This window comes from Streptomyces sp. NPDC059679, assembly GCF_042734105.1.
Lineage (GTDB): Bacteria > Actinomycetota > Actinomycetes > Streptomycetales > Streptomycetaceae > Streptomyces.
Genome location: NZ_JBHWES010000039.1, coordinates 1 through 108,986 on the forward strand (window position 1 = coordinate 1; position 108,986 = coordinate 108,986).

41 protein-coding genes and 1 pseudogene are annotated in these 108,986 nt (G+C 72.5%); 22 read left to right on the forward strand and 20 right to left on the reverse strand.

The features are described 5' to 3' along the window. From ACFV2X_RS33075 to ACFV2X_RS33085, 3 genes are all read left to right on the forward strand, one after another. On the forward strand, positions 1-3,449 hold a 3,449-nt coding region (locus ACFV2X_RS33075; RefSeq protein ID WP_385623655.1), incomplete at its 5' end, for an SDR family NAD(P)-dependent oxidoreductase. 12 nt (positions 3,450-3,461) lie between these two features. Further along, positions 3,462-9,953, forward strand: coding sequence for an SDR family NAD(P)-dependent oxidoreductase (locus tag ACFV2X_RS33080; protein ID WP_385623657.1), 6,492 nt, complete (start codon positions 3,462-3,464; stop codon positions 9,951-9,953). A 39-nt stretch (positions 9,954-9,992) separates the two neighbouring features. Further along, positions 9,993-12,398 carry a type I polyketide synthase gene (locus ACFV2X_RS33085; protein ID WP_385623660.1) on the forward strand — a complete coding sequence of 802 codons (2,406 nt, stop codon included), beginning with the start codon at positions 9,993-9,995 and terminating at the stop codon, positions 12,396-12,398. Positions 12,399-12,485: 87 nt separating this feature from the next. On the opposite strand, the gene ACFV2X_RS33090 is transcribed toward ACFV2X_RS33085, so the two are convergent. Continuing rightward, positions 12,486-13,766, reverse strand: a complete 1,281-nt coding sequence (locus ACFV2X_RS33090) for a cytochrome P450 (RefSeq protein ID WP_385623662.1) — start codon at positions 13,764-13,766, stop codon at positions 12,486-12,488. 183 nt (positions 13,767-13,949) lie between these two features. On the opposite strand from ACFV2X_RS33090, the gene ACFV2X_RS33095 reads away from it, so the two are divergent. The 7 genes from ACFV2X_RS33095 to rfbB all read left to right on the forward strand — a co-directional run bounded on the left by ACFV2X_RS33095 (position 13,950) and on the right by rfbB (position 24,635). Further along, a complete protein-coding gene (locus tag ACFV2X_RS33095; RefSeq protein WP_385623664.1) occupies positions 13,950-14,819 on the forward strand; it encodes a nuclear transport factor 2 family protein in 870 nt (289 codons plus the stop codon). A gap of 87 nt (positions 14,820-14,906) precedes the next feature. Next, a complete protein-coding gene (locus tag ACFV2X_RS33100; protein ID WP_385623667.1) occupies positions 14,907-16,346 on the forward strand; it encodes an NAD(P)/FAD-dependent oxidoreductase in 1,440 nt (479 codons plus the stop codon). Positions 16,347-16,410: 64 nt separating this feature from the next. Further along, a complete protein-coding gene (locus ACFV2X_RS33105) occupies positions 16,411-16,743 on the forward strand; it encodes an acyl carrier protein (protein WP_385623669.1) in 333 nt (110 codons plus the stop codon). A 73-nt stretch (positions 16,744-16,816) separates the two neighbouring features. Then, on the forward strand, positions 16,817-17,689 hold the full coding sequence (locus ACFV2X_RS33110; protein WP_385623672.1) for an alpha/beta fold hydrolase: 873 nt from the start codon (positions 16,817-16,819) through the stop codon (positions 17,687-17,689). A 1-nt stretch (position 17,690) separates the two neighbouring features. Beyond that, on the forward strand, positions 17,691-22,703 hold the full coding sequence (locus ACFV2X_RS33115) for a type I polyketide synthase (protein WP_385623675.1): 5,013 nt from the start codon (positions 17,691-17,693) through the stop codon (positions 22,701-22,703). Between the two features lie 4 nt (positions 22,704-22,707). After that, positions 22,708-23,616 (forward strand): glucose-1-phosphate thymidylyltransferase RfbA, encoded by a 909-nt coding sequence (gene rfbA / locus ACFV2X_RS33120; protein WP_385623744.1) that lies wholly within the window; start codon positions 22,708-22,710, stop codon positions 23,614-23,616. After that, positions 23,613-24,635, forward strand: a complete 1,023-nt coding sequence (gene rfbB / locus ACFV2X_RS33125) for a dTDP-glucose 4,6-dehydratase (protein ID WP_385623677.1) — start codon at positions 23,613-23,615, stop codon at positions 24,633-24,635. Before rfbA ends, rfbB begins: the two co-directional genes overlap by 4 nt. Positions 24,636-24,695: 60 nt before the next feature. On the opposite strand, the gene rfbH is transcribed toward rfbB, so the two are convergent. From rfbH to ACFV2X_RS33140, 3 genes are read right to left on the reverse strand one after another with little or no spacing between them, the layout of a single operon-like run. After that, complete coding sequence (gene rfbH, locus ACFV2X_RS33130) at positions 24,696-26,000, reverse strand: lipopolysaccharide biosynthesis protein RfbH (RefSeq protein ID WP_385623679.1); 1,305 nt, start codon at positions 25,998-26,000, stop codon at positions 24,696-24,698. Continuing rightward, complete coding sequence (locus ACFV2X_RS33135; protein ID WP_385623681.1) at positions 25,997-27,055, reverse strand: NAD-dependent epimerase/dehydratase family protein; 1,059 nt, start codon at positions 27,053-27,055, stop codon at positions 25,997-25,999. The genes rfbH and ACFV2X_RS33135 overlap by 4 nt, the downstream gene beginning before the upstream one ends. A gap of 23 nt (positions 27,056-27,078) precedes the next feature. After that, complete coding sequence (locus ACFV2X_RS33140; RefSeq protein WP_385623683.1) at positions 27,079-28,041, reverse strand: putative sugar O-methyltransferase; 963 nt, start codon at positions 28,039-28,041, stop codon at positions 27,079-27,081. Between the two features lie 210 nt (positions 28,042-28,251). Here ACFV2X_RS33140 and ACFV2X_RS33145 point away from each other — a divergent pair, with 210 nt between their 5' ends. The 3 genes from ACFV2X_RS33145 to ACFV2X_RS33155 all read left to right on the forward strand — a co-directional run bounded on the left by ACFV2X_RS33145 (position 28,252) and on the right by ACFV2X_RS33155 (position 31,070). Beyond that, positions 28,252-29,445: a cytochrome P450 gene (locus ACFV2X_RS33145; protein WP_385623686.1), complete on the forward strand. Its 1,194-nt coding sequence runs from the start codon at positions 28,252-28,254 to the stop codon at positions 29,443-29,445. A 2-nt stretch (positions 29,446-29,447) separates the two neighbouring features. Next, positions 29,448-29,654, forward strand: a complete 207-nt coding sequence (locus tag ACFV2X_RS33150) for a ferredoxin (RefSeq protein WP_385623689.1) — start codon at positions 29,448-29,450, stop codon at positions 29,652-29,654. 72 nt (positions 29,655-29,726) lie between these two features. After that, the gene (locus tag ACFV2X_RS33155) at positions 29,727-31,070 is read left to right on the forward strand and encodes an activator-dependent family glycosyltransferase (protein ID WP_385623692.1); all 1,344 of its coding nucleotides are present in this window, start codon (positions 29,727-29,729) and stop codon (positions 31,068-31,070) included. Positions 31,071-31,144: 74 nt separating this feature from the next. Here ACFV2X_RS33155 and ACFV2X_RS33160 read toward each other — a convergent pair whose 3' ends face one another. The 6 genes from ACFV2X_RS33160 to ACFV2X_RS33185 all read right to left on the reverse strand — a co-directional run bounded on the left by ACFV2X_RS33160 (position 31,145) and on the right by ACFV2X_RS33185 (position 87,592). Continuing rightward, the gene (locus ACFV2X_RS33160; RefSeq protein ID WP_385623694.1) at positions 31,145-36,208 is read right to left on the reverse strand and encodes a type I polyketide synthase; all 5,064 of its coding nucleotides are present in this window, start codon (positions 36,206-36,208) and stop codon (positions 31,145-31,147) included. A 20-nt stretch (positions 36,209-36,228) separates the two neighbouring features. Beyond that, positions 36,229-48,147, reverse strand: a complete 11,919-nt coding sequence (locus ACFV2X_RS33165) for an SDR family NAD(P)-dependent oxidoreductase (RefSeq protein WP_385623696.1) — start codon at positions 48,145-48,147, stop codon at positions 36,229-36,231. Positions 48,148-48,192: 45 nt separating this feature from the next. After that, positions 48,193-59,865: an SDR family NAD(P)-dependent oxidoreductase gene (locus ACFV2X_RS33170; RefSeq protein ID WP_385623698.1), complete on the reverse strand. Its 11,673-nt coding sequence runs from the start codon at positions 59,863-59,865 to the stop codon at positions 48,193-48,195. A 20-nt stretch (positions 59,866-59,885) separates the two neighbouring features. Beyond that, positions 59,886-71,993 carry an SDR family NAD(P)-dependent oxidoreductase gene (locus ACFV2X_RS33175; protein WP_385623700.1) on the reverse strand — a complete coding sequence of 4,036 codons (12,108 nt, stop codon included), beginning with the start codon at positions 71,991-71,993 and terminating at the stop codon, positions 59,886-59,888. Positions 71,994-72,125: 132 nt separating this feature from the next. Continuing rightward, on the reverse strand, positions 72,126-78,788 hold the full coding sequence (locus ACFV2X_RS33180) for an SDR family NAD(P)-dependent oxidoreductase (RefSeq protein WP_385623703.1): 6,663 nt from the start codon (positions 78,786-78,788) through the stop codon (positions 72,126-72,128). A 14-nt stretch (positions 78,789-78,802) separates the two neighbouring features. Further along, the gene (locus ACFV2X_RS33185; protein ID WP_385623705.1) at positions 78,803-87,592 is read right to left on the reverse strand and encodes a type I polyketide synthase; all 8,790 of its coding nucleotides are present in this window, start codon (positions 87,590-87,592) and stop codon (positions 78,803-78,805) included. A 690-nt stretch (positions 87,593-88,282) separates the two neighbouring features. Between ACFV2X_RS33185 and ACFV2X_RS33190 the strand changes: the two genes are divergently transcribed. Together ACFV2X_RS33190 and ACFV2X_RS33195 are read left to right on the forward strand one after the other, a co-directional pair. Then, entirely contained in the window at positions 88,283-89,044 is a 762-nt protein-coding gene (locus ACFV2X_RS33190) for a BTAD domain-containing putative transcriptional regulator (RefSeq protein ID WP_385623707.1), read from the forward strand. 63 nt (positions 89,045-89,107) lie between these two features. Further along, positions 89,108-89,848 carry a BTAD domain-containing putative transcriptional regulator gene (locus tag ACFV2X_RS33195; protein ID WP_385623709.1) on the forward strand — a complete coding sequence of 247 codons (741 nt, stop codon included), beginning with the start codon at positions 89,108-89,110 and terminating at the stop codon, positions 89,846-89,848. A gap of 170 nt (positions 89,849-90,018) precedes the next feature. On the opposite strand, the gene ACFV2X_RS33200 is transcribed toward ACFV2X_RS33195, so the two are convergent. Beyond that, positions 90,019-90,231, reverse strand: coding sequence for a DUF5988 family protein (locus tag ACFV2X_RS33200; protein WP_385623711.1), 213 nt, complete (start codon positions 90,229-90,231; stop codon positions 90,019-90,021). A gap of 295 nt (positions 90,232-90,526) precedes the next feature. Between ACFV2X_RS33200 and ACFV2X_RS33205 the strand changes: the two genes are divergently transcribed. Next, complete coding sequence (locus ACFV2X_RS33205; RefSeq protein WP_385623714.1) at positions 90,527-91,717, forward strand: sensor histidine kinase; 1,191 nt, start codon at positions 90,527-90,529, stop codon at positions 91,715-91,717. Continuing rightward, positions 91,710-92,909, forward strand: coding sequence for a hypothetical protein (locus ACFV2X_RS33210; protein ID WP_385623717.1), 1,200 nt, complete (start codon positions 91,710-91,712; stop codon positions 92,907-92,909). The genes ACFV2X_RS33205 and ACFV2X_RS33210 overlap by 8 nt, the downstream gene beginning before the upstream one ends. On the opposite strand, the gene ACFV2X_RS33215 is transcribed toward ACFV2X_RS33210, so the two are convergent. Together ACFV2X_RS33215 and ACFV2X_RS33220 are read right to left on the reverse strand one after the other, a co-directional pair. Continuing rightward, a complete protein-coding gene (locus ACFV2X_RS33215) occupies positions 92,815-93,444 on the reverse strand; it encodes a response regulator (protein ID WP_385623720.1) in 630 nt (209 codons plus the stop codon). The genes ACFV2X_RS33210 and ACFV2X_RS33215 overlap by 95 nt on opposite strands. 604 nt (positions 93,445-94,048) lie before the next feature. After that, positions 94,049-94,735 carry a DUF2848 domain-containing protein gene (locus ACFV2X_RS33220; protein WP_385623722.1) on the reverse strand — a complete coding sequence of 229 codons (687 nt, stop codon included), beginning with the start codon at positions 94,733-94,735 and terminating at the stop codon, positions 94,049-94,051. 139 nt (positions 94,736-94,874) lie between these two features. Between ACFV2X_RS33220 and ACFV2X_RS33225 the strand changes: the two genes are divergently transcribed. From ACFV2X_RS33225 to ACFV2X_RS33235, 3 genes are read left to right on the forward strand one after another with little or no spacing between them, the layout of a single operon-like run. Next, the gene (locus tag ACFV2X_RS33225; protein ID WP_385623725.1) at positions 94,875-96,245 is read left to right on the forward strand and encodes an MFS transporter; all 1,371 of its coding nucleotides are present in this window, start codon (positions 94,875-94,877) and stop codon (positions 96,243-96,245) included. A gap of 47 nt (positions 96,246-96,292) precedes the next feature. After that, on the forward strand, positions 96,293-97,084 hold the full coding sequence (locus tag ACFV2X_RS33230) for a carbon-nitrogen hydrolase family protein (RefSeq protein WP_385623727.1): 792 nt from the start codon (positions 96,293-96,295) through the stop codon (positions 97,082-97,084). Next, on the forward strand, positions 97,081-97,446 hold the full coding sequence (locus ACFV2X_RS33235; RefSeq protein ID WP_385623730.1) for a cupin domain-containing protein: 366 nt from the start codon (positions 97,081-97,083) through the stop codon (positions 97,444-97,446). Before ACFV2X_RS33230 ends, ACFV2X_RS33235 begins: the two co-directional genes overlap by 4 nt. On the opposite strand, the gene ACFV2X_RS33240 is transcribed toward ACFV2X_RS33235, so the two are convergent. The 5 genes from ACFV2X_RS33240 to ACFV2X_RS33260 form a co-directional block, all read right to left on the reverse strand. Next, positions 97,443-98,072 carry a GntR family transcriptional regulator gene (locus tag ACFV2X_RS33240; RefSeq protein WP_385623746.1) on the reverse strand — a complete coding sequence of 210 codons (630 nt, stop codon included), beginning with the start codon at positions 98,070-98,072 and terminating at the stop codon, positions 97,443-97,445. The genes ACFV2X_RS33235 and ACFV2X_RS33240 overlap by 4 nt on opposite strands. A gap of 556 nt (positions 98,073-98,628) precedes the next feature. Continuing rightward, positions 98,629-99,546: an alpha/beta hydrolase gene (locus tag ACFV2X_RS33245; protein ID WP_385623733.1), complete on the reverse strand. Its 918-nt coding sequence runs from the start codon at positions 99,544-99,546 to the stop codon at positions 98,629-98,631. Between the two features lie 161 nt (positions 99,547-99,707). Then, complete coding sequence (locus ACFV2X_RS33250) at positions 99,708-101,072, reverse strand: glycoside hydrolase family 43 protein (protein WP_385623749.1); 1,365 nt, start codon at positions 101,070-101,072, stop codon at positions 99,708-99,710. 183 nt (positions 101,073-101,255) lie between these two features. Beyond that, positions 101,256-102,560 (reverse strand): arabinofuranosidase catalytic domain-containing protein, encoded by a 1,305-nt coding sequence (locus ACFV2X_RS33255; RefSeq protein WP_385623736.1) that lies wholly within the window; start codon positions 102,558-102,560, stop codon positions 101,256-101,258. A gap of 54 nt (positions 102,561-102,614) precedes the next feature. After that, positions 102,615-103,361: a FadR/GntR family transcriptional regulator gene (locus tag ACFV2X_RS33260; RefSeq protein ID WP_385623752.1), complete on the reverse strand. Its 747-nt coding sequence runs from the start codon at positions 103,359-103,361 to the stop codon at positions 102,615-102,617. A gap of 898 nt (positions 103,362-104,259) precedes the next feature. On the opposite strand from ACFV2X_RS33260, the gene ACFV2X_RS33265 reads away from it, so the two are divergent. Continuing rightward, a complete protein-coding gene (locus tag ACFV2X_RS33265) occupies positions 104,260-106,275 on the forward strand; it encodes a right-handed parallel beta-helix repeat-containing protein (protein WP_385623738.1) in 2,016 nt (671 codons plus the stop codon). A 454-nt stretch (positions 106,276-106,729) separates the two neighbouring features. Continuing rightward, positions 106,730-106,945: pseudogene (locus tag ACFV2X_RS33270) on the forward strand (site-specific integrase); the annotation flags it as partial. A 174-nt stretch (positions 106,946-107,119) separates the two neighbouring features. On the opposite strand, the gene ACFV2X_RS33275 reads toward ACFV2X_RS33270, so the two are convergent. Then, positions 107,120-107,614 (reverse strand): hypothetical protein, encoded by a 495-nt coding sequence (locus ACFV2X_RS33275; RefSeq protein ID WP_385623741.1) that lies wholly within the window; start codon positions 107,612-107,614, stop codon positions 107,120-107,122. A 434-nt stretch (positions 107,615-108,048) separates the two neighbouring features. Continuing rightward, positions 108,049-108,845, reverse strand: a protein-coding gene (locus ACFV2X_RS33280) for an IS5 family transposase (RefSeq protein WP_385623754.1) whose coding sequence is annotated in 2 segments (ribosomal slippage) — positions 108,049-108,512 and positions 108,512-108,845 — 798 coding nt in all. Because the reading frame shifts where the segments join, the coding sequence is not laid out codon by codon here. Positions 108,846-108,986 lie beyond the last annotated feature (141 nt).

Here is a 108,986-nt window from a genome sequence, read left to right on the forward strand (position 1 = left end):
GGGCGCGGTTGATCGATGTGGACTATGCCTCGCACGGTCCGCAGGTGGATGAGATCGCCGAGGACCTGGTCACGCTGCTCGGGGAGATCACACCGATCGGCACGGGGGTCGCGTTCTACTCGGCCATGACCGGCCACCGGGTGGAGACCGCCACGCTGGACGCGGCGTACTGGGTGGAGAATCTGCGCCGTCAGGTGCGGTTCGCCACCGCGATCGAGGCCGTGTTGGCCGACGGATACCGGGTGCTCGTCGAGGCCGGTCCGCACCCCGTACTCAGCGTGGGCATCCAGGAGACCGCTCAGGCGGGTGAGGTCGCGGTGGCCACCGTGCCGACCCTTCAGCGGGATCAGGGTGGTCCGGTCCAGCTGGCCCGGGCGCTGGCCCATGCCTTCGCGGCCGGGCTGCCGGTGGACTGGAGGGCCTGGCACGGCGTGGACACCACGACCGACACCCAGGCCCCGGCCGTCCTCGATCTGCCCACCTACCCCTTCCAGCGCCGCCACTACTGGATCGACCCCGCCACTCTCGGCGGCTCCGGTGACGCCCAGAGCCTCGGCCTCACCTCCGCCGACCACCCGCTGCTCGGCGCCGCCGTCCGGGTCGCCGACAGCGGGGAGGTCGTGCTCACGGGTCTGATCTCCACCGGCGGCCACTCCTGGCTGGCCGACCACGCCGTGGCCGGTTCGGTGTTCCTGCCCGGCACGGCGTTCGTCGACCTCGCCGTGCGCGCGGGGGACGAGGTCGGCTGCGACCGCGTCGAGGAGTTGGTCCTGGAAGCCCCCCTGATCCTCCCCGAGGAGGGGGCGCTGCAACTCCAGCTCGTCGTCTCCGCGCCGGACCAGGACGGCAGCCGCGCCTTCACCGTCCACGCGCGCGCCGACGGCCGCGCCAACGGCCACGACGACGCCGACCGGCCGTGGACCCGGCATGCGAGCGGCACCCTCACCACGGGCGCCCGGCCGGACGACTTCGACTTCACCCAGTGGCCGCCGGCCGACGCCGAGCCGCTGCCCCTGGACGGTCTCTACACCGGACTGGCCGAGGCGGGCTATGGCTACGGGCCCGCGTTCCGCGGTCTGAAGGCCGCCTGGCGCCGCGGGGACGAGGTGTTCGCCGAGGCCGCTCTGCCTGAGGAACTTCGGGAGGAGGCCGGGCGTTTCGGGCTGCACCCCGCCCTGCTGGACGCCGCGCTGCAAGCCGGTGGCATCGGCCAGGGCGGTACGCCCGACGGGCAGATGCTGCTCCCGTTCACCTGGAGCGGTGTGTCGCTGTACGCCACCGGGGCCGCCGCGCTGCGCGTCCGTATGGTGCCGAACGCGACGGCGGACGGCGTGTCGTTGAGCGTCGCGGACCCCTCGGGCCGCCAGGTCGCGTCCGCCGAGGCGGTGGTCTCCCGCCCGGTCTCCCTGGAGCAGCTGCGCCGCAGCGACGATGCCGGGCTCGACTCGCTGTACCGCGTCGAGTGGATCTCCGCCGAACCCAAGCCCGGTGTGCTCGCCGAAAGCGCCTGGGAGGTGGTGGGCGACGACGGCCTCGGCATCGCCGACGCGCTGGAACGGGCCGGACATTCCGTCCGTACCGCGCCGGACCTCGCGGAGGTGGCGCGCGCCGTCGACGACGGCACACCGCCCGCCGAGCTGGTGGTGCTGCCCTGTGCGCCCCTCGCCGGCGCGGTGACCCAAGCCGACCCCGGGCTCGCCGCCGCGGTCCACGACGAGACCGCGCGCCTTCTCGGGGTTGTCCAACACTGGCTCGCGGACGAGCGGTTCGCCGACTCCCGGCTGGCGGTGGTGACTCGCGGCGCCCAGTCGACCGGCGGCGACGAGGGGGTCACCGACCTGGTGCACTCCGCCCTGTGGGGCCTGGTGCGCTCCGCGCAGCTGGAGAACATCGACCGGCTCCTTCTCGTCGACCTGGAAGCCGCCGACCTGGAAGCCACCGACGAGAGCAACCCCACTGACCTGCTGCCCAGTGCCCTCGCCGTCGCGCTCGGATCGGGCGAGCCGCAGGTGGCGGTGCGCCACGGCGGGGTGGTCGTCCCGCGCCTGGCCCGTATCGGCCAGGACACCGACCCCACCCCGCCGGACCTGCCGGGCGACGTCCTGGACACCGGGGGCACCGTGCTGATCACCGGTGGCACCGGCACGATCGGCGGCATGCTCGCCCGCCACCTGATCACCACCCATGGCGTGCGCCATCTGCTGCTGACGAGCCGTCGGGGTGGCGACGCGCCCGGCGCGGCGGCGCTCCGCGACGAACTGGCCGCGCTGGGCGCCGAGGTCACGGTCGCCGCCTGCGACGCCGCCGACCGCGACGCGCTGGCGGAGCTGCTGGCGGGCATCCCCGCCGAACACCCGCTGACCGGTGTCGTGCACGCCGCCGGGGTGACCGACGACGGCACCATCCCGTCCCTCACGGCCGAGCAACTGCACAAGGTGCTGCGGCCCAAGGTGGACGCGGTGGTCAATCTGCACCAGCTGACCCGCGCGGCGGACCTCGCCACGTTCGTGCTGTTCTCCTCGACGGGCGGCGTGGCCGGTGTCGCGGGACAGGGCAACTACGCGGCGTCGAACGCCTTCCTCGACGCGCTCGCCCAGGACCGCCGGGCCGCCGGGCTCCCCGGTCAGGCGCTCTCCTGGGGCCACTGGGAGCAGAGCAGCGGCATCACCGGCGCCCTCGCCGAGCGCGATATCGCCAGGATGGAGCGCTCCGGTATCCGGGCGATGTCCTCCGACCAGGGCCTCGCCCTGTTCGACGCGGCCGTGCGGCGGCCCGAGAGCCTGCTGGTGCCCGTCCGCCTCGACGCGGCCGCGCTACGGGACCTCGCGGCCGCCAATGTGCTGCCCCGTATCCTCAGCGGCCTGGTACGGGGGGCACCGGTCCGCCGCGCCGCCGCGGGGCACCCCGTAGGCCGGGACGCGTGGGACGCCTCGTCGATGGCGGAGCGTCTGGCGGGCCTCTCGGCGGTCGAGCAGAGCCGTACGCTGCTGGAGCTGGTGCGCCGCAACGTGGCGGCCGTGCTCGGGATCGGTGACGTACTCGCGGTCGATCCGGCGCGGCCGTTCAAGGAGATCGGGTTCGACTCGCTGACCGCGGTCGAGCTGCGCAACCGGCTCAGCCAGGCCACCGATATCAAGCTGCCCTCCACGCTCATCTTCGACATCCCCACCCCGGCGCTGCTCGCCGAGCATCTGCGGGATCAGCTGGTCTCCGAGGGGCTGAGCGGGTCGGAGGCGCTGATTCAGGAACTGGACCGGCTGGAGGACCACGTCGATCTGCTCGCCGACGCCGAGGAGCGGGACGCCGTGACGGCCCGGCTCGAAGCGCTGCTGGCGCGGTGCCGCCAGCAGCCCGCGGCGGCGGAGGGCAACGGCGTCGCGGAACGGCTCCAGGCGGCCTCGGCCGATGAAGTGCTGCAATTCATTGACTCCCAGCTGGGAAGGGCCTGAAAGAGGACCGCCATGGCGAACCAGGAACAGCTGGTCGACTACCTCAAGCGAGTGGCGACCGATCTGCATGACACTCAGCAGCGCCTCCGCGAGGTGGAGGCCCGCGACCGCCAGCCGATCGCGATCGTCGCGATGGCCTGCCGGTTCCCCGGGGGGACGGACACCCCGGAGGCCCTGTGGGACCTGGTGTCCGAGGGGCGCGATGTGGTCTCCCCGATGCCGGACGACCGGGGCTGGGACCCCGGTCTGTTCAACGACTCGGGCGAGACCGGCACCAGCTATGTGCGCGAGGGCGGATTCGTCCAGGACATCGCGGACTTCGACGCCGACTTCTTCGACATCTCGCCGCGCGAGGCCCTGGCCATGGACCCGCAGCAGCGGCTGCTGCTGGAGACCGCGTGGGAGGCCATCGAGCGCGCCCGTATCGATGTGACGTCGCTGCGCGGTAGCAAGACCGGTGTGTTCGTCGGCGGCAGCACCGTCTACTACGCGGGCAGTGGCGCCGACGCGCCGCAGGACGTGGCCGGGTACATGGCCACCGGGCTGGCCGCGAGCTCGATGTCGGGCCGTATCTCGTACACCCTCGGCCTGGAGGGCCCCGCCTTCACGGTGGACACCGCCTGCTCCTCGTCCGGGGTGGCGCTGCATCTGGCGGTGCAGTCGCTGCGCAAGGGCGAGTCCTCGCTGGCGCTGGCCGGCGGGGTGTGTGTGATGGCGACGCCCGGCACCTTTCTGGAGTTCAGCAAGTTGAAGGGGCTCGCCGGCGACGGCCGGTGCAAGGCGTACGCGGCGGCGGCCGACGGCTTCGGCCCCGGCGAGGGCGTGGGTGTGCTGCTGGTGGAGCGGCTGGCGGACGCCGAACGCCTCGGGCATCCGGTGCTGGCCGTGATCCGCGGCTCCGCGATCAACCAGGACGGCGCCTCCAACGGTCTGACCGCGCCCCACGGCCCCGCCCAGGAGCGCGTCATCCGCGCCGCGCTGGCCGACGCCCAGCTGTCCGCCCGGGACATCGACGTGGTGGAGGGGCATGGCACCGGCACCTCGCTGGGCGACCCCATCGAGGCGCAGGCGCTGATCGCCGCCTACGGCAGGCGGCGCGCCGAGGGCAGCCCGCTGTGGCTGGGCTCGGTGAAGTCCAACATCGGGCACACCCAGGCCGCCGCCGGCATGGCCGGGGTGATCAAGATGGTGTACGCGCTCCAGCACGGCGTTCTGCCGCGCACCCTGCACGTGGACGAGCCCACCACCCAGGTGGACTGGTCCGAGGGCACGGTGAAGGTGCTGACCGAGGCGCTGCCGTGGCCCGAGACCGGCGGACCGCGCCGGGCCGGCGTGTCGTCGTTCGGCATGAGCGGCACCAACACGCACGTCATCCTCGAACAGGCCCCGCCGGCCGACGAGCCCGCCCCCACCGCCGAGTTGCCGGTGGTCCCCTGGCTGGTGTCCGGGCGTGGCGAGGCGGCGCTGCGCGCCCAGGCCGCCCGGCTGCGGGACTTCCTCGCCGAGCGGCCGGAGGCGAGCCCGACCCGTGTCGGTTTCGCCCTCGCCCATGCGCGCGCCGCGCAGTCGCACCGCGCCGCCGTGGTCGCCGCCGACCGCGACGCCCTTCTGGCCGGGCTGGCCTCGCTGGCCGAGGGCACCCCCTCAGGACAGGTGGTCACGGGCGTGCCGAGCCCCGGCGCGACGGTGTTCGTCTTCCCCGGCCAGGGCTCGCAGTGGGTCGGCATGGCCCTCGCCCTGGCCGACGCCTCCCCGGTGTTCGCCGAACACTTCCGCCGCTGCTCGGCGGCGGTGGAGCGGCACACCGACTACACCGTGGAGTCGGTGCTGCGGGGCGAGGCGGGCGCGCCCTCCCTGGAGCGGGTCGACGTCGTCCAGCCCGTGCTGTGGGTGGTCATGGTGGCCCTGGCCGAGCTGTGGCGTTCGTACGGGGTGGAGCCCGCGGCCGTGGTGGGCCACTCCCAGGGCGAGATCGCGGCGGCCTGCGTGGCGGGCGTGCTGTCGGTGGAGGACGCGGCCCGCGTCGTGGTGCTGCGCTCCCAGGCGCTGCCCGAGCTGTCCGGCCGCGGCGGTATGGCCTCCGTACCGCAGCCCGTACAGCAGGTCGAGAAACACCTGGAGCGCTGGGACGGCCGGCTGAGCGTGGCCGCCGTCAACGGCCCCTCCTCGACCGTGGTGTCCGGCGACGCCGACGCCCTGGAGGAAATGCTGGCGGGCTACGAGGCCGACGGGGTGCGCGCCCGGCGTGTCCCCGTGGACTACGCCTCGCACTGCGCCCACGTCGACGCGCTGAACGACCGGCTGGCCGAGGCGTTCGCGGACATCGAGCCGAAGGCGGGCTCCGTCCCGCTGTACTCGACCGTCACCGGGCGGCGCATCGACGGCACCGCCATGGACGCCACGTACTGGTTCACCAACCTCCGTCAGCAGGTGAAGTTCCAGCAGGCCACCGAGGCGCTGCTGGAGGACGGGCACAGCGCGTTCATCGAATGCAGCCCACATCCGGTCCTCGCCATCGGCACCCAGGAAACCATCGACGAAGCGGGCGTGGGCGCCACCGCGCTCGGCACCCTGCGCCGGGACGAGGGTGGCTGGGACCGCTTCCTCCTCGCGCTGGCCCAGGCCCATGTCCACGGTGTCGCGGTGGACTGGAGCCGGGTGTTCCCGGACGGGGTCAGCCCCGTCGACCTGCCGACCTACGCCTTCCAGCGCCGCCGTTACTGGCTGGACGCGGGCGGCGCCGGAGCCGGGGACCCCACCCGGCTCGGCCTCGCCCCGGCCGACCACCCGCTGCTGGGCGCCGTCACCGTACTCGCCGAGGGCGACGAGGTGGTGCTGACCGGCCGGCTCGGCCTGGACACCCATCCATGGCTGGCCGACCACGCGGTGGCCGGCGCGGTGCTGGTGCCCGGCGCCGTGTTCGTGGAGCTGGCCGTGCGGGCCGGGGACGAGGTGGGCTGCGACCGCGTCGAGGAAATGGTGCTGGCCAGCCCGCTGGTGCTCGCCGACGAGGGCGGCACCGACCTGCAACTGGTGGTGGGCGGGCCCGACGAGCACGGCCGCCGTCCCTTGAGTGCGTACGCCCGCCCGGCCGGGACCGACCAGCCGTGGGTGCGCCACGTCAGCGGCACACTGGTGTCCGGCGGCGGAGCCGCCGAGCCGTTCGACCTCGCCCAGTGGCCGCCGGAGGGCGCCCAGCCCGTGTCCGTGGACGGCTGCTACGACCAGCTCGCCGAGGGCGGCTACCGCTACGGCCCCGCCTTCCGCGGCCTGCGCGCCGTCTACCGGCGCGATACGGAGGTCTTCGCCGAGGTCGTCCTGGCGGAGGAGCAGCGCGGGCTCGCCGCCGCGTTCGGCATCCACCCCGCCCTGCTGGACGCCGCGCTGCACGCCAGCGGGCTGACCGCGGTACGCGGCGACACCGAGGGCCGGATGGCGCTGCCGTTCGCCTGGAACGGTGTGTCGCTGGCCGCCTCCGGCGCCGAGTTGCTGCGCGTCAGGCTCGCACCGGTCGGCGACGACGGCATGTCCGTCCACGCCACCGACGCCTCGGGACACCCGGTGATCTCGATCGAGGCCCTGGTGACCCGGCCCTTCACGGCCGGACAACTCCCCAGCGGTGGCGCCGAGGACACGCGCGACGCGCTGTTCCGCGTGTCGTACACACCACTGTCGGACCCCGAGCCGGGCGCAGGCACCGACGACTGGGCCGCGGTCGCCACCGGCACCTCGCTCAGCTGCTACGGGGTGCGCCGCTACGCCGACTTCGACGCGCTCGCCGCCGCGGTGGACGGCGGTCTGCCCGTCCCGCCGGTCATCGTGCTGCCCTGCGATCCGGCGCCGCACGACCCGGACCTCGCCGAGGCGGTGCGCCGCCGGCTGGGCGAGGTGCTGCACACCGTGCAGCGGTGGCTGGCCGACGACCGGTTCACCGGCGCCCGGCTGGCGGTGGTCACCCGTGGCGCGGTCGCCGCCACCGACGGCGAGGACGTCACCGACCTCGTACACGCCCCCGTGTGGGGTCTGATCCGCTCCGCGCAGTCCGAACACCCGGACCGGCTGGTCCTGATCGACACCGACGTACACGAACTGCCGCAGGCCGTCGCCGCCGCGGTGGCCGCGGGCGAGAAGCAGATCGTCGTACGGGACGGGACGGTACGCGCGTCCCGCCTGGTCCCCGCGGCGTCCGGCGGCGCCCTGACCCTCCCGGACACGCCCCACTGGCGGCTGGACATCACCGGCCCCGCCACCCTGGACAACCTGGACCTGGTGGCGGCGGACGAACCCCAGAAGCTCGCCCCCGGCCACATCCGCGTCCAGGTCCGCGCCGCGGGCATCAACTTCCGGGATGTGCTGATCGCGCTCGGCATGTACCCGGGCGAGGCGGTGTTCCGGGGCAGCGAGGGCGCGGGCGTGGTGCTCGACGTGGCCGAGGATGTGACATCGGTGGCCGTCGGCGACCGGGTGATGGGCATGTTCCAGGGGGCCTTCGGGGCCACCGCCGTGGCCGACGCCCGCTCCGTCGTGCCCATCCCGCCGGGCTGGACCGACGAGCAGGCGGCGGCCGTGCCCATCGCGTTCGTCACCGCCTGGTACGGGCTGGTGGACCTCGCCGGACTCAAGGCGGGCGAGTCGGTCCTCATCCACGCGGCAGCAGGCGGCGTCGGCATGGCCGCCGTGCAGATCGCCCGCCACCTGGGCGCCGAGGTGTACGCCACCGCCAGTCCTGGCAAGCACGCCGTACTGGAGGCGATGGGCATCGACGAGGCCCACCGCGCCTCCTCCCGCGACCTGGACTTCGAGACCGCCTTCCGCACCGCCACCGATGGCCGCGGCGTCGACGTCGTCCTCAACAGCCTCACCGGCGCGGCCACCGATGCCTCGCTGCGCCTGTTGACCGGGGACGGCCGGTTCGTGGAGCTGGGCCTGACCGACGTCCGCGGCCCCGAGCAACTGGCCGAGACCAGCCCCGGTGTCCACTACCGCGTCCTCGACCTGGGGGCGCCGGGAGAGGACGGCATCGGCCGCATGCTGACCGAAATCCTCGGCCAGTTCGAACGCGACGAGCTGGCCCACCCCCCGGTGCGCGCCTACGACATCCGCCGGGCGCGCGACGCCTTCCGACTCATCAGCCGGGCCGCCCACGTCGGGAAGATCGTGCTGACCCTGCCGCGCACCCTGGACCCGGACGGTACGGTCCTGGTCACCGGCGGCACCGGCACCCTGGGCGGCCTGGTCGCCCGCCACCTGGTCACCCGGCACGGCGTACGGCGGCTGCTGCTGACCAGCCGCCGGGGCCCGCAGGCCCCCGGCGCCACCGAGCTGCGCGACGAACTGGCCGCGCTGGGCGCCACCGCGACCATCGAAGTGTGCGACGTCGGCGACCGCGCACAGCTCGCCGAGGCGCTGGCCGGTGTCCCCGACGCCCATCCGCTGACCGGTGTGGTGCACTGCGCCGGCGTCCTCGACGACGGCATGGTCGACGCGCTGACCACCGAGCAACTGGCCCGGGTGCTGCGGCCGAAGGCCGACGCCGCGCTGTATCTGCACGAGCTCACCAAGGACGTCGACCTGGCGCTGTTCGTCCTGTTCTCCTCCGTCGTCGGGGTGTACGGCAACCCCTCGCAGGCCAACTACGCGGCCGCCAGCACCTTCCTGGACGCCCTGGCCCAGCACCGCCAGGCCAACGGGCTGCCCTGCCAGTCCCTGGCCTGGGGCATGTGGGAGGAGACCAGCACGCTCACCGGTGAGCTGGACGTCGGCACCCTGCAGCGCATCCGGCAGGCCGGTATGGAGCCGCTGCCCACCGAGCGGGCCCTGGCGCTGTTCGACCGCTCGCACGCCGCGGGTGACGCGCTGTTGGTCCCGATCCGGCAGTCCGGACAGGGCCCCGGCGGCGGCCCGGCCGCCGGCCGTACCAGGGCGCGGCGGGTGGCCGACAGCGGTGCGGCGAGTACGTCGGGGCCGTCGCTGGCGGAACGGCTCACCGCGCTGCCGGAGGCCGACCGCGAGGGCTATGTGCTGGAGGCGGTGTGCGCGCATATGGCGGCCGTCCTCGGCCACGGCTCGGCCGACGAGATCGCCCACGACCGTACGTTCAAGGAGCTGGGCTTCGACTCGCTGACCGCCGTCGAGCTGCGCAACCGGCTCTCGGCCGCGACCGGACTGCGGCTGCCCGCCACGCTCGTCTTCGACTTCGCCAACCCGCTGGCGCTCGCCCAGCATCTGCGCGAGCAGATCGCCCCGCCCACCGACCCCTTCGAGAGCCGGGTCCGCCAGGTGCTGGCCGCCATCCCGCTGCGGCGGCTGGAGGAGTCCGGTCTGCTGGAGACCCTGCTGCGGCTGGGTGAAGGCGCGGACGACGACACAGGTACGGACGACACGGTGTCCGAGCCGGCCCCGGCCCCGGCCGAAGACGGCGCCGAGAGCACCGACAGTGCCGATATCGCCTCGATGGACCTCGACGAACTGGTGGACATGGCCCTGCGCAACGGCGAGTCCTGACGTGCGCCGCCCGCTGTGCCGCCCCCTCGGAGGAATGTCATGACCGTGGCCGACGACAAGATCGTCGAAGCCCTGCGCGCCTCGCTCCAGGAGGCCGAGCGGCTGCGCAAGGAGAACCAGCAGCTGCGCGCGGCCCCCCGGGAACCGATCGCGATCGTCGGGATGGCCTGCCGCTACCCCGGTGGTGTCGAGTCCCCGGACGACCTGTGGACCCTGCTGGCCGAGGAGCGCGACGCCATCTGCCCCTTCCCCGACGACCGAGGGTGGGACCTGGACGGCATGTGCGGGCCTGACGCCCACCCGGCGGCGCGCAGCGCGGTGGCCGAGGGCGGATTCCTGGGCGGTGCCGCCGCGTTCGACCCGGCGCCCTTCGGGATCTCGGCGGGCGAGGCGTCGATGATGGATCCCCAGCAGCGGCTGCTGCTGGAGACCTCGTGGGAGGCGTTCGAACGGGCCGGGATCGACCCGCGGTCGGTCGCCGGCCGGCGCTACGGCGTGTTCATGGGCACCACCGGCCAGGACTACACCCCACATCTGAGGGATGTCCCCGACGACCTGCTCGGCCATATCGCCTCCGGCGGTTCGAGCGCCGTGCTCTCCGGCCGTATCGCCCTGACCTTCGGCCTCGAAGGGCCCACGGCCACCTTGGACACCGCGTGTTCCGGCTCCCTGGTGGCGCTGCACCTGGCCTGTCAGGCGCTGCGCGGCGGCGAGTGCGCCATGGCGCTGGCCGGCGGCGTCACCGTGATGTCCAGCCCGGACACCTTCATCGGATCGGCCCGGGGGATCGGGCTGCCCGTCGCCAGGCGCTGCCGCTCGTTCGCCGACGGGGCCGACGGGATCGCCTTCGCCGAGGGGGCGGGGGTGCTGCTCCTGGAGCGGCTGTCCGTCGCCCGCGCCCAGGGGCACCCGGTGTTCGCCGTCGTCCGTGGCAGCGCGATCGGCCAGGAAGGCGCCACCAACGGCGCGAGCGCGTCCAACGGGCCCGCCCAACGGCGGCTGATCAGAAAGGCGTTGGACGCCTCGGGTCTCGCGCCGCACGAGGTGGACGCGGTCGAGGGCCAGGGCACCGGTGGCCTGCTCAGCGACGCGGTCGAGGCACAGGCCCTGGCGGCCGTCTACGGCGAGGGCCGCCCCGCCGACCGGCCGCTGCTGCTGGGGGCGGTGAAGTCCAACCTCGGCCATACGCAGGGGGCCAGCGGTATCGCCGGGGTGATCAAGACGGTCCAGGCCATGCGCTACGGCATGGTGCCGCGCACCCTGCACACCGAGGCGCCCTCCCCGCATATCCCCTGGGACGAGGGCCGGATCCGGCTGGTCACCGACGCCACGCCGTGGCCCGGCACGGACCGGCCACGGCGGGCCGGGGTGTCCGCGTTCGGCTTCGGCGGTACGGACGCGCATGTGATCCTGGAACAGACACCGGCCGACGACCCCCCGGCGCCGGAGTCGGAAGTGGCGGCAGGGCCGGCGGGCGGCGGCGTGCTGCTCTGGCCGGTCTCCGGCTGCGACCCCGACGCGCTGCGCGCACAGGCGGCCCGGCTGCTGGACCACATCGAGCGGCGGCCCGGGCTCCGCCCGGCCGATCTCGGCCTGTCGCTGGCGACGTCCCGGGCCGCGCTGCGCCACCGCGCAGTGGTCGTCGGCGAGAGCCGCCGGGACCTGCTGGACGGCCTGCGGGTACTGGCCGACGCGACATCCGCGCCCCATGTCGTACACGGCGAACCGGTCCGCCGCCACCGCCTCGTCGTCCTGCTCACCGGCCACACCCTCGCTCCAGGCACCGGCAAGCAGCTGTACGACGCCTTCCCGGCGTTCGCCGCCGCCTTCGACACGGTCTGCGCGGCGCTCGACGCCCATCTGGGGTTCCCCGCCCGTGACGCGATGCTCACCGAGGCCGACACCGGCGCCGGCCCCGCCCCGGCCGCAGGTCTCGAATCGGCCAGGGCCTTCGCGGTCCAGGTGGCGCTGTTCCGCTTGCTGGAGTCGTGGGGGGTGCGGCCCGGGGTCGTACGCGGTCACGGGGTCGGCCGACTCGCCGAGGAGCACCTCAGCGGGCGGCTGGCACTGCCCGACGCCTGCGCGGCGCTGACCGGCCCGCATCCGCACGCCTGGGCGGAGACGCCACGGGAGATCGCCGACCGGGCCCGCACCTCGGCCAAGGAGGGCACCCTCCACCTCGAACTGGGCGGCCATGAGGTGGCCGAACTCCTCGACGGCACGGGGCCGCACGCCGTGGCCGCGCTGCGGCCCGGCGTGGCCGAGGCGACCGCCGTGGCCACCGCCCTCGCCCATCTGTACGCCCGTGGCACCGCGGTGAACTGGGCCGCGGTGTTCGCCGGAACCGACGCGCGGCGCGTCGACCTGCCCACGTACGCCTTTCAGCGCGGACGGTACTGGCAGGCCGCGTTCGACCCGATCCGGGTACCGTCCGACGGACGGTGACGGACGCGGCACACGGGGGTGCCGGAACCGGCGGGACCGGGACCGGCTGGACGGGGACCGGCTCGCGCGGCGAGCCGGTCCCCGACGTCACGCCCGCCGCCCCGGCCCCGCCGCCTCGGCGCCCAGCCTCACGGGCAGCCGGACGAGCTGCCGGGTGCCCGGCACCGGACGCCACGCCAACTCCTCCTCCGCAACAGCGAGTTCAAGCTGCGGAAAACGGCCGAAGAGCGTCCCCAGCGCGATCTCCGCCTCGTGATCGGCCAGCGTGGCCCCGAGGCAGTGGTGCGGCCCGCGCGAGTACGCCAGGTGTCGCCCGCCCTCGCCGTCGGGCCGGCGGGTGATGTCCAGCCGCTCGGGCTCCGGGAAATGCCGCGGATCGTGGTTGGCGGCGCCCTGTACGGGCAGCACCACATCGCCCTTGCCGATCGGTGTGTCCGCGACCCGGATCCCCTCCGTGGCGTACCGCGGTTTGCCGAACACCATCGGACTGCACCAGCGCAGCAGCTCCTGTACGGCCTCCGGCATCCGCTGCGGCTCGTTCGCGAGGAGCGCGAGCTGGCCGGGATGGGTGAGTAGCGCGAGGACGCCATTGCCGATCAGGCCGGCGGTCGTCTCGTGTGCGGCGACGATCAGGTGGAACGCCATGGTGACCACCTCCGTGTCCGAGAGCCGCTCGCCCTCCGCGCCCTGCGCCATGAGCCCGGTGATCAGGTCGTCCGCCGGTTCGGCGCGGCGCCGCCGAACCAGCTCCCGGAGATAGCCGCCGGACTCCGTGAGCATGTTCTTCAGCCGAAGGATGTCCGCGTAGTCATGGCTCCACTTCCGCCATCTCGCCCGGTCCTCGGCCGGTACGCCGAGCAGTTCGCAGACGACCGCGATCGGCAGCGGATCGGCGAAGTGTTCGACCAGGTCGACGGTCCCGGTCCCGTCCACGGCGTGGACCGGCAGCGCGTCGACCAGCTCGTCCGCCAGCGCCCGCACCCGGGGCAGCAGGGCGGGGACACGCGCCGAGAACGACCCCGCGACCAGCTCGCGCAGCCGTGTGTGATGTGGCGGATCGAGTTGGGTGATGGCGCGGGTGAGCAGGGGCAACAGCTCCTCGGACAGGCCCAGCCAGGTCAGCGACTCGGCGTGGCGGTTCGTGGTGGTGCCGGGCACCGACTGGGAGTTGCTGACGAAGCGCTCATCGGTGAGCACGGCGTGCACATCGTCGTAGCGGGTGACGATCCAGATGTTCCGGCCGTCCGCCAGGGAGCCCAGGGCGACGGGCGCCTCCTCCCTGATCCGCCCGAAGCCGTGGTACGGATCGGCGGTCAGCTCCGGGTCGTTGAGGGAGATCGGGCACCGGCCCGGTTTCTCTGGTGTCATCTTCGGGCCTTCCGTCGTCGGCCATGCCATCCCATGCCGTCCCATCCCATGCCATCCGGGACTGTGCGGAGGATCGCCGATCCGCCTAAAGCAGCCCTGTCGCTGCCACGTCGCGCGGCAAGGGCAGCTTTAGAGCGCTCGGCAAGGGTGACTGCTCGGGGTCCTGAAGCCAGGGAGGACACGGTGATCAACGAGCGCCCGCGCAAGCGGATCGCACTCGAACACAGCCGGCGCCTGAGCGCGGGCGATATCGACGCGCTCCTCGACCTGTACGCGGAGGACGCCACGTACGAGGACCCGGTCGGGGCCGGTGGCGGCAGTGGCCGCGAGGCGCTGCGCGCACACTTCGAGAGCGCCGTGGCCGGAAACGTCCAGGAGACCGTGGAGGACACGGTCGTCGGGCAGGACGGCACCCATGTGCTGTCCCGGATCACCGCGGTGATGGACTACCGGCCCCGTGGCCCGGTGTACGCCGGCCGCGGCTGGGTGCCACCGCCATCGGGTGCGGAGCCGGCCGGTCTGCGCTACCACTACGCGCTGCTGCTCCGCGTCGGCGAGTCCGGCCTCATCGAGGACATGCGGGCGTACTGGGGCCGGCCCGATATCGAGCTCTCGGTGGACGGCACACCGGAGTCGTTCCGCGGCCCCGACACCGTCACCCCCCGCGAGCTGGCCCTGAGGCAGTTGCCGGAGAAATACCTCGGGCGGCTGCTCAAGGGCGATATCGAGGGGACCGTCGCCATGTTCACGGAGGACATCGTCTTCGAGGACCCGGTGGGCGGTATGAAGCTGCACGGCAAGGACGCACTGCGCAAGCATGTGTTCCGCGGTTCCGAGAACAAGGTGCACGAGGTGCTCGGCCGGCCCGTCTCGTCGATGGACGGCCGGTTCGTGGTGATCCGGGGGGACGCCCGGGTGTTTGTACCGGCCGAGATGCGCATGCGCATGATCACCATCTGTGAGGTGAATGAGGACGGCCTCGGCGCGCATATCCGGGGGTTCTGGGGGCTCACGGACCTGACGATGGGGCTTTCCCCGAAAGACCCGCTTTAGCCGCCTCGGACACCCTCATGACGGGTGTCCGAGGCGAAAGGCGAATGTCCGCGCAGACGAGCCCGTTTTCCGAGAGGACTTGATGCCATGACCACACCGACACGCGCCGTTGTGCTGGGCGGCGGATGGGCCGGCATGCTGACCGCTCATGTGCTGGCCCGCCACGTCGAATCCGTGACCGTGGTGGAACGTGACATCCTGCCCGACGGGCCGCACCACCGTAAGGGACAGCCGCAGGCCCGCCACGTCCACGTCCTGTGGTCCAGTGGCGCGGGCATCGTGGAGAACCTGCTGCCGGGCACCGCCGAGCGGCTGCTGGCGGCCGGTGCGCGCCGGATCGGCTTCCAGCGCGACCTGGTGACCCTGACGGCGTGGGGCTGGCAGTACCGCTTCCCGGCCACCGCGTACGCGATGATGTGCACCCGCCCCCTGCTCGACTGGACGGTGCGCAGCGCGATCCTGGCCGACGGCCGGATCCAGGTCGAGCAGGGCACCGAGGCCGTCGACCTGGCCGGTGACCGCTCCCGGGTGACCGGGGTACGGGTGCGCGAAGTGGCCGGCGGCGGCGAGCCCAGGATGCTGGAGGCGGACCTGGTGGTGGACGCCACGGGGCGGGCCTCGCGGCTGGGCCGCTGGCTGGCGGCCCTGGGCCTGCCGGCCGTCGAGCAGGACGTGGTCGACGCCGGTATCGGCTACGCCACCCGCATGTTCAAGGCGCCCGAGGGCGCGGGCGACACCTTCCCCGCGGTCCAGGTGGCCGCCGACCCCCTCACCCGGCAGCCCGGCCGCTTCGGCGTGGTCTACCCCCAGGAGGGCGGCCGCTGGCTGGTCACGCTGACCAGTACGCGCGGCGCCCCGCTGCCCTCCCAGGAGGACGAGTTCCGTGGCTACGCCAAGGAGCTGCGGCACCCGATCGTCAGCGACCTGATGAGCGTCGCCGAGCCCATCAGCTCGATCTTCCAGTCGCATTCGGGAGCCAACCGCCGGCTGTACCCCGAGCGCATGCCGCAGTGGCCGGAGGGTCTGCTGATCCTCGGCGACTCGCTGGCGGCGTTCAACCCGGTGTACGGCCACGGCATGAGCTCGGCCGCCCGCGCCGCCGAGGCGCTGGACAAGGAGCTGGCGCGCGACGGCTTCGGCGAGGGCGGCACCCGGCGGCTCCAGCGGGCGCTGAGCGAGGTGGTCGACGATCCGTGGATCATGGCCGGGCTCAATGACATCCAGTACGTCAACTGCCGCAACCTCTCCCGCGATCCGCGGCTGACCGGCCCGGACACCGCGGAGCGGCTGAAATTCTCCGACTACGTCTCCAGCAAGTCGATCCGGTCGCCGAAGGTTTGCGAGGTCGCCACCGGCGTGCTGTCCCTGAACGCGCCGCAGAGGGCCCTGGGCGACCCCGGCTTCCTGTCGTTGCTGCACAGCGACACCAGCTACCCGGAGCTCGTCGAACCGCCGTTCCGCCCCGAAGAGCTGGAGACGGTCGGGCTCAAGCCCTCCGGCACCGCCGCCAAGGGCGTGTTCGACTGACCGGTCGTCCTCGACCCGCGACGTACTCCCGCCAGCCCGACACGACACCGAGAGAGGTGCGGCCATGGAGCCCAACGAAGAGTCCACCGAGTCCACCGAGTCCGCCCACGACGAACAGATGGCCGGGCGGCTCGCGTCCGCGACGCCCGAGGAGCGCGAGGACCTGCTGCGCGACCTGGTGCTCCGCCGGTCCCGCGAAATCCTCGAACGCCCCGAACTCGACGAGGACGGCAACTTCCTGGAGAACGGCCTGAGCTCGCTGAACGCCCTGCAACTGTCCAAGACCCTGATGGGCGACACCGGGGTCGAAGCCCCGCTCGTCGCCATCGTCGAGCACCCCACCCCCACCCTGCTCGGCAAGTACCTGGCCGAGGCATACGAGGCGGAAGCGGAGTAGGGCCTGACCGGGCCTCGCGCCCCGCCCGTCCGCCTGTCACATCCCAACTCCCGGGAGGCAAGGGATCCCCGTCATGAAGCTGTCCGTTCCCGTGGACCACGGGGTGACGTTGAACGTACGGCACCGGCCGGGTGGCGACGGCCGGCCGTTCCTGCTGCTTCACGGGCTGGGGTCCAACGCCCGGATGTGGGACGAGGCCGCCGACCGGCTCGCGGCCGCCGGCCACCCCGTCTACGCGCTCGACATGCGCGGACACGGCGAGTCCGACGTGGCGCCGGACGGTTACGACAACGAGACCGTCGTGGCCGATCTGGTGACGGTCTGCCGTGAGCTGGGCCTGACCGGGGCGCTGCTGGCCGGCCACTCCTGGGGCGGCAATATCGCGGTGCGGACCGCGGCCGAACACCCCGAACTGGCCGCGGGCCTCGCGCTGGTCGACGGTGGCTGGCTCAGCCTCGTCGACTCCGCGATCACCATCGAGAAGAGCGTGGAAACACTGCAGCGGTGGCACTCCCAGGTCACCGGGGCGACCGAGGAGACCATACGGGAACTCCAGTGGACGCTCCACCCGACCTGGTCCGAAGCCGCCATCGAGGCGATCATGGCCGACCTGGTGAAGGGGCCGGACGGGCGGCTCGCCCAGCGGCTGCCGCTGGAACACCAGGTGTCGATCTCGTACAGCATGTGGAACGACCCGCCCGCCCGCTGGTATCCGGGCATCACGGTGCCCGTCCTGCTGCTGATCGCCCTGCCCCCCTACTCCGCCCTGCGCGGCAGCTGGGCGCGGAAGTGGGTGGCGGAGGCCCAGGCGGCCATCCCGCAGGCGGACTCCCGCTCGTACGTCGACGCGGACCACAACCTCCACGCGGATCAGCCCGAGCGGGTGGCGAACGACCTGCTCGACCTGGCGCACACCGTGGACAAGCCGGCCCCGGAGCGGTCCTGACATGGCGAACGACGAGCGGAAACTCCTCGACTACCTCAAGCGCGTGACCGCCGATCTGCGTGAGGCGCAGCGCCGGCTCAAGGACGTCGAATACGCCCACCACGAGCCCGTGGCCATCGTCGGGATCGGCTGCCGGTTCCCCGGCGGTGTCGCGTCCCCCGAGGATCTGTGGGACCTGGTCGCCGCCGGCCGCGAGGGCACCGGCGGCCTGCCCACCGACCGCGGCTGGGACCTCGACGCGCTCTACGACCCCGACCCCGGGCAGCCGGGCACCAGCTATGTGCGCAACGGCGGATTCGTCTACGACGCCGACGAATTCGACGCCGCGTTCTTCGGGATCAGCCCCAACGAGGCGATCACCATGGCGCCGCAGCAGCGGCTGGCGCTCGAGGTGGCCTGGGAGGCCGTCGAACACGCCCGTATCGACCCGCACACCCTGCGCTCCAGCGCCACCGGTACCTATCTGGGCTGCGACGGCCTCGACTACTTCCTCAACTCCTTCCACGTGCCCGAGAACGCGGCGGGCTATCTGACCACCGGCAACTCGTCGAGCGTGGTCGCCGGGCGCGTCGCGTACAGCCTGGGCCTGGAGGGCGCCGCGGTGACGCTGGACACCGCGTGCTCCTCCGGGCTGGTCGCGATCCACCTGGCGTGCCAGGCGCTGCGCGCGGGCGAGGTGACGCTGGCGCTGGCCGGCGGGGTGTACGTGATGTCCTCACCGGCGCCGCTGGTCGGGTTCAGCGAGCTGCGCGCCCTGGCCCCCGACGGCCGCTCCAAGGCCTTCGCGGCGGGTGCCGACGGCATGACGCTCGCCGAGGGCGCCGGAATCGTCCTGCTGGAGCGGCTGTCGGACGCCCGCCGCAACGGACATCAGGTGCTGGCCGTCGTCCGCGGCTCCGCCGTCAACGAGGACGGGGCGAGCAACGGGCTGACGGCGCCCAACGGCCCCGCGCAGCAGCGCGTCATCCAGCAGGCGCTGGCCGCCGCCCGGCTGGCACCGGCGGACGTGGACGCGGTGGAGGCGCACGGCACGGGCACCAGCCTCGGCGACCCCATCGAGGCCCAGGCGCTGCTGGCCACCTACGGCCAGGACCGGCCCGACGACCAGCCGCTGTGGCTGGGGTCGATCAAGTCCAACATCGGCCACACCCAGATCTCCGCCGGTGCCGCGGGCGTGATCAAGATGGTCATGGCGCTGCGCCACGGGATGCTCCCGCGCTCCCTGCACCTCGACGAGCCCAGCCCGCATGTGGCCTGGGACACGGGCGGAGTACGGCTGCTGGACGAGGCCGTCGAGTGGCCGCGGGCCGAGCGCCCCCGGCGGGCGGGCGTGTCCGCCTTCGGTTTCTCGGGGACGAACGCACACCTGATCCTGGAAGAGGCGCCCCTCGAACCCGCACCGGAGTCACCGCCTGCGGTTCAGCCCGCCGAGTCCGTCACCCCCTGGGTGCTGTCGGCGCGCAGCGCGGCGGCGCTGCGCGGCCAGGCCCGGCGGCTGCTCGACGCGACGCCGGCCTGTGGCGATCCGCGGGCGGTGGGCTGGTCGCTGGTGTCCACGCGGTCGGTGTTCGAGCACCGGGCGGTCGTCACCGGCCCCGACACGGCGGCGCTACGGGGCGGGCTCGGCGCGCTGGCGGCGGGGGAGCCGGCGCCCGGAGTGGTGACCGGCCCGCCGGGCTCGCCGGGCGCGGGAGTGGTCCTGGTGTTCCCGGGACAGGGCTCCCAGTGGCCCGGGATGGGCGCCGAACTGCTGGACGCCTCCCCGGTGTTCGCCGCCCGGATCGCCGAGTGCGAGGCGGCGCTCGCCCCGTACGTGGACTGGTCGCTGACGGAGGTGTTGCGCGGCGCCGACGACGCCGCCGACATCGGCCGCGTCGATGTGGTCCAGCCGGTGCTGTGGGCGCTGATGGTGTCCCTGGCCGCCGTGTGGGCCCACCACGGTGTGCGGCCCGCGGCGGTCGTCGGCCACTCCCAGGGCGAGATCGCCGCCGCGTGCGTCGCGGGCGCGCTCTCGCTGGACGACGGGGCCCGGGTGGTGGCGCTGCGCTCGCAGGCGCTGCGGGCGCTGGCCGGGCGGGGCGCGATGGCCTCTCTCGGCGTCGACCCCGACACCGCCGAACGGCTCGTCGCCGAGGTGGGCGAGAAGGCGGCCGGCGTGGGCGTGGCGGCGCTGAACAGCCCGTCCTCCACCGTGGTCTCCGGCCCGCCCGACGCGGTGGCCGCCGTCGTCGCCGCCTGCGAGGCCACCGGCGCGCGGGCCCGCACCATCGATGTGGACTACGCCTCGCACGGCCCCCAGGTGGACGAGATCGCCGACGAGGTGAAGGACCGCCTGGCCGGGGTCGGCGGGCAGGCCACCGACGTGGCGTTCTACTCGACCGTGACCGGTGGCCCATTGGACACCGACACCGACACCGACACCGCCGCCGCCCTGGACGCCGACTACTGGCTGACGAATCTGCGCCGGCCCGTCCGGCTCACCGAGGCGGTCGACGCAGCTCTGAGCGCGGGACACCGGGTGTTCATCGAGGTCAGTACCCACCCCGTGGTCGTCCCCGCGCTTCAGCAGTGCTTCGAGTCCGCCGAGGTCGCCGCGGCGGCCATGGGCACGCTGCGGCGCGCCGAAGGCGGCCCGGCACAGCTGGCCACCGCGCTGGCGCAGGCGTTCACCTCCGGGGTGCCCGTGGACTGGCGGCCCTGGTTCGCCGGCCCGCACGCCCTCCAGGCCGTGGCCCTGCCCACCTACGCGTTCGACCGCGAGCGCTACTGGCTGCCCCAGGCCCGCGCGGCGGCCGGCGGCGACGGCACCCAGGACCCGGCCGAGGCCGAACTGTGGGGCGCCGTCGAAGACCTCGACATCGAGGCGCTGGCACGGGTGCTGGAGCCGGACGGCACGGCCGAGGACATCGAGGCGCTGCGGCCCGCCCTGCCCGTACTGTCCACCTGGCGCCGCCGCCACCGCGAACGCACCACCCTGGCGTCATGGCGCCACCAGATCCGGTGGACCCCGCTGCCCGACCCCAACCCGCCCGCTCTGAGCGGCACCTGGCTGCTGCTCGTCCCCACCGGCCACCAGGACCACCCGGCGGCCCGTATCGCGGCCGAGGCCCTGACCGGACACGGCGCCGAGGTGCGGCCCTGCCCCGTCGACGCCTCCGCCACCAGCCGCGCCGAGCTCGCCGAATGGCTGACGGTCCTGTGCTGTGACCAGGCCCCGGCAGGGGTGGTCAGCCTGCTCGCGCTCGACGAGCGCCCCCGCCCCGACCACCCGGCCGTGCCCGCCGGGCTCGCCGCCACCGTGGCGGCCCTCCAGGCGCTCGGCGACGCGGGGCTCACCGCGCCGCTGTGGTGCCTGACCCAGGGCGCGGTGTCCACCGGCCCGGACGACTCGCTGTCGCACCCCCTCCAGGCGGAGATCTGGGGCGTGGGCCGGGTGGCCGCGCTGGAACACCCCGACCGATGGGGCGGCCTGGTGGATCTGCCGGCCACCCCCGACGAGCAGACCGCGGTCCGGCTGGCGGCCCTGCTGGCCGACGCACCATCAGACGGCTCGGCGGACGACTCATCAGACAGCCTGGCCGAGGACCAAGTGGCGATCCGGGCCGGTGGCGGGGCGCTGGCCCGCCGCCTCGTCCACACCACCGGCGGGACCACCACCGGCGGGACCACCACCGGCGGACGCACCGCGGGCGACGCGTGGCAGCCCCGGGGCAGTGTGCTGATCACCGGCGGCACCGGAGGCGTCGGCGCGCTGCTGGCCCGCTGGGCCGCCGAACGCGGCGCCGACCGCCTCGTCCTCACCAGCCGCCGGGGCCCCGACGCGCCCGGCGCCGCGGAACTGGCCGCCGAACTGCACGGCCTGGGCGCCGCCGTGACCGTCGCCGCCTGCGACGCGGCCGACCCGGAGGCCATGCGGGGCGTACTGGACGCGATCCCCGCCGAACACCCGCTGACCGCCGTCATCCACGCCGCGGGCGTCAGCGAGCAGGACCTCATCGCGGACGTGGACGACGCACATCTGAACCGTATGCTGGCGCCGAAGGCGCTCGCGGCCTGGCACCTCCACGAGCTGACGCAGGCCCTCGACCTCTCCGCGTTCATCCTGTTCTCGTCGGTCTCCGCGTCCTGGGGCAGCGGTCAGCAGGCCGGCTACGCCGCCGCCAACGCCTACCTGGACGCGCTCGCCGAGCACCGCCGCGGCCTCGGCCTGCCGACCACCTCCGTGGCCTGGGGGCTGTGGGGCGAGGTGGGCATGGCCACCACGGCCGAGGAGGTCGACGCCTTCCGCCGCCGCGGCATCCACCCCCTCGACCCCGGGCTGGCCATCGCCTCGCTCCAGCAGACGGTGGCGCGCGGGGAGACCAACGCCGTGGTCGCCGCCGTCGACTGGCGGCGCTTCCTGACCGGCTTCACCGCGCTGCGCCCCAGCCCGCTGCTGTCCGACCTCCCCGAGGCCGTCGAGGCGCGCGCCGAGGAGACCGGGCCGGGGGAGGAGGAGGCGGATCCGCTGCGGCGCAAGCTGGCCGGCTGCCCGCCGGCCGAGCAGCACCACATCCTCGTACGACACGTCCAGGCGCATGCGGCTTCCACCCTCGGCCACCCCGACGCGGACGCCGTGCCCCCCACCAAGCCGTTCCAGGAACTGGGCTTCGACTCGCTCACCGCCGTCCAGCTGCGCGACCGGCTCAATGCCAGTACGGGGCTGCGGCTGCCCACGACCGTCCTGTTCGACTATCCATCGGCCGAGGAACTGGCCCGCCATCTGCACGGGCTGCTCGTCGCCGACGCGGCCTCGGGCGAACAGCTGATCATGTCGGAGCTCGACGGCTGGGACGCCGCCCACGCGCCGGACACCGTCGACGAGGCCGCCTGCTCCCGGATCGCCGCACGCCTGCAGTTGCTGGCCGACAAGTGGAGCGACACCGCCCGCGCCACCGGGTCCCACGGCGACCTGGAGGCGGCGACGGCGGAGGAGATATTCGACCTGATCGCCAACGAGTTCGGGAAGTCCTGACATGATGAAGGGCATCATTCTCGCGGGCGGGAACGGAACACGGCTGCAGCCCCTCACCTTGGCGGGGTCGAAACAGCTGGTTCCCGTTTACGACAAACCCATGATCTATTACCCGCTGTCCGTTCTCATGTTCGCGGGCATCCGGGATATCCTGATCATCAGCCGCCCCACGGAACTGCCCCAGTTCCAAAAGCTTTTCGAAGACGGCAGGCGCCTGGGGCTCAACATTTCCTATGCCGCCCAGGAAAGACCGCGGGGAATCGCCGACGCGTTCCGAGTCGGCGCGGACCATATTCGCGGTGAGGAGTGCGCGCTGATCCTGGGCGACAACCTCTTCCATGGCGCGAACCTGCCCACGCTGCTCCGCAGAAGCGTGCAGCGGTTGCGCGGATGTGTGCTGTTCGGGCACGAGGTCGCCGACCCCCGGCACTTCGGCGTCGCCGAAATAGACGACCGCGGCAGACTGCTGTCCATCGAGGAGAAACCGGAGCGGCCCCGGTCGAACCTGGCCATTCCCGGTCTGTACTTCTTCGACAGCAGCGTGGTCGACATCGCCAAGCGCCTGGCTCCCTCGGACCGGGGCGAGTTGGAGATCACCGATGTGCTGCAGGCCTATCTGGAGGAGGGCCGGGCCGATCTGGTGTGGCTCGGCAGGGGCGTCACCTGGCTGGACACCGGCACTCACGAGACTCTGCTGGACGCGGGCCGTATGGTGCGCGACGTACAGCACTACCAGGGCACCCGGCTCGGCTGTGTCGAGGAGATCGCCATGTACATGGGATTCATCGAACCCGACGACTGCCATGCGCTGGGCGCCGAGATGAGCAATTCGCCCTACGGTCAGTACGTCATGGACCGCGCTCGCTCGTATCAAAGGGGCCTGCCGCCCGCGCGGTTCCTGGAGGGAATATGAGACTCCTCGTCACCGGCGCCGCGGGGTTCATCGGCTCCACCTACGTACGCGGGCTCCTCACGCGGGGCGGTGCGGAGCGGGGCGGTGCCGAACGGGGCGCTGCCGACTGGGGCCCCGACGTCTCCCAGGTCACGGTGCTGGACAAGCTCACCTACGCCGGCTCGCTGAGCAACCTCGAGACCGCCGACCCCCGGCTGACGTTCGTCCACGGCGACATCTGCGACGCCGAACTGGTCGACACGCTCATGAAACAGGCCGGCCAGGTGGTCCACTTCGCCGCCGAGTCCCATGTGGACCGCTCCATCGCCGGCGCCGACGCTTTCATGCGCACCAACGTCGAGGGCACCCATACGCTTCTGCAGGCCGCCTTGCGGCACGGCGTGGAGCGGTTCGTCCATGTCTCCACCGACGAGGTCTACGGCTCCGTCGAGACCGGCTCCAGCTCCGAGACCGCCCTGCTCGACCCCAACTCGCCCTACGCCGCCTCCAAGGCCGCCTCGGACCTGATCGCCCTCGCCTACCACCGCACCCATGGTCTTGACGTACGCGTCACCCGGTGCAGCAACAACTACGGTCCCCGCCAGTTCCCCGAAAAGATCATCCCGCTGTTCATCACCAACCTGCTCGACGGCGAGGACGTACCGCTGTACGGGGACGGGCTGAACGTACGCGACTGGCTGCACGTCGAGGACCACTGCCGCGGTGTGGAACTGGCGCGCACCAAGGGGTGCCCCGGCGAGATCTACAACATCGGCGGCGGCACCGCGCTGACCAACCGCGAGCTGACCGGCCTGCTGCTGGAGGCATGCGGCGCCGACTGGGGCCGCGTACGGTATGTCGCGGACCGCAAGGGACACGACCGGCGCTACGCCATCCGGGACGACAAGGCCAGGGACGGACTCGGCTACCGCCCGCGGCATGACTTCGCCGCCGGGCTGGCCGAGACGGTCGCCTGGTACCGGGACAACCGCGCCTGGTGGGAACCGCTCAAGCGGTCCGCCCAGCCGACCCACCGCTGACCATGCGAACCACTGCACGCCGTTGGCCGCGCGGCCAACGGCGTGCAGTGATATGTGCGGTCAGCCGCGGCTTTCGACGAACTCCTTGATGGACGAGACCATGTAGTCGATCATCTCCTCGGTCAGCCCCGGGTAGACGCCGACCCAGAACGTGTGCTCGGTGATGATGTCGCTGTTGGTCAGCTCACCGCACACCCGGTGCGGCGCCTCCGCGTGCGCGGGGTGGCGGGTCAGGTTCCCGGCGAACAGCCGGCGCGTGCCGATCTTGCGGGACTCCAGGAAGTCGACGAGCTCGGCCCGGCTGAACGGGGCCGCCGGGTCGACGGTCAGGACGAACCCGAACCAGCTCGGATCGGAGCGCGGCGTCGCCTCCGGCAGGATCAGCCAAGGCAGCCCGTCAAGCCCCTCGCGCAGCTGACGCCAGTTGCGCCGCCGGGCCGAGCAGAACGCGTCGAGCTTGTCGAGCTGCGCCAGCCCCAGCGCCGCCTGCAGATCGGTCGACTTCAGGTTGTATCCGATGTGGGAGAAAATGTACTTGTGGTCGTAGCCGGCCGGCAGCGTGCCCATCTGATAGCCGAACCGCTTGCGGCACGTATCGCTCTCGCCCGGTTCGCACCAGCAGTCCCGGCCCCAGTCCCGCAGCGACTCCACGATCCGCGCCAGCGCCAGGTTCGAGGTCAGCACGCAACCGCCCTCGCCCATGGTCAGATGGTGCGCGGGATAGAAGCTGACGGTCGTCAGATCGCCGAAGGTACCGGCCAGTTGCCCGTCGTACGTGGAGCCCACGGCGTCGCAGGTGTCCTCGATCAGGACCAGGTCGTGGTCCTGCGCCAGCTGGGCCATCTCCGCGGCCTCGAAGGGGTTCCCCAGGGTGTGCGCCATGATGATGGCCTTGGTGCGCGGCCCGATGGCCTGCGCCACCCGCTCGGCCGTGGCGTTGTACGTCCGCAGCTCGACGTCCACATAGACCGGGACAAGGCCGTTCTGCAGGATCGGGTTGACGGTGGTCGGGAAGCTGGCCGCCACCGTGATGACCTCGTCGCCCGGGCGCAGCCGGCGGTCGCCCAGCAGATGGGAGGTGAGCGAGGAGAGCGCCAAGAGGTTCGCGGACGACCCGGAGTTCGTCAGATGGGCCTTACGGCGCTTCATTCTGCGCGCGAAGGCCGACTCGAACTTCCGGGAGGACTTGCCCGCCGCGATCCGCATCTCCAGCGCGGCCTCCACCAGCGCGACCCGGTCCTCCTCGTCCAGCACCGCGCCCGAGGGCCAGATCTCGGTCACCCCGGGGATGAAGCCCCGCCCCTCCTGGCTGTCCTGGTGGTACTTGCGCACCTCGTCGAGGATGCGCGCGACCCGTTCGCTCATCTGCTGTCCTTCCCATGGCTGTTCCCGGGCCCGCCGGCCGTCGCCGTACGCACCGCCGCGGGCGGCGAGCCGGCTGCCGCGAGCAGATCGCGCAGTGACTCCTGAAGGGTTCGGCGCGGCGCCCAGCCCAGCAGGCGCCGCGCCCGTGCGATGTCCAGCCGCTGCCAGGCCGCGTCCGAACGCGTCCGGTGCAGGGCCGGGTCCTCGACCACCCGCACCGGCAGCCCGCTGAGCGCGATCATCAGATCGACCAGCCTGCGCACATGCACCGCCTGGCCGCTCCCGATGTTCACAACGGCCCCGGTGACCGCGCCGACCGGGGCCACGGCCGCCGCGATCACCGCGTCGGCCACGTCCCGGACGTCCACCAGATCGCGGTGGTCGCGCAGCGGCGCAAGCCGCAATTCTCCGTGGCCTGCCGTCAGATGGGCGGCCACGACCCCGGTGAGGCTGGTGCCGGGGGCGCCCGGACCGCAGGCGACGGAGACCCGCAGTACGGTCCCGGCCACGCTGCCCTCGGCCGCGGCCCGCAGCACGGCCTGCGAGCCGCGCAGCTTGGTGCGGCCGTAGACGGTGGCCGGGTCGGTCGGCCAGTCCTCGCCGATCGAGGTCCCGGGCGCGGCCGGGCCGTACTCGTAGGCGCTGCCCAGGTGGATCAGCCGCGGCCGGTCCGGGAGGTGAGCGACGGCCGTGGTGAGGCGGCTCACGAACCCGGAGTTGGCCTCGGCCATCTGCCGTTCGCCGCCGCCCCAGACCGCGCCCGCGGCGTTCACCAGCACCCGCGCCCCCGTATCGGCGCAGAGCCGGGCCAGCTCGGCGGGGCCGGCCGCGGTCAGGTCCAGGCGCACCGAACGGCAGCCGTCGCCGTCCGCGCCGCCGCCGTCCGTGCCGTCCCCGCTCAGGCTGCCGCGGGAGACCCGTACCACCCGGGCGCCAGCGGCGGTGAGCGCCGAGCAGATGTGCCGCCCCAGATACCCGGAGCCGCCCAGCACCAGGACCGGCGTGCCGGCCAGTGCGTCGGCAGCGCGGAGCGGAGGAGCCGAAGAGGCGGCCATGGTTCCCTCCCGGGAGGATGGGGCTACGGACGGGCGTCGTGGGCCTTCTCGCTGCCTGCCTTCGTGCTGCCTGTATTCCTGCTGCCTGTATTCCTGAAGACGGCCTGCCAGAAGTAGCTCCAGGGGAGGCCCCGGGTGTCCGCGGCGCAGGTCCATCGGTCGGCGGGCCGGTAGGCGTCGATGAAGGCGGGCACGGCCGCGGCCACGGCCTCGCTGTCGTGGATGTCGAGCACCTGCCGCAGCGGCCCGGTCTCCATGGCCAGCTTCACTGCCTCTTCGCCCTTCTGGTGGCCGTCCATGCTCTTGTCCCGGAACTTTCCGACCGGGTTCTTCACGAAGAACGCCCCGCACCTCTCGTCGATCAGGCGCAGATAGGCCTTGACGGTGTCGGGGGTCATCTCCGTGAAGGAGTGCACATTAACGCACAGGTCGAAGCGGTCCGTGCCCAGTGCCGTGTCGATGTCCTCAACCTGCACGAACTTCAGCTTGGCGAACTGCTTCTCGTCCAGGACCGCACGCAGATATGCCCTGCTCAGCGAGAGCGTGTTCTTCAGGTCGATGATGGTGTACGAGGCGAGGTCATAGTTGGACAGCATCGAGTGGCAGGTGCGCCCATAGCCCGCGCCGATCTCCAGAACGCGGGCGCCGTCCAGGTCCACCTCCTTCTCGATGAATCCGAGTTCAAGTGCCGCCTGGAGATAGTCCAGGCATACGGACTTGCCCTCGTAGCGGACCGTGACCGGATCTCCCACCTCACGGTTGTGGACACTCTCGATCTTCGACCAGTCGTCGTCGCCCAGCCGCGTGGCCAGTTCGTACACAAGGGCCCGCAAATACCTGAGCCCGTTGGCGGTCGGATCCCAAAGGGCGAGATTGAAATTCCGTCGGTCCGACTTGAAACCGGTCAGATCGGTGGCCGCGTCCTCGGTGACCCAGAGTTCACTGATGCGCTCCCACTGTCGGCTGGCCTGAAAAACCTTTGCCATCCCGCCCTCCTTCTGCGCCTTGTCCGTCGGCGTCGGTCGCGTCCCGGTGCTGGGAAGTCTCCAGGCGGCCGCTAAAGGCGGACTAACTCGGGTTGACAGTTCTGCTTTAGGCGGATCGGCGATCGTCTCCTGGGAGAGATGCGTGGCCAGAGACGTGTGGCCAGAAAAGGTGGGCGGCGAAACGTGGGCGGCGAAAGGGAGAACCACACCATGCGGGACACCCCTATCAGCTTTCCTCTGCGGGGGCGCCCCGGACCATTCGACCCGCCCGAGGTGCTGGGACAGCTGCGCGAGGAGCGGCCGATCGCGCCCATGCGATTCGCCGACGGCCATGTGGGCTGGCTGGTCACGGGGTATTCGGCGGTGCGCGCCATTTTGGGGGACGCCCGGTTCAGCACCCGGCTGGAGCTGGGTCACCCGATCGTCGATGTGCCGACGGCCCAGCTCTCGGGCCAGACCACGGGCCCCGGGATGTTCCCGCTGATGGACCCTCCGGACCACACCCGGTACCGGCGGCTGCTGATGGCCGAGTTCACCGTCCGGCGGATGAAGCGGCTCGAATCGCGGATCGCGGAGATCACCCATGGGCGCCTCGACGCGATGGAAGCCGCCGGTTCACCGGCGGACCTCGTGGCGGAGTTCGCCTCCCCGGTCCCGGCCCTGGTGATCTGTGAACTGCTCGGCGTCCCCGACGAGGACCGGGAGGAGTTCCGGCTGGCCGTGGAGGCCCTGTTCTGCTGGGACACCACCCCCAAGGAGGCACAGGCCGCCCTGGCCGTCACCCTCCGCGTGTTCCCCGCGCTCATCGCGCGCCGGCGCGCCGAACCCACCGACGACATCTTCAGCGGTCTGGTCCACAGCGCCGAGCTGACCGACCAGGAACTGGCCACCATCGGCTACATCCTGCTCGCCAGCGGCCTGGAGACCACCGCCAACATGCTGTCGCTCGGCACCTTCGCCCTGCTGTGCCATCCCGAGCAGAAGGAGGCGCTGCGCGGCGACCCGGATCTCATCGACACCGCGGTGGAAGAGCTCGTGCGCTATCTGTCCATCGCCCAGTACGGCTCCGTGCGCACGGCCTTGGAGGATGTCGAGATCGAAGGGACGCTGATCGGCAAGGGGCAGTCCGTCCTGGTGTCGATGTCGGCGGCCAACCGCGACGCGGCGCGCTTCGGCGACCCCGACACGCTCGACATCACCAGGCCCATCGGCGGCCATATCGGCTTCGGCCACGGCTTCCACCACTGCCTGGGCCAGCAACTGGCCCGCGCCGAGATGCGACAGGCGTTTCCCGCGCTGCTGGACCGCTTTCCCGAGCTGCGGCTGGCCGTTCCGCCCGACGAGGTCCCGACCGCGGAGGACCGGTTCACCTACGGTGTCCACCGGCTGCCGGTGGCGTGGTGACCATGCGCGTAGGTGTCAGGAAGGACCTCTGCATGGGGGCCGGCATGTGCGCGCTGACGGCGCCGGAAGTGTTCACCCAGAGCGAGGACGACGGGATCGTCGAAATCCTCGACCCGCATCCCTCTCAAGACCGGCACGCCCTGGTCCGGCGCGCGGTGACGCTCTGCCCGGCCGGCGCCATCACGGTCACCGAAGACGCCGAGGAGTGACCCTCTCGGCGCCACGGCCGGCAATCCGTCGTGCACGATCCGCCGCTGACAATCAGAGAGGAGATGCCGGCCATGCGCGTCCTGTTCGTCACATTTCCCTGGCATACCCACTTCCAGTTCTGTGCGCCGATGGCCTGGGCGCTGCGCACCGCGGGCCACGAGGTCCACTTCGCGGGCAGCCCCGACCTCATCGACGTCATCACCGGGGCAGGACATACGGCCGTCCCGGTCGGCCCCGATGAGCCCTTCACCGAGCGGGCATACCGAGCGCGCGAGGACGTACAGGGGAAGCTCAAGGAAAGCGGCGTCATCAACGACACGAGCGGCGGGTCGGGCAGCGATTCCGGGAGCGGGAACGCCCCCGTCCTCGATCTCGGCGAGAACGGCGAGGAAAACCTTCCCTGGAGCTATCTGAAGCTGATCGCCGCCGGCTCCACCGAGGTGGCCAAGCTCGCCAATGACGCGATGATCGACGATCTGGTCGCGTACTGCCGCTGGTGGAAGCCCGATCTGGTGGTGTGGGAGTGGCTGACCTACGCGGGCGCCGTCGCCGCCGCCGCGGTGGGCGCGGCCCATGCACGGATGCCGATCGGCATCGAGGTCGAGGCCCGGATCCGCCGCCACTTTGTGAAGGTACGGGACCAGCAGCCCCCGGCCGACCGCGAGGACCCCATGCGGGACTGGCTCGGCGGGTGGGGGGACAAGTACGGCTTCGAGTTCTCCGAAGACCTGGTGACCGGGCAGTTCACGATCGACCAGGTGCCGGACTCGATGCGGCTGGCCTGCGAGGTGCCGCATGTCCCGGTCCGTTACGTGCCCTACAACGGCCCCGCCGTCGTGCCCGAGTGGATCCGCAGCGAACCGCGGGCGCCGCGGGTCCTCGCCACCTTCGGGACGAGCATGTGGGACACGGACAAGTCAGGGCTTGTCCTCGACAGCCAGCGGGTGTCCAAGGACCAGCTTCAGGACATGCTGGACTCGCTGGCCGACCTCGATATCGAGCTGGTGATGACCCTGCCGGTCAGCATGCAGAAACAGCTGGAGCGCATTCCGGACAACGCGCGGTTCGTCGAGTTCGTGCCCATGCACACCATCGTCCCTTCGTGCGCGGCCGTGATCCACCACGGTGGACTTCCCACCTTCCTCAGCTCGCTGGCCCACGGGATTCCGCAGATCATGCTCACCTGGATGGCCCCGGACGCCTCGGTGCGCGGCGCCCGCCTGCACAAGGCCGGGGCGGGCGAGTGGATTCCGCCCGAGCGTATGACGGGCCGGCGGATCCGGGACTCCCTGGTGCGGCTGCTGGACGACCCGTCGGGCGCCCAGCGGCTCCGTGACGAGGTACGGGCCCAGCTGTCCCCCAACGAGGCGGCTCCGGAGCTGGAGCGGCTGGCCGCCCGGTTCGGTTCTCGCTGACTGTCCTGACCCCAGAGCCCCTGAGCCCCTGAGCCCCTGAGCCCGCCGTGGTCAGGGGCTCAGCTGTGCCGTGCTCAGGACTCCCCGAACTCCCGGTCGATGAGGGCGAACATCTCGTCCGCGGACGCCGTCTCCAAGTCGTCGCCGCCCGTCTCCTCGGCAGGGTCGGGCGCGCCGTCCCCGGCCCCGGCCCCCTCGTCGTATCGCCACAGCAGCACCCGCAGCCGGTGGGTGAGCCCGGCGCGGCGCGGATCGTCGGCGGCCAGGGCGGCGAGCGCGGCCTCGATCTCGTCGAGGTGTGCCGCGACCGGTTCCGCCTCCGGCGCCTCGGGCAGCACCTGGGTGACCAGATGGCCGGCCAGCGCGGTCGGCGTCGGATAGTCGAAGACCAGCGTGGCGGGCAGGCTCAGGCCGATGGCGCCGCGCAGCCGGTTCTTGAATTCGACGGCCGCCAGGGAGTCGAACCCCAACTCCTTGAAGGGCTGGTCCGGGTCGACCGACTCCGCCGCCGGATAACGCAGCGCACCGGCCACATGGGAGCGGACGAGCGCCAGCAGCGTACCGGCGCGTGCCTCGGGCGCCTGGGCCGTCAGCCGCTCCCGCAGGGCCGTCAGGCTCTCGGAGCTCTCCTCGTCCGGAGCGTCCAGCGCCGTCTGCCAGGCCCGCCGGGCCGCCGGGATCTCGTCGAAGAGCCGGCTGGGGCGCGCCATGGTGAACAGCGGGACGAAACGATCCCAGTTGACGTCCGCGACCACCGCGTGCGCGTCGCTCCGGCCTTCGTCGTGGCCGCCTCCAGTGTCGCCCTGCTCGCTGCCGCCACCGCCCTCGTCGAGCGTCCGCCGCAGCGCGGCCAGTGCCAGCTCGGGCGGGAGGGCCGGAAGCCCCAGCCGTTCGGCGCGTTCGGCCGCCTCCGGGCCCTCCGAACCGTCCCATACGCCCCACGCCAGCCGTACGACATGGCCACCGGCCGCCTGGCGCCGCCGCGCCACCGCGTCCAGATACGCGTCGGCCGCGGCCCGTGCGCCGTGCCCGCCACCGCCCCACACCGCGGCGATGGATGAGAAGACCACCACCGGATCGTCGGGCTCCAGGCCGCACGCCTCCGCGAGCCGATCGGCTCCCCCCATGGCGTTCGACACCGCCTCGGCCAGCCGGTCCGGTGTGAGTTCGGCCAGCGGTGCCCAGTCGCTCGGCGCCCCGGTGTGGATGACCGTACGGACCCGCAGCCCCGAGGCCGCGAGTTGGTCGGCCAGCTCCCGCTGGGCCTCCGGGCCGGACGGCACACCGTCCAGCACCGTCGCCTCCGCGCCCAGCTCCGCCAGCTCGGCCACCAGCTCCGCGCCACCGGGCGCGTCCGGGCCGTCCGGCGCCAGCAGGACCAGGCGCTTCGTGCCGCCCGCGGCCAGCCACCGCGCCACGAGAGCCGCGGTCCCGGCGACACCGCCGGTGACGAGGACATCGTTCCGGGGCGTCCACTCACGCGCCGGCGCCTCCCCGAGGCCGCTCAGTGGTGCGGGCAGCAGCCGCCGCCCGAAGGCCCCGGCCGGCCGCAGCGCCACCTGGTCCTCCCCGTCCCGGCCCGTCAGCCCGGCGCGCAGCAGGTCAGGGGCAAGGTCCTCGGGTGAGGCGGGCAGGTCGACCAGCCCGCCCCACGCCGCCGGATGCTCCAGCGCGGCCACCCGGCCGAGCCCCCACACCTGAGCCTGCGCGGGGGCCAGTGGCCGCTCGTCGTCAGCGACCGCCACCGCGCCCCGCGTGGCGCACCACAGGGGCGCGGCGAACTCCGCGTCCAGCAGGGCCCGTAGCAGGGTGTGGGTGCCCGTCACACCGCCGATCACGGCCGGGAACGCCTCGTCGTGCGGGCGTTCGTCGAGCGGCAGCAGGGACAGCACCCCCGCCCAGGGCCCGCCCTCGTCGCCCAGCGCCCGCAGCGCCGCGGCGAGCCCGGCCACATCCGTCCCGCCGTCCGCCACCAGCCGCCGCACCTCGCCGCCATCCGCCGCGAGGGCCGGCTCACACGCGTCGGCCCACTCCTCGGCGCCCTCCGGCGGTACGACCAGCAGCCATGGGCCGGCAGCGGCTGCCGCCGGGCCGAGGTCAGGCAGACGGCGCCAGCCGACCCGGTAGCGCCAGGAGTTCACGGTCGACCGCTCATGGCGCTCCTGGTGCCAGCGCGACAGCGTCGGCAGCACCGCGCCGAGCGACGAGTGCCGCCCGTCCTCCTCGCCGATGCCCAGCGCCTCGGACAGCGCCGGGAGATCCTGCGCCGCCACCGCGCTCCAGAACCGCACCTCCTCCTCGTCCGCCTCCGCCGGCGGCGCGTCCGCCAGGGCATCCGGCAGCCAGTACCGCTCGCGCTGGAAGGGGTAGGTGGGCAGGTCCACGGTCGGTGGCGGGGTCCCGTGGGCGAACCACGGCCGCCAGTCGACGGGGGTGAGCGTGTGCAGCCGGGCGAGCGCGTGGGCCAGGCCCTCGACATCGGGCTGCTTACGTGTCAGGGCGGGGACCAGCAGGGGAGGGTGCGCGGGCAGGTCGTCCAGCGTGTCGAGGGTGTCCTGCGCGGCGGGGACGAGTACGGCGTCGGGGCCGACTTCGACGAAGACTGCCGTGTGCGGGGCGGTGTGTGCGATGGCGGGGTGGAAGTGGACGGGTCGGCGGATGTGGCGGACCCAGTAGTCGGGGGTGGTGATGTCCTCGTCGGCGGGTTCGCCGGTGAGGTTGCTGATGAGGGGGATGGTCGGCTGGTGGTACGTCAGCCCGGCGATGGCGTCGCGGAAGTCGTCCAGGACCGGTTCCATGAGGGGGGAGTGGAAGGCGTGGCTGACGGTCAGCGCTTTGATCCTGCGGCCGCGTTCCTTCCATGCCGTGCCGATCTTGGTGACGAGGTCCAGCGGGCCGGAGATGACGGTGCTGGTGGGGGCGTTGAGGGCGGCGATGGTGACCTGGCCGTCGTACGGGGCGAGGGCTTCGGCGGCTTCTTCGGCGGTGGCTTCGAGGGCGGTCATGGCGCCGCCGGTGGGCAGACTGCCGAGCAGGGTGGCGCGGGCGGCGACCAGGCGGCAGGCGTCTTCGAGGGAGAGGACTCCGGCGATGTGTGCGGCGGCGATCTCACCGATGGAGTGGCCGATCACCGCGTCCGGCCGCACACCGCAGTCCTTCAGCAGCCGGGCCAGTGCCACCTGCACGGCGAACAGCCCGGCCTGGGTGTAGGTGGTGTGGTCCAGCAGTTCGGCTCGCGGCCGGCCGTGCAGTACGACATCGGCCAGCGGGTGGTCCAGATGCGGATCGAGCAGCCGGCACACCTCGTCGAAGGCGGCGGCGAAGCCCGGGAAGCGTTCATGCAGTTCGGCGCCCATGCCCGGGCGCTGGCTGCCCTGCCCGGAGAACAGGAACACCCGCCACCCGGATCCCCGCACCCCCGCCTCGCGCCGTACCAGCGCCGGATGCTCCTCCCCGGCCGCCAGCGCGGCCAGGCCCGCCCGTAGCGTCGCGGTGTCCCGGCCCATGACCACGGCCCGGTGGTCGAACACCGTACGCGAGGTGGCCAGCGACCAGCCCACCGCGTCCGGATCGCCGTCGACGGCCGCCGCGACGGCCGCCGCGTTCAGCAGTTGCCCGGCCTGCGCGCGCAGCGCGTCCGCGCCGCGCGCCGACACCACCCACGGCGTGACCCGGTCCTCGGGCCGGTCGGTGGCCGTGTCGGCGGGTGTGTCTGTGGCCGTGTCCGTGTCCGTGGGCGTGTCCGTGGGCGGGGCGGGCTCCTCCAGGATGACGTGGGCGTTGGTGCCGGAGATGCCGAACGAGGACACCCCGGCCCGGCGCGGATGGTCCCCCCGCGGCCAGTCGACCGGCTCGCTCAGCAGCCGTACGGCACCGGAATCCCAGTCCACATGGGAGGTCGGCTCGTCGACGTGGAGGGTGGCGGGCAGTCGGCCGTGGCGCAGGGCCATCACCATCTTGATCACGCCCGCCACGCCCGCCGCCGCATGGGTGTGGCCGATGTTCGACTTGATCGAGCCCAGCCACAGCGGCCGGTCCGCCGGGCGGTCCTGACCGTAGGTCGCCAGCAGTGCCTGGGCCTCGATCGGGTCACCGAGCGTCGTACCCGTGCCGTGCGCCTCCACCGCGTCCACCTGGTCGGCGGTGAGCCGGGCGCTGTCCAGCGCCTGCCGGATCACACGTTCCTGCGCGGCGTCGTTGGGCGCGGACAGCCCGTTGCTCGCACCGTCCTGGTTGACCGCCGAGCCGCGCAGTACGGCGAGTACGCGGTGGTCGTTGCGCAGCGCGTCCGAAAGCCGCTCCAGCAGCACCAGGCCCGCGCCCTCGGAGAAGCCGGTGCCGTCCGCGGCCGCGGCGAACGCCTTGCAGCGGGCGTCCGGCGCGAACCCCCGCTGCCGGGAGAACTCCACATACGCCGTGGGCGTGCTGAACACGGTCACGCCGCCGGCCAGGGCCAGGTCGCATTCGCCCTGCCGCAGCGCCTGTCCGGCGAGGTGCATCGCCACCAGTGAGGCGGAGCACGCGGTGTCCAGGGTGACCGCGGGACCTTCGAGGCCCAGCGTGTACGCCACGCGGCCGGACACCACGCTGGTGAGTCCGCCGGTGGCCGTATAGCCCTCGAAGCCCTCGGGGATCCGCGGTATCCGCGACAGATAGTCCTGACTCGACACCCCCGTGTAGACCCCGGTGGCGGAGCCTTTGAGGGTGGTGGGGTCGATCTGCGCGCGTTCGAGGAGTTCCCAGGCGGTTTCGAGCAGGACGCGCTGCTGCGGGTCCATGGCCAGGGCTTCGCGCGGGCTGATGTTGAAGAAGGAGGCGTCGAACTGGTCGGCGTCGTGCAGAAAGCCGCCCTCGGTCACATAGCTGGTGCCGTAGTGGTCGGGGTCGGGGTGGTAGAGGCGGTCGAGGTCCCAGACCCGGTTGGTGGGGAACGGGCCGATGGCGTCGGTGCCGGTGGCCACCAGCTCCCACAGGGCTTCCGGGGAGGTGATACCGCCGGGGTAGCGGCAGGCCATGGCGGTGATCGCGATGGGCTCCTGGTGGCGCTCCTCCGCTTCGCGCAGCCGCTGTTTGGCCTGGCCGAGGTCGAGGGTGACGCGCTTGAGGTACTGGCGCAGTTTGTCTTCGGTGGTGGACATGGCTTCTCCCTCGCTGCCGGTCAGGACGAGCCCAGTTGCTGGTCGATGAGCGCGAACATCTCGTCGTCCGAGGCCGACTCCAGCACCTCGCCGTCGACGGAGTGATCGACCCCGGAGGCGCCGTCGCCGAGCCGCCACAGCAGCGACTGCAGCCGCTTGACGAGCTGCGCACCGGTCTCGCCCTCCGGCCGCACCTCGCCCACCGCCGCCTCCAGCCGCTCCAACTCCCGGAGCACGGGCCGCAGCGCGTCGTCCTCCGCCGGGCACAGCTCGCCCCGCAGATGCTCGGCCATGGCGGCGGGTGTCGGGTGGCGGAACACCGATGCCGCGGACAGCCGCAGCCCCGTCGCCATCGTCAGCCGGTTGCGCAGCTCGACCGCCGTCAGCGAGTCGAACCCGAGATCCTTGAAGGGTGTGTCCATCGCCACCGTCTCGGTATCCATGTGCCCCAGCACGGTGGCCGCATGGGTCCGGACCAGATCGAGCAGAAGCGCCAGCTGTTCCTCGGCGCCCATCGACACCAGCCGGCCGGACAGATCGGCCACCGGCGCCGCCACGCTCCGCCGTACGACCCGGGCCCCGGCGCTCGTCAGCGAGCGGACCAGTGGCGGCAGCGCTTCGGCGGGCTGGGCGGACAGCGCCGCCAGGTCGAGCTGGGCGGCCAGCAGCTGCGCCGTGCCATGTCCGTGCGCCGCGTCGAACAGCGCCAGGGCGCGCTCCGAGGACAGCGGCACCATCCCGGACCGGCTCATCCTGGCGTGGTCGACCTCGCTGAGCTGCCCGGTCATACCGCTGGTGGCGGCCCACAGCCCCCAGGCGATGGAGGTGGCGGGCAGTCCCGCCTGGCGTCGCCGGGTGGCGAGTGCGTCGCAGTAGGCGTTGGCGGCGGCGTAGTTGGCCTGACCTGGGCTGCCGAGGGTGCCGGCGGCGGAGGAGAAGACCGCGAACATGGCCAGGGGGAGATCCTTGGTGGCCCGGTGGAGATGGGCGGCGCTCGTCGCCTTGGCCGCCCAGACGCGGCCGAGGGTGTCGGGGGTCTGGGAGGCAAGCACGGCGTCCTCGACGATGCCGGCGGTGTGGACGACGGCGGTGAGGGGGTGGTCGGGGTCGATGGTGTCGAGGGCCTGTTGGAGCGCGTCGGGGTCTGCGGAGTCGGTGGCGGTGATACGGACGGTGGCGCCCAGCGCGCGGAGCCGGTCGAGGAGCTGTGCGGCACCAGGGGCGTCGGGTCCGCGGCGGCTGAGGAGGTGGAGGTGGGTGATGTGGTGGTTGGTCACGAGGTGTTCGGCGGTCAGGGCGCCGAGGGTGCCGGTGCCACCGGTGATCAGGGCGGTGCCCTCGGGGTCGAGCGCGGGGGGAATGTCCAGGACGATCTTTCCGGTGTGCTTGGCCTGGCTCATATGGCGCAGCGCCTGGCGGGCCCTGGCCAACGGCCACGCCTGGACCGGCGGCGGCGCCAGGACGCCCCGTGCGAAGAGGTCGGCGAGGGTGCCCAGCATCTCCGAGATCCGGTCGAGACCGGCGTCGGAGACCAGGTCGTACGAGCGGTAGTGGACGCCGGGGTGGGCGTCGGCGATCCGCTCGGGGTCGCGGATATCGGTCTTGCCCATCTCGATGAACCGGCCGCCGTGGCCCAGCAGCCGCAGCGACGCGTCCACGAACTCGCCCGCGAGGCAGTCCAGCACCACATCCATGCCCTCGGGCCCGGTGGCGGAGCGGAATGCCTCCTCGAAGTCCAGGTCGCGGGATGAGGCGCGGTGGGCCTGGTCTATGCCCATGGCCTCAAGTACGGCGTGTTTGCCGGGGCTGGCGGTGGCGTAGATCCGGGCGTCCAGGTGGCGGGAGATCTGCACGGCCGCCGTGCCGACGCCACCGGTGGCCGCGTGGATGAGCACCGACTCGCCCGCAGTGAGGCCCGCGAGGTCGTTCAGCCCGTACCAGGCGGTCAGATACGCGATGGGCACGGCCGCCGCCTGCCGGTCGGTCCAGCCCGGCGGGACCGGTACGACGGCGCGGGCGTCGGCGAGGGCCACGGGTCCGAACGAGCCCTGGAACAGGCCCATGACGCGGTCGCCGACGGCCACCGACGTCACGTCCTCCGCCACGTCGAGCACCACGCCCGCGCCCTCGCCGCCCAAGCCTCGCCGGTCGGGCACGACGCCGAGGGTCACCATCACATCCCGGAAGTTGACGCCCGCGGCGCGGACCGCGATCCGCACCTGTCCGGGCGCCAACGGCTCCAGCACCTCCGGGCACTCCTCCGGGGCCAGGCCGTCGACCGTTCCCGCGTGCTCCTCTGCCATCACGAGTTGCCAGGCGGACGAGGTCACGGGCAGCGCGATCCCGGCCGTCGCGTCCGTGGCCGTCAGCCGCGGCACCCACGCCTTGCCGGCGCGTACGGCCACCTGCCACTCGTCCGCGGCGAGGGCCGCGTCCAGCACCCCCAGGACATCCGGCGCCGGACCGGTATCGCGTCCGGCGAGGTCGAGCAGCGTGAACCGGCCGGGGTGCTCCGTCTGGGCGCTGCGGATCAGCCCCCATACGCCCGCGGCCACCGGATCCACGGCGTCGCCGTCCGGGCCGACGGGGATATCCTCCGCCACGGCAGCGGCGTCATGGGTGACGACCACCAGCCGGGACTCGGCGAGCCGCGGCTCGGCCAGCCACTCCTGCGCGGTCGTCAGGACCCGCGCCACCGCGTCATGGCCATCACTGTCAGTGGTTGCCGGGCTGGTCAGGACGGCTGATGGTACGGGCGCGCCCTCGTCCATGGCTGCGACCAGCGCGGCGACATCCGGATGCCGGGAGAGCACCGGGACCGCCTCGGCGAGCCGACTGTCGCCGACCACGGCCCAGTCGTGCGCGGCGTTCGCCGACGTGTCCATCGGGATCGGCAGCGCGGTCCACCGCACCTCGTACAGGCCGTCGTTCGGCCCGCTGGTCCGCAGGCGTGCGGTGTCGATGGGCCGGGTGGTGATGGCGTTGGCGGTCAGGACGGGCCGCCCGGTGGTGTCCAGGAGGGCGAGGCCGAGCTCGCTGTCGCCACGGGGGGTGATGCGGACGCGGGCGTGGGTGGCCCCGGTGGCGTGCAGGGTGACGCCGCTCCAGGTGAAGGGGAGCCAGATCTCGCCGCCCGGGTTGTCGGCGGTGGCGATGAGCGGGTGGAGCGCGGCGTCGAGGAGGGCGGGGTGGAGGGCGAGGGGTTCGGTGGTGTCGGCGGCCGGGAGCGCGATATCGGCGAGGAGGCCGTCGCCGTGGCGCCAGACGGCCTGGAGCCCCCGGTACGTGGGTCCGTAGTGGTAGCCGCCCGCGGCGGCGCGGTCGTAGAAACCGGTGATGTCGACGGGCTCGGCCCCCGGGGGTGGCCAGGCCGCCTCCGCTTCGGCGCTGGGCGGCTCGGCCGCGGGCTCGTCGGTGAGCTCGTCGGTGAGGGTGGCGGTGGCGTGGCGGGTCCACTCCGCTGTGGGGGTGGACTGCGAGCGGGCGTAGATGTCCAGGGTGCGGTGGCCGCTGTCGTCCGGGGGGCTGACGATGACCTGGAGCGAGAGGGGGTGGACGGGGTCGAGGGTGAGGGGCTGTTGGAGGAGCAGTTCGTCGACGTGAGGGGTGGTCGTGTGGTCGGCGGCGTGCAGGGCGATGTCGAGGAGCGCGGTGGCGGGCAGCAGGACCGCGTCGGCGATCGTGTGCTCGGTGAGCCAGCCCTCATGGTCGGCGGCGGGGACCTGCCCGGTCAGGAGGATGCCGCCGTCGGCGAGCGGTGCGGTGGCGGCGAGGAGGGGGTGGGCGAGTGAGGTGGCGCCGGGGGTGGCGGGCCCGGAGTGGGTGGGGGTCAGCCAGTAGGGCCGGCGCTGGAAGGGGTAGGTAGGCAGCTCGACGGCGGGGGACGTGGGGGCGGCGGGGTACCAGGGGGCCCAGTCGACGGGGGAGTGGGTGTGCAGCCGGGCCAGGGCCTGGGCCAAGGCGTGGCTGTCGGGCTGGTTGCGGGTCAGGGTCGGGATCAGCAGGGGAGGGTGCGCGGGCAGGTCGTCCAGCGTGTCGAGGGTGTCCTGCGCGGCGGGGACGAGTACGGCGTCGGGGCCGACTTCGACGAAGACTGCCGTGTGCGGGGCGGTGTGTGCGATGGCGGGGTGGAAGTGGACGGGTCGGCGGATGTGGCGGACCCAGTAGTCGGGGGTGGTGATGTCCTCGTCGGCGGGTTCGCCGGTGAGGTTGCTGATGAGGGGGATGGTCGGCTGGTGGTACGTCAGCCCGGCGATGGCGTCGCGGAAGTCGTCCAGGACCGGTTCCATGAGGGGGGAGTGGAAGGCGTGGCTGACGGTCAGCGCTTTGATCCTGCGGCCGCGTTCCTTCCATGCCGTGCCGATCTTGGTGACGAGGTCCAGCGGGCCGGAGATGACGGAGCTGGTGGGGGCGGTGAGGCCGGCGATGGTGACCTGGCCGTCGTACGGGGCGAGGGCTTCGGCGGCTTCTTCGGCGGTGGCTTCGAGGGCGGTCATGGCGCCGCCGGTGGGCAGACTGCCGAGCAGGGTGGCGCGGGCGGCGACCAGGCGGCAGGCGTCTTCGAGGGAGAGGACTCCGGCGATGTGTGCGGCGGCGATCTCACCGATGGAGTGGCCGATCACCGCGTCCGGCCGCACACCGCAGTCCTTCAGCAGCCGGGCCAGTGCCACCTGCACGGCGAACAGCCCGGCCTGGGTGTAGGTGGTGTGGTCCAGCAGTTCGGCTCGCGGCCGGCCGTGCAGTACGACATCGGCCAGCGGGTGGTCCAGATGCGGATCGAGCAGCCGGCACACCTCGTCGAAGGCGGCGGCGAAGCCCGGGAAGCGTTCATGCAGTTCGGCGCCCATGCCCGGGCGCTGGCTGCCCTGCCCGGAGAACAGCCATACGGCCTTGCCCGATGCGGGCGCTGCGCCGGGCACTGCGGTGATCAGCCCGGGGTGGGGACGCCCGGCGGCCAGGGCGTCCAGCGCGGCCGTCATCTCCTGCTGGTCGCTGCCGACGATGACCGCCCGTCGCTCGAACACCGAGCGCGTCGCGGTCAGGGCACGCCCCACGGCCGTCGGCGACGCGCCGCCATCGGCTCGTAGCAGCTCGGCGAGCGCCGTGGCCTGGTCGCTCAGGGCGTCATCGCTCCGGGCGGACAGCGGCCAGGGCACGATGCCGGGCGGGGGAGTGTCGGTCACCAATGGAGGTGGTTCCGGGGCCTGTTCGAGGATGAGATGGGCGTTGGTGCCGGAGGCGCCGAAGGAGGAGACGGCGGCGCGGCGGGGCCGGTCGGCCTCGGGCCAGTCGGTGGCCTCGGTGAGGAGCTGGACGTTTCCGCTGGTCCAGTCGATATGCGGGCTGGGTTCGTCGATATGGAGGCTGGCGGGCAGTCGGCCGTGGCGCATCGCCATGATCATCTTGATCGCCCCGGCGATGCCCGCGGCGGCCTGGGTGTGCCCGATGTTCGATTTCACAGAACCCAGCCACAGCGGCCGGTCGTCCGGCCGGTCCTGCCCGTAGGTGGCCAGCAGCGCCTGGGCCTCGATGGGGTCGCCCAGCGTCGTACCCGTGCCGTGTGCCTCCACGGCGTCCACATCCGCCGGGTCGAGCCCCGCACCGGCCAGGGCGTGGCGGATGACACGCTGCTGGGAGGGGCCGTTGGGCGCGGTCAGACCGTTGCTCGCACCGTCCTGGTTGACCGCCGAACCGCGGATGACGGCCAGGATGACCCGCCCGTTGCGCCGGGCGTCCGACAGCCGCTCCAGCAGCACCAGACCCGCGCCCTCGCCGAACCCGGTGCCGTCGGCGGCGGCGGCGAACGGCTTGCACCGCCCGTCGGGGGCCAGCCCGCGCTGCCGGGAGAAGCCCGTGAACACATCCGGGGTGGCCAGTACGGTCACCCCGCCGGCCAGCGCCAGATCGCATTCGCCCTGCCGCAGCGCCTGGGCGGCCAGATGCATGGTGACCAGTGACGACGAGCAGGCGGTGTCCACGGTGACGGCGGGGCCCTGGAGGCCGAGGGTGTACGCCACCCGGCCGGAGATGATGCTGCTGGTGCCGGCGAGATTGCCGTAGCCGTCCAGCCGGGGGTCCCCGGCGGGCAGGCCGCTGCCGTAGTCGTGGTACATGACGCCCGTGTACACCCCGGTCAGGCTGTCCTTGAGGGTGTGGGGATCGATGCCCGCACGTTCCAACAGCTCCCAGGCGGTTTCCAGGAGGACGCGCTGCTGCGGGTCCATGGCCTGGGCCTCGCGGGGGTTGATGCCGAAGAACGCGGCGTCGAAGCCGTCGGCGTCGTAGATGAACGCGCCCTGCGAGGCGTAGCTGGTGCCGGGGTGGTCGGGGTCGGGGTGGAACAGATTGCCCAGGTCCCAGCCGCGGTTGGTGGGGAACGGCCCGAGTACGTGCTGACCCGCCGCGACCAGGTCCCACAACCCCTCGGGCGTGGTCACCCCACCGGGGAAGCGGCACGCCATCGCCACCACCGCGACCGGCTCGTCCGCGGTCTGGACCCTGGACGGGCCCGTACGGCGGGGCGCGGGCGAAGCGGTGGCGGTCAGCCGCTCCAGGAGATGGTCGGCGAGGGTCTGGGGGGTCGGGTAGTCGAAGACGAGGGTGGCGGGCAGCCGCAGCCCGGTGGCAGCGGCCAGGCGGTTGCGCAGCTCGACGGCGGTCAGGGAGTCGAAGCCCAGCTCCTTGAACGGGGCCTCGGCCCGGATCGCCGCGTCGGAGGAGTGGCCCAGCACCACCATGACCATCTGGCGCACCGTCTGGAGCACCAGATCGCGCTGTGCGTCGGCGTCGAGACCGGCCAGCCGGCCCGCCAACTTGGGGCCGGTGGCGTGGTGTTCCATGGCGCGGCGGCGGGCCGGCCTGGCCAGGGCGCGCAGTATGGCGGGGGTGTCGTGGCCGAGCCGGGTGGCATCCAGGTCGGCGGCCACCACCAGCGGATGGGTGACATGGAGCGCCGCGTCGAGGAGCCCAAGGCCACGGGACGTGGTGAGGGGGCGCATACCGAGGGTGCCGAGACGGCTCAGATCGGCCTCGGTCAGATGCTCGGTCATGGCGGAGGTCTGCTGCCACAGGGTCCAGGCGATCGAGGTGCCGGGCAGCCCGGCCGCGCGGCGGTCGGCGATCAGGGCGTCGGTGTACGCGTTGGCGGCGGCGTATCCGGCCTGGCCGGAGTTGCCGACGACACCGGCGGCCGAGGAGAACACCATGAACAGCCGCAGTGGCAGGTCGCGGGTGAGGGTGTGCAGATTCCACGCGCCGAGGGCCTTGGGGATCCATACGCGGGCGAGCCGGTCGGTGTCCCAGGACTCCACCAGGGCGTCGTCGATCACACCGGCGGCGTGCACCACACCCACCAGCGGACGGTCGTCGGGGACCGCCGCCAGCGCCTCGGCCAGCGCGGCATGGTCGGCCACATCGACCGCCGCCACGTCCACCTCGGCGCCCAAGTCGATGAGTTTTTGGGCCAGTTCATCCGCGCCGGGGGCCTGGGCGCCGCGCCGGGAGAGCAGCAGCACACGCTCCACGCCCTGCGTACGCACCAGATGCTCGGCGACCTCACCGCCCAGCACCCCCGTACCGCCCGACACCACCACCGTGCCACTGGACAGCTCCGGGGCCTCGCCCTCGGCCGAGGGCGACGTACGCACCAGGCGCGGCACCAGCGTTCCGGCCGCACGCACGACCACCTGCGGCTCGTCCGCGTCGATGGACCGGCGTACCGCCTCGGCCAGCGTCTTGGCCCCGTCGGCGTCGGTATCCGCGTCGATCAGGGTGAACCGGCCCGGGTGCTCGGCCTGCACCGAGCGGACCAGACCCCATACGGCCGCGCCACCCGGATCCACCGACCCCTCGTCGTCGCCGGCCGACACCGCGCCCGAGGTGACCAGGACCAGCCGGGTATCCGCCAACCGCGGCTCCACCAGCCACTCCTGGAGCAGGGTCAGCACGCCCCCGACGGCGGCCAGACCGCCGTCGGGGGTGGCAGGCGCCGTCACCGAGTGGAGGACGACCGTCGGCACCGGGGTTCCGTCGTCCACCGCGGCGAGCAGCGCGCCGAGGTCGGCGTGGGCCGCCACCCCGGCGAGCGGTACGCCACCGTCGCCCACTGCCGCCCAACCGCCGTCCGGCTGAGCCGGCCCGTCGCCCGTCCCGCCACGCGCGGGCACCCAGTCGACGACGAACAGGCCCTCGGCCGCGCGCTCGCCGATGGCGCGCAGCTCGGCGACGCCGGTGGGGCGTGCGGAGACCGACTCGGCGTCGAGGACCGGCGCGCCGGTCTCGTCGGTCAGCGAGATCCGCCGCCCGCCGTCCAGCGGGGATACGCGGACACGCACCCGGCGCGCACCCGTGGCCCACAGCGACACACCGCTCCAGGCGAACGGCAGCCACACCTGACCATCCTGAGACGCGCCCTGACGGCCGCCGTCCAGGAGCGTCGGATGCAGCGCCGCGTCCAGCAGCGCCGGGTGAATGCCGAACCTGTCGGGGCCTTCACCGGCCGCCTCGGGCAGCGCGATCTCGGCGAGCAGATCGGCGCCGTCCCGCCACGCCGCGGTGAGGCCGCGGAACGCGGGGCCGTAGCCATAGCCGCCGTCCGCGGCCCGTTCGTAGAAGTCCGCGACATCCAGCGGTTCGGCCGTCCGCGGTGGCCAGGGGGCCGCTGGGGCGTCCGGCGGGGTGGCTGCGTACTCGGGACCTTCGGGCGCGAGCGTACCCATGGCGTGGCACACCCACCCGTCGGGCGCCTCCGTGTCCAGCTCGTCGGGGCGCGAATGCACATCCACCGTGCGCCTGCCCTCGTCATCGGCGGGCCCCACCGCGACACGTATGCGCAGGGCCCCCGAGGCGGGCAGTACGAGCGGGATCCGCAGGGCCAGCTCCTCCACCGCGGCGCACCCCGCCTCATGAGCGGCCTGCAGCGCCCACTCGACCAGGGCCGTCCCGGGCAGCAGCGCGGTGCCGCCGACGACATGGTCGGCGAGCCAGCCCTCGCCCGTGGCCGGAAGGCGCCCGGTCAGCACCATGCCGCCATCGGGCAGGCTCACCGCGGCGGCCAGCAGCGGATGTTCCACCGCGCGCAGACCGGCGGCGGACACATCGCCGCCCGTGCCCATTCCGCTGCCGAACGGTATCCAGTAGCGGCGGCGCTGGAAGGGGTAGGTGGGCAGCTCGATCGTACGGGGCGCGGGGTCGGCCGAGAACCAGGGGCGCCAGTCGACCTCGAGGCCCGCGGCGTGCGCATGGGCGAGCGCGAGGGCCAGCTGATGCGCGCCGCCCTGGTCGCGGCGGAGGGTGGCGAGGGAGGTGGCGTGGACGCCGGACTCCTCGAAGGTGTCCTGAAGGCTCGTGGACAGGATGGGGTGCGGGTTGCACTGGATGAAGACCCGGTATCCATCGGCCAGCAGACGGCCCACGGCCTCGGCGAAACGGACCGGGCGGCGGAGGTTGTCGAACCAGTACTCGGCGTCGAGCCCCGCGGTGTTCAGGCGTTCCGCGGTCATCGTGGAGTAGAACGCGATCTCGGACTCGACCGGCGACACCTCACCCAGCGCGGAGACGACATCGTCGTGGATGCGGTCCACATGCGGACCGTGGGACGCGTACTCCACATCGATGGTCCTGGTCCGCGCACCGCGCTCCTCCGCCGCCGCCAGCACGGCGGCCAGGGGCTGCGGGGAACCGGAGACGACCGTGGCCTGCGGGCCGTTGACGGCGGCGACGGCCACGTCCCCGGCCGCGGTGCCCAGGTCGTCGAGGAGCCCGGCGGTGTCCTCGGCGCTCAGGGTGAGGGAGGCCATGGCGCCATGGCCGATCAGCGGGCGCAGCGCCTGGACCCGCAGGGCGATGATCCTGGCGGCGTCGTCGAGGGAGAGCGCCCCGGCGACACACGCCGCGGCCACCTCGCCCTGGGAGTGTCCGACGACGGCCGCCGGGGTGATGCCGAAGCTCTGCCACAACGTGGCCAGCGACACGTGTACGGCCCACAGCACGGGCTGGATGACATCGTCCCGCTTGGGGTCCGTCGTACGGTCCGTACCGCGCAGCACGGCGGTCAGCGACCAGTCCACGTACGGCGCGAGCGCCCGCTCGCATTCGGCGATCCGGGCCGCGAAGACCGGGGAGGAGTCGAGGAGTTCACCCGCCATGCCCGGCCACTGGGCCCCCTGGCCGGGGAAGACGAACACCGGACCGGCGCCGATCGGGCCCGCCACGCCCGTGACCACCGCGGGATCGGGCTCGTCGGCGGCCAGCTTGGCCAGCCCGCCGAGCAGCGCCGACCGGTCCGTACCGACCACCACGGCCCGCTGCTCGAACCGGGCCCGCGCCGTCGCCAGCGACCAGCCCACGTCCGCCGCTTCGGCGGCCGGATCGCGCTCCACGGCCTCGGCCAGCCGCCGCGCCTGCTCCGCGAGCGCCGCATCGCCGCGGGCGGACAGCACCCACGGCACCACGCCGCCCCTTATCGCGGCTGGGTTCGCCTGGGTGCTGCCCTGATTCTCCGGGGCGCTCGAAGGGGCGGTGTCGGCCGGGGCGGTTTCGGTCGGGGTGGTTTCGGCCGGGTCGGGGGCCTGCTCGATGATCACGTGTGCGTTGGTGCCGGAGACGCCGAACGAGGACACTCCCGCCCGGCGCGGGTGGTCCGTCTCCGGCCAGTCGACCGGTTCGGTCACCAGGCGGATGGCTCCCGAGCTCCAGTCCACATGCGGCGTCGGCTCGTCGATGTGCAGCGTCGCGGGGACCATCCCGTGCCGGATCGCCATCACCGTCTTGATGACCCCCGCGGCCCCCGCGGCGGCCTGGGTGTGGCCGATGTTCGACTTGAGCGCGCCCAGCAGCAGCGGCCGGTCGGCCGGCCGCTGGCGCCCGTACGTCGCGTGCAGCGCGTCCGCCTCGATCGGGTCGCCGAGCCGGGTGCCCGTACCGTGCGCCTCCACCACGTCCACCTCGGCGGACGACAGGCGGGCGTTGACCAGGGCCTGGCGGATGACGCGCTGCTGGGAGGGGCCGTTGGGCGCGGTGATGCCATTGCTCGCGCCGTCCTGGTTGACGGCCGAGCCCCGGATGACGGCGAGCACCTGATGGCCGTTGCGGCGGGCGTCGGACAGCCGCTCGAGCAGGACGAGACCGGCGCCCTCGCCCCAGCCGGTGCCGTCGGCAGCGGCGGCGAACGGCTTGCAGCGTCCGTTCGGCGCCAGACCGCGCATACGGGCGAAGCCGGTGAACACCGCGGGCGAGGCCATGATGGTCACGCCACCGGCCACCGCCAGAGCGCATTCGCCCTGCCGCAGCGCCTGAATGCCCAGATGCATCGCCACCAGCGACGCCGAGCAGGCCGTCTCCACCGTCAGCGCGGGACCTTCGAGGCCGAAGGTGTACGACAGGCGGCCCGACAGCATGCTGGGGGCGACGCCCGCGTACCCCTCGGTCTCCTTGCGGACCGGGACGCCCGACGTGGCCGAGCCGATGGTGGCGGCCCCGACGAAGACACCGGTCCGGCTGCCCCGCAGCCCCGTGGCGTCGATGCCGGCCCGTTCGAACAGCTCCCAGGCCACCTCGAGCAGCGTACGCTGCTGAGGGTCGGTGGCCAGCGCCTCGCGGGGGCTGATCTCGAAGAAGCCCGCGTCGAACTTGTCGGCGTCGCGCAGAAACCCGCCCTCGCGGGTATACGTGGTGCCCGGGTGGTCGGGGTCGGGGTGGTACAGGCCGTCCACGTCCCAGCCGCGGTCGGTGGGGAACGGACCGACGGCGTCGACACCGGAGGCCACCAGGTCCCACAACGCCTCGGGCGAATCCACCCCGCCGGGAAACCGGCAGGTCATCGCGGTGATGGCAATGGGCTCCTGGGCCCGCTCCTCCACCTCGCGCAGGCGCCGCCGCGTGTCGTGCAGATCGGTCGCCACACGCTTGAGGTAGTCGACAAGCCTCTCTTCATCCGGCATGTGCAGTCACGACCTTCATACGCGTCGAAGCGAGCAACTGAGCCTTCACGAGGTGCCGAGTTCGTTGTCGATGAACGCGAGCACTTCGTCGGCGGTGGCGAGCGTGAGCCGGTCGGTCGCGTTGTCCTCGGCCGGCGGCGCGGACGCCGCCTTCCATTGGGCCAGCAGACCCTCAAGCCGATCTGTCACCGCGCGCGCGTCCGCCTCGGGCAGGTCGAGGGCCGACAGTGTGGACTCCAGCCGCGCCAGCTCGCCGAGGACCGGGTCCACCCCGCCCTGGGCGCCCGACCCGCCGTCCGCCACCAGCTGGTCGCGCAGATGGTCGGCCAGCGCCCGGGCCGAGGGGAAGTCGAAGACCAGCGCGGCGGGCAGCCGCAGCCCGGTCGCGGCCGAGAGCCGGTTGCGCAGCTCGACGCCGGTCAGCGAGTCGAAGCCCAGATCCGTGAACGGCGCCTCCTCCCGTACGCTCTCGGCGTCCGCGTGGCCGAGCACCGTCGCGGCGTTGGTGCGCACCAGCGTGAGCAACTGCTGCCGCTGTTCGGCCTCCGGGAGCCCGCCGAGCCGGCGTGTCCAGTCGTCGGGGCGCTGGGCGGCCGCGGCGGCGCGCCGGGTGGCCCCGCTCGGGCGGGTGGCCAGGGCGCGCATCGCCGCCGGGAGGGTGGCGACCGGCTGGGAGGCCAGCGTGTGGACGTCGAGGTCGAGCGCCACGAGCTGCGGGTCCCCGTGCTGGTGGGCCGCGTCGAAGAGGGCCAGCGCGTGGTCGGCGGCCAGTGCCGTGACACCGGTGCGGCCCATCCGCGCCACATCGGCCTCGGTGAGCTGTCCGGTGATGTCACTGGTGGCGTCCCACAGCCCCCAGGCGATGGAGGTGGCGGGCAGACCCGCGTGGTGCCGCCGGGAGGCCAGGGCGTCGCAGTAGGCGTTGGCGGCGGCGTAGTTGGCCTGTCCGGGGTTGCCCAGAGTGCCGGAGACGGAGGAGTAGAGGGCGAACATGGAGAGCGGAAGGTGGTGGGTGGCCCGGTGGAGGTTGGCCGCCCCCGCCGCCTTGGATGCCCAGACACGGCCGAGGGTTTCGGGGGTCTGGGAGGTGACCATCGCGTCGTCGACGATGCCGGCGGTGTGGATGACGGCGGTGAGCGGGTGGTCGGCGTCGATGGCGTCGACGACCTGCCGCACGGCCTCGGGATCCGAGGTGTCGGCGGCGGTGATGTGGACGGTGGCGCCGAGTTCGGTGAGCCGGGCCGTCAGCTCGGCGGCGCCGGGGGCGTCGGGTCCGCGGCGGCTGAGGAGGTGGAGGTGGGTGATGTGGTGGTTGGTGACGAGGTGTTCGGCGACGAGGGCGCCGAGGGTGCCGGTGCCGCCGGTGATCAGGGCCGTGCCGCCGGGGTCGAGGGCAGGGGGGATGGTCAGGACGATCTTTCCGGTGTGCTTGGCCTGGCTCATGAAGCGCAGCGCCTGGCGGGCCTTGGCCAGCGGCCACGCCTGCACCGGGGGCGGCGTCAGCACGCCCTCGTCGAACAGCGCCACCAGGGTCGCCAGCATCAGCGCGACGCGGTCCGCCCCGGCGTCCGAGACCAGGTCGTACACCCGGTAGTCCACCCCGGCGAAGTCCTTGGCCACCTGTTCGGGGTCGCGGAGGTCGGTCTTGCCCATCTCCAGGAAACGGCCGCCCTTGGCCAGCAGACGCAGCGACGCGTCGATGTAGTCCCCGGCGAGGCTGTTGAGGACCATGTCGACGCCGCGGCCGCCGGTGGCGGTGCGGAAGGTGGCTTCGAAGTCCAGGTCGCGGGAGGAGGCGCGGTGGGCTTCGTCGATGCCCATGGCCTCCAGCGCGGCGTGTTTGCCGGGGCTGGCGGTGGCGTACACCTCGGCGCCCAGGTGTTGGGCGATCTGCACGGCGGCCATGCCGACGCCGCCTGCTGCCGCGTGGATGAGGACCGACTCGCCCGCCTTGAGGCGGCCGAGCTCCACCAGCCCGTACCAGGCGGTCAGAAACGCCACGGGGACGGCCGCCGCCCGCGGGAAGTCCCAGGCATCGGGCATCCGGGTCACCATCCGTGCGTCGGAGACGGTGACCTGGCCGAACGCGCCGTCGAAGACACCCAGGACGCGGTCGCCGGGCGCCACCGTGGTGACGTCGGGGGCCACTTCGAGGACGACGCCCGCGCCCTCGCCGCCGATACGGGTCTGGTCGGGCACCATGCCGAGGCTGATCAGGACATCGCGGAAGTTGACACCGGCCGCGCGCACCTCGATGCGTACGCGCCCGGCCGCCAGTTCCTCCTCGGCCTCGGGGAACGGCACCGGCGCCACGGAGTCGATCGTCGCGGAGCCCGACGTGCCCGCGGCGTCCAGCCGCCACGCGCCCTGGCCGACCGGGGGTACGAGCGTGGCCGAGGCGGTCGCGCGGACCAGCCGGGGCACCAGGATCCGGCCGCCGCGGAGCGCCAGCTGCGGTTCGTCGAGGCCGAGCGCGCAGCGGACCGCGTCGGCCACCAGGCCGTCGGACGCCGGATCGGTGTCCGGATCGGTGTCCGGGTCCGTGGGCAGGACCGTGGGCAGGTCCGTGTCCAGCAGGACGAAGCGGCCGGGGTTCTCCGACTGGGCGCTGCGGACCAGGCCCCAGACGGCCGCCGCGACGGGGTCGATGTCCGTCTCCTCGTCCACGGCCACGGCCTTACGGGTCAGCACCACCAGCCGGGCGTCGTCGGACCGCGGCTCGGCCAGCCAGTTCTGCACCAGCGTCAACGCCCGCTCGACGGCCTCCAGCTCGCCGCCTTCACCGTCCGCGACTGGCGACTTGGCGAAGACCACCTCGGGGGCCGTGGACTCGTCCGACCGGTCGGCGAGGGGCGCAGCGGGCGTCCACTCCAGCGTGAACAGCCCTTCGGTGGTGGCCGGTTGGGGTGCGTCCAAGCGCAGCGGCCGGGTGGTGACGGCGTCGGCGGTGAGGATGAGCCGGCCGGTGGCGTCGGTGAGGGTGAGGCTGTGCCCGCTCTCGTTCTGGGAGGTGATCCGGACCCGGGCGTGGGTGGCGCCGGTGGCGTGGAGGGTGACGCCGCTCCAGGAGAACGGCAGCCAGACCTCGCCGCCCGAGGTGTCCGTGACGGCCACCAGAGGGTGGAGCGCGCTGTCGAGGAACGCGGGGTGGACGGCGAGGGCGTCGGCGGTGTCCTCGGTGTCCTCGGCCGTGGCCAGGGTGACCTCGGCGAAGAGGTCGTCGCCGCGCCGCCACAGCGCCTGGAGCCCCTGGAAAGCGGGCCCGTACGCATAGCCGTTCGCCGCCGCGCGGTCGTAGAAGCCGGTGATGTCGACGGGTTCGGCATCGGAGGGCGGCCAGGCCGCCTCCCGCTCCGCCGTCGGCTGGTCGCGGTCGGGCGCGGGCTCGGCGGCGAGGGTGGCGGTGGTGTGCCGGGTCCACTCGGCCGTGGGGGCGGACTGGGGGCGGGTGTAGACGTGGAGGACTCGGCGGTCGGTGTCATCGGCGGTGCCGACGACGATCTGCAGATCGAGGGGGGAGGTGGCGTGGAGGGTGAGCGGGTGGTGGAGGAGAAGTTCCTCGACGTGGGGGCTGTCGGTGTGCTCGGCGGCGCACAGGGCGAGTTCGAGCAGCGCGGTACCGGGCAGCAGGACGGTGTCCGCGATGGTGTGTTCGGTGAGCCAGCTGTCGTGGTCGGCCGGCGGGACATGCCCGGTGAGCACCACGCCGCCGTCCGCCAGGGGCGCCACCGCGTCCAGCAGCGGATGGTCCAGGCCGGTGCCGCCGGGCGCGGTGCCGCCGGAGGTGTGGGGGGCGATCCAGTACGGCCGGCGCTGGAAGCGGTAGGTGGGCAGGGCGACCGTCTCGGGCGCCGGGTCGGTGGGATACCAGGGCGTCCAGTCCAGCGGGGCGTGGGCGATGTGCAGCGACGCCAGGCTGTGGGCCAGGGCCGGCACATCGGACTGCTTACCGGTGAGGGTGGCGAGCGCGGTGGCGGTGGTCCCCTCGGGCAGGGTGTGGTGGACGGCGTGGGTCAGCACGGGAGCCGGGCCCAGTTCGAGGAAGACGGCCGTGTCCTCGGCGAGATGGGTGATGCTCTGGTGGAAGTGGACGGGCCGGCGGATGTGCTGGGCCCAGTATTCGGGGGTGGTGATCTCCTCGCCCGCGGGCCGGCCGGTGAGGTTGCTGATCAGCGGGATACGGGGCGGCTGGAAGGCCAGCTGGCCGATGGCCTCGGTGAACGGGGCGAGGATGGGCTCCATCAGGGGCGAGTGGAAGGCATGGGAGACCGGCAGGGACCGGGTCCTGCGCCCTTGCTCCTGCCACCAGGCCGTGGCGGCGGCGACCTGGTCGGCGGGGCCGGAGACGACCGTGTGGCCCGGGGTGTTCATCGCGGCGATGGCCAGACCGGGGTAGTCGCCGAGAGTGGCGGTGATCTCCTCTTCGTTCGCGTGGACGGTGGCCATGGCGCCGCCGGGCGGCAGTTCGCCCATCAGGGTGGCGCGGACGGCGACCAGGTGGGCGGCGTCTTCCAGGGAGAGCACGCCCGCGAGGTGGGCGGCGGAGATCTCGCCGATGGAGTGGCCCGCGACGGCGTCGGGGGCCAGGCCCATGCTGGTCAGGAGGCGGGCGAGGGCGAGATGGAGGGCGAAAAGCCCGGCCTGGGTGTAGGTGGTGTGGTGGATCAGATCGCCGTGTCCGGGGTCGGTGGCGAACACCACGTCGCGCAGCGGGCGGTCGAGATGAGGGTCCAGGAGCGCGCAGACCTCGTCGAAGGCAGCGGCGAAGACGGGGAAACGCCGGTAGAGCTCGGCGCCCATACCGGGGCGCTGGCTGCCCTGCCCGGAGAACAGCCACACCACATTCCCCGGCGCCTCCGAAGCGGCGCCGGTGGGGGTGGACAGGCCGGGGTGCGGATCCCCGGCGGCCAGCGCCTCCAGGGCGGCGGCCATCTCCTCGAGGCCATCACCGACCACCACGGCCCGCCGTTCGAACACCGCCCGCGTCGTGGCCAGCGACCACCCCACGGCCGCCACCGATGTGCCGCCGTCGGCCCGTAGCTGCTCGGCGAGCGCCGTGGCCTGCTCGCGCAGGGCGTCATCGCTCCGGGCGGACAGCGGCCAGGGCACGGCACCGGGCGGGGGAGCGACGGCCGTCAACTGAGTTGTTTCCGGGGCCTGTTCGAGGATGAGATGGGCGTTGGTGCCGGAGGCGCCGAAGGAGGAGACGGCGGCGCGGCGGGGCCGGTCGGCCTCGGGCCAGTCGATGGCTTCGGTGAGGAGCTGGACGTTTCCGCTGGTCCAGTCGATATGCGGGCTGGGCTCGTCGATATGGAGGCTGGCGGGCAGCCGGCCGTGGCGCATGGCCATGATCATCTTGATCACGCCGACGATGCCGCTGGCGGCCTGGGTGTGACCGATGTTGGACTTGACCGAGCCGAGCCACAGCGGCCGGTCGTCGGCCCGGTGCCGGCCGTAGGTGGCGAGCAGGGCCTGGGCCTCGATGGGGTCGCCGAGGGTGGTGCCGGTGCCGTGGGCCTCGACGGCGTCGATATCGGCGGGGCCGAGACCGGCGCTGGCGAGGGCCTGGGCGATGACGCGTTGCTGGGAGGGGCCGTTGGGGGCGGTCAGACCATTGCTCGCGCCGTCCTGGTTGATCGCCGAGCCGCGTACCACCGCGAGCACCTGGTGGCCGTTGCGGCGGGCGTCGGAGAGGCGTTCGAGCAGCACGAGCCCGGCGCCTTCGCTCAGGCTGGTGCCGTCGGCGGCGGCGGCGAACGGCTTGCACCGCCCGTCCGGCGCAAGACCGCGCTGCCGGGAGAACCCGGTGAACGGGTCCGGAGTGGCCATGACCGTCACCCCGCCCGCGAGCGCCAGATCGCATTCGCCCTGGCGGAGGGCCTGGGCGGCGAGGTGCATGGCGACCAGGGAGGAGGAGCAGGCGGTGTCCACGGTGACGGCCGGGCCCTGGAGGCCGAGGGTGTACGCCACCCGGCCGGAGATGATGCTGCCGATGCTGGACAGCATGGTGTAGCCGTCCAGCCGGGGGTCGCCCGCGGACAGACCGGACGCGTAGTCGTGGTAGATGACGCCGGTGTAGACGCCGGTCAGGCTCTCCTTGAGGGTGTGCGGGTCGATACCGGCGCGTTCGAGGGCTTCCCAGGCGGTTTCCAGGATCAGACGCTGCTGGGGGTCGATGGCCAGCGCCTCGCGGGGGTTGATGCCGAAGAACGCGGCGTCGAAGCCGTCGGCGTCGTAGATGAACGCGCCCTGCGAGGCGTAGGTCGTACCGGGGTGTTCGGGGTCGGGGTGGAACAGATTGGCCAGGTCCCAGCCGCGGTTGGTGGGGAACGGGCCGCGGATGTGTTCGCCCGCCTCCACCAGGTCCCACAGCCCTTCGGGCGTGGTCACATCGCCGGGGAAGCGGCACGCCATCGCCACCACGGCGATGGGGTCGTCGTCCGCGCTCGCGACCCGGGTCGGCCCCACCGGGATCGAGGTGGTGGGCGCGGTGCTGGTCACGAGCTGGAGGAGATGGTCCGCGAGGGACCGGGGGGTCGGGTAGTCGAAGACGAGGGTCGAGGGCAGCCGCAGGCCGGTGGCGTCGACCAGACGGTTGCGCAGCCCGACGGCCGTGAGGGAGTCGAAGCCCAGCTCCTTGAAGGCGGCCTCGGCCCGGATCGCGGTGTCGGAGGAGTGGCCCAGGACCACGGCGGCCATCTGGCGTACCACATCCAGCAGCAGTTCGCGCTGTCCGGACGCGTCGAGACCGGCGAGGCGCGAGGTCAGGGCGTGGGCCGCCGACTGCCGCTCCGCGGCGCGGCGCCGGGCGGGCCGGGCCAGGGCGCGCAGCAGTGCGGGGGCCTCGGGGCCCAGCCGTGCGGTGTCCGGATCGGCGGCCACGACCAGGGGCTGTACGACGTGGAACGCCGCGTCGAACAGGCGCGAGGTGTCGGCCGTGGCCTCGTCCCCCAGGGTCCAGACCAGGCCCGTGCCCGGGAGCCCGGCGGCGCGCCGATGGGCGATCAGGGCGTCGGTGTGGGCGTCGGCGGCGTATCCGACGTCGGCCGCTGAGAACACCACGAACATCCGCAGCGGCAGGTCCTGGGTGAGGGTGTGCAACTGCCACGCACCGTCTCCCACCCCGGCCAGATGCACCACGCCCACCAGCGGGTGGCTGTCGGGTACGGACGCCAGAACCTCCGCCAGGGCGGCGCGGTCGGCGATATCGACCGTTACGGTCTCCACCGCCGCGCCCAGTGCCGTCAGCCGCTCGGTCAGGTCGGGCAGTCGCGTCGCTTCGGAAGGCTCGGGGGAGAGGAGCAGCAGCCGCTCGGCGCCGTACGCACGTACCAGCTGCTCGGCGATGACGTCGCCGGACACATGGTCCGTCGCGCCCGACACCACCACCGTGCCGCCGGACAGTTCGACCGCCGCGCCCTCGTCGGGCCGGGCGGTGGCGCGCAGCAGACGGGGGACCGACACCTCGCCCGAACGGACCGCGATCTGCGGTTCGTCCGCGGCGATGGCCCGGCGTACGGCGTCGGCCAACATCTCGTCATCGTCCGCGTCGGCGCTCATGTCGACCAGCGTGAAGCGGTCCGGGTGTTCGGCCTGGGCCGCCCGGATCAGGCCGCACACGGCCGCGCTCGCCGGATCCACCGGCCCGTCGCCGTCGCCGACCGAGGCCGCGCCGGAGGTGATCGGCACCAGCCGGGAGTCCCGCAGCCTCGGCTCCGCCAGCCACTCCTGGATGAGCCCCAAGGTGTCAGTCGTCGGCGTTACGGCGGCGAGGACCACAGGCGGCGCGGGCTCTCCACCGTCCGCAGCCGACAGCAGCGCGGCCAGGTCGGCGTAGTGGCGCCCGGGGCCGGAGGCGCCGAGCGTCGCCCAGCCGTCCTCGGCCTCGTCGGGCTCGGGCCGGCTCTCCGGGGGCGGCAGCGGTAGCCACTCCACCGTGAACAGGTCGGCCGTGGACCGCCGTTCCGCGGCCTTCAGCCAGTCGCCGTCGGCGGGCCGCAGCGCGACCGAGTCCACGGTGAGCACCGGGGCGCCGGTCGGGTCCGCGACCACGACGGTCAGCTCACGGCCTTCGGTGTCCGTCTGCCCCCGCTGCCCGATCCGCACTCGTACGCTCGTCGCGCCGCCCGCGTGCAGGGAAACGCCGCTCCAGGCGAACGGCAGCCACAGCGGGCCGTCGGTGTCCGCATCGGCCGGCGGCGTATCGTCCAGCGCCACCGGGTGCAGGGCGCATTCGAGCAGCGCGGGATGGATGCCGAACTCGTCGCCGCCCTCCTCGGCCCCTTGGTCCAGGGCCACTTCGGCGAGCAGGTCGGCGCCGTGCCGCCACACCGCCTGGACACCTTGGAACGTCGGCCCGTACCGATAGCCGGCGGCCTCGGCGCGCGCGTACAGGCCGGTGAGGTCCACGGCTTCGGCACCGGCCGGTGGCCAGGCGCCCGCCAGCTCGGTCCCAGCGGCCGCGGCGGGCGTGAGGGTGCCCGCCGCATGGCAGGTCCAGGAGTCCTGCCCGTCGGCTCGGTCCGGGGCGTCGACCGCGGGCTGGGAGGAGATACGTACGGTGCAGCTGCCGTCCTCGTCGGGGGCGTCCACCGCGACCTGGACCCGCAGTTCGGAGGCGGCGGACAGGGTCAGCGGGGCCTGAAGGGTCAATTCCTCGACGCCGCCGCAGCCCGCCTCGTCGGCCGCCCGCAGTGTCCACTCCACCAGGGCCGTGCTGGGCACCAGGACCACATCGGCGAACTCCTGCTCGCCGAGCCAGCCCGCGTCCCCTGCCGCCGGCAGGCGCCCGGTGAGCAGGAGCCCGCCGTCGGCGAGGCCCGTCGCGGCGGACAGCTGCGGATGGTCCACCGGCCGCAGTCCGGCCGCGCTGACGTCGCCGGTCCGGCGGCCCGCCGCCGACCAGTAGCGCTGCCGCTGGAAGGGGTAGGTGGGCAGATCGGTGGTGGCGGGCGGGGTGGTGGCGTACCAGGGCCGCCAGTCGACGGCGAGGCCGGTGGTGTGGGCGAGCGCGAGGGCGTCCGCGAGGTCGTGGGGGGTGCCGTGGTCGCGGCGGAGGGTGGGGATCGTGGTGGCGGGGACGCCGGCGTCGTCGATGGCGTCCTGGATGCCGGGGGTGAGGACGGGGTGGGGGCTCGCCTCGATGAAGTGGCGGTGCTGGTGGTCCAGGAGAGTGGTGAGGGTGTCGGTGAAGCGGACCGGCCGGCGGAGGTTGGTGAACCAGTACTCGGCGTCGAGCGGGGTGTCGGCCAGCGGCTCGCCGGTGACGGTGGAGTAGAAGGGGATGGTGGGCGCCGCGGGGACCAGATCGGCGAGTTGCGCGAGGATGGTGTCGCGGATGCGGTCGACGTGCGGGCTGTGGGAGGCGTAGTCCACGTCGATGGTGCGGGTCCGCGCGCCCTGCGCCTCGGCGGTCGCCAGGACGGTGGCGATCTGGTCCGGTGGCCCGGAGACGACGGTGGAGCGGGGGCCGTTGTGGGCGGCGACCGCGACGTCCTCGGCGGCCTGGCCGAGTTCGGTCAGCACGCGGGTGGTGTCCTCGGCGCCGAGGGTGAGCGAGGCCATGGCTCCGTGTCCGGCGAGGGCGCGCAGCGCCTGGCTGCGCAGGGCCACCACCTTGGCGGCGTCGTCGAGGGTCAGGGCACCGGCCACACAGGCGGCGGCGATCTCGCCCTGGGAGTGGCCGATGACGGCGGCCGGGGTGATGCCGAAGTCCTGCCACAGGCCCGCCAGGGACACCATGACGGCCCACAGGGTCGGCTGGATGACATCCACGCGGTGCGGGTCGGTGGCGGTGTCCGTACCGCGCAGAACGGCGGTGAGCGACCAGTCGACGTACGGGGTCAGGGCCCGTTCGCAGGCGGCGATCCGGGTGGCGAAGGCGGGGGAGGAGTCCAGCAGTCCCACGGCCATGCCGGGCCACTGGGAGCCCTGGCCGGGGAAGACGAGGACCGGGCCCGCCTGCGGGTCGAGGGCGGTGCCGCGGACGAGGTGGGGGTGTTCGCCGCCGGTGGCCAGGGCCTCGAGCGCGGCCGTGAGGTCGGCGAGTTCGGTGCCGGTGACCACGGCGCGGTGGTCGAATGTGGCGCGGGTGGTGGCCAGCGACCAGGCCACCTCGGCGGGCGAGGCGGGCGCGACATACGGGGCGTCGGCGTCGGCGTGGGCGTCGGTGTCGGTGCCGGTGCCGGTGATGGCCCGGACCAGCCCGCGCGCCTGGTCGGCCAGGGCCTCCTGGGTACGGGCCGAGACCACCCAGGGCGCCACACCGCCCAGGACGACGGGCTCGGCGATGTCCTCCTCCGGTGCGGTGTCCTCAGCCTCCGCCGCCGAGGGCAGGCCCGCCTCCTCCAGGATGAGGTGGGCGTTGGTGCCGGAGATGCCGAACGCCGAGACACCGGCCCGGCGCGGCTGGTCGGGGGCCATCGGCCAGTCGACCGGTTCGGTCAGCAGCCGTACCGTGCCACGGTCCCAGTCCACGTGCGAGGTGGGCTCGTCGACGTGGAGGGTGGCGGGCAGAGTGCCGTGGCGCAGGGCCATCACCATCTTGATGACGCCCGCGACCCCGGCGGCGCCCTGCGCATGGCCGATGTTGGACTTGATCGACCCCAGCCACAGCGGACGGTCCTCCGGCCGCTCCTGGCCGTAGGTGGCCAGCAGCGCCTCGGCCTCGATCGGGTCGCCGAGCGTGGTGCCCGTGCCATGGGCCTCCACCGCGTCCACCTCGACCGTGGCCAGCCCGGCGTTGGCCAGCGCCTGGCGGATCACCCGCTGCTGCGAGGGCCCGTTGGGGGCGCTGAGCCCGTTGCTCGCGCCGTCCTGGTTGACGGCCGTACCCCGGATGACGGCGAGCACCTGGTGCCCGTTGCGCTCGGCGTCCGACAGCCGCTCCAGCAGGACCAGGCCCGCGCCCTCGGAGAAGCCCGTGCCATCGGCCGCCGTGGCGAACGGCTTGCACCGCCCGTCCGGGGACAGGCCGCGCTGCCGGGAGAACTCGACGATCACGTTCGGGGTCGACATGACCGTCACCCCACCGGCCAGCGCCAGGTCGCATTCGCCCTGCCGCAGCGCCTGCACCGCCAGGTGCATCGCCACCAGCGAGGACGAGCACGCCGTGTCCAGCGTGACCGCGGGGCCCTCCAGGCCGAGGGTGAAGGCGATACGGCCGGACACCACGCTGAGCGCGTTGCCCGTCAGCAGGAAACCCTCCGCGCTCCGCTCGATATGCGGGGTGCCGAAGCCGGGCACCCCGCAGCCCGTGTAGACGCCGGTGGCGGTGCCTTTGAGGGCCGTGGGGTCGATATGGGCGCGTTCGAGGAGTTCCCAGGCGGTTTCGAGGAGCAGCCGCTGCTGCGGATCCATGGCGAGGGCTTCGCGCGGGCTGATGTTGAAGAAGGAGGCGTCGAATTCATCGGCGTCGTGGACGAAGCCGCCGTCCCGGACGTAGCTGGTGCCGGAGTGGTCGGGGTCGGGGTGGTAGAGGCCCGTCAGGTTCCAGCCGCGGTTGGCCGGGAAGGGGCCGATGGCGTCGGTACGGCTGTCGACCAGCTCCCACAGGGTTTCCGGGGAGGTGACACCGCCGGGGAAGCGGCAGGCCATGGAGGTGATGGCGATGGGCTCGTGCTGGCGTTGCTCCGCTTTGCGCAGGCGCGCTCGGGCCTCGCCCAGGTCGACGGTGACCCGCTTGAGGTACTGGCGCAGCTTGTCTTCCGTGGACGACATTGGTCCTCCCCCACTTCTCGTCAGGACGAGCCCAGTTGCTGGTCGATGAGCGCGAACATCTCGTCGTCCGAGGCGGACTCCAGCGCCTCGCCGTCGATGTCCGCCGCACTGGCCGTGCTCCCCTCCAGCCGGGACAGCAGGGCGTGGAGCCGGCCCGCGATCGTCTCGCGCGCCTTCCCGTCCACGTCATGGCTGCCCAGGGTGGACTCCAGCCGGGCCAAGTCGTTCAGGACGGGGGCGAGGTGGTCGACCGCCGCCGCCTCCGTCCGGTCCGCGGGGGCGAGCTTCTGGTCCAGGAAGCGGGCCATGGTCTCCGCGTCGGGATAGTCGAAGACGAGCGCGGCGGGCAGCCGCAGCCCGGTCGCGGCCGAGAGCCGGTTGCGCAGCTCGACGGCGGTCAGCGAGTCGAACCCCAGCTCCTTGAACGAGGTGTCCGCGCGGAGCGCCGCGGGGTCGCTGTGGCCGAGCACCGTCGCCGCATGCGTACGTACCAGGTTGACCAGCTCGCGGTGGCGCTCGGCGGCCGAGAGCGCGGCCAGCCGGCCCGCCCAGTCGGTGGACTGTGCGACGGCGGCGGTACGCCGGACCGGCGCTCCCGCGGCGGCCACGGTACGCAGCACCGCGGGCACGGCGTCGGACGGCTGGGCGCCGAGGGTACGCGGATCGAGGTCGAGCGCGAGCGGGGTGGCGCCGCTGTGTCGCCCGGCGGCGTCGAACAGCGCCAGCGCCATCGGGGTGGCCAGCGGGGTGAAGCCGGTGCGGCTCATCCGGGCCAGGTCGGTGTCCGCCAGATGCCCGGTCATCTCGCTGGTGGCGGCCCACAGGCCCCAGGCGATGGAGGTGGCGGGCAGTCCGGTGTGGTGTCGCCGGGTGGCGAGTGCGTCGCAGTAGGCGTTGGCGGCGGCGTAGTTGGCCTGCCCCGGGGTGCCGAGGGTGCCGGCGGCCGAGGAGAAGATGGCGAACATGGCCAGGGGGAGATCCTTGGTGGCCTGGTGGAGATTGGCCGCGGACGTCGCCTTCGCCGCCCAGACCGACGCCAGCCGCTCCGGGGTCTGCGCGGTCAGCACCGCGTCGTCCAGTGCCCCCGCGGCGTGGATGACACCGGTGAGCGGGTGGCCGGGGTCGACGGTGTCGAGGGCCTGGTGGAGGGCGTGCGGGTCGGCGGTGTCGGTGGCGGTGATGTGGACGGTGGCGCCGAGTTCGGTGAGTCGGGCCGTCAGCTCGGCGGCGCCGGGGGCGTCGGGTCCGCGGCGGCTGAGGAGGTGGAGATGGGTGATGTGGTGGTTGGTGACGAGGTGTTCGGCGACGAGGGCGCCGAGCGTGCCGGTGCCGCCGGTGATCAGGACGGTGCCGTCGGGGTCGAGCGTACGGGGAATGTCCAGGACGTATTTGCCGGTGTGCTTGGCCTGGCTCATCTGCCGCAGCGCCTGCCGGGCCTCGGCCAGCGGCCACGCCCGAACCGGCGGCGGCGCCAGAACGCCCTGGGCGAAGTGCCCGGCCAGCGTGGTCAGCATCTCCGCGACCCGGTCCAGACCGGCGTCCGGCACCAGATCGTAGAAGCGGTAGCGGACGCCGGGGTAGGCGTCGGCGATCCGCTCGGCGTCGCGCTTGTCGGTCTTGCCCATCTCGATGAAGCGCCCACCGCCGGTCAGCAGCCGCAGGGACGCGTCGGTGTACTCGCCCGCGAGGCTGTTGAGGACCACGTCGAAGCCGCGGCCACCGGTGGCGGCGTGGAAGGCGGTCTCGAAGTCCAGGTCGCGGGAGGAGGCGCGATGGGCCTCGTCGATGCCCATGGCCTCCAGTACGGCGTGCTTTCCGGGGCTGGCCGTCGCGTACACCTCGGCGCCCAGGTGGCGGGCGATCTGCACGGCCGCCGTGCCCACGCCGCCCGTGGCGGCATGGATGAGCACCGACTCGCCCGCCTTGAGTCCGGCCAGGTCCACCAGCCCGTACCAGGCGGTCAGGAACGTCGTCGGGACGGCCGCGGCCTGCTGGTCCGTCCAGCCCGGCGGGATCGGTACGACGGCGCGGGCGTCGGCGACGGCCACGGGCCCGAAGGCGCCCTCGAACAGCCCGAAGACACGGTCGCCGACGGCCACCGACGTCACATCGTCGGCCACGTCCAGCACCACGCCCGCGCCCTCGCTGCCCCGGAACACCCCCTCGTCCGGATACATCCCGAGCACGATCAGCACATCGCGGAAGTTGATGCCCGCGGCCCGCACCGCGATCCGCACCTGCCCGGGCGCCAGCGGCTCCAGCACCTCCGGGCAGACCACGGTCGACACGCTGTCGATGGTGCCGGTGTCATCGGCCGCCAGCCGCCAGGCCGGCTCGCCCGGCGGCGGAGCCAACTCCGGTGCGCCCGCCCGCTCCAGGCGAGGCGTCAGCACCCGGCCACCGCGCACCGCCACCTGCGGCTCGTCCAGGGCCACGGCCCGTGTGACGGCGCCGAGCACATCGTCGGGCCCGGCGCCGTCGTCGATGTCGCACAGCAGGAAACGGCCCGGGTTCTCCGCCTGTGCGCTGCGCAGCAGACCCCACACCGCGGCCGCCGCCGGGTCGGGACCCACCGCGTTCTCGTCGGCCTCCCGGGCCTCCCGGGCCTCCCCGGCTCTGTCGGCCGCCACCGCGCCCCGGGTGACCAGCACCAGCCGGGCGTCGGCCAGCTCCGGTGTCTCCAGCCACCGCCGCGCCAGCGTCAGCACACCGGTGGTCACGGCCAACGCGCCCTCGGCCGAATCCTGGTCGTTTTCGGGGGAGGGCACGCCGACGAGCACCGTCGACGGCAGGGCGGCGGCCGCGGTGAGCAGGGCGTCGATGTCGGCGTGGCGGGGCGGCGATCCGGCCTGTGACGGGTCGAACGGCAGCGGGCCGCCCTCCAGCAGCGCCCACTCCTCGACGGCCCCCGTCTCCGTCGCCGCCTCAGCCGAGGTGTCCGACGGCGGCGGCAGGGGCACCCACGCCACCTCGTACAGCCCGTCCACCCGCCGCGCGCCCGCGTCGCGCAACTGCCGCGCGCTGGTGGGGCGTACGACCACGGACTCGGCGCTGAGCACCGGCTGGCCCGCCGCATCGGCCACCACCAGCCGGAAGCCGTGCTCCAGCGGGGACATACGGACCCGGGCCGCGCGAGCGCCGGTGGCCCACAGCGACACACCGCTCCAGGCGAACGGCAGCCGCAGCTGCCCGTCCGCCCCCTGGCCGTCCAGGGCAAGGGGGTGCAGGGCCGCGTCGAGCAGCGCGGGGTGCAGGGCGAACCCGTCGGCGCCCCCGCGCGCCGCCTCCGGCAGCACCACCTCGGCGAGCAGATCGTCCCCCTGCCGCCAGGCGGCGGTCAGACCCCGGAAGGCCGGTCCGTAGCCGTAGCCGATCGCCTCGGCGCGGCCGTAGAAGTCGGCCACGTCGACCTGTTCGGCGTCCCGCGGCGGCCACACCCCGGCCGCGGCCGGATCAGCGGCGCCCGGCGCGGTCGGGGAGAGGTGTCCGGTGGCGTGGCAGGTCCAGGGCGACGAGCCGTCCTCCGCGTCGGGGCGGGAGTGCACCCGTACCTCGCGGCGGCCGTCCCCGTCCGGCGCGTACGCCACGACCTGGATCCGCAGCCCACCGGACGCGGGCAGCGTCATCGGGACATGGAGAGCCAGCTCCTCGATCCCGCCGCACCCCGCCTCGTCGGCCGCCCGCAGCACCCACTCCACCAGGGCCGTGCCCGGCACCAGGGGCGTTTCGGCGACGACGTGATCGTCCAGCCAGCCGCCGCTCCCGGCGGCGGGCAGCCGGCCGGTCATCACCAGTCCGCCGTCGGCCAGTTCGACCGCGGCGCCGAGCTGGGCGTGGGCCACCGAAGTGAGTCCGGCGCTGCGCAGATCGCCCGGCCCGCCGTCCATGCCGAGCCAGTAGCGGCGGCGCTGGAAGGGGTAGGTGGGCAGATCGGTGGTGCGCGGCCCGGCCGGATACCAGGGGGCCCAGTCGATGGCCAGACCGGCGGTGTACGCGCGGGCCACGGCCTGGGCGAGCTGCTGGGGCCCGCCCTGGTCGCGGCGGAGGGTGGGGACGGCGGTGGCGGGGGCGCCGGCCGCCTCGAAGCCGTCCTGCATCCCGGGGATCAGCACGGGGTGCGGGCTGACCTCGATGAAGTGCCGGTGTCCGTGGGCGAGGAGAGTGGCGAGGGTGTCGGCGAAGCGGACCGGCCGGCGGAGGTTGGTGAACCAGTAGTCGGCGTCGAGCCCGGCGGTGTCCAGGCGATCGGCGGTCACCGTCGAGTAGAAGGCGACCTCCGACGCGGTGGGCGCGAGACCGTCCAGGACGGAGACGATGTCCTCGCGGATACGGTCGACATGGGGCCCGTGGGAGGCGTAGTCCACATCGATGGTGCGGGTCCGCGCGCCGCGCGCCTCGGCCGCCGCCAGGACGGTCGCGATCTGCTCCACCGCACCGGAGATGACGGTGGTGGCGGGGCCGTTGGCGGCGGCCACGGTGACGTCGTCGGCCTCTTCGCCCAGCTCCTCCAGGAGCCCAGCGGTGTCGTCGGCGCCGAGGGTGAGCGAGGCCATGGTGCCGTGGCCGGCCAGGGCACGCAGCGCCTGGCTGCGCAGGGCCACCACCTTGGCGGCGTCGTCGAGTGTCAGGGCACCGGCCACACAGGCGGCTGCGATCTCGCCCTGGGAGTGGCCGATGACGGCGGCCGGGGTGATGCCCAGGTGCTGCCAGAGGGCGGCCAGGGACACCATGACGGCCCACAGGGTGGGCTGGACGACATCCACGCGTTGGGGGTCAGTGGCGGTGTCCGTACCGCGCAGTACGGCGGTGAGCGACCAGTCCACGTACGGCGCCAGGGCCCGCTCGCACTCCGCGATCCGGGCCGCGAACACCGGCGAGGTGTCCAGCAGTTCCACGCCCATACCGCGCCATTGCGACCCCTGGCCCGGGAAGACGAACACCGGGCCCGCGGCCGCGGTGATCGCCGCTCCCGCCACCACCGCCGGATCGGGCTCGTCCGCGGCCAGCTTCTCCAGACCGGCCAGCAGCGCAGCCCGGTCCTCGCCCACGATCACCGCCCGGTGCTCGAACGCCGAGCGGGTGGTCGCCAGCGACCAGCCCACCTCCGCCACCTCGGCCGAGGGGAGCCGCCCCGCCAGGTTCGCGGCCTGGGCGCGCAGCGCCTCGGCCGTACGGGCGGAGAGCACGACCGGCACGATGCCGCCCGCGGTGGCGGACTCGGGCTGTTCCGGTTCTGGTTGCGGTTCGGGCTGGTCGGGGGCCTGTTCCAGGATGAGGTGGGCGTTGGTGCCGGAGATGCCGAAGGAGGAGACGGCGGCGCGGCGGGGCCGGTCGGCCTCGGGCCAGTCGGTGGCCTCGGTGAGGAGCCGGACGCTTCCGCTCGACCAGTCCACATGTGGGCTCGGCTCGTCCACGTGCAGGGTGGCGGGCAGCAGGCCGTGGCGCAGGGCCATGACCATCTTGATGACCGCGGCCGCCCCGGCGGCGGCCTGGGTGTGGCCGATGTTCGACTTGACGGACCCCAGCCACAGGGGCTGTTCGGCGGGGCGGTGCCGGCCGTAGGTGGCCAGCAGGGCCTGCGCCTCGATGGGGTCACCCAGTGTCGTGCCCGTGCCATGGGCCTCCACCACATCGACCCCGGTGGGGTCCACCCCCGCCACGGCCAGGGCCTGGCTGATCACCCGTTGCTGGGACGGCCCGTTGGGCGCGGTCAGCCCGTTGCTCGCGCCGTCCTGGTTGACCGCCGAACCCCGCAGGACCGCGAGCACCCGGTGCCCGTTGCGGCGGGCGTCCGACAGCCGCTCCAGCACCAGCAGCCCCGCGCCCTCGCTCCACCCGGTGCCGTCGGCGGCGGCGGCGAACGGCTTGCACCGCCCGTCCGGCGCCAGTCCGCGCTGGCGCGAGAACTCGACAAACGTGTTCGGCGTGGCCATCACCGTCACGCCGCCCGCCAGGGCGAGGTCGCATTCGCCCTGCCGCAGCGCCTGCGCGGCCAGGTGCATCGCCACCAGTGACGACGAACACGCCGTGTCCACGGTCAGCGTCGGCCCCTCCAGGCCGAAGGTGTACGCCACCCGGCCGGATGCCACGCTCGGCGTGGAGCCGGTCATGATCTGGCCCTCGTACCCCTCCGGGATCCGGCCCAGGAACCGCGCACCGTAGTCGTCGTACATGATGCCGGTGACCACCGCCGTTCGGCTGCCGCGCAGCGCCGCCGGATCGATACGGGCGTGCTCGAACGCCTGCCACGCCGTCTCCAGCAGCAGCCGCTGCTGCGGATCGGTGGCCAGCGCCTCCCGGGGGCTGATCCCGAAGAACTCCGCGTCGAACAGGGCCGCTTCATGCAGGAAGCCGCCCTCCCTGGCGTAGCTCTTGCCCGTGCGCTCGGGGTCCGGGTCGTACAGCCCGGCCACATCCCAGCCACGGTCCTCGGGGAACGGGCCGATCGCGTCCACCCCGTCGGCCACCAGCCGCCACAGCTCGTCCGGTGAGTGCACATCGCCCGGGTAGTGGCAGGCCATGCCGACGATCACGACGGGGTCGTCGGCGCCCCCGGTCCGGACCTGAGCCCCGGCCCCCGGCGGCAGCGGCGCGGTGGCCGCGGTGGCGCCGAGCAGTTCGGTGCGCAGATGGCTCACCAGGGTCTCGGGGGTCGGGTAGTCGAAGATGGCGGTGGCCGGGAGGCGGACACCCGTCGCCTCATGGATCGCGTTGCGCAGCTCCAGCGCGGTCAGCGAGTCGAGGCCGAGCTGCGCGAACGTCCGGCCCAGTTCGAGGGTTTCCGGCTCCGGATGCGCCAGAACGGCGGCGATCCGGTCGCGTATCAGCTCCCCGATCACCCGGTCCTGCTCGGTCTCCGGCAGCCCGCCGAGCCGCCCGGCCCAGGAGGGGGACGCCTTCACTGCCGTGGCCGTACGGACGGGCAGGCGTACGAGGCGGCGCAGCAGCGGAGGCAGCGCGCCGGTGGCCGCCTGCTCGCGCAGCACGGCGAGGTCGAACCTGGCCGGGACCAGCACGGGCAGCGCGGTGGCCAGCGCCGCGTCGAACCGGGCCAGGCCCGCCTCCCCGGACATCGCGGCGGTGCCCGAGCGCGCCATCCGGGCCCGGTCCGCGGTGGCGAGGTGTTCCGTCATCCCCTCGTCCACCCCCCACAGGCCCCAGGCCAGCGAGGTGGCCGGGCTGCCCGTGGCGCGGATGTGCTCGGCGAGGGCGTTGAGGAACGCGTTCGCCGCGCCGTAGTTGCCCTGCCCACCGCTGCCGAGCACGGAGGCGGCGGACGAGAACAGGACGAACGAGGCGAGGTCCGCGCCCCGGGTCAGCCGGTGCAGCTGCCAGGCCGCGTCCACCTTCGGCGCCAGCACGGCATCGAGCTGTTCGGGCGTCAGCGAGGTGACCACGCCGTCGTCGAGCACACCCGCGGTGTGCACGACCGAGGTCAGCGGGTGCTCGTCGGGGACGCCGGCGAGCAGGGCGGCCAGCGCCTCGGGGTCGGTGGTGTCACAGCTCTCGACCCGTACGTCGGCCGCGAGTCCGGCCGCGAACGCCTCGATGCCCTCGGCGGCCGGCCCGCTCCGGCTCACCAGCAGCAGATGCCGGGCGCCGTGATTTTCGACGAGGTGGCGGGCGAGCAGCCGGCCGAGCGAGCCGGTGCCGCCGGTCACCAGCACGGTGCCGTCGGGGTCGAGCGCCACCGGCGCCACGTCGGGGTCGGGGTGCGCCAGAACCAGCCGGGGCACCAGCGCACGCCCGTCGCGCAGCGCCAGCTGCCACTCACCGGCGGCCACGGCGGCAGCCACCGCTGCCGCCAGCGCGTCCCGGGACGCCGGGGCGTCATCGGTGTCCACCAGCACGATCCGCCCCGGGTGTTCTGCCTGGGCGGCGCGCAGCAGGCCCAGGACCGCAGCGCCCGCCAGATCGGCCGGCGCGTCGGTCGGGTCGGCTCCGACGGGCCCGACGGCTCCGGCGGTCAGGACCACCAGCCGGCCGGCGGCGAGGGCGTCGTCCGCCAGCCACTCCCGCAGCCGCGCGAGGACACGGTGGGTGGCGGTGCGTACCCGGGAGGGCGGCTCGTCGCCGTCGTCGGACGTGTCGTAGGGGGCGCCGAGGCAGGCCATGACGACCAGGTCGGGGGCGGGGGCCCCGGCGGCGACCGACGCGCTCAGCACGGCGAGGCCGGGGTGGCGCGCGATGTGTTCCGCGGGCAGTGAGGCCGTGGCGGCGTCCGTGGCGCGAGTGTCATCCCCGGCGAGTACGGCCCAGCGGTCCGGCGCCGATGCCGGTGCCACGGCGGTGGGCAGCGCGAAGGTCTCCCAGTCCAGCCGGTACAGCGGCCGGTCGGCCGGGACCGCCCCGGACCGCCACCGCTGCGCGGAAACGGCGCGCAGCGTGAGCGAGTCGACGGCCACGACCTCGGCGCCGGTGTCGTCGGACAGCCGCATGGTCACGGTGTCAGGACCGGTCGGCGTGATGCGGACCCGCAGCCGGGATGCTCCGCGCGCGAGGAGCCGTACGCCGCCGAAGGAGAACGGCAGCCGGACCGTGCCCGGTGCGCCGCCCGCCTGGTCCTCGCCGGTGAACAGCGCGCCGATCGGGTGCAGGGCGGCGTCCAGGAGCGCGGGGTGGATGGCGTACGCACCGCCGTCGCCCCGCTGACCGGGGGCGAGACCCACCTCGGCGAACATCTCCTCGCCGACCCGCCACGCGGCGCGCAACCCCGTGAACGCCGGTCCGTACCGGTAGCCCTCGGCGGCCAGCCGCTCGTACAGCCCGGCCACGTCGATGGCCTCCGCCCCGGCGGGGGGCCACTGGGCCGGCGGCGCGGAGGGCTCGGGGGCACCGGTCCCCGCGCCGTTCGGCGTGGCACTCAGCGTGGCGGTGGCATGGCGGCGCCACGGGCCGTACGGGCCGTCGCCCGGCCCATCCGCGACCCCCGGGTTCTCCGAACCCTCCGAACCGCCGCCGGACGGGCGTGAGTAGACGGTGACGGCCCGTCGGTCGGCCGCGTCGGCAGCCCCGACGGCCAGCTGGAGGTCCACCGCACCCACCGGGGGCAGCAGCAGCGGCGCCTCCAGGGTGAGATCGTCGATCAGGTCGCAGCCGACCCGTTCGCCGGCCTGGAGGGCGAGCTCCACGAAGAGCGTGCCGGGCAGCGGCACCGCGTCCACGATGGCGTGGTCGGCCAGCCAGGGCTGGTCGCGCAGCGACAGCCGGCCGGTCAGCAGCAGCCCGCCGTCCGCCGGTTCGAGCGCGGCGCGCAGCAGCGGATGGTCGCTCGCCTCGAGCCCCGCGGCCCGTACGTCCGCCTCCGCCTGCGGGGCGTCCCGCCAGTACCGGCGGCGGTCGAAACGGTAGGTGGGCAGGTCGGTGGCCTGGGTGGCGGGCGGGAAGGCGGCGGAGAAGTCGACACTCTCGCCGTCCACATGGAGCTGGGCGAGCGCGGTCAGCAGCGTACGGGGCTCGTCGCGGCCCTTGCGCAGCACCGTGGCGAGCACCGGCGCGCCGGGACCGGATTCGGTGGCGGCGCCCTCCGGGGCCGACTCCGTGGCCTGGCCGGTCAGGCAGTCGCGCGCCATGGTGGTGAGCACGGCGTCCGGGCCGAGCTCCAGGAAGCGGGTGACACCCTCCGCGCGCAGCGTGGCGATGCCGTCGCGGAACCGCACCGGCTGCCGTGCGTGCCGCACCCAGTAGTCGGGGTCGCACAGCTGCTCGGCCCCGGCCAGCGCGCCGGTGACGTTCGAGACGACGGCGATCCGGGGCTTGGAGTACGTCAGCGAGGCGGCGACCTGCCGGAACTCCTCCAGCATCGGGTCGATCCGCGGCGAGTGGAAGGCGTGGCCGACCCGCAGCCGCCTGGTCCGGTGGCCGCGCTCCCGGATCGTACGGGCGATCTCCTCGACCGCGTCCTCATCACCCGAGACCACCACCGACGTCGGCGCGTTGACGGCCGCCAGCGCCACCTCGTCCGCCCGCCCGGCGAGCAGCGGCGCCACCTCCTCCTCGGTGGCCTCCAGCGCGACCATCGCACCACCCTCGGGCAGCGCCTGCATCAGCCGCCCCCGGGCGGCGACCAGCCGTGCCGCGTCCGGCAGCGACAGCACTCCGGCGATATGCGCGGCGACCAGTTCGCCGACCGAGTGTCCCGCCAGATAGCCGGGGACCACACCGAACGACTCGACCAGCCGGTACAGGGCGACCTCGACGGCGAACAGCGCGGCCTGCGTCACCTCCGTCGCGTCCAGCGGGCTCGCCTCGGCCTCGTCTCCCTCGGCCGGTACGAACACCAGCTCCCGCAGCGACCGCCCCAGATGAGGGTCGAGCGCCGCACACGCCTCGTCGAAGGCGGCGGCGAACGCCGGATAGGCCCGGTACAGCTGGGCGCCCATACCGGCGCGCTGGCTGCCCTGCCCGGTGAAGAGGAACGCACTGCCGCCGAGCCGCGCCGGTGCGGACGCCCGCGTCACGTCGGGGTGTGTCCGCCCCTCCGCGAGGTCGGTGAGCCGAGCGGACAACTCCTCACGGTCCGCGCCCAGTACGACCGCGCGGTGGTCGAGCGGCGACCGGGTGGTGGCCAGCGACCAGCCGATGTCGTCGACCGGGGTGTCCGGGCGCGCGGCCATGTGCTCGGCGAGCGCCGCGGCCTGCGTACGCAGCGACGCCGCGCCGCGCGCGGTGACCACCCACGGCACGGCGGTGCCCTCCGGCCGCTGCGGCGTGTCCGCGGGCAGCTCCGTGTCCGGCCGTGGCGGGGCCTCCTCGAGGATCAGATGCGCGTTGGTGCCGCTGATGCCGAAGGACGAGACGCCGGCCCGGCGCCGCCGGTCCCCGGCCGGCCACGCGACCGGCTCGGCCAGCAGCCGTACCGCGCCATCGTCCCAGTCGACCACGGGCGTGGGCCGGTCGGCGTGCAGCAGGGCGGGCAGCGAGGCGTTCCGCAGCGCCATCACCATCTTGATGACGCCGGCGACGCCCGCCGCGCCCTGTGTGTGTCCGAGGTTCGGCTTGATCGCGCCCAGCCACAGCGGCCGGCCCTCGGGCCGCTCCTGACCGTAAGTGGCCAGCAGCGCCTGGGCCTCGATCGGGTCGCCGAGCGAGGTGCCCGTGCCATGCGCCTCGACCGCGTCCACATCCGCCGGGGAGAGCCGGGCGTTGGCCAGCGCCTGCCGGATGACGCGCTGCTGCGACAGGCCGTTGGGCGCGGTCAGCCCGTTGCTCGCGCCGTCCTGGTTGATCGCCGAGCCGCGCATCACGGCCAGCACCTGGTGCCCGTTGCGCTGGGCGTCCGACAGCCGCTCCAGCACCAGCAGCCCCGCGCCCTCGGCGAACGCCGTGCCGTCGGCGCCCTCGGAGAATGCCTTGCACCGGCTGTCGGCCGCCAGGCCGCGCTGCCGCGCGAACTCCGTGAACACATAAGGCGTCGTCATGACCGTCACACCGCCCGCCAGGGCGAGGTCGCATTCGCCCTGCCGCAGCGCCTGCGCGGCCAGGTGCATCGCCACCAGCGACGACGAACACGCCGTGTCCACCGTGACCGCGGGCCCCTCCAGACCCAGGGTGTACGCCACCCGGCCGGACAGCACGCTCGGCGCGTTGCCGGTGACCAGATAGCCCTCCGCGGCCCGGTCGACATGCGGGGTGCCGAAGCCGGGCAGAGCGGTGCCCGCGTATACGCCGACGGGCGTGCCCTTGAGCGACCCGGGCGCGATGCCCGACCGCTCCAGCGCCTCCCAGGCCACTTCGAGCAGCAGCCGCTGCTGCGGGTCGACCGCCGCCGCCTCGCGGGGGCTGATGCCGAAGAACTCCGGGTCGAACAGGTCGGCGTCGTGCAGGAATCCGCCCTCGCGGGCGTAGCTGGTGCCGGGGTGGTCGGGGTCCGGGTGGAACAGCCGCTCCAGGTCCCAGCCGCGGTTGTCCGGAAACGCGGTCATCGCGTGGCGGCGCGCGGCGACGAGGTCCCACAGAGCCTCGGGGGAGGCGACATCGCCGGGGTAGCGGCAGGCCATCGCCACGATGGCCACCGGCTCCCGCTGCCCGTCCTCCACCTCGCGCAGCCGCGCCCGGGTGTCATGCAGATCGGCGGCGACCCGCTTCAGGTAATCGACAAGCCGCTCTTCGTTCGTCTCAGTGGTCACTTGGCCCCTCCTCCCGCTCAGTCTTGGCGCGCTCCAACGCGCGGGCTTCCCTCGTCGCTGCTCGCTCCTCCGTCGCTGCGCGGCTCCTCAGTCCAGCCCGCACAGCGCGCCAAGACACGCTCACACCGGCGCTCATTGCACTCCGAGTTCCTTGTCGATGAAGTCGAGGACCTGGTCGGTCGTCGCGGCTTCGAGCCGTTCGGCCGCCGTGCCGCCGTTCCGGCTCGGGGCATGGGCCGCCTTCCAGGTGGCCAGCAGCGACTCCAGACGCGCGGTCACCGCGCCCGGGTCGGCCACTCCGGCCCCGCCGTTCACACCGGACGAGGCCAGTGCTGCCAGTGTCTCCTCCAAGCCGGTCAGCCCGCTGAGCACGGGCGCGTAGAGGTCCGGCGCCGTCGCCGCCGCCCCCTCCCCGGGGGCCAGTCGGGTGCGCAGATGCTCGGCCAGCGCGCCGGGCTCCGGGTAGTCGAAGATGACCGTGGCGGGCAGCCGCAGCCCGGTGGCGGCGGTGACGCGGTTGCGCAACTCGACCGCGGTCAGCGAGTCGAAGCCGAGTTCCTTGAACGCCGCGTCGGCCGGTACGGCCTCCGGGTCGGCGTGGCCGAGCACGGTCGCGGCGTGCCTGCGTACCAGGTCGGTGAGCAGGCGCCGCTGTTCGGCCGGGGCGAGCGCGCCCAATCGGGCCGCCCAGTCCCCGGGCTCCTCGGCCGCCGCCGCGGTCGGTCGCGCCGCCGCGCCGCCGGAGCGGGCGCCCGCCGCCTGGGCGTCGGCCGCCAGGGCGCGCAGTGGCGCGGGCAGGGCCGCGAGGGGCTGCGCGGCCAGCGCCCTGGTGTCAAGGTTCAGCGCGAGCAGCGCAGGGCGCCCGTGCCCGAGCGCCGCGTCGAACAGGTCGTGTCCCTGCTCGGTGCTGTTCGGGACGATGCCCTGCCGGGCGATCCGCGCCACATCGGCCTCGGTCAGACCTCCGGTGAGCCCGCTCGCGGCGGACCACAGGCCCCAGCTCACCGATACGCCCGGCAGGCCCTCGGCGTGCCGCCGCTCGACCAGGGCGTCGCAGTACGCGTTGGCGGCCGCGTAGTTGGCCTGCCCCGCGGTGCCGAGGGTCGACGCGAACGACGAGAACAGCACGAACATGCCCAGCGGCAGTCCGGCGGTCGCGTCGTGCAGACGGTCCGCCGCCGCGGCCTTGGCGGACCAGGCCGCCACCAGGCGCTCGTCGTCCTGTGACGGCAGCATCGCGTCGGCCACCACGCCCGCCGCGTGGACGACGCCGGTGAGCGGATGCGCCGGGTCCACGCCCGCGACCGCCTCGCCCAGGGCGGTGGCGTCCCCGACGTCCACCGCGGCCACCCGTACCCGCGCGCCCAGTTCGGTGAGCCGGGCCGTCAGCTCCTCGGCGCCCGGGGCGTCCGGGCCGCGCCGGCTGAGCAGCAGCAGATGCCGCACCCCGTGCGAGCGCACCAGGTGTTCGGCGATCAGACCGCCGAGGGTGCCGGTGCCGCCCGTGATGAGCACCGTGCCGTCCGGGTCGGGCGCGGGATCCACGTCCAGCACCAGCTTCCCGGTGTGCCGGGCCTGGCTGAGCTGCCGCAGCGCCTGCCTGGCCTGGCCGAGCCGCCACCCGGTGACGGGCAGGGGCGTGAACGCGCCGTCGGCGAACCGCTCGCCCAGGTCGGCCAGCAGCCGCCCGATGCGCTCCGGACCGGCGTCCGCGATCAGATCGAACGCCCGGTACGCCACGGAGTGCTCGCGCGCGACCTGGTCCGGATCGCGTACGTCGGTCTTGCCCATCTCGATCAGCCGCCCGCCGGGCGCGAGAAGCCTCAGCGAGGCGTCCGTGAACTCACCGGCCAGGCTGTTGAGGACGACATCGGCGCCCCGGCCGCCGGTCGCCGACGAGAACGCCGCTTCGAAGCCCAGATCCCGCGAGGACGCCCGGTGGACGGCGTCCACGCCCATGCCCTCCAGCACCGGGTGTTTCGCCGGGCTCGCCGTCGCGAACACCTCCGCGCCCAGGTGCCGGGCGACCTGGACGGCAGCCATGCCCACGCCACCGGCCGCACCGTGGATCACCACGGTCTCGCCGGAGCGCAGCCCGCCCAGCTCCACCAGGCCGTACCACGCGGTCAGGAAGGCCACCGGGGCCGCCGCGGCCTCCCGGAAACTCCAGCCGTCCGGCACCGGGGCGACCATCCGGGCGTCCGCCACCGCCACCGGGCCGAACGCGTCGTTGAACAGGCCCATCACACGGTCGCCGACGGCGACACCGGCCACCCCGTCGCCGACTTCGAGCACGACCCCCGCGCCCTCGCTGCCGATCGAGGCCGCGGCGTCCGGGTACATGTCCAGGGCGATCAGCGCATCGCGGAAGTTGAGCCCCGCGGCGCGTACGGCGATCCGCACCTGGCCGGGCGCGAGAGGAGCGGAGGCCCGGGGGCTGGGCACCGCCGTGAGATCGTCGGGGCCGGTCTTGCCCGCCACCACGTGCCAGGCCCGCTCGCCCGCCGGGGCCATCAGCTCCGGTTCGGCGTCCACCCGGGCCATCCGGGGCACCAACGCACGCCCGCCACGCAGCGCGAGCTGCGGCTCGTCCGTACGTACGGCCTCCAGGACGTCTTCGGTGCTGTCGGCGTCTGCGTCGATCAGCACGAAACGCCCCGGGTGTTCCGTCTGGGCGCTGCGCACCAGCCCCCACACCGCGGCGGCCGCGGGGTCCACCCGCTCCCGGTCACCGTCCCCGGTCCGTACTGCCGACCGCGTGACCACGGCAAGCCGCGCACCCTCGGCCCCGCTCCCGGCCAGCCACTCCTGAGCCAGCGTCAGCGTCCGGCGGGCGGTGGCCAGGCCGGTGTCCGCCCCTGCCGGGTCGCCGCCCGTCCGCACCGAGGCGATGACGACATCCGGTGCGGGGGCGCCGTCGGCCACGGCGCGGAACAGCGTGTCGAGGTCGGGGTAGCGGTCGGCGCCGGCCAAGTCCGGGGCGTCGTCGCCCAGCACCGCGAGCGTCGCGGGCGCCACCTCACCCGGCGTCTCTCCAGCCGGGGCGGACAGCGGCGGCAGCCATTCGACGGCGAACAGCCCGTGCGACCCCCGCACCCGGCTCGACGCGCGCAACTGCTGGACGCCCGTCTCGCGGAGCGCGACCGCGTCCGCGGTGAGTACCGGGGCGCCCGTGGCGTCGGCCAGCAGCACCCGCAGCCCCTCCGGCCGTGGCGACAGCCGGACGCGGAGCCGGGTGGCGCCCCCCGCCCACAGCCGCACCCCGCTCCAGGTGAACGGGAGCAGCACCGTTCCGGACGCCGCGTCCGCGTCCGTCGTGGCAGCGCGTTGACGGAGCTGACCGGCCAGCAGTACGGGCTGCATCGCCGCGTCGAGCAGGGCGGGATGGATATCGAAGCCGCTCGCCTGCTCCGCCGCCTCCTTGGGCAGCACCACCTCCGCGAGCGTGTCCTCGCCGTCGTGCCATACGTTCGCCAGGCCCCGGAAGAACGCGCCGTAGCCGTACCCCGCCGCCTCGGCCCGCTCGTAGAAGCCGTCGATCGCAGCAGGCCGCGCCCCTGGCGGTGGCCACACCCCGCCCAGACCGGTCGGCGGAACCGGCCCGGCCGTCGCCGCGCCGGGGAGCAGCGTGCCCGAGACATGGCAGACCCAGGTGTCCGGCGCGCCCGAGTCCTCCTCGGGCCGGTCGGGCCGGGAGTAGACCCGGACCGGACGGCGTCCGTCGCCCTCATCGGCGTCCACGACCACCTGGATCACCAGCCCGCCGGAGGCTGGAAGCGCGACCGGGACCTGGAGCGCCAACTCCTCGACGCCGTCGCAGCCGGCCTCGTCGGCCGCCCGCAGCACCCATTCGACCAGCACCGCGCCGGGCAGCAACGGCAGGTCGGCGACGAGGTGTTCGGCCAGCCAGCCGCCCCGCGCCGCCTCCGGCAGCCGCCCGGTGAGCACCAGGCTGCCGTCGGCCAGACGTACGGACACCGGGAGCAGAGCGTGTCCGACCGCGGTGAGCCCGGCGCCCGCGACATCGCCGGGACCGGACCGGCCACCGGCCGGCAGCCAGTACCGCTCCCGCTGGAAGGCATACGCCGGCAGTGGCACGGCCGCGGGCGCGGGCCCATCGGCGTACCAGCTCGCCCAGTCCACCGCCACGCCCGCGACATGCGCCTCGGCGAGCGCCCGGCACAGCCGCTCGGGGCCGCCCTCGTCCCGGCGGAGCGTGCCGACCGCCACGGCCGGTGCGTCCGCCGCCTCGAAGCACTCCTGAAGGCCGAGCAGCAGTACGGGATGCGCGCTGACCTCGATGAACACCCGGTAGTCCGCGTCGAGCAGCGCCTGGACCGCCTCGGCGAAACGCACCGGCTGCCGCAGATTGGTGAACCAGTAGCCGGCGTCGAGACCGGAGGGGTCCATACGGGTGCCGGTCACGGTCGAGTAGAACGCGGTGTCCGTGGCGGCGCCGGACACCCCGGCGAGTACGTCGGCCAACTCATCGCCGATGCGGTCCACTTGGGGGCCGTGCGAGGCGTAGTCCACATCGATCGCGCGGGCCCGCAGCCCGTCGGCGCGCACGGCGGCAACCAGCTTCTCGACCTGCTCGGGCGGCCCGGACACCACCGTGGACGACGGGCCGTTGACCGCCGCGACCGCCACGTCCGGCGCGTGTGCGGCGGTCAGCCGCTCCGTCGCCTCGACGCCGCAGCCCAGCGAGGCCATGGCGCCGTGTCCGGCCAGCGCCCGCAGCGCCCGCGCCCGCAGCGCCACCACGCGGGCGCCGTCCTCCAGCGTCATCGCACCCGCGACACACGCCGCCGCGATCTCGCCCTGCGAGTGGCCCACCACGGCGGACGGCCGTACGCCGTGTGCCTCCCACACCGCGGCCAGCGACACCATGACCGCCCACAGCACCGGCTGCACCACATCGACCCGGCCGATGTCCGCCGCGCCCTCCGCGCCGCGCAGCACATCGGTCAGCGACCAGTCGACATGCGCGGCCAGGGCCCGTTCGCACGCGGCGATACGCGCCGCGAAGACGGGGGAGGAGTCCAGCAGTTCCACGCCCATGCCCAGCCACTGCGACCCCTGCCCGGGGAACACCATGACCGGACCGGCGCCCACGTCCGCCGCCACCCCGCGCACCACCGCGGGGCCCGGCTCGTCGGCCGCGAGACCTTCGAGCGCGGCGAGGAGGTCCGACCGGTCGCGGCCCACCACGACGGCCCGGTGCTCGAACGCCGTGCGGCGCATCGCCAGCGACCAGCCCACGTCGGCGACGCCGTCGGCTGCCCGGTCCGTGGTCAGGAAGGTGCCCAGCCGTGCGGCCTGGTCCCGCAGCGCCGACTCCGTACGCCCCGAAACCGGCCAGGGCACCACGCCATGGAACGTAGCGCCATCATGCTTCCGGGCACCGGTGTCCGGGGCCTGTTCGAGGATCACATGCGCGTTGGTGCCGGACACCCCGAACGACGACACCGCCGCCCGGCGCGGCCGGTCGGTCACCGGCCAGTCGTACGGATCGGTCAGCAGCCGTACCGTGCCGGCGCTCCAGTCCACGTGGCGGGTCGGTTCGTCGATGTGCAGGGTCCTGGCCAGCTTGCCGTCCCGCAGCGCCATCACGGTGTTGATCGCGCCCGCGACCCCGGCCGCCGCGTGCGTATGGCCGATGTTCGACTTGATCGAGCCGAGGTACAGCGGCCGGTCCGCCGGGCGGTCCGCCCCGTACGTGGCGATCAGCGCCTCCGCCTCGATGGGGTCGCCCAGCCGGGTGCCCGTCCCGTGTGCCTCGACCATGTCCACGTCCGCGCCGGACAGCCCGGCCCTCGCCAACGCGTCCCGGATCACATTCTCCTGGGCGACGTCGTTGGGCGCGGTCAGCCCGTTGCTCGCACCGTCCTGGTTGATGGCCGAGCCCCGCAGGACGGCCAGCACCTCGTGGCCGTTGCGCCGCGCGTCGGACAGCCGCTCCAGCAGCAGGAGTCCGGCCCCCTCGGAGAAGCCGGTGCCGTCCGCGGCGGCGGCGAACGGCTTGCACCGGGCGTCGGGCGTCAGCGCCCGCTGCCGGCAGAACTCGGTGAACATCAGCGGCGTCGACAGCACCGTGACACCGCCCGCCAGCGCCAGGGAACACTCGCCCTGCCGCAGGGCCTGCCCCGCCAGATGGATGGCCACCATCGACGACGAGCACGCGGTGTCCACGGTGACCGCCGGGCCCTCGAAGCCGAACGTGTACGCGACGCGGCCGGAGATGACGCTGGTGAGGCTGCCCGTGGTGGCGTAGCCCTCGAAGCCCTCAGGGATCTGCGGCAGTCCGGAGATGTAGTCCTCGCTGGACACCCCCACATATACGCCGGTCCGGCTGGCACGCAGCGCGCCGGGCACCACCCCGGCGGACTCCAGCGCCTCCCACGACAGCTCGAGGAGCAGCCGCTGCTGCGGGTCCATCGCCAGCGCCTCGCGCGGGCTGATCCCGAAGAACCCCGCGTCGAACCGGTCGACGTCGTGCAGGAAGCCGCCCTGGCTGACATAGCTGGTGCCGAAGTGCGCCGGGTCCGGGTGGAACAGACCGTCCAGGTCCCAGCCGCGGTCGGTGGGGAAGTCGCCGATCGCGTCGCCGCCCGACAGGACGAGGTGGCGCAGGTCCTCGGGGGACCGCACCCCGCCGGGGAAACGGCAGGCCATGCCGACCACCGCGACCGGCTCCTGCTCGCCCTCCTCCAGCTCCCGCAGCCGGGTCCTGGCGTCATGCAGCTCGGTGGTGACCCGGCGCAGGTACTCGACCAGTTTCTCCTCGCTGACCATGTCGTCACCTGCCTTCAGTTGGAGGGGCGCGGACGCGCTTCGGAGAGCACGCCGAGCTCGTTGTCGATGAAGTCGAGGATTTCGTCGGCCGTGGCCGACGCGAGCTTGTCCGCCGCGTCGAGCGCCGTGCCGTTGCTGTTGCCGTTGTTCTCGGTGTTCTTTGCGGCGTTGTCTGCGTTGTTCGTGTCGTCGGGCGCGAGTTGCTGCTCGATACGGTGGGCCAGCGCCTCCGGCGTCGGGTGGCGGAAGACGACGGCGGCGGGCAGCCGCAGCCCGCCGGCCGCCACCAGCCGGTCGCGCAGCTCGACGGCGGTCACCGAGTCGAAGCCCAGCTCCTTGAACGAGGCGTCGGCCCGTACGGCCTTGGGGTCCGGCTGCCCGAGCACGGCGGCGGCGTGATCGCGCACCAGCTCCAGGACGGCGCGGCGCCGCTCGGCGGGCCCGAGGCCCACCAGCCGGCTCGCCCAGTCGCTGGTGCGGCCGGGCGCGGCGGCGGCGACCGGGCGGACCGGCGCCCGGCCGCCCGCGCCCGCACTCGCGCCGAGCGCGCGCAGCGCGGCCGGCAGCTCGTGGGCCGGGTGGGCGGCCAGGGCTCGGGTACGGATGTCGGCCGCCACCAGCCGCGGGCGGTCGGCGCGACAGGCGGCGCGCAGCAGCGCGAGCCCGCGGTCAGCGCCGAGGACCCCGGTCCAGCGCCCGCCGGATTCGGCGCCGCGATCACCATCGGCGGCGGCCCAGGGTCCGAACGCGACGGCCAGGCCGTGCAGTCCGGCACGGCGCCGTACGTCCATCACGGCCGCGCAGAACGCACCGGCCGCCACCCTTTCGGGGGCCACCGGGCCGTCCCAGACCGTTGCGGCGTCGGACAGGGTCACGAACCGGACGGACGGCAGTGCGGCGGTGGCCTGGTGCAGCGCCCGCACCGGGCCACTTGTCCCGATGTCGGCGGACAGCCCCGCGGCATGGATGACGCCGGTCAGCGGATGGTCGGGATCGATCTGCGCCACCACCCGTTCCAGCGCGGCGGTGTCACGAGGATCGACCGTGGCCACGCGCACCTGGGCGTCTTGCGTGTCGTACGTGTCGTCGGTGTCGTAGGTGCCGTCCGTGTCGTCGAAGCGGACCAGCAGCAGGTGCCGGACGCCCTCGGCGCGCATCAGATGCTCGACGACTGCTCCGGCGAGCGGGCCTCCGGCGTCCGTGACGAGGACCGTGCCCTCCGGGTCGAACGCCACGCCGCCCGGGGCTGCCACGGAACGCGCCAGGCGTGGCGCGAGCAGCGTGTCCCCGCGCAGCGCGACCGTCGGCTCGCCGAGCGCGACCGCCCGATCCGCCGCCGTGCCGATGTCGGTGTCGGTGTCGGCGTTCGCGTCCACGTCGACGAGGATGAAGCGGTCGGGGTGTTCCGCCTGGACACCGCGGGCATAGCCCCAGGCCGCCGCAGCGGCCATGTCCAGCGGCTCGCCCTCGGCGCCGCCCGCCGCGACCGCACCCCGAGTGACCACCGCGAGCCGGCTGCCCGTCAGCCGGGGCTCACCGACCCAGGCCCGCAGCGCCGCCGCCACGTCTCGTACGGCGGACAGGGCGGCGTCCTCGGGCGCGGCGCCGGGGTCGGCGGCCGGTGGCCGCCACACCACGACGGAGGGTGCGGTCGCACCCGCGTCCAGGGCGGTCAGCAGCGCCGGGAGGTCCGTACAGGTGTCCCGGCATCCGTCCGCGCCCGGCTCCGTCGGCGCCTCGCCCAGTACGGCCACACACCCGGCGTCGTCCTCGGCGCCGGACGGCTCCCGAGCCGCCACCGGTGTCCAGTCGAGGGCGAAGAGACCACCCGCCGCGGCCCCGCTCGCCTCACGCACCTGCCGTACGGTGCGCGGGCGCAGCACCACCGACGCCACGCTCAGCACGGGAGCCCCGGCCGGGTCGGACACCTCGATCCGCAACTCCCGTTCGTCCGTGGCATCCCCACCGTCCCCGCCCAGCGGCGACAGCCGGACCCGCGCGGCGCGCGCCCCGGTCGCCCACAGCCGGACGCCGCTCCACGCGAACGGCAGCCACAACCGGGCTTCTGGATGCGCTCCCTCGTCGTCCGGTTCGGCCAGCAGCGCGGGCTGCAACGCGGCATCCAGCAGCACCGGGTGCAGGCCGAACCCGGCCGCACCGTCGCCGCCTTCAACGCCTGCACCGCCGTCACCGGCCTCCTCGGGCAGCACCAAGTCGGCCACCAGGTCGGTGCCGTCCCGCCACAGCGCGGCCACACCCCGCAGCGCGGACCCGTAGCCGTAGCCGCGCCGCTCGGCCCGCTCGTACAGCTCGGCCGGGTCCAGCGGCTCGGAGCCCGCGGGCGGCCAGGGGACGGTTGCCGTCCCGGTGTCCGTCGGAGCCTGCGGGCTGCCCGGGACCAGCGACCCCACCGCGTGACAGGTCCAGCCCTCGCCCGCGCCCGCGTCGGCGGGCCGGGAGGAGATCCGTAGCTCACGGCGGCCCGACTCGTCCGGCGCCCCGACCGCGACCTGCGCCAGCACACCCGCGGACGGCCCGGACGGCCCGGACGCCCCAGAGGCGCCGGACAGCTCCAAGGGCGCGCGCAGCAGCAGTTCCTCCAGCGTCGCCCCGCCCGCCTCGTCGGCGGCCAGCAGCGCCCAGTCCACCAGGACCGCGCCGGGCACCAACTGGACGCCCGCCACGGTGTGCGCGCCCAGCCAGGCCGCGTCGCCGGGAAGCCGGCCGCTCAGCACCAGTCCGCCGTCGGCCAGTTCGACCGCCGAGGAGAGCAGGGCGTGCCCGGCCGGCCGGGTTCCGGCTCCGGCCGCGTGCCCCTCGCGGCGGCCGTGGTCCGGCGTCAGCCAGTACCGCCGCCGCTGGAACGGGTACGTGGGCAGCGCGACCGTACGCGGCCGGTGGCCTTCGTCGCCCGTATCACGCTCGTCGCCCGCATCACCTTCGCCGCCGACGAACCAGCGGCGCCAGTCGACCGCGAGCCCCGCCGCGAAGCCGTCCCCCAGGGCGCGCGCCACCTGCGCCGGGCCGCCTTGGTCCCGGCGCAGCGTCGGCACGGTGGCCGCCGCCACCTCGGCCTCCTCGAAGCACTCCCGTAGCGCGGGGATCAACACCGGATGCGGGCTGACCTCGATGAACACGCGGTACCCGTCGGCCAGCAGGGCGTCGATCGCCGATGCGAACCGCACCGGCTGACGCAGATTGGTGAACCAGTAGTCGGCGTCCAGCTCCTCCGTCGGCTGCCGGGCGCCGGTGACGGCGGAGTAGAACACCGCGTCCGAGGCACCGGGGGTGAGGTCGGCCAAGTCGGCGCGGATGGTGTCCGCGAGCCGGTCGACCTGCGGGCCGTGCGAGGCGTAGTCCACGTCGATCGTGCGGGCCCGGTGGCCCGCCGCCTCACAGGCCGCCACCACCGCGGCGACCTGGTCGATGGGCCCCGACACCACCGTGGAGTACGGTCCGTTGAACACCGCCACCGTCACCCGTGCCGCCGCCGCGCCCAGGTCCGCGAGGAAGCGCTCGGCCTCCTCGCCGCTCAGCGCGAGCGAGGCCATGGTGCCGTGGCCGGCGAGGGCGCGCAGGGCCTGGGAGCGCAGCGCCACGACCCTGGCGCCGTCCCGGAGCGACAGGCCCCCGGCGACGCACGCGGCGGCGATCTCGCCCTGTGAGTGTCCGACGACCGCGGTGGGCGTCACGCCGTAGCTCTCCCAGACGGCGGCGAGCGACACCATCACCGCCCACAGACACGGCTGGAGGACATCGACCCGGGACGGCTCGGGCGCGCCCGGCGCGCCGCGCAGCACGGCGGTGAGGGACCAGTCGACGAACTCGCCGAGCGCCGCCTCGCACGCGGCGATGCGGGCCGCGAAGACGGGGGAGGAGTCCAGCAGTTCCACGCCCATGCCACGCCACTGCGAACCCTGTCCGGGGAACACCATGACCGCGCCGGGGGCCGCCCCCGCCGAGACGGCGGCGGGCGTGGGGCCGTCGCCCAGCGCGCGCAGCCCGGCCAGCAGCTCGCCCCAGTCCGTACCGCTGACCACGGCTCGGTGGCGGTCCGCCGACCGCGTGGTGGCCAGCGACCACCCCACGTCGGCCGGGCAGACCGGGAAGGTGGGGGAGGCCGGGGAGCCCGGGGAGGCCAAGGAGTGCGGGGCGCCGGTGGCGACCCACTCGGCCAGGCGCCCGGCCTGGGCGCGCAGCGCGTCGGCGGTACGGGCCGACAGCACCCAGGGCACCACGCCGCCCGCGGCGGTGGGCTCTGGTTCGGACCGTGCCGGTTGTTGTGCGGCTTGTTCCAGGATGAGGTGGGCGTTGGTGCCGGAGATGCCGAAGGAGGAGACGGCGGCGCGGCGGGGGCGGTTGGCCCCGGGCCAGTCGATGGGCTCGCTGAGGAGCCTGACCGTGCCGTCGGACCAGTCGATATGCGGGCTGGGGGCGTCGATGTGGAGGCTGGCCGGGAGGCGGCCGTGGCGCAGGGCCATCACCATCTTGATGACGCCCGCGACGCCGGCGGCGGCTTGGGTGTGGCCGATGTTCGACTTGACGGACCCCAGCCACAGCGGCCGGTCGTCGGTGCGTTGTCCGCCGTACGTGGCCAGGAGGGCCTGGGCCTCGATGGGGTCGCCCAGCGTCGTGCCCGTGCCATGGGCCTCGACCGCGTCCACGTCCGCCGGGTCGAGGCGGGCGTTGGCCAGGGCCTGGCGGATGACACGTTGCTGCGAGGGGCCGTTGGGGGCCGACAGGCCGTTGCTCGCGCCGTCCTGGTTGACGGCGGAGCCGCGGATCACGGCGAGCACCTGGTGGCCGTTGCGGCGCGCGTCGGAGAGGCGTTCGAGCAGAACGAGCCCGGCGCCCTCGCTCCAACCGGTGCCGTCGGCGGCGGCCGCGAACGGCTTGCACCGCCCGTCCGGCGCCAGCCCGCGCTGCCGGGAGAAGGAGGTGAACATGCCCGGCGTGGCCATCACCGTCACGCCCCCCGCCAGCGCCAGATCGCATTCGCCCTGCCGCAGCGCCTGCGCGGCCAGATGCATCGCCACCAGCGACGACGAACACGCCGTGTCCACCGTGAGCGCCGGACCCTCCAGGCCGAAGGTGTACGCCACCCGGCCCGATGCCACGCTCGGCGTGGAGCCGGTCAGCAGGTGTCCGTCGAGCTCGGCGGTGGCCTCGTGCAGCCTCGGCCCGTAGTCCGCCGCCGTCGCCCCGACGTAGACGCCGGTCGCGCTGCCGGCCAGCGAGGCCGGGGGGATCCCGGCCCGCTCCAGCAGCTCCCAGGAGAGTTCGAGCAGAATGCGCTGCTGCGGATCCATGGCCAGCGCCTCGCGCGGGCTGATCCCGAAGAACTCCGCGTCGAAGTCCCCCGCCTCGTACAGAAAGCCGCCCCGGCCCGTCGCGCTGCCGCCGCTCCCGTCCGCTGCTCGGCCGAACAGCTCCGCCAGATCCCAGCCCCGGTCGCCGGGGAACTCGCCCACGGCGTCGACCCCTTCGTCCACCAGGCGCCACAGCGCCTCGCCCGAGTCGACCCCGCCGGGGTAGCGGCAGCTGACGGCCACTACGGCGACGGGGTCATCGGCCGTGGCCGTCCCGACCGCCGCCGTCGGGGCGGCGGTCGGCCGCCCCTCGTGCTCCGCGCGCAGCCACGCCGCCACGGCGTTGGGCGTCGGGTGGTCGAAGGTGAGGGTGGGGGGCAGTTCGGTGTCGGTGGCCGCGCTGAGGCGTTCGCTCAGCTCCGTCGCGGCCAGCGAGTCGAAGCCGAGCTGTTTGAAGGTCAGGGTCGGGTCGATGCCGTCGGGGCTGTTGTGTCCGAGTACGAGGGCGGCGTGGGTACGGACGAGCGCCAGCAGCTCGCCCGGGGAGGCCGGGGCCGGGCGGTCGGCCGAAGGCGTGGTGTCACTGGTCGGCACGGCATCGGCCGAAGGCGCGGCATCGGCTGGTGACGCGGCAACGGCCGGCGGCTCCGGGTCGGTTGCCGACCCGACCGCCGAGGTACCGGACCGCCCCGCACCCCGCTCGTCCAGCCCGTCGGGCCAGTGGCGTTCGCGCTGGAAGGCGTATGTCGGCAGGGGCACCCGCCGGGGCTCGTGGCCCGCGAAGGCGGCCGCCCAGTCGACGGCGACGCCCCTGACGTGCGCCTGGCCCATCGCCGACACAAAGCTCTGCGCCTCCGGCCGGCCGCGGCGCTGCACCGCGACCGCCACCGGGCGGGGCGCGTCGCCGGCCCACGCGGCGGCGCTCTCCCGCGCCATGCCGGTCAACGAGGCGTCGGGGCCGAGTTCGAGGAAGGTGTCGACCCCCGCGTCGCACAGGTGCCGTACGCCGGCGTCGAACCGTACGGCCTGTCGCGCATGGTCGGCCCAGTAGTCGGGCGAGCGCAGCTGGGCCTCGGTGGCGAGCTCGCCGGTGACATTGGATACGACGGGGATGGCGGGCGCGGCGAAGGTCAGCCCGGCCGCGACCGCGCGCAACTCCCCGAGGATGCCGCCCAGGTGCGGGGAGTGGAAGGCGTGGCTGACCTTGAGCACGGTGGCCTTGCGGCCCTGCGCCCGCCAGGCGGCGGTCGCCTCCGCGACGGCCTCGCGGTCGCCGGAGATCACCACGGAGGCGGGTGCGTTGACGGCCGCGAGGCCCACCCGTCCGCCGTACGCCTCCAGCGCCCGCCCCGCCTCCTCGGCGGTGGCCTGCCAGGCGGCCATCGCCCCAGGGGTGGTGATGGACTGCATGAGGCGGCCCCGGGCCGCCACCAGCGTGCAGGCGTCGGGCAGCGACAGCACCCCGGCCACATGCGCGGCCGTGATCTCGCCGACCGAGTGGCCCATCAAGTGGTCGGGTATCACGCCCCACGACGTCACCAGGCGGTAGAGGGCCACCTCGATGGCGAACAGCGCGGGCTGGGTGTACGCCGTCCGGTTCAGCGGCGGCTCGCCGTCCTGCGGGGCCTCGGCGAACATGAGGTCCAGCAGCGGGGTGTCGGTGTCGAGCAAGGGGTCCAGCCGCGCGCACACCTCGCGCAGCGCGTCGGCGAAGACCGGGTACGCCGCGTACAGCTCGCGGCCCATGCCGGGGCGCTGGCTGCCCTGGCCGCTGAACAGGAACGCGACCCGGCCCCCGCCCGCGCGGCCACGGATCACCCCCGCCGTCTGGGTCCCGGAGGCCAACGCGTCGAGGTGGCCGAGCAGTTCGTCTTCGCCCGTGCCCAGGACGACGGCTCGGTGCGGGAACGCCGTACGGGTCGTGGCGAGCGCGTGGCCGACGTCCACCGGGTGGAGCCCGGGGTGTGCGCGCAGGTGTTCGCACAGCGCGGCGGCCTGGGCCGTCAGCGCCGTCGGGCTCGCCGCCGAGACGGCCCAGGGCGTGACCGGCGGGGCCGTGCGCGCGGACACGTCCCCAGGCGCCGTGGGCCGGTCCGGCAGCACGGCCGGGGCAGCCGGGGCGGGCGGCTCGGCCAGGACGACATGGCAGTTGGTGCCGCCCATGCCGAAGGAGCTGACCCCGGCCGTGAGCCGCCGCCGCTCGTCGGGCCAGGGCTCGAACGCGGTCTGTACGCGCAGGCCGAGTTCGGCCAGCGAGATGTCGGGGTTCGGGGTGGCGAAGTTGAGACTCGGCGGAAGCCGCCGGTGGTGGATGCTCAGGGCTGTCTTCAGCAGGCCCGCGATACCGGCGGCTGCCTCCAGGTGGCCCACGTTGGTCTTGACCGAGCCGACCCGCAGCGGCGCGTCCACCGCGCGGCCCCGGTGGTCCCCATCGAACGCAGCATCGAACGCGGCACCGAACGCGGTGCCGACCTCGGCACCGAACGACGCGCCGAGGGCGGCACCGAGCGCGGCGGCCTCGATCGGGTCGCCGACCGGTGTGCCGGTGCCGTGCAGTTCGACGTACTGGAGTTCGCCGGGTGACACCGCGGCCCGCTGCCACGCCTGCCGCACCACATCCGTCTGGGCGTCGGCGCTCGGCCGGGTCAGGCCGTCGGTGGCGCCGTCGTTGTTGACCGCGCTGCCCTCGATCACGCAGTACACCGGGTCGCCGTCGGCGACGGCCGCGGCCAGCGGTTTGAGCAGCACCATCCCGCCGCCCTCGCCGCGTACGAACCCGTTGGCGCGCGCGTCGAAGGTGTAGCACCGGCCGTCCGGCGAGAGGCCCTGGAACTGGGCCTCGGCCATGCGCATGCTCTCCTCGGCCAAGATCAGGTTCACCCCGCCCGCGAGCGCCAGTTCGGCCTCACCCCGGCGCAGGCTCTCGCAGGCCAGGTGCACGGCGACGAGCCCGGAGGACTGGGCCGCGTCCACCGTGAGGCTCGGGCCGCGCAGGCCCAGGAGGTGGGAGATCCGGTTGGCGATGAGGCCGCGGTGCAGCCCCGCCATCGTGTGCCGGGTGATGGCGATGTCGTCGGGCCGGTGCGGGTGCCGGTGGAGGAGCGTGGCGTAGTCGTCCCACATCGCGCCGGTGAACACCGCGGTCCGGCGCTCCGCCAGGTTCTTGGGGCCGAGCCCCGCGTCCTCCATGGCCTCCCAGGCCAGTTCGAGCATCAGCCGCTGCTGCGGATCCATCGCCTTGGCCTCGCGTGGCGAGATGCCGAAGAATCCGGCGTCGAAGGTGTCGACGCGCTCCAGAAGTCCGGCGAAGTACGGCGGGGAACCGGGCTCGGCGGACAGGCGGTCGTACGGGACGGGCACGACGGCGTTCTCGCCCGCGCGCAGCAGGCGCCAGAACGCCTCGGGATCGGGTGCACCGGGCAGCCGGCAGGCCAGCCCCACGATCGCGACGGGAGACGTCGCCTGCTGCGCGTGGCTCGGGCTGCTCCCGGCCATGACACCCCCATACCTGAATCGCAAAACCGCTGGTTATGGCTTACGAGATGCCCCGAACATCGCTCATTCTCCGAATGATTTCTAAAGTTGATCTAACCGAGAATGTCTAGGGAGCGCCTTGTATACGCCGGGCGAAACTTGCCCTGACGACCCTTCGGATCGGACCGGTGACCTGCGGGGGACCGCGACCGAAACAGCAGGGTACGGCGATGGTCACCGGTCGATGAATCCTCATATGTGCCCATTTGGTTGTGGGTCTTTTGACCCTCACACTGGCGCGCGCCGCACGGTTAGGATGCGTTGATGTTGCCCTTTCTGCGATCACTGCTGCTGGTTGTTCGCCCAATGGAGGGGACCGCGGCCCGTGGTGCCGGGCGTAGTTCGGCACCATGAGTCGGCGCAGCCGCCGATCGCAGAGCAACGCCGTCGATCTCCATGGCCAGAAGACCACCTCCCACCTGACCGAAAATCTCACCGGGAGCAATGTTGCGGGCGTGTGAAATACGCGGACGCGGCTCAGATCTGGCTAAGCTGTTGGTGGCGTGGGTAGGCAACGACGCTGAGGTCTGAAGCACGACCAAAAAGACTTCTAAAATCGGGGTGAATTTTTCGAATGCTGGCTGAATTCGATCACTATGGAGCGCCCTCCTGGTTCGACAAGACGCTGGCGACGGGGGGAGTTCGCGTATCATGAGGTACGAGATACTGGGCCCGTTGCGCGTGGTTGACGAATCTTCGGTCACCTCAATCAGCGCCCGGAAGATCGAGGTGCTGCTGGCCGCATTACTCGTGCGGGCCGACGAGGTGGTGAGCAGCGAAGATCTCGTGAAGGAGATCTGGGGCACCCGGGCACCACGGCAGGCCGTGGCGGCGCTCCATGTGTACGTGTCCCAACTCCGCAAGTTCCTCAGGCGCCCCAACCGCACCGAGAGCCCCATCGTCACCGCTCGCAGCGGGTATGTGCTGCGTCTCGGCGACGACGAGCTGGACTTCCATGTCTTCCAGGGGCTGGTGCGCCAGGGGCGGGTCGCGCAGCGGGCCGGGCGCACCCATGAGGCCTGCGAAGCCTACGAGGAGGGCCTTGAATTCTGGCGCGGGCCGGTCCTCGAAGACCTGCGCGACGGGGCGATCGTCAACGGCTTCGTATGCTGGGCCGAGCAGGCCCGGCTGGAATGCGTCGAGTCGTTCGTGGAAGCCGGTCTGGAAGTCGGCCGGCACCGTGAATTCGTCAGCTACCTCTATGCCCGTATAGAGGAGCTTCCACTCAACGAAGCGTTCTACCGGCAACTCATGCTGGCGCTCTACCGTTCGGGCTGCAGGGCCGACGCCCTGAATGTCTACCAGTCGGCGCGGGCCGTGCTGAGCGAGGAACTCGGGCTGGAGCCGTCCGCCGCCCTCAAGCGGTTGCATCACGCCGTGCTCGTCGACGCCCCGGAACTCGAAGCCGCATAGTCGAATCCCGTGCGCACCGCCGACTCGTCACGCATCCAGGAATAGCAGAACAGGGGGTAATTCGTGCGGTACGAGATTTTGGGACCTCTCCGTGTAGTCGACGAAAAGGGCGGTTCACCGCTCAGAGCGCAGAAACTCGCTGCCGTTCTCGCCGTCCTGCTGATCCGCTCGGATCAGGTCGTGATGGCGGAACAGCTCACCAGAGAGATCTGGGGCGAGCTGCCGCCGCGCCGCGACACCGCGAGTATCTACGTCTGCATTTCGCGGCTTCGCAAGTTCCTGAGCCGGCCGGGCCAGCAGAATCCCATCATCACCCGCCCCGGTGGATATATGCTGCGCAGAGCGTCCAGCGAATGCGATTTCGATGTCTTCCAGCAGTTGGTCGCGGAAGGCCGGAAGTGCGTCAGATGCGGGGAGCCCGCGCAGGCGGCCCTCTGTTTCGAGCAGGCCCTGGCGCTGTGGCGGGGCCCGGCGTTCAGCAACGTCCAGACCGGGCCGATCGTGGCCGGCTTTCTGAAGCGGCTGGACGAGATGCGCATCGAATGTGCGGAAATGTCGGCCGAGGCCCATCTTGAACTCGGCCGCCATCGGGAACTCGTCGGCCGACTGCGCTCCCTGGTCGCCGAGTTCCCGCTCCGGGAGACGTTCTATCGGCAGCTGATGCTGGCCCTCTACCGCTCCGACCAGAAGTCAGAGGCGCTTGGCATATACGAGTCCGCCCGGCGTGTTCTCGACAGGGAACTGGGGCTCGAACCCGGCCGGAAGCTCAGAGAGCTCCGGCACACGGTGCTCGCCTCGACCTGACGGAATCCACCAGGCGGACTCCACCTGGGCCCGAGCTCGCCGGGGGTTTCCTCGCATGCCGCGAGTGAACCCACCGGCGATGTTCCGGGCCCTTGCGGGCTTTGGTCACTTGTCTGCGGGCTTCCGCCACTTGTCGGGCTTCGGCCACTTGTCTGCGGCCGCTTGGCTGATTACTCGGCGACGTACGTCCGGCGGATCCATTCGAAGACCCGCAGATGCTGCCCGTGGTGCTCCACGAACTGGCCAGTGGGTTCGAAGTGTTCGTACGCGTTGCCGATGAGAAGCTTCAGGGTCGACTCGATGTCATCGACATACCGCGTGTGCGGATCGGCCAGCTCCGTGGGGCCGCCGCGCAGGATGACGTTGGGCGCAGATACGGACATAAAAGGCTGCATTCCCTTCGCTATACACCCAAGAGAAGGTTGGTATGAGGCGGAAAGCGCACCGATGGGCGACATGCTTCTTGCTCACAAAGGGCTTGTGGGGGCCCGACATGGGTGGGCTTCCAGATCATCCCGATCTGCTCCCCCGAAGCCACTGCGCTCGGTCCAGCCTAGAGGCGCCGGGTCATCCGGTGTGAGGGTCGTTCGACCGACAAAAAGGCTTCAATTCCCTCACGAATGGTGAGGTTTCCGCTATCGCCCCGTCACACCGATGGCCGCCGAGGATGGATGACCCATGTCGATTAGCTCACTGTCGCCCGGTATCGACCCGCCGGCCTCGGCGCGCCTACCCGGCTCGGCAGGGCCCTGGGCGCGCGAATACGTCGCGTTCAACCGGCGGTTGGCGCTCTACGGCCGCGCCGGGGTGATGAGCGCCTGCGCCGTACTGGGCGTGGCGGCCATGCCGGTGGACGAGATGGTGCCCGCGGCGGTGGTCGCGGCGGCCGTACTCGCCTGGAGCTGGATCCATCTGCGGCTCGCCACCACCTCTGCGATGCGGCAGAGGCCGCTGCTCGCCCTGGATCTGACGGTGATGACGGCGCTGTGTCTGAGCCAGCGGTACACGATCCCCGAGGCGCAGACCACGCATGCGGGCACATGGATCCTGGTGTCCGTCAGCTTCACGGCCGTGGCGTACCAGCTGATGCAGCCCCCGCTCACCGGGATACTGGCCACGTTATGGCTGTGCTGCGCGGATGTGGTGGGCACCGCGTTGCACCCACACCTCGAGTGGTCCGGTGTGCTGCGCAGTGTCATCTGGGTGGTGGTGAACATCGCCCTGGCCCGGGCCGTGGTCCGGCTGGTGTTCAGCGAGAGCCGGGCGGCCGACGAGGCGGCCGACCGGGCCGCGCGGGCGCGGCAGCAGGGGGAGGCGGCGGAGGCCCGCTGCGCCGCGGAGCGGGAACACCTGGCCGCGCTCCACGACACCGCCTGCGCGACCCTGCTGATCGCGTCCGCGCCATGGGCGTCCATGCGGGCGGAGACGCTGCGCGCCCAGGCCGCCAGAGATCTCGTCCGGCTGCGCGCCGAGCAGCCAGTGGCGGGGGAGGTGGACCTGGCCGCCGAACTGCTGGACGAGATCGCCGCACATCCCCTCCGCGTCATCAACACGTTCGACGTGGAACTGGGCACCACCTGGCGCCCCATCGCGGCGGCCCTGCGCGGCGGCCTCGGCGAGGCGCTGCGCAACGTGGCCCGGTACGCGGGCGTCGATGCCGTACGGGTCACGGCGGAGCGCGTGGACCATGTCATCGTCGTGACCATCACCGACAGCGGGGTGGGATTCGACCCGGAGCACATTCCCACCCAGCGGATCGGGATCAAGCGTTCGATCCGCGGTCGGATGTGGAACGTGGGGGGCCGCGCCACCGTCGAGTCCCGGCCCGGACACGGCACGACGGTGCGGCTGGAGTGGCCGCGTGGGTGAGGACTTCCGGCAGCTGATCACCCGTCACCAGCTCCGCGGCATCCGCGCCGGGGGGCTGGTCATCCTGGTTACGCTGCACATCGGGTCCGCGCTGCCCGGCCTGCTGGGCGGCCTGGGCGCCTACCCGCACCCCTGGATCCCGCTGGCCGCCTACGGCCTGCTCACGCTGATCCTCGGCGGCAGCGTCGTCCTCGGCCTCGACGGGCGCCCCTGGCCGCGCGGCTGGGTGCCCTGCGCGGTGGCCGGCACCTTCGCCGCCTCAGTGGCCACTACCAGCCAAGTCCCGGCGGACCACTACTTCGTCAGCTCCGTCCACTGGTCCTACTCGCTCGCGGGCTGGTTCACCGTCGTCCTGCTCGGCCACCGAGGGCCGCTGGCGTCCGGCGCCTGCCTCGGCGTCCATCTGGCCGTCACCGTCGGCCTGTTGCTGGCCGTCGAGGTGCCCTCGCGGTCCGCCGGGGCGAGCATGGCCCTGAGCGTCCTGTCCGCCGGCTGCTTCCAGATGACCATCGCCGCCGGCGCCAAGCTGCTCCTCGACAGCAGCGCGGCCATCGGCAAGGCCCTGCGTGCCCAGGAGCGGGTACGCACCCGTATCGCGGTCGCCCGGCAGATCCAGACGGACCAGCGCCGCCGGTACGCCGAGCTGAACGCCACCGTGCTCCCCCTGCTCACCGGGCTCGCCAGCGGCTCCCTCGACCCGGAGGACGACGAGGTACGGCGCGCCTGCGCGCTGGAAGCCGCCCGGCTGAGGCGGCTGTTCGCGGAGAGCGACTGTACGTTCGATCCGCTGGTCCACGAGATGCGCGCCTGTATCGACGTCGCCGAGCGCAATGGGACCACCGTGCAACTCGCCGTCCGCGGCGACCCCCTCGAACTGCCCCTGCCCCTGCGCCGCGCGCTTCTCGACCCGGTCATCGCCGCGCTGGCCGCCGCCGGGCAGACGGCCCGCGTCACCGTGGTCCGCGGCGGGGATCAGGTGCGGGTGGGCGTCGTGGTGGACGCGCTGCGGGACCAGTTGCCCGAGCCGACGGCGAACGGGATCCGGGTACGCACGGTCCACGCCGAGGACCGTCTCCTCGTGGAGGCCGCGTGCCGGATCACAGCTCGTCCAGAGCTATCAGACCGTCCTGAACCGCCCTGGCCACCAGCTTGGCCTTCGTGGTCGCCGGCCGGCCGGCGTTCGCGTACTTGATGCGCACCCGGTCCAGATAGGTGTTCACCGTGCGCTCCGAGATCCCCAGGCTCTGGGCGACCACTGCCTTCGACTCGGACTGGAACCACTCCACCAGCACCTCCACCTCCCGTACGGACAGCACGGGGCGGCTCTGCCGGGTGTCGCTGCCGAACGCGCCGGCCAGCGATGGGGGGGTATAGGGGATGTCCTCGGCGGCGGCCCGGATCGCCTTGACCAGGTGCCGCTGCCCCTCCGCCTTGGTGATGTAGGTGGCCGAGCCCAGATCCATGCAGGTCAACGCCGCATCCTGGCTGTCCCGCATGGTGTAGACGACGACCTTGCGCTCCTGGGCCACGAGCTCCTGCAACTCGTCGTACGCGGGCCGCCCGTTCTCCAGCAACAGATCCATGACCACGACATCCGCCCCCCGGCCCGGACCATGGAGGGCCACCGACACGCTCGCCCCCTCGGCGACCACGCTGATCGGTACGTCGGCTGCGGCACACCACGCCGAGATGCCCGCGCGCACCACGGGATGATCATCGACCAACACGACGCTGAGGGAAATCCCTAACTCCACACCCACCCACCCATTCGTGAGAGAACCTGTACAACGAGTAGACAAACTGACGTGCCTTGAGTTTTGTGGAATGGACCTGCTTGCTGTGATGCTTCACGTCATGCTTGAGGTTCCCGTGCAATCGGAGCCGATCCTGCTCAAAGGCTCCCCGGGTTTCACACCTCGGATGCGGAAGTGCGGCGAAAGATTCCGTTAATGAACGCATGTTCGACAAAGTGAACATATGTCCGGGTCGCGTGGGTGGGTGGAAGGTCGATCTGTGCGTAGCGGGATGAAATTGCCCATAAGCTCCGCAGCCCGGAAGGGATGCAGCGTATGAGCGCGACACGCGACACGCGGCACGGCACGAGGCATGGGTGAGGGCGTCCTGGACGCCGTGGGCCCGGACGGGAACGGGCAGGTGGTGCGGCCGCCGGTGCTGGGCGGGCTGCTGGCCACGACCGGTCGCCGGGCTGGAGCCGGCGCGCGGCGACGTGAGCATGTCCACGTTCATGGGCGTCCACTCGGTCCTGGCCATGGCGGCCTGATACCGGTGCATCGCCACCGCGGGCCGTCCCCGGGGTCCGCCGCCGACCCGTCAGCCGATGGGTTCCGGCATGGGGCGCACGTCGTAGGCGAGGCGGATGGTGTCGCCGGTGGCGGGGTCGCCCAGTTCCACGCGCCAGGCGTCGGCGAACTGGTCGACACCCGGGGCCATGGGGATGGTGCCGGAGATGAGGACGGTGCCTGGGGTGAGGGCGTCGCGGGAGCGCAGGACGTCGACCCAGTAGGCCGGGGTGAGAAGTTCGCCGAGGGTGCCGTGCTGGATCTCGGTCTCGGTGCCGTCGTGGGTGACCCAGGCGCGCAGGGTGAGGTCGTCCAGGCGTGGTTCGACGTCGGCGAGCCGCCAGGCGCGGCGGGCGAGGACGTCGGGGCCGGCGTTCTTGCTCCAGGCCACACCGTGCACCTCGAGGTCGCGGTCGGTGTGGTCGCAGGCGGCCGTGAGCAGCAGCTCGCCGTCGCCGGCCACGACGAGCGCCCACTCGGCCTCGCCGGAGGTGCGCCGGTGCTGGACCGCGACGCGGTCGATCTGCTGGGCGAGGTAGGGGGCGACGGGGTAGAGGGTCGGGGTCACGGAGGGGGTGGGCACGCCGAGCTCGGCGAGTTCGGCGATGTGCGCGGCGACGTCGTCCTGGCTGCGCCCGGCGTACCCGGCGTTGAGGACCTGGACGATGTCGATCTCGCGCGTCGATCCGTCCGGCAGTTCGAAGGTCAGCTCGGCCATGAGGGCACTCCCAGAGTTCGGGTGACGGTCCGCGGTGGTGGATTTCTCCGCGGTTAACTTCTTGCGCAGGGCTTGCGCATACGACCTGTATACAAGAAGTATGCCGGAAGGTCGATGTCTCCGAGCAAGGATGGGCACCATGCACGACACCACCAAGGACGGTCCGAGGGCCTCCGAGAGGCGCTCCGGCGTCCGCCGGGCCTTCGTCGCGAGCCTGACCGGCACAGCCCTGGAGTGGTACGACTTCGCCGTCTACTCCGCCGCGGCGGCCCTGGTCTTCGGCGATCTCTTCTTCCCTTCGGAGGACCCACTCACCGGCACGCTGCTGGCCTTCTCCACGTACGCGGTTGGCTACCTCTCGCGCCCGCTGGGCGGGGTCGTCTTCGGCCGACTCGGCGATGTGATCGGCCGCAAGAAGGTGCTGATCGCCACACTGGTCCTGATCGGCGTGGCCACCTTCCTGATCGGCGTCCTGCCCACGTACTCCACGATCGGGGTCGCCGCCCCGATCGCCCTGGTCGTGCTGCGGTTCGCGCAGGGCGTGGGCGTCGGCGGCGAGTGGGGCGGTGCGGTGCTGCTGTCCAGCGAGTTCGGAGACCCGCGCCGCCGCGGCTTCTACGCCTCCGCCGCGCAGGTGGGCCCGCCGGCGGGCAACCTCCTGGCCAACGGCGTCCTGGCCGCCCTCGGCGCGCTGCTGACCGAGGCGCAGTTCGAGGCATGGGGCTGGCGGGTGGCCTTCCTGCTCTCCGGCGCCCTCGTCGCCTTCGGCCTGTGGATCAGGGCGAAGCTGGAGGAGACCCCCGTCTTCAAGGCGATGGAGGCCGAGCAGTCCCGGCCCGAGGCGCCGATCCGCGAAGTCCTCACCACCCAGCCCCGCGCCCTGCTCGCCGCGATCCTCTGTCGCGTCGGCCCCGACGTGCTGTACGCCATGTTCACCGTCTTCGTCCTGACGTACGCCACCGGGGAACTGGGCATGTCGCGCGGTTCCGCCCTCGCGGCCGTCCTCATCGGCTCCTCGCTGCAGGTCTTCCTGATGCCACTGGCCGGTGCCGTCTCCGACCGGATCAACCGTCGCGTGCTGTACGGCTGTGCCGCGGTGGCCGCCGGTGTGTGGCCGTTCCTGTTCTTCCCGATGATCGGCGGCGGCAGCTGGATCCCGCTGGCGCTCGGCGTCGTGGTGGGCCTCGTGATCCACTGCTTCCTGTACGGGCCGCAGGCCGCCTTCATCGCCGAGCAGTTCTCGCCCCGGCTGCGCTACACCGGCTCATCGCTGGCGTACACCCTGGCCGGCATCATCGGCGGCGCCGTCGCCCCGCTGCTGTTCACCACCCTGCTGAGCGCCTACGGCAGCTGGCTGCCGCTGGCCCTCTACATCGCCGTCGCCGCGGCCGTCTCCCTAGCGGGGGTGTTCCTGGGCCGCGATCCCGACGCCGCCGTCGACGAGGACGCCCTGCTCGCCACACCGGCCGCGCAGGCCACGCCGGACGCCGTCCGACGTACTGCCGTCTGACCGCCTGCCGCCCGACCCACTGCCGTCCGACCCACTGAGGAGGAAGTATGCGGATCGCCCTGAGCCAGCTCACCACCGGCCCGGATCCGGGGAAGAACCTGCGGCTCATCGAGGAATGGGCACAGCGCGCCGCGGACGCCGGAGCCCGTGTCGTCGTCTTCCCCGAGGCCTCGATGGCCTGCTTCGGCACCCCACTGGCACCGCTCGCCGAACCCCTGCACGGACCGTGGGCCGACGGAGTACGGGAGATCGCCAGGGCCACCGGCACCGTCATCGTGGCCGGTATGTTCACCCCGGCAGACGGCGGCAAGGTGACCAACACCCTGCTGGCCACCGGCCCCGGCGTCGAGACGTCGTACGACAAGATCCACCTCTACGACGCCTTCGGCTACCGTGAGTCCGACACCGTCGCCGCGGGCTCGCGGACCACCGTCATGGATGTGGACGGCGTACGGCTGGGGCTGGCCACCTGCTACGACGTCCGCTTCCCAGAGCTGTTCCGGGCACATGCCGACGCCGGGGCGTCCGCGACACTGCTGGCGGCCTCCTGGGGAGCCGGGCCCGGCAAGCTCGACCAGTGGGAGCTGCTGGTGCGGGCACGGGCCCTGGACGCCACCCTCTGGCTGGCCGCCGTCGACCAGGCCGACCCCGGCACCGCCCCGGGAAGCGCGCCGACCGGTATCGGGCACAGCCGGATCGTCGGCCCCGACGGAACCGTGCGGCACGCCCTGGACGCCGAACCGGATCTGCTGGTCGCCGACCTCGGCATCGACGAGGTCACGGCCGTACGGAAGAACACATCGGTGCTGGCCAACAGGCGGCCGGAGGTATGGCAGTGAGCAAGCCGGAGCTGGAATTCCACCTGCCCGCCGGGCCGTGGACCACTACCGCGGAGACCGGTCCGGGCGTACGGGAACGCGTGCTGGCCGACGACCCCGACGGCGGCGGCCGGACCGTTCTGGTCCACTGGGCGCCCGGCACCGACACCTCGGCGCAGGGCGTGACACGCCACGACTTCTGGGAGGAGGTCTACCTCGTCGACGGGGCGCTGCACGACCTGACGCTCGGCGAGACCTTCACGGCGGGCATGTACGCCTGCCGCCCGCCCGGTATGCCGCACGGCCCGTGGACCTCCGAGAACGGCGTCACGATGCTCGTGATCACCTATCCCGGACCACCGGTATCCCGGACCACCGGCTAGTAGCCCTCGAGCAGCACCGTGAGCGTCGACTGCAGGTGATGGTCGATGGCGGCGCACGCCTGCCCGGCGTCACCGGCGGCAAGGGCGTCCACGATGGCCCGGTGCTCCTTCAGCACCGCCTCCTGTCGCCCTTGCTGGTTGAACACGGCCACAACCCCGGCCCGGACCTGGCGGCTGCGCAAGCCTTCGTAGTGCCGGTCCAGCAACGTGTTTCCCACGGCCGACACCAGCGCCGCGTGGAACTGGTGGTCCACCGCGATGAACTCCCGGGCCTGGCCGGGCCCGGTGAGTTCATCCTGCCGCTCCAGCAGCGACCGCAGCTCCTGCACCGGCACCCGTCCGGCGGTGACGAGCTGCTGCGCGGCATATCGCTCCACGATGCCCCGCAGCTCCATCAGCTCCCTGATGTCCCGCCCCGTCAGCGGCGACACCCGGGCGCCCCGCTTGGGCACGAGTTCGACCAGGTCCTCGGCGGCGAGCAGGAGCAGCGCTTCCCGGATGGGGGTGCGGGAGACCCCGATCCGGTCGGCGATCTCCTGCTCGGACAGGAACGCCCCCTGCATGCTGGGATCGGTCAGAACCGTGTCCTTCAGATACGCGTACGCCGTCTCCCGACCGGACGCCACCGCAACCCCCAGAAGCTCGCATACATAGCGTATACAGACGCTACCACGCGGGCCGGCGATGTCCGTCGCGCAAGGGCCCGCGGTGAGAGCGGCTGTGTTCAGGGGGACCCCGAACTCGGTCAGCACGGCACGGTCGGCGTGGCCGCGCAGCCCTTGAGAATCGCGGTGAACTTCGTATACGCGGTCGCGTAGTCGTCCGATGTCGATAATCCGACGGGGAGTGTTCGGACCGGTGATGGAGTTGTCACGGTGGTCCGGCCAGTTCACTCCGTGGAACTGGCCGGTACCGGAGGCTGCCGCCGGGGCGGCATGCGCAACGCCGCTGCCCACCACCCCGTACGGCATCAGAGCCACGACTCCCGCGCGGGGTCAGTCGGCACCACGCCGTCCGGAAGCGGAAGGAGCCGGTGGCCGGGCTGCGTTCGGGGCGTGCCGGGCCAGACGCCGCTCGACGGATGCCCAGGTGTCTCAGGTGACGGAAGAAGTGTGACTCTCTGGTGTCCACGCGGGTGTTTCCGAGTCGGGCGGCGAGTTGCCGTTCATGGCTCGTTCATGGCTATCCCAGGGCCGCGACCCAGGAAGTTCCGTTGCTGGTGGCGTCGCCCCGAAGGCGGTCACGGGCGGCGGTGTCGCCGTACAGGCCCCAGCGGAACCAGTCCAGGAAGGTGTTCTCGGTCTGGGCGTAGTACGGGTATTGCGGAGTCAGGAACGAGCCGTGGTCGGCACCGTTCTGAGTGAGGAACGCCTTCGGCGCGGGGAGTTCGTTGTACGCCTGCCGCGCCGAGTTGATGTTGCAGGTCCCGTCGTTGCTGCCGTGGATGAACAGCACCTTGGCGTGGAGGCCGGCGGGGTTGCCCATGTCCACGCAGGCGACCGGGACGGCGGCGACGATGCGGTTGTCCGGCCAGGCGGTGAGCAGGCCGTGGGTGGTCATACCGCCCATCGAGTGGCCGGATACCCCGACACCGGCCTGGGTGTCGATGTGTCCGGCGAATGGGCTGCCCGAGGCGCTGTTCAGCGCCAGTGTCCGGGTGAGGACCTCGGAGACGTCTTTCGACCAGTTGCCGTTGTAGACGCTGCCGATGTTGCTGTTGTCGGAGAACGAGGGAGCGGGGCAGATGAAGCCGGCGGCGGCCAGGTCGTGGGTCTGCGAGGAGTAGCAGTCGGAGTTGCACCCCATGCCGTGGCTCCACTCGGCGATGGGGAAGACGCCGCTTGCGATGGGGGCGTCCGGGATGGGGTTGCCGCCCGGGTTGCCGGTGGCGGCCGGGTAGAAGATCTTGGTGAGGAGCTGGCGTCCGCCGCGGGACCAGTTGAACTGCCGTACCCCGATGGCGAACTTCTGGGTGGGCGCCTGCCGCGGGGAGGCCGTCGGGGGTGCCAGGGTGCCGGCGACCGCTGTGCCGCCGAGCGCGGACAAGCCCACGCCCGCCGCTGCGGCCGTGCCGAGGAAGGTACGCCGTCGTATCGACATCGATGACTCCTGGTTGTGGATGAGGGGGGTGATGTGGTTGCCGGGCTCAGTCGCCTGAGCCTGTGAGCGATCACTCGCTGTCGTACGGGCCGGGCTGCGGCTCCGGCCCGAAAACGGATGCCGCTCCTGTCCCGCGGCGGATGGGCAGCACCTTGGCGGCGCTACTTCGAAGCTGTCGCGGCAAAGGCGGCGGTGAACCGCCACCAATTCATGTTGAGGAGATAGCCACTGCCACCGGTGAACCTCAGATACAGGTCCCGGGTGCCCGTCGCGCCGCTGACCGGGCAGGACACCGTCGTCCAGGTCTGCCACCCACCGGTGTTCGGCACACTGCACCGGCCCGCCACCGTCCCGCTGGGGCCGCCCAGGCGCAGTTCGACGGCGCTGCCGTCGACCGCCGAGGCCACACGTGCCGTGAAGGACGACGCACCCGCACCGAACCCGACGCCCTTGACCTTGATGTAGTCGCCGTTGTCGATGTATCCGACGTTCAGCCCTCCCTCGCCGGACGGTTCGGTCTCGACTCCGGACTCCCAGGCGATCGTCTCGGCTTCCTGACGTGTGTACGGATCGAGCGTGCCGACCTGAGGCGTCCCGGCGTTGCTCATGTTGATCGTCGGGATCGTGCCATCGGACTTGTAGGAGAACTTCTCAACCGCGACGGAGCGCGTGAAGCCGCCCCCGCCCGGGAGGGCGCCGTTGTGGTAGAAGAAGTATGAACTTCCCTTGAAGTCGGTGATCCCCGGGTGATTGGTGAAGCTGCCACCTTGCGTGGGCATGACCGTGCCTCTGTAGGTCCACGGCCCGGTCGGGCCAGGGGCGGTCGAATAGGCGATGAACTCCGAGCAGCACTTGGCCGCGAAGACGATGTAGTACAGGCCGTTGCGCTTGTAGACCCAGGGGCCTTCTTCGAACAGGGTGGGCCGATTGGCGTCTCCCGTACGGGTACCGAAGCCCGCGGTGGTGAGCGGGATCTTGGTGGGGCTGCCCGAGTAGGAGGTCATGTCTGCGTTCAGCTTGACGTACCACAGGTCCGGGTTGCCCCAGTACAGGTATGCCTGGCCGTCATCGTCAATGAAGACCGTCGGGTCGAACTGGCCGTTCTCCACCAGCGGATGACCGAGGGCGTCGCGGAACGGCCCAGTGGGGCTGTCGGCCACCGCCACGCCGATGGCCATCCGGCCGGTCGAGCGGTTCGTCACCGGCACGTACCAGTAGAACTTGCCGTTGCGGTAGACGGCCTGTCCCGCCCAGGCGTTGGTGGATGCCCAGCTGAAGGAGGTCAGGGCGAGCGGGGAGCCGTGATCGGTCCAGTTGACCATGTCGTCGGAGGACCACACCCGCCATTCCTTCATGGTGTAGTTGGTGGAGTTGTCCTCGTCGTGCCCGGTGTAGAGGTAGACCCGGCCGTTGTGGACCAGCGGCGCGGGATCGGCGGTGTAGATGGTCTGCACGATCGGGTTGTCCGCCCTTGCCGCGGTGGGCTGGACGACGGCGGGGACGGCGAAGGCCAGCATGAACCCCACCACCCAGGTGACTGCTCGTCCGAGTCTCCTGCTGGTCGAGAGCGGTAACGCTGGCGAAAGCGGTCGGGCGTAGGTCATCGTCGGCTCCAGAGGCACTGGTTGGCGCAGAGGATCGACAGCCGAGAGGGTCCCCGCCGCGACCAGGACGAGGGCGGCGGCCGGCTCCGAGTCGGAACGAGCTGGTCAGCGGTAGCCGGCGGCGACCACGTTGGCCTGGACGGCGTTCTCTGTCTGGTCGGACGGATAGCCCGCGACCATGGCGCCCTCGTAGAAGGTGCCGGCGCTGAGGTTGGCGCCGCCGCCGGGCTTGCAGCAGTCGCCCCCGCTGCCCAGGACGATGGCGCCCTGCTTCTTCATGGGGCTGTAACCGCTGGGCAGGGTGCCGTCCCAAAGGGTGGTCAGGCTGCCGGACTGGGCGTCGCTGCCCTTGATGGCGAAGCGGGAAGTGCCGTTGTTCTTCAGGGTGGCGGTGACAAACTTGCTGGTGAAGGCCCGCTGCTTGGGGTTCCAGGACTGGCTTCCACCCGGGTACAGACCCCATTCGAGGTCCGCCTGGACCCACGGGCCGCTGCCGGAACATCCGCCGAACCAGCACGAGGTGCTGAAGTTGATGGCGTCCATGGCACCGGCGGCATCCGCCTTCCGCGTGGTCTCGCTGTTGCCGTAGTCGAAGCAGCAGCCGTTGTTGACGTGCTTGCCGCTCGTCACCATGTACATGCCCTCGGGGCTGCTGCCAGTGGGGATGCCGGTGGCGTGGCCGTCGCGCCAGTAACTGTTGCCGGGGTTGATGTACAGGGAATAGGCCTTGCTGCCGCCGGCCGTCAGGGATTCGGAAGTCGCCTTCGCGGGGCTGCTCTGAGTGGAGCCGGGGACCTGGCTGGACCCTTGGTACCACAGGTGGTTGCCGCGTCCGGACTGGTCGTAGACGACGGTTATCACGCAGGTGGCGCCGGAACAGAACGAGTCCTGGGCAGCAGCGTTGGCGACGCCACCGGCGCCGAGGACGCCGATGTCCCGGGTGGCGTTGTCCGACGAACGCCTGACCTGGTACAGGTTGCCCCCATAGGATCCGTAGAGCGCGCGGACCGTACTGTGCGCGGCCACACACGGGGTTCCACCCGAGGCGTAGATGTCGCACGGCCCGGTGCCGGCTGCCGACGCCGACACCGGCCAGGTGGCCACGGTCGCCAGCACTGCGATCGACATCAGCGCCGAGCGTGCGGCAACACCCACGGGCGAATGCCGCCTGCGGCGCTGTGGCGCGGACGGGGATGCTGACGAAGGCTGCATGGCTCTCCTCCTGGAGGGACGTGTCGACGATGGCGCGGTGAGCGGCCACGTCGCGGACACTGTCAGACCATGCACATGACAAGACGACCGTCTGTGCGCGTGTCTGCGGAGCCCACGAGCAGCGTGATATTCGAGATCTCGAACATTGGTCGTACTCTCGGATAGGCAGGATCGTAGAGCGGCCCTGAGGTTTGTCAACCCTTTCGGTGACGAGAGGGATGGCGACCCGCCGGCCGCGACCGGTCGGCCAGGTCAGCCGAAGACCCGGCGCTGGATCTCACGCCGGTAGTCCTCGAGGGTGTTGTCAAGATGGGTCATGGCGGCCCGAGCCGCCGCCTCCGGATCGCCGTCCCTGATGGCCCGGCAGATCGCGGCGTGTTCCTCCACGGCTTCCGCGGCATGGCCGCCGACCGTGCCGTGCAGTCCGATCGTGCTGGACTGGCGCTGCAGCCGGCGCGCCTCGCGTACCGCCGCGACGAGGAACGGGTTGTGTGAGGCGGTGGCGATGCCGATGTGGAAGTCGTCGTCACCGCGGTCGAACAACGCCCGCTGCCTCGTCACATACCCCTCCCGGCACATCTCTTCCGCGGCCTCGATGGCACGCAACTCGGCAGGTGTCGCCCGGGTGGCGGCCAACCGGCTTGCTGCGGCTTCCTGTACTCGCCGGAACTCGAAGAGCTGGTAGACGTGCTCCAGGTCGGTCGGCAGGAAGGGGCTTCCCCAGCGCGAGGAGCCCAGCAGGCCCTCGTCGTCCGACACATAGAGGCCGCGCCCCTTCTGCACGCGCACCCGCCCGATCGCAGAGAGGATCTTCACCGCCTCCCGCACCACCGTGCGGCTCGTGCCCAGGCGGGAGGCCAACTCGTTCTCCGTCGGCATCCGGTCGCCCGGATGCAACTGCAACTCGGCGATGAGCTGGAGGATCTGCTCGGCCACGAGCTCGTACCCGGGGCGGTAGGCGCTCGTCGACTCGGCATGGCGCCGCGGCGAGGGCGTCATGTGGCCGGTCGCCGGTACGGGCTTCCCGTCCAACCGCTTACCTCCTCCAGAGCAGGGGGCATATGCCCGCTGATCAGCCGCGCCCCATCCTTCAAGAGCATATACCTGGCCATATTCGCCACATTCGAAAAATGTATCCGATCTATTCGCGGAGACGGCGGAGCGAATTATCCGCAAATGAGGCAGTAAAGCTGCATCGTCAAGTCGTCGGCGCCGAAGAATATTGGAAATAGGCTTACTCATCCCGTTGACTGCGCCCTATACGGGCAGTTTTTATGTGTGACCAAGTCGACGTTCTGTCCGCAGTACTCCGGGAGGCCCGTACGCCCCTGCCCCGGACTGGGTCACGGGCCCGGGCAGGAGCAGCAGCGTCCGCCTGCCGGGCCACGTTCTTCCGCCGGCCGACACGAACACTGAGTGGAGTCGCTCATGACAGCGAAGGTCCGCGCGGTCGGCGCCAGGAGATATCCAACGGTCGGGGTCGATTCCTCCCGGTCGGCTCCGCGGGTGACGCCTTCACTCCGGAGCTCCACCTGTGGGTGGGCAAGCGCGGGACCACCTGGACACCCTGGCGCCGGTCACTCCAGGGCTGACCGCGGGCAAGGGCAGGGCATCGTCTCAAGGCTGTCGGCCCGGGAGGACGTGATCGTCAACTACGCAAACGCCGACGGGTGCAAGGCGACCCGGTGAGCGGGCCGACCACGGGAGCCGACCGCTTGGCGCACCCCTGACACACAGAACTTCCCGACGGCCGCAAGAAACTTCCGGTTCTCCCCCACCGTCGATGTCCTGTTCGTCGTGGGACTGGCGCTGTCGCCGCACCGGCTGGCGCCCGCACGGCGTGGGCGTTCCCCAGCCAGCCCACTGTCACCTCACCTTCTCACCCCCGAGGATGCTCATGTTCCGCCAACCAGGAAAGGCACTGGTCGCCCTCACCGCGGCCCTCACGGCCTTCACCGGGGCCGCGCTGTCCACGGCCCACGCGGACGCCGGGACCGCGGACATCGCCAGGATCGTCGTGGCGCACGGAGGCAATGATCGCAACGCCGGCACGGCTGACCACCCCGTTGCCACCCTTGCCAGGGCGCGGCAACTCGCCCGGTCCCTGTCCGGTACGTCCGACGTGGTCGTGGAGCTGACGGGCGGCACTTACCGCCTGACGGAACCATTGCGGCTCACCGGCGCCGACTCGGGGCGCAACGGCCACACCGTCACCTGGCGGGGGCGGTCCGGGCAGACCCCCGTTCTGTCCGGCGCGCTGCGGGTGACCGACTGGAAAGTCCATGACGCCGCGGCGAACATCTACGCCGCACCAGTACCCAAGGGAGCGGATTCGCGCCAGCTCTACGTCGACGGCGCCAGCGCACCCCGCGCCTCGATCACGATCTCGCGCAACGACGTCCGGGTCACCAAGTCCGGGCTGACCATCGTCAATCCTGCCCTGAACTACCTCTCCTCATTGCCCCGGCAGAACCGGATCGAGGTGGAGAGCCAGAACTCCTTCACCGACCGCTTCGCACCCGTCCAGAGCATCGACGGCACCACCATCACGATGCAGCAGCCGGCGTGGAACAACAACAACTGGGGCTACGACACCCTCGCCAAGCCCTTCGCCGGCGGCACCCTCATGCTCCAGAACTCCTACTCCTTCCTCAAAACGGCCGGGCAGTGGTACCTCGACGGGGACGCCGGCCAGCTCTACTACAAGGCACCGGCCGGCAAGAACCCCGCCGACAGCGACGTCGAGTTGCCACAGCTCACCTCGCTGATGCAGATCGGCGGCACCTACGACAACCCGGCCCACGACATCACCATCCAGCACATCCGCTTCGAGTACTCCACCTGGCTCCAGCCGGGCACCTCGATCGGCTACGCCAACCAGCAGAACGGGACCTTCCTCGCGGCTGCCCATCAGCAACCGAACGACTTCCTCACTTCGTGCCAGTCCGGCTGCCCGCTGTTCGAGGCGGCGCGTAACAGCTGGCACCAGATCCCCGCGGCCGTACAGGTCTCGGCCGCGCGCGGCATCACCTTCACCGACAACACCTTCACCCATCTCGGCCAGGTAGGTCTCGGCATAGGCAACGACGCCAACGCCCACGCCTCCGGCGTCGGTCTGGGCGCGTCGAACATCACCGTCCACCACAACACCTTCGCCGACGATGCCGGCGCCGGCATCGTGGCCGGCGGCGTGCAGCCCGACGCCCACCACCCGTCCAACCCCGCGATGGTCAACAAGGACATCACGATCAAGAACAACCTGGTGACCAGGGTCGCCGAAGACTACAAGGACATGTCCGGCATTCTGTCCACCTACGTCACCCACGCGGTCATCGAGCACAACGAGGTTTCCGACCTCGCCTACGACGGTATCGACGTCGGCTGGGGCTGGGGCTGGGGAGCCAACGACCCCGGCGGCAGCACGGACTACAGGAACCGGGGCCTGTACAACTACCAACCGGTCTACCGCACACCGACCACGTTGTCCGACAACTCCGTGCGATACAACCTCATCCACGGCACCAAGAAGGTCTTCCACGACGGCGGCAGCCTGTACAACCTGTCAGCGAGCCCCCGCACCGTCATCGAGGGCAACTACATCTACGACAACCGCAACACCGTCGGCCTCTACCTGGACGAGGGCTCACGCTATGTGAAACTGTCGCACAACGTGATCCGGGACTCCGGGGTGTGGGCCTTCACCAACGCCAGTTCCACCAACAACACCAACGACAGCACTTTCGCGGAGAACTGGTACAACACCGGCGCGACCCAAGTGGCGACCGGCTCACCACACAACAACGTCCTGAGCGGAAACATCCAGGTGAGCGGCGGCAACTGGCCGACGGCCGCACGACAGGTCATGGACCAGGCCGGCATCGAGCCCGGCCTACGGTCCTCCATCGTCCGCTGAGGACAGGGTCTGTCCCGCCCAGCGAGGCCCGCGTCAGCTCGACCAGGAATCTGGCCGCTGTGGTGCGCCGGGCAGAGCCTGTAGGCCATCAGTACGTAGTACGTGTCCGAGGGGTGACACGCACCATACGTACACGCCCGTCTTGTGCGGAGAGCTGCACCTGCCGTAGCCACACGTTCAAGTCCTCGGCAATGCCCAGACGATCTCTGCGAGCGGGGCATCCGGCCCCGCTCCGGATCAACGGCCACACCGGGCCAGCCGCGTCACCGACCTCCCCGGCCAGAACACTCAGGTCCGCCGGGGACCGGCCGGTGGCCCGGCCACGGGGCGGGGTTCAGGCCACGTAGTGGCGCCGTTCCAGCGTTTCGCGACGCGCTGCCGCTCAGGGGCGAGCGGTGCGCGAGGAGGAGATCCCGCGCAACCTCGCCCGTAACGTCCGCACCGGCATACCGCTACGCGGCTCCTGGAACAGGGCGTCGAACTCGTCGTGATCAAGGAACTCCTCGGCCACGCCCACATCGGCGTCACCGGCACCGTCTACGCCCACGTCCGACTCCGCTTCCGGCGCGACGCCATCGACCTCGGCGCCGCGTTCGTCGGCCCTGAGACCACCGAGACGGTACGCTCCGACGGCGATGAACCGCTTCTGTGCGCCGCTGGCGTCCGCTGAAGTTGCCGTCAACTACTGCCGTCAAACACCAGATCAGCCCCGCCAAGCACAGCTCGGCGGGACTGATCTTTGCCACTGCATGGTCCTTCTCATGGTGCATCCGGGTCGAATCGGATATCAAATCCCATGCGGCCCGTAAGCATCAACGCTATGGAACCCGATACTTGAGATCCATCAGAAAGAACCGAAGAACCGGTCCCACCAACTCGGCTCCCCAGAGCCGTGGAAACGTAGAAGAGTGGATCCGTCATAGCGACTTGTGAGAAGTTCTTCCGGAATCGTGACGTACCCCGATCCAGCAAGAGCTTGCTCTACCTTCTCAAGGTCACTCGCGTCGAGCTCGCCTTCAGCGCGCGCTTCATCCGTACCCAAGAAGGCGCCAGGGTTATCGGCCGCCACCATTGCCACTGGCTTGAACTTGCTCACCAGGACAACGATCCTCGTCCCGCAAACTGTGGCTTCCCCTGGCACTTCGATTCGTCCGTACTGAGCGGAGTCCTGGATGTCTCGATCGATCTCACAAGACGTCGAGAAGCGAGAACCTACCTGCACAGCCAGACGGCTGAATGAAGCTGCAGCATCTGCTGCATTATAGTTGGCCGGCGCTTCTGGCCATTCGGGATCATCCAGACGATGCAACATTTTCATCAGACTCGCATCTCTCTCCATGATCCTCCAATCATCGCAGATGCCACACACGGATCGATTGAACTATTTCCTCAGTGCGGGAACGCAGTGAGCACCTTTCCAGTGAGAGGTTCGTAACGCACCAGAATTGTCACCCCTCCCACGGTCCCGATCACATTTTGAACCGCAGGTTCGCCCTTCCTGGTCTTCAGGGTTCTCTCGGCATGTACAGCAGATCCCTTGTACCAGGTCCTTTGGCTATTTGGACTCGTCACCACGTCAGCGACAGCATCCAGAATCCGGTCATCGGACCACCCCTTCGGGAAAGCGTCCTTACCCGCCGCCCCCGGGTACCTGTGGCCATCAAGGATGTGATCCGACCTCTCGTCACCGATCAGCTCCCGGCCAATTCCACAGCCGCCATTGCTGTTGTGAACCAGGACCGGTGTCTGTCCAGCGAGCACATAGAGGTCATCTCATTTGGCGAGTCTGTGGTAGCAGATGAGGGTGCAGGCGATGCTGGTGAAGGCCAAGAAGTGGACGGCCTTGCGTTCGTAGCGGCGGTGCAGACGGCGGCATCCGGCGAGCCAGGCCATCGTGCGTTCGATGGTCCAACGATGCCGCCCCAGCCGCTTGGAGGACTCGATGCCTTTGCGGGCGATGCGGTGCCGGATGCCGCGCCGACGTAACCATCGGCGCAGGTGGTCGTAGTCGTAGCCCTTGTCGCCGTGGAGCTTGGCCGGCCGTCGTCGGCGCGGACCGCGACGGGAGCGGATGGGCGGGATACCGCGCACGAGTGGCTCGAGGGCCTGGCTGTCGTGCAAGTTGGCGCCCGAGATGCCGATGGAGACGGGCAATCCGGTCCGCTCAGTGATCAAGTGGATCTTCGAGCCCTTCTTGCCCCGATCCACAGGATTCGGGCCCGTCAGGTCCCCCCTTTCAGGGCCCGCATGTTCACGGAGTCGATCGCACACCGCGACCAGTCCAGCTCGCCGCGCGAACCGAGCTCGTCCAGGACCAGGCGATGCAGCTTCGCCCACACGCGGGCCTTCGACCACTCCATAAACCGGCGGTGAGCGGTGGCACCAGACGGGCCGAACACCGGAGGGACCTGCGCCCACGTGCAACCCGTGGTCGCCACGAAGATGATCGCGGCCAGCACCTCACGATCTCCGTACCGACGCCGGCCACCACCCTGCGGGCGGGTCGGCACCTCCGGAACCACCCGCTGGAACAACTCCCACAGCCCGTCCGGCACCAGACGTTCGACCATCAACACACAGCCAGGCTACCGGTACTCCCAAATGAGATGACCTCTAAGACCGTGTCCTATGTGGTGAGGCGGACGAGGCGCTTGTAGCAGCAGATGGCGGCGGCGAGTCCGAGAAAGGCCAGGTAGTTGCGGGGATGACGC

Bases quoted from the DNA above. Each gene is read 5' to 3' on its own strand.
- ACFV2X_RS33220 (WP_385623722.1), bottom strand. From the start codon at position 94,735: ATGGCCGAGCTGACCTTCGAACTGCCGGACGGATCGACGCGCGAGATC.
- ACFV2X_RS33230 (WP_385623727.1), top strand. From the start codon at position 96,293: ATGCGGATCGCCCTGAGCCAGCTCACCACCGGCCCGGATCCGGGGAAG.
- ACFV2X_RS33100 (WP_385623667.1), top strand. From the start codon at position 14,907: ATGACCACACCGACACGCGCCGTTGTGCTGGGCGGCGGATGGGCCGGC.
- ACFV2X_RS33185 (WP_385623705.1), bottom strand. From the start codon at position 87,592: ATGGCCGGGAGCAGCCCGAGCCACGCGCAGCAGGCGACGTCTCCCGTC.
- ACFV2X_RS33225 (WP_385623725.1), top strand. From the start codon at position 94,875: ATGCACGACACCACCAAGGACGGTCCGAGGGCCTCCGAGAGGCGCTCC.
- ACFV2X_RS33085 (WP_385623660.1), top strand. From the start codon at position 9,993: ATGACCGTGGCCGACGACAAGATCGTCGAAGCCCTGCGCGCCTCGCTC.
- ACFV2X_RS33135 (WP_385623681.1), bottom strand. From the start codon at position 27,055: ATGGCCGCCTCTTCGGCTCCTCCGCTCCGCGCTGCCGACGCACTGGCC.
- ACFV2X_RS33200 (WP_385623711.1), bottom strand. From the start codon at position 90,231: ATGTCCGTATCTGCGCCCAACGTCATCCTGCGCGGCGGCCCCACGGAG.
- ACFV2X_RS33105 (WP_385623669.1), top strand. From the start codon at position 16,411: ATGGAGCCCAACGAAGAGTCCACCGAGTCCACCGAGTCCGCCCACGAC.
- ACFV2X_RS33110 (WP_385623672.1), top strand. From the start codon at position 16,817: ATGAAGCTGTCCGTTCCCGTGGACCACGGGGTGACGTTGAACGTACGG.
- ACFV2X_RS33275 (WP_385623741.1), bottom strand. From the start codon at position 107,614: ATGGAGAGAGATGCGAGTCTGATGAAAATGTTGCATCGTCTGGATGAT.
- ACFV2X_RS33245 (WP_385623733.1), bottom strand. From the start codon at position 99,546: ATGTCGATACGACGGCGTACCTTCCTCGGCACGGCCGCAGCGGCGGGC.
- ACFV2X_RS33080 (WP_385623657.1), top strand. From the start codon at position 3,462: ATGGCGAACCAGGAACAGCTGGTCGACTACCTCAAGCGAGTGGCGACC.
- ACFV2X_RS33205 (WP_385623714.1), top strand. From the start codon at position 90,527: ATGTCGATTAGCTCACTGTCGCCCGGTATCGACCCGCCGGCCTCGGCG.
- ACFV2X_RS33190 (WP_385623707.1), top strand. From the start codon at position 88,283: ATGAGGTACGAGATACTGGGCCCGTTGCGCGTGGTTGACGAATCTTCG.
- ACFV2X_RS33180 (WP_385623703.1), bottom strand. From the start codon at position 78,788: ATGGTCAGCGAGGAGAAACTGGTCGAGTACCTGCGCCGGGTCACCACC.
- ACFV2X_RS33165 (WP_385623696.1), bottom strand. From the start codon at position 48,147: ATGCCGGATGAAGAGAGGCTTGTCGACTACCTCAAGCGTGTGGCGACC.
- ACFV2X_RS33090 (WP_385623662.1), bottom strand. From the start codon at position 13,766: ATGACACCAGAGAAACCGGGCCGGTGCCCGATCTCCCTCAACGACCCG.
- ACFV2X_RS33145 (WP_385623686.1), top strand. From the start codon at position 28,252: ATGCGGGACACCCCTATCAGCTTTCCTCTGCGGGGGCGCCCCGGACCA.
- rfbB (WP_385623677.1), top strand. From the start codon at position 23,613: ATGAGACTCCTCGTCACCGGCGCCGCGGGGTTCATCGGCTCCACCTAC.
- ACFV2X_RS33115 (WP_385623675.1), top strand. From the start codon at position 17,691: ATGGCGAACGACGAGCGGAAACTCCTCGACTACCTCAAGCGCGTGACC.
- ACFV2X_RS33150 (WP_385623689.1), top strand. From the start codon at position 29,448: ATGCGCGTAGGTGTCAGGAAGGACCTCTGCATGGGGGCCGGCATGTGC.
- ACFV2X_RS33140 (WP_385623683.1), bottom strand. From the start codon at position 28,041: ATGGCAAAGGTTTTTCAGGCCAGCCGACAGTGGGAGCGCATCAGTGAA.
- ACFV2X_RS33260 (WP_385623752.1), bottom strand. From the start codon at position 103,361: ATGACGCCCTCGCCGCGGCGCCATGCCGAGTCGACGAGCGCCTACCGC.
- rfbH (WP_385623679.1), bottom strand. From the start codon at position 26,000: ATGAGCGAACGGGTCGCGCGCATCCTCGACGAGGTGCGCAAGTACCAC.
- ACFV2X_RS33155 (WP_385623692.1), top strand. From the start codon at position 29,727: ATGCGCGTCCTGTTCGTCACATTTCCCTGGCATACCCACTTCCAGTTC.
- ACFV2X_RS33160 (WP_385623694.1), bottom strand. From the start codon at position 36,208: ATGTCCACCACCGAAGACAAACTGCGCCAGTACCTCAAGCGCGTCACC.
- ACFV2X_RS33265 (WP_385623738.1), top strand. From the start codon at position 104,260: ATGTTCCGCCAACCAGGAAAGGCACTGGTCGCCCTCACCGCGGCCCTC.
- rfbA (WP_385623744.1), top strand. From the start codon at position 22,708: ATGAAGGGCATCATTCTCGCGGGCGGGAACGGAACACGGCTGCAGCCC.
- ACFV2X_RS33170 (WP_385623698.1), bottom strand. From the start codon at position 59,865: ATGTCGTCCACGGAAGACAAGCTGCGCCAGTACCTCAAGCGGGTCACC.